Source organism: Vreelandella sulfidaeris Esulfide1 (assembly GCF_054072535.1).
Map to the genome: position 1 here is coordinate 1 of NZ_CM133364.1, position 114,594 is coordinate 114,594.

Sequence of the window (114,594 nt, forward strand, 5' to 3'; positions counted from 1 at the left end):
GTGTCACTGACGCTTTGGCAACAGTGCCTGGACAACCTGCAGGATGAGCTGAATTCACAGCAGTTCAATACCTGGATACGCCCGCTGCAGGCAGAAGAAGGAGAGTCCAACGAGTTGCGCTTATTGGCGCCGAATCGTTTTGTGCGCGATTGGGTGAGCGATAAGTATGCCAAGCGAATCAGTGAGCTGATGCGTGAACTCGCGCCAGCAAAACCGCCGAAAGTAAGTTTAACGGTGGGTAGCCGTCGCTTGGCAACACAAGCACCTCAGCATCGAGATTTAGGAAATCCTGTCTCGGCTTCTCCATCGCGACCTTCGGCACCCGCAGTGCATACCCCTCCGCGCGGTGATATCGCCGATGAGCGCGAAATCGACAAGTTGCGCGATGAAGCGCCAGGGCGACGTAATAATGAGCGTCAGGTACAGGTAGAAGGCAGTCTGAAACATGGTAGTGGGCTAAATCCAAATTTTACTTTCGATACCTTTGTTGAAGGTAAATCGAACCAACTGGCCCGTGCTGCCTCGCGACAAGTCTCAGAAAACCCTGGTGGTGCTTATAATCCATTGTTTTTATATGGTGGCGTGGGGCTTGGTAAAACCCACTTAATGCATGCCGTGGGCAACGCATTGGCAACCCGGCGTGAAAATGCCCGTGTGGTATATCTGCACTCAGAGCGTTTCGTCGCCGACATGGTCAAGGCGTTACAGCTCAATGCGATTAATGATTTCAAACGCTTTTATCGCAGTGTTGATGCATTACTGATTGATGACATTCAGTTTTTTGCTGGCAAAGAGCGTTCGCAAGAAGAATTTTTTCATACCTTCAACGCACTTTTGGAAGGTGGCCAGCAAATGATACTTACCTCTGATCGCTATCCTAAAGAGATTAGCGGTGTAGAGGAGCGTCTGAAATCACGCTTTGGTTGGGGCCTCACGGTGGCGATTGAACCGCCTGAGCTTGAAACCCGTGTCGCGATCTTGATGAAAAAAGCTGACCAAGCTAAGGTCGATTTGCCTCACGACGCTGCTTTCTTCATTGCTCAGAAAATTCGTTCCAACGTTCGCGAATTGGAAGGCGCATTGAAAAAGGTCATTGCTGATTCGCACTTTATGGGCAAAACGATTACCCAGGATTTTATTCGCGAATCGCTGAAGGATTTATTGGCACTTCAAGACAAACAGGTAGGCGTCGATAATATTCAGCGCACGGTCGCCGAGTATTACAAAATTAAAGTGTCAGACTTGCTTTCCAAACGGCGTTCACGGTCGGTTGCTCGGCCCCGACAGGTGGCGATGGCGCTTGCCAAGGAGCTAACCAATCATAGCTTGCCGGAAATTGGCGATGCCTTTGGTGGGCGCGACCACACAACGGTGCTTCACGCTTGCCGAAAAGTGAAATCACTGCAGGAAGAGAGCGCGGATATTCGAGAGGACTATAAGAATTTACTGCGCCTGTTGACCAGTTAATCAATCCATTTGAGGGACCTGTTTGTTATGCCTAGGTCTTTCAGGATAAAGAACCGGAGTATTGATGAAATTTTCGATTTCCCGAGAGGCGCTGCTACGTCCGCTGACTCTGGTCGCTGGTGTTGTCGAGCGCCGACAAACGTTACCTGTCCTTTCCAACGTATTGATTCAGGTAGAGGGCGACCAAGTGTCGCTCACAGGTACCGACTTAGAGGTAGAACTGATTGGACGCACGGTGGCCAGTCAGGTGGATCAGGCGGGTGCTGCGACAGTACCTGCTCGTAAGCTGATGGATATTTGTAAATCTTTGCCCGACCAGTCTGACATACAGCTAGCCGTCGAAGAGGGGCGGGCCGTACTACGCAGTGGACGGTCGCGTTTTACACTCTCCACTCTTCCGGTAGCTGAGTTTCCCAATATCGAAGATGCCGACGGTAGCCAGGAGATTAGTGTACCTCGCGGTACCCTTAAGCACCTGATTGAAGCGACTTCTTTTGCCATGGCGCAGCAGGATGTGCGTTATTACCTCAACGGTATGCTGCTGGAAATTCAAAGCAATTTACTGCGCACGGTCGCAACTGACGGGCACCGTTTGGCGATGTGCTCGCGACCAATCGAAGTCTCTGTTAGTCAGTCTCAAAAGCTGATTGTACCCCGTAAAGGGATTTTAGAGCTGTCGCGCTTGTTAGATGATAGCGACGAACCCGTCAGCCTGACGCTTGGTTCCAGCCATGTCCGTGCCCACACGGGCGATTTTACCTTCACTTCTAAGCTCATCGACGGCAAGTTTCCCGATTATGAACGTGTCGTGCCGCGCAATGGCGATAAAGTGCTGATTGCTGAGCGTGCTGAACTGCGCCAAGTGCTTTCGCGCACCGCCATCCTCTCTAATGAGAAGTATCGTGGTGTACGGCTTTACCTGGAAGAAAATAATCTTAAGGTTATGGCTAACAACCCGGAGCAGGAAGAAGCCGAGGAGAATATCGCCGTTGAGTATAATGGCGGTGCGATGGAAGTTGGTTTTAACGTTGGCTATCTCGTCGATGTACTGACAGTGCTTAATGAAGAGCGTGTGCAGATTACCCTGGCCGACCCTAATAGCAGTGCGTTGCTTGAAGAGCCCGGTGGTGGTGATGCGCTCTACGTCGTCATGCCGATGCGCCTGTAAGATACGTATCATTTTGAGAAACAGGCGGCTCAAAAAAGCTACGACAGCGGTGCTTCTGTTATCAGAAGCACCGCTTCCTCGTTGGGTGCAAGGCCTTTTATTTGTTATTTTTTTAAGTGGTGATATGACATGAGTCTGTCATTACTTAATTTCCACGGCCTGCGTAATCTCCTGCCAATCGAGATGACTCCCTCATCGCGAATTAATGTTATTAGCGGTGCCAATGGCAGTGGTAAAACCAGCCTGCTAGAGGGGATTCATATTCTTGGGATGGGGCGCTCGTTCCGGACCCGCCAGCTAAAGCACGCCATTCAAGCTGACGAGCCACATATGACGCTTTACGGCCGTTTAAGTGGTGAGCCAGAGGTTACCCTTGGTGTGCGCCGGTTGCGTTCTCAGAGAGAGCTAGAGCTGCGTCTTAAAGGGGATAAAAATGCCCGTTTGGCCGAGTTGGTTGAGGCGATGCCGCTGCAATTGATTAACCCCGACGCTTTTAGGCTGCTGGAAGGTTCGCCATCAGGACGCCGTGAGTTTCTCGACTGGGGAGTGTTTCACGTGAAACATGACTTTTTGAGAATCTGGAAGCGTACCCGGCGTGCGTTGAAACATCGGAATGCACTGCTCAGGCGTGGTAGAATACAACCTCAGGAAATGGCGGTATGGGAGCAGGAACTAGCCATTTGGGGCGAGCAGATGGATACATTACGCCTTGCGTGGTTTAGTGATTTTTTACCAGTCTTTGAAGAGACGCTTAAAGTGCTACTTCCACTGCCCGGGCTATCGCTTCATTACGCACGGGGATGGGATAAAGAACGGACTCTTTCGACTGTGTTACACGATAGCCGATTAACAGATCAACAAATGGGCTTTACACAACAAGGTCCTCAACGAGCAGATTTGCGTATCCGGGTTAACAAACAACCTGCTGTAGAAGTGCTTTCCAGAGGCCAGCAAAAGTTAGTGGTGAGTGCCTTAAAACTCGCCCAAGGGCGGTTTCTGGAAAGAACAGCACAGCGACAATGTATTTATCTTATCGACGATTTGCCGGCAGAGCTCGATGAAAAAAATCGGCATCAGTTTTGTGAATTGCTCGAAGATATGCAGTGCCAAGCATTTATTACCAGCGTCGAGCCTTCTGCGTTAAGAAATACCTGGCAGCCTGACACTTTGGTGAAGATGTTTCACGTGAAACATGCCGAACAAGGGCTCAGCCAGTTAGTGCTGGCCAGCTAGCGCGAAAGGTAGACGATACGGAACGAGACAGACTTCACGACGGAGTGGTCAATGAGCGAGCAGGCTTACGATTCATCAAGCATTAAGGTGCTCAAAGGGCTGGACGCAGTGCGTAAGCGTCCAGGTATGTATATTGGTGACACCGACGACGGTACCGGGCTGCACCATATGGTCTTCGAGTTGGTGGATAACTCCATTGATGAGGCCTTGGCTGGGCATTGCAGCGAGATTCGCGTTGTCATTCACCCGGATGAGTCGGTGACCGTTAGTGATAACGGGCGTGGCGTACCCACTGAACTTCACGAAGGGGAAGGGGTATCCGCTGCTGAAGTTATCATGACGGTGCTGCACGCAGGCGGTAAATTCGACGATAACTCCTATAAAGTTTCCGGTGGTTTACACGGTGTTGGTGTTTCTGTCGTAAATGCATTATCCGCGGAGCTGCGCTTAACGATTTGGCGCCAAGGCGAAGTGTTTGAGCAGATGTACCGTCACGGTGTGCCACAAGCGCCACTGGGCGTTGTGGGCAAAACGGAAAAGAGCGGTACGCGAGTGCATTTCCGTCCTTCTCCTGAAACCTTTGGTAATATCGAGTTCCATTTCGATATTTTAGCCAAACGGCTGCGCGAACTTTCCTTTTTGAATTCCGGCGTGGCGATACGCCTGCTAGATGAACGCAGTGGTAAAGAGGAGCTGTTCCACTACGAAGGCGGTTTAAGAGCCTTTGTAGATCACCTCAATACCAATAAAAGCGTGATTAACCCCGTCTTTCATTTTAATGCTGTTCGTGATGATGGCGTTGAAGTGGAGGTGGCGATGCAGTGGAGCGAAGCCTTCACTGAAAACATCTTTTGCTACACCAACAATATTCCCCAGCGTGACGGTGGCGCCCACTTGGCGGGCTTCCGCGCGGGGCTTACACGTACGCTCAATAACTATATTGAAGCTGAAAATCTGCTCAAAAAAGCCAAGGTAAATACCACGGGCGATGATGCGCGTGAGGGCTTAACGGCTATTATTTCAGTAAAAGTCCCGGATCCTAAGTTCTCGTCGCAAACAAAAGATAAGCTTGTCTCCAGCGAAGTGAAGACGGCGGTCGAGCAGGAAATGAGCCGTCTCTTTTCTGATTATCTTATTGAAAAGCCAAACGAAGCTAAAGCAATCGTTAATAAGATGCTGGATGCGGCGCGGGCGCGTGAAGCCGCACGCAAGGCGCGCGATATGACCCGCCGCAAAGGCGCACTGGATATTGCTGGCTTGCCTGGCAAGCTGGCAGATTGCCAGGAAAAAGATCCAAGCCAGTCCGAACTCTACTTGGTGGAGGGTGACTCGGCAGGTGGTAGTGCCAAGCAGGGGCGCGACCGTCGTACCCAGGCGATTTTGCCGCTCAAGGGTAAAATCTTGAACGTCGAAAAAGCACGTTTTGATAAGATGCTCTCATCAGCTGAAGTGGGCACGTTGATCACTGCACTGGGCTGCGGCATTGGGCGCGAAGAGTTCAACCCCGATAAGCTGCGTTACCACTCGGTTATTATCATGACCGATGCGGATGTCGATGGCTCCCACATTCGTACGCTGCTATTAACGTTCTTCTTCCGCCAAATGCCGGAACTGATTGAGCGTGGCCATATCTTCATCGCTCAGCCGCCGCTGTATAAAATCAAGCGCGGTAAGCAAGAGCTTTATCTCAAAGATGAGCAGGCGATGGTGGACTACTTGACCACCACAGCCCTGGACGGCGCTGGCCTGCACGTTAACGCCAATGCTCCCGGCATTTCTGGATCGCAGCTAGAAGCGCTGGTGAATCAGTACCGTAATGTCATGAAGCGTATCGACCGCTTGTCTCGGGTTTACCCCAATGAAGTACTCAAGCAGATTATTCATGCTTCGGCACTGAAAGGTGAGGAAAGCCTGAAAGATCGCGTGACCATGCAAAACTGGATTGATGAACTGCAGAAAACCATGGATGACATGGTGGCCTATGAAGGCGGTCCGCGTTATCACTTCCACCTTCAAGAAGATACAGAGCGTGGGCTCTTCCTGCCTACCGTATCGCTGGTAGCTCATGGCGTTACTACGGATTACTCATGGGGGCTGGACTTCTTTGAAAGCGCTGATTATCGAGGTATTGCGGAACTAGGCGAAACCTTGGATGGCTTCCTTGAAGAGGGCGCCTTTATCGCCCGCGGCGAACGTCAGAAGCCCGTTTCTCACTTCTCCGAAGTACTGGCCTGGCTGATGCAAGAGGGCCAGCGTGGTCTATCGGTACAGCGTTATAAAGGCCTGGGTGAAATGAACCCGGATCAGCTCTGGGACACCACAATGGATCCCGATAGCCGTCGTATGCTGCGTGTCACGATCGAAGACGCCGTGGCTGCAGATATGATGTTCAACACGCTGATGGGGGATGACGTTGAGCCACGTCGCGACTTCATCGAAACAAATGCGCTGGTGGCTAACCTCGACGTATAAGAGACGTTTGCTACTGTCGCCCTATGTTTCACGTGAAACATAGGGCTATTAAAAAAGCGCCGCTATGAGACTAGTGGCGCTTTTCTTTTATAAGATATAAGAGGGTATCTATTGTTTCGTAGTGATTAGCCAGTCCACAAAGTGAGCTAAATCATCAAAAGTATGTGCTTTTTCAAGCCCTTCGCCCTTTGCCTCAGTTTTAGTTCCTTTCCCCGTTCTAACCAGTACGGAACGACAGCCTACAGCTTCGCCCGCTTGTAAATCTCTCAGACTGTCTCCCACCATCCAGCTCCCTGTCAGGCTTGTCAGTCCCAACCGCTGCTGAATCTGATAAAGCATTCCAGGTAGTGGTTTACGGCATGAGCATTTATCGTCAGGTCCATGCGGGCAGTAGGCGATGTGAGTGATGTGTCCACCTTCCTTTTCCACCAACGCTAACAAGCGATCATGCATACTCTGGAGCGTTGCTTCATCATAATAGCCACGAGCGATGCCCGATTGATTGGTCGCTACCACCACTGTAAATCCCGCATGGCTGAGGCGACCGATGGCGGCAATTGAAGAGGGGTAGGGCACCCACTCATTTAAAGATTTTATGTAGGCATCAGAATCATGATTAATGACGCCATCACGATCCAGGATGATAAGTTTTTCGGCACTCAGCATGGAAATCCTGTTGGGACAAGTTATCGGCGATACTTTCTGTTTGCTATTTATGTCGACTATCTTACCTCGGACTAGCAAAAGTGTTTCACGTGAAACGCTTTTATTGCAGTCAATAAAAAGCCCAGCCGTGAAGGCTGGGCGCTGGACTAGGATTGGTCCTTATCAGACGACTACTGAGGTAGAAGCGAGATATCGGCTACTTCTAAAAAGAGCGCTTGAAGGCTAGCGAGTAGGGCTAATCGATTGCGCTGAATAGCCGGGTCATCTGCCATCACCATTACTTGATCAAAAAAGGTGTCAACCGGCTCACGCAGGGTAGCAAGAGTATCTAATGCTTGCTGGTATTCACCTGCAGCAAATAGCGGCGCCACCTGCGCCTGACGACCTGTTACCGAGTCGAACAGGGCCCGCTCGGCATCTTCTTGCAGTAAGCTGTGATCGACCTGTGTACTAGTATCGTGCTCCTGCTTGCTCAAAATATTAGAAACACGCTTATTAGCCGCCGCCAGCGCTGCGGCCTCGTCACGCTGCGCAAAGGCCTTGACGGCCCGTAGCCGGCGAGCGAAGTCGAGAGGGTTAGTCACTGGTCGTGCACGCACGGCAAGGTACATTTCAGCACTGATGCCTTCTTCCTGGCCCCAAGCGCGGAAGCGATCAAGCATATACGTCAGCACATCCTCAACTAGGCCATCAGCCTTGGGCAGGTCCTGGTGCTGCTCAACGGCCACCGTGAGGAGTTCGCGTAGATCAAGATTTAGCTCACCTTTGACCAGAATATTAAGCACACCAATCGAGGCGCGACGAAGCGCGAAAGGGTCTTTTGCACCGGTTGGGCGCTGGCCAATGCCGAAGATGCCTACTAGGGTATCTAGCCGGTCAGCCAACGCTAGTGCTTTCCCTGTCGCGCTTTGCGGAATGGTATCGGTAGCAAAACGGGGTAGGTACTGCTCTTCAAGCGCTTGGGAAACGTCAGAGGCTTCACCATCCTGCTCGGCGTAGTAACGTCCCATGGTGCCCTGTAGTTCGGGGAACTCGAGCACCATCTCCGTCACAAGGTCACATTTGGCAAGCGCCACGGCGCGCTGGGCATGAGAAATATCACCACTGATGCGCTCGGCAATAAATGTCGCGATGGCGGTGCTGCGGCGTGCTTTATCCGCCAGGGTGCCTAGTTGCTGCTGGAAGACAACGCTTTCTAGCTGGGGAATACGCGAAGCCAATGTGCGCTTACGGTCGGTGTCGTAGAAAAACGCTGCATCGGCTAGGCGTGGGCGAATGACTTTTTCGTTTCCGGCGATAACCTGATCGGGGTCGGCGCTGTCGATATTGGCAATGGTAATAAACAAGGGTTTCAGCTTGCCAGCGTCGTCCAGCAGGTGAAAATATTTCTGATTGGCCTTCATCGAGGAGATTAGGCACTCGGCGGGCACCTCCAGGAAGCGCTCATCGAAACTACCAGTAAGTGCTACCGGCCATTCAACCAGACCGCTCACTTCTATCAGAAGATCTTCATCAATGACGGCGGTAGCTTCCTGCACTTCAGCTTCGGCCAACACCTGCTCGCGGATGCGTTCGCGGCGTTGCACACGATCGACCAGCACGTAAGCGTTTTCCAGCGTAGCCACGTACTCATCGGCGTGGGTTAGCTGGATAGCATCAGGGGCGTGGAAGCGATGACCGTAAGTGGTACAGCTTGCCTGTAGACCCAGCGCTTCGGCGGCTACGACATCGCTACCGTAAAGTGCCACCAACCAGTGAACCGGGCGAGAGAACTCAACTCGTGAAGCTCCCCAGCGCATGTTTTTAGGCACAGGGAGAGTGCTGATGGTTTTGCGGATAATGTCGGGCAGCAGTGCCTGAATGGATTCTCCCGGCTGCTGTTCGCGAAAGCCAAGCCAGGTACCTTTATCGGTTTCCAAATGAATCAGCTCGTCGACGCTGACCCCGCAAGAGCGGGCAAAGCCTTCCGCGGCTTTAGTGGCAACGCCATCCTTAAAGGCTGCCGCCAGCGCAGGGCCACGACGCTCAACGTCACGGTCAGGCTGTTTGTCAGCCAACTCCGATACTTGAACCGCTAAACGGCGCGGGGTAGCAAAGGCGGCCACATTGGCGAAGGGAACGTCAGCGTCTTGCAGGCCTTTTTCAATGCCTGCTGCAAATGCATCGGAAAGTGCATCGAGGGCGGAGGGCGGGAGCTCTTCTGCACCAAGTTCTAGTAAAAGCGTGTTAACAGCCATTAGTCGTCTCCCTGATCAGCGAGCAGCTCTTGTAACAGTTCTCGGCGAAGACTTTCTGGCGCCATAGGGAAACCTTCGGCCTTACGTGACTCAAAGTAGGCGGTAGCAACATCTCGCGCCATGGTGCGAACGCGTAAAATAAAACGCTGACGCTCGGTGACCGAAATGGCGTGACGGGCATCCAGCAAGTTAAACGTATGCGATGCTTTTAGTACCTGCTCGTAGGCGGGCAGTGGTAGGCTCGCGGTGAGCAGCTTGCCACACTCTTTTTCCTGATGATCAAAGTTAGCAAATAGCTGATTAACATCGGCGTGTTCGAAATTGTAGGCAGACTGTTCGCGCTCGTTTTGCAGATACACATCGCCATAGGTGACCTTGCTGCCATCCGGGGCAATTGCCCAGACAAGGTCATAGACGCTGTCGACGTCTTGCAGGTACATGGCGATACGCTCAAGCCCATAGGTCAATTCGCCGGTAACGGGGTAGCACTCAATACCACCGGCTTGCTGGAAATAGGTAAACTGGGTAACTTCCATACCGTTTAACCAGATTTCCCAGCCTAGACCCCAGGCGCCCAGGGTAGGCGATTCCCAGTTATCTTCGACAAAGCGCACATCATGAACCAAGGGGTCGAGACCGAGCCGCTTGAGTGAACCCAGATAGAGCTCTTGCAGGTTGCTTGGCGATGGCTTCATAACGACCTGGAACTGATAGTAATGCTGGAGGCGGTTAGGGTTCTCGCCGTAGCGGCCATCTGTGGGGCGCCTTGAAGGCTGCACATAAGCAGCGTTCCAGCTTTCGGGGCCAATTGCCCGCAAAAATGTCGCTGGGTGGAAGGTGCCTGCGCCGACTTCCATATCGAGCGGTTGAAGGATGACACAGCCCTGTTCTGCCCAGTACTGCTGCAGAGCCAGGATCAAGCCCTGAAAGGTCGACACATCAGGTGTCGATTGGTTTGTCGAGACACTCATCGCGGAAAGCACCGTTGGCCATGAATTCATAAGGCGTCAAGTATACAATCCTAGGCAGATGGGTTATAGGCACGTATGCCAACAAGCTGCTTTAGGCAAGGAGAACAGTATGATTGTAGTAACAGGCGGTGCTGGTTTTATCGGGGCCAATCTAGTTAAAGCGCTGAACGCCCGCGGACGAAATGATGTCATGGTGGTTGATGATCTGCGCGATGGCACCAAATTCATTAACCTAGCCGACTGTACGTTGGCGGATTATCTTGATAAGGATGATTTTCTCGCCAGAGTGAAAGCAGCCCTGCGCGGGGAAAGTGTCGACCTACCTAAAATTGACGCTATTTTCCATGAAGGCGCCTGCTCGGATACCACCGAGTGGGATGGCCACTATATGATGGAAAATAACTTTGAATATTCTAAAGTTCTGCTTAATTACTGCGAGCAGCAGGGGATTCCCTTTCTATATGCCTCATCGGCGGCTACCTATGGAGGTAGCGAGATATTTAAAGAGGTGCCTGAGTATGAAAAGCCGCTCAATGTATACGGTTATTCAAAGCTTCTGTTTGATCAGCACGTGCGTTCGCGCTGGAGTGAGTTGACCACACAAGTGGTGGGTTTTCGCTACTTCAACGTATATGGTCCGCGCGAGCAGCATAAGGGCAAGATGGCCAGCGTGGCCTACCACAATCATCTGCAAATTCGTAATGGCGAAACCCTGAAACTGTTCGGCGCTTATGGGGGGTACGAAGCGGGGATGCAAAGCCGCGACTTTGTTTATGTCGGCGATGTGGTTGATGTGAATCTATGGTTTTTGGATCATCCCGATAAATCCGGCATTTTTAACCTGGGAACCGGACGAGCAGAGCCCTTCAAAGCCATTGGCGAGGCTGTCATCGATTTCTATGCTAAAGGAGAGATCGACTACATTGCATTTCCAGAAGAGCTAAAAGGACGCTATCAGAGCTATACCCGAGCTGACATTAGCGAGTTACGCGCCAGTGGCTGCGATGTTGAGTTTAAAACGGTTGCTGAAGGGGTCAAAGCCTACCTGGAGTGGTTAAATGGCTAACTCAGCTCAGCGTTTGCTGGTGATAGGCCCCTCCTGGGTAGGTGATATGGTCATGGCACAAAGCCTATTTATGACCTTAAAAGCCCGCCAGCCAGGCGCGACAATAGGCGTGGTCGCACCTGCGTGGTCACAGCCAATTTTAGAGCGCATGCCAGAGGTAGACGAAGTGCTGCCGCTGGCAGTGGGGCACGGTGAATTTGGCTTGGCCAGCCGGCGTGAGCTCGCCAGCCGATTACGAGGGCGCTTTGATCGCGCCATTGTCTTACCACGCTCCTGGAAAGCGGCGTTGGTGCCTTTTATGGCGCGCATTCCTGAGCGGGTTGGATTTGTCGGCGAGCATCGTTATGGACTCCTCAAGGAGCGCCGAAAACTCGACAAACAAGTGCTTGATCAAACGGTAAAGCGGTTTGTGTCGCTAGGGTTGCCTCTTGAAGAAGCGGCTAGCGGCGACTTTGCACTGCCCAAGCCGAGGCTACAGGTTGACCGCGATAATCTGGTCAATTTACGGCTGACACATTCGCTTTCATCTCGCACGGCAATCGGCATGATGCCGGGTGCTGAGTACGGCCCCGCTAAGCAGTGGCCGATCAGTTACTTTCACCGTTTAGCAAAACGGTTGGTAAAAGAAGGTTTTGAAGTCCGCGTGCTGGGTGGGGCTAAGGATCATCCAGCGGGAGAGGAAATTACCCATGGGCTTGCCCATGCCCATAACCTGTGTGGCAAAACTCAGCTAGCGGATGCGGTTGATTTACTGGCGGACTGCCAACAAGTGGTTACCAATGACTCGGGCTTAATGCATGTGGCCGCAGCGGTAGGCACCCGCATCCATGCCTTATATGGCTCTTCATCGCCTGCCTATACACCGCCACTGACCGATAATGCAGTGATTCACTACCTAGGACTCTCCTGCTCTCCCTGCTTTCAGCGCACTTGCCCGTTAGGACATACCAATTGCCTTAATCAGTTGAGCGTAGACCAAGTTTATCAACAGATACATGCGGCTCCTCAGCGGGAGAACGTAATCGCTAATGGATGAGTTCAACTTCATCGGCTAGGTCGGCAGGTGTCTCTACTGTTTGGTCTTTAGATGATGGCATGTCGGTCTCACGGCGTTGAGGGGAGATGCCTTCCCAGAGGCGGTGCTGCAGCGCTGTCTCTTCCTGCAAACGCTCATTGAGTACTTCAATACCGTGAGCTTCCACCAGTGTTCGTTTATCGCTAAACAGTGAAGCGCCCAGCCCGGCACGCTTCCCTTCTAAGCGAAAGCCCAGCGCATCGAGTATCGTGGGAAAAACATCCAGCATGGTGGCATCGCGACGAATACGCTGTGGCTGGATATCGTCACCTAGCATAATAAGCGTATTGTCGCGGTCTAACGCCGTTAATTGATCCCACACCGACACTCGCATCGTCAGATGATCGCTGAGTACGACTACTAAGGTGTTATCAAGAAGACCTTCTGTTTCAAGGCGATCAATCAAACTTCGGGCCAGCCATGTTGAGCACTTCACCGAGTAAAGAATATCCTGCCCATCGAATTCGCCCTGTTGTTCCACACACGATTGAGAGGGGTAGCCGTTGGGTGCATGGCCTGCCAAGTTAAGGCTTACCACGCCCCAGGGGCCATTATTTTCTTTGTCTAATCGCCGTATCTCGTCGGCAGTGATATCATAAAGTGTGTCGTCATACAGCCCCCAGCTATTGACGTATTCAGGATCCTCCAGCAAAGGCTCTAAATCTTCACGTCCTCTTACGGTATCGAAATGATGCCCACGGTAAAACAGCCCCTTACCCGCAAACTGGGTGCTGGCCCCGCCTAAATAGCTAAGCTGGTAACCCTGCGCGGCGAGTATATCGCCAAGGCAGTCGACGCCAGGAACCACCTTTGAGAGAGGTTCAAACTGGCTGTCGTGGAGTAATCCTGCCGGCATCAGTGGCACGCCGCATTGGCTGGCTATCATGCCTGCCATTGTCCAGCCGGTGTTATCCATCTGACGGACTCCCTCAAATACCGCACCTCGCTCACCCAGCGCATTGAGATCGGCATACGCATCTTCAAAAAGCTCGTTAGCGTAGGTGCGTTCAATGCTTTCTAAATACAGGAGAAGTAAATTAGGAGGATTTCTTAGTTCTTCAACGGGAGGCGGCTGATAACGGCGATCCAACCAGGCACCATCGTCGGTAACGATTGCCGCGCTGCGCTGACCAAGGCCGTAAAGCAAGGGATTGCTAGCCAATAATACAATAGCGAAAAAGCGCTCCGATAACCGCCAGCGCTGGTCATGACGTGATAGCCATGTAACAGACGCCAGCACGCTGACCATTATTCCTGTATAGAGGAGGGCCATAAGCATTTTGCCAGCACCACCGTGCTCAGCCATGCCTGCCTGTAGATGAAAAAAAACCGCGCCTAGGTCGACAATACCGAAACTATCCGCCAAATAAACGTAAATACCCCAAAGGCTTAACGGTAAAAGCGACCAAGGCCACATTTTGCGGTAACGAGCATTGACAGGCTGCCCCCAGCGCAGCTTTAGACCCACACCAATCCACACGGCCGCTACAAAAAATAGCGTCCACCAAGGCAGGCGGGTCAGTACCGTGACGGTATAGCCCAGGCAGAGGCCAATAGTGACTAGTGGCAGCCTAGGAGTTAGTTTTAATGAGGTGAACGCGAGCATCCGTCTCCTGGCGAGTAGAGTGGCGTTAAGTCGGTAAGACAGGCCGTAAAATTGTTACGCTCAATGCCTGCGAGTGCAAGCCCGAAGCGGTCATGCCTTCTGCGTCATAGTGACGAGCATGCGTTAGCGACTTCTTTTGTAAATTCGGGGATGGAACAGGCATCAAAATTATACTAAACATCGCACGCTATAAAAGTTCTGGCGATAGGGGCCTGTTCTTTCCCGGCCGTACCTAACGGTACAGTGGGTTTATCAATAACCATCCATGCGCTAGTTGGAGCAGCGGGGGCGCCAACATATGGCCTGCTCTTCCAGCTTCATCTGGTGGCGTCCCCACAGCAATAAATAGAAAATTGCTTTCTTAGATGGTTTTCGCGGTATCGGTCGTAATGCGTAGGTGCCCACGTCCTGAGTCACAAGCTCCATTAGGTCCGACTCATAAACGGGATATTAATAGTGACCACCTTGTATGGTTAGCAATAATCAAGAGCTTAACATGGGGCGCAAAAACAGCACGAACAATGAGTGCCGTCATGTCGACCACTGGCCAAAGAGCCCGAACGGTGGCCCAATGCCAGTAAATTAGCGCTGATGGTTATTACCCAGTCGGGCGTAGTTTTCATGGCTTAGGCGTGTTAATGGCATTGGCAATTAACTCCGCTACTTTTCGCGCGCCCTCCACGGAGAGGTGATCGTCATCAAAGTAAAATGCCTTGCCGTTTTGGCCGGCGAAGCAGGTTTCGATACCACATAGCAGGGACTCAGGGCGAATCACTACTACGCCTTCTGCCGGGGAGAAGTGGCGCTTGAAATACGCCGTCCTGCGCTCCCACCAGCCACGATTGACGCCTTGTATGACCTCCGGTGAGCCACCCAACCGATACACTTCCTGATCGATGAAAAACGGCAGTTCCGGTGCCTGAGCAACGTAAATCACCTGTTTTCCGGCCTGTACGAGCACGTCAAGCATGGCTTCCAGGCTTCGCAGGAGTTCTTGTCTCTCCTCGGCGGTAGTGCTGGTAGGTAGGGCGGGGTAAGAATCACTGTGATCCCCCCATAGTGCGGCATGAATGCGGTAGGTGATCACTACCTGACGGATAGTGTCATGGCGAGCGAGGTAGTCGATGGTTTGGCGCGTCCATGTTGCGCAAGGGGTATCGGCGTTCGACAGGTAGGTCGGAGCACAGCCACTGAAGGTAAAGTGTTGCACACCGGTAGCTCCGTCGAGGGTTTGCGCCACAGCATATGCCAGCTCCACAGCATGGCTGTCACCGAAAACAGCAACACTGCCGTTGAGTTGGTTATATTGGCATGCTTGTTCAGGGGGTATGGCATAGGAATTATTAGAGTGGCACTGCTTACGATATAAACTTTTTCGAGCCGTGGCTAAGTAGTCTTGCTGCATGGGTGTCAGGTTCAGCCGTGCCGGGAGGCCATCGGTAGCATCGCCGTACATGCCTGTGGTGATAAACCCAAATGATGCCACAGCCGAGGCGATAAAAATGGTCTTGCGTAAGCCCATGGATCCTCGCTTGCGAAACGGTGCTTCCACGTATTTCCAACTGAACAGGGCGAGTACCAACGACAGCAGAGAAAGCCCGGCCATTAATGGCCACTCCGGCGAGGAGACGCTTTTAATGCGGGCAAAAGCAAGCAAAGGCTGGTGCCATAGGTAAGCGCTGAAGCTGATCAGGCCGATGCCCACCAGCACTTTTTGAGATAGCAGCCGTGCGGTGAGCGTACGGGCTGAGCCGTAGAGAACGATCAGCGCAGTGCCAATAACTGGTAGCAACGTATATAACGAGGGAAACGGAACGTCTTCGTCGAAAAATAAGATGCTATACAGAATCAGCCCCAGCCCAACAAGCGAGAGCGTGGTGCTGGGCATAACAGCACGCCTTGCCAGCAACAGAGCGCACAGCGCGCCAGCACCCAGTTCCCAAGCTCGGGTTGGCAGTAGATAGAAGTTGGCAGACGGAGCATTTCGCCAGCCCCACTCGGCGGCGAGTAGGCTAAGAGCGGTAAGCGCGATGACTGAATAAAACACCGGCCGGCGGCCAAAGCGCCACAGTAAGAGCAAGATGACAGGAAAGATGATGTAGAACTGCTCTTCGACGCCCAAGCTCCAGGTATGTAGCAAGGGGTTTTCTTCAGCGGCCGGAGCGAAATAGCCGGACTGCTTCCAGAACAGCACGTTCGATGAAAACAAGCTGATGGCCATGAGCGCCTTGGAAAAATCCTGGAACTGGGAGGGTACCATCCATATCCAGGCGAAAGGCAAACAGCACAGCATGACAAAAAACAGCGCGGGGAGAATACGTCGTGCTCGCCGTTCGTAGAAGCTCACAATAGAGAACGAGCCCTTGTCCAACTCGTCGACAAGAATGGAAGTAATCAGGTAACCGCTAATAACAAAAAATACGTCAACCCCGACGTAGCCGCCAGAAAACCATGAAAAACCGGCGTGAAAAAAAATTACGGGGAGCACGGCCACGGCCCTTAGCCCGTCAATTTCCTGTCTATATTGCATGAAGTGTGAGGCTCTTTTATATGTAACTGGCAGGGGTTAGTAGGTCTGGTGGGTGCGCCTCAGATAATGCTCGAATACCCACAGCGCAATCAGCTTTTCCCGAAATGGGTGATAAAAGTCGGCGATATAGCGGTTGGCGTTTTGGATAATAGTCTGGGCCTCTTCGGGGCAGGATAGGTAGTAATCGATCTTTTCGTGTAAATCGGAAAAGTCGTCGCTGACCTCCACGTAGTGGTAGCCGGGAATCAGCGTGCCTTCCATGAGCCAAGTTTCATAAATAGGGCGCTTCATGAAACACAGGGAGTTGGAAGCCAAGATCCATTTCAGATTGGTGGCAACATCGTTGCCTTCAATACTGAAGATAAACTTGTGCTCTAACTGTTGCTCGATGGACATAAACGGTTTGCGATATGTGGCCGTTTCCGCATGGTTATCGGTTGCGCCGACATCGCAGCGATCCAAGTCACGGCACTGATCCAGAAAGCTACGCCGGTGCGGCTGGTGGGCCGCTCCCCGCCATACCAGCATGTCCTTTTTCGCATTGTAGCGGTAAGTGTCTTTTACCTTGTAAAAATGGCGCACGCTATTGAGCTTGAGCAGTATGGAGTTGCGGTTATCGCCGTAAATGGGCCGACTTTTGACGAAGGTGGGAACGTCTGGCACAAAGGTCTTGTCGCCAAAGCGGTAATGGTATGCCGCACTTTTGGGGAAGTACTTTGCTATATGATAGAAATCCAGATGGTAGGTGGATTTTCTCGAGCTGAGAATAAAGTCTCGGTTGCTGATGGCACTACTGGAAAGAGCGACGGAAGCATCAAGCTTGTTGTAATACGTTACCCGCGCTATGAGCGCTTCCTGCTCGACTGCAGGCAGGGTGTCGAATGCCGCCAGAATTGTCTCACGCCGGTTCCGGAACAGAGTTCTCGGTGGCAAGGCGCCAAGCAGGCCAGTGGTATAAAATATTAACTTGTGCAAACGATAAGCATTTTTTCCACTCATCATGAACGAGAGTCCTGGACAGTGCTGGGTGGGGCAAGAGGATAATAAAGCGCCATGTAGGCACTTGCCATGGCCTCCGGCGAGTAGTTGGTCAGGCGCTGAGAAGCGTTTTCTGCAAGTGTCTCACGTAATGTTTTATCGCGAAGCCTGACCAAATTCTGAGCCAGTGCTTCGCCGTCACCTGGTGGAAACAGTAGCCCCGTTTCACCAAGTTGGACAATATCCGGAATACCGCCAGCCTGACTAGCTACCACGGGCACCCTGGCATGCATAGCGTCTAGCAGTACTGAGCCTAAGCCTTCGTTGCGCGAAGGAAAAGCAAATACGTCTAGTGCAGGTAGATATTGGCCTATATCGGGCTGGAAGCCGGCCCAAATGACGTTGTCCAACGCCATGCTTTCCTGCTTTAGCGCTGCTTCATCTTCACCTCGGCCGAAAAAAACGAAAAGCATATCCGGTTGTGAGTCCTGCAGACGACGGGCGGCGTCAAGGAGTACGCGCTGCCCCTTGTGGCGGTCTACTAGTGCGCCTGCGTGCCCTACTATAAAGCGCCCAGGATAGCGTGCACGGAAAGCTTGTGCTATATCGGGATTGGGTGTTAGTGGAGTAAAGGCACTAGGAATCTTCACTACTGAGTGCGGGCTTAGCGGTTGTATGTTATCGGCAATAACTTGGGATAGTGCCACACAGCGGTATGCGTCTCGGTAGAAGGCTTGATTGCTGCGCTTGCGTTTGACCGGTGTATCCACTCGCCGTGTAATTAGGTATGGCGTACGAAAAAGCTGACGATGCAGCCATGCCCAATGTACCGCCTTGGCATCATGGGCGTGAACCAGGGTGGCGCGCCCGGCTTTGTAGTGACCTGCTAGCTGATGGCGAGCACTTACAAAATTTATCCCCGGGGTTTCGGACAGCTCTGCGCGGAGGAGTGAATCGGGCCGACACACCAGCGTTTGAGATGCCATGCCGACCTTATTGGCCAGTGCCTGGATCAGCAGCACCGTTTGCCGTTCGCCGCCGCGAAACCCTCGGGCCAGATTGACATGAATGATGTGCAAGATCGCATTACCGAAAGTTTGTGAGGTTAATGGCTGCTATAGTAGCATTTGTGCTCTATTCTGACAGGGCATTCAACATGCTGGCTGAGCTAAGTGCCGTAATCATTACACGTAATGCAGCTGCGACTCTTGCGCGTACTTTGGATGCGCTTGAAGCCGTAGGGGAAGTGATAGTTTATGATAACGGCTCCACCGACGAGACTCTTGATATCGCTCGGCACTACGCTAATGTCTCGCTCCACCAAGGTGAGTTCCTGGGCTTCGGCTCAACCAAACGCCACGCAGTGTTGCTTGCCCGCTACGACTGGATTTTGTCACTTGATGCCGATGAGGCGCCCACTGTTCAGTGGCTGGAGTCGCTGGCCGACTGGCTGCCAGGGGCCGATCTCGAACAAGTAGTGGAGGTGCACCGGGAAAACCAGTTGCTGGGCAAACCCGTACACCATTCTGGTTGGGGTGATGATTGGCTGATACGCGTGTTTCATCGCAGTCGACACAACTTCAACGATGCCGTGGTGCACGAATCAGTAATGGTTAATCGAACTACCCAAACTGTGCGCCTGGAAGGCTGCCTTGAGCATCTGGCAATCACCGACCTTGGTCAATTTCTGGATAAGATTAATCGTTACTCCACTCTGCGCGCGCAATCTGACAAACTCCGTGTTTATCCCGTAGCGTTTATTCTGTTGAAAGCGATGTTTGCTTTTTGGCGTGCTTATCTACTGCAGCGCGGTTTTCTTGACGGCTGGCGCGGGTTAATCATTGCCGTGGCTAATGCTAATGGTGTTTTCTGGAAATACATGAAACGCCGAGTCCGAGACTTGTGAACGAGCCGTGGATACCTCGCGTCATGCATCAAGACTATTCATTTTTAGATATTAACTATGACTACCGTCGGAGTTGGATGGTGCTCGGAGTATCGTGGTGCGTGGTTCAGTTAGAATTCAGTCGTACCCACGCTGGCTTCAACCCTAATAGTGGTGTAGTGGAGTTCGCATACTGGCTCTGGCTAGTGATGTGGTGGGGCGCTCTGCAAGGGTACCGGTCTATCCCCACGGATACGCTAACCTCTTCAACTACGAGACTCCTCCGGTGAAAATAGCCTTAGTACACATGCGCCATGCCGCCTCTGGGGGTACCGAGCGTTTTCTCAACGAGCTAGCGCGCTACTTAGCTGAGCGAGGCGAGGATGTTTCAATTATCTGCCGATCCCATGTGGCGCCCTCGCATCCGGCCATTCGGTTTGTTCGCCTGCGTCCTTTTAGCATAGGCAAAGCTCAGCGAATGTGGCGCTTTGCTTGTGCCGTAGAGCGCCACATCAAGGCGGCTGACTATGATCTAGTCTACGGACTAGGTAAGACCTGGACCCATGACATGCTACGTATCGGTGGCGGCACTGTTCATCATCATCTAGCCTCAAAACCTAGTCGACAGCGGCGGCGCAAGGACAAGATAGCTGCTCGTATTGAGGCAAAAGCTATGGCCCCCGGCGCCTATTATCATGTGGTCTCGAACTCCCATCAAAGTGATAGCGAAATCGCCGAAGCTTACGGCGTACCTGCCGGAAAACGCTCGGTGATCCACAACTTTGTAGATACCCGCCGCTTCGATCGTGAACGACTCAGCGGTGACGCGCGGGCTCTAGCCTGTGAGCTAGGGATTAACGGAGATACACCTGTATTTCTGTTTCTAGGCACCGGTTATCAGCGGAAAGGGCTAGATTCCGCGCTAGAGGCATTCGCCAGACTTGATATTAACGCCACCCTGCTAGTAGTGGGCCGCGACTCCCAGCAGGCTAAATATCAAGAGTACGCTCGGCAATTGGGTATTGAGGAAAAATGCTGTTTCCTCGGAGAGCAGTCGTCCCCGGAATGTTATTTTTCTCTGGCTGATTGCTACGTGCTGCCAGCGCGTTACGAACCATTCGGTTTTACCGTACTTGAGGCGCTGGCCTGCGGTACGCCAGTCATCACCACCGCAAGCTGCGGTGCCAGAGAGGTTGTAACTGCGGATGTAGCAACGGTTATTGACAGGACCGATAACATTCAGGCACTGACTGGCGCCATGGCCCATTGGGCCGGTTGCAAAGGCGATGCGGTACTTCAGAAGCGCTGTCGTGAGTTGGCGCTGACGCTGGATGTTGAGAGCATCATGGTTCAAAATTACCAATGTATTCTAAATGTGTACAAGTTAAAACAGGCGGCCAAATGTCGGTTGTAAGCGAGTGGCATATTATTGGCCGGGGAGACGAACGAACTTGCTACCAGCACCCAGACGACCACGCTCGCTGCGTCAAGCTCAGCCTGCTGACGAAAGCCAAGCAGACTCGCCGCGAGCTGCGCTATTTCCGTCGTTTGCAGCGCCAAGGAGTGCCTTTCACTTTAATCCCTGAATTCTTCGGGGTGGTGAAAGATACGGAAGTGATCGGTATTGAGCAGCAGTTGGTACTTGATGATCAGGGAAATCTGCCTCCCAATGTCGCGGAATACCTTTCTGCGCCGCTGACACGGCACCAGGCAGACCGCTTCTGGGCCGGACTTTGTGCACTCAAGACCTACCTGCTGACCTATACTGTGGTGCCTTGCGATCTGGTGATGAGCAACCTGCTAGTGATTGAGCGGACGAATGCCACCACCGTCATGCTGATTGACGGCTTGGGTTCCTCTGAGTTTATTCCACTGTCAGAATATATACCTTGGCTTGGGCGACGCAAGATCCGTCGTAAGTGGGCAAAATTCATGGCCAAAACAGTCATTCCGCGCTTTGCTGCTACTCAAAGCCATCAGCCTTTATATCCAGTGTAGATGCACTGAGCCGCGCATGCAGCCGCCTCTGGTGCAGTAAACTTATTTAACGACTTCTCCAACCGTTTTAAATTACCCCCTTGCCACTTACCTGCCCTCCGAAGGCGGCAGCGATCAAGGTCAATTAACCAGGGCATACCGGTTGGATCGATTAGGATATTGCGGGCGTTCAAGTCGACATGGTCAAGCCCTGCTTGATGAAAACGTCGTATCATCACGCCTACACGTTGCAGCAGCGTTTCATCGGCCAGGTTGTCGACCAGTAGTTCCGCGAGTGCTTTAGCACCGGCTATGCGCACAGTGATCAATGCAGCTTCATACGTAAGCCCGTAACAGGTTACACAGCTTGCCACTGGGCGGGGAACGGGCAGTCCCTGCTCGAACAGTGTGGTGGTTAAGCGCAGTTCACGAAATGCCCGGGTGTGCTCAGCCCCGGTCCATAAGTAGCGTTTTTCACTGAGCTTGGCCATCATACCGCCCCGGCGATAGGGTCTTAGCACCCATTGTTCGGTAGGGGCTGCCTGTAAAAATAGGCTGCTACCCCGGCCCGGTGCTTCACCCACTACTAAGCCTTGTTCACGCCAATAGTCGGCTGTGAACAAAGCAGGACCAATTTGGTGTGTACCCGGCGCGTCACATAAACTGTCTACATCATGTAAAATCAGTCCATTTTTCTGCCGGAGTGCCGCTAAGCGCATGAAGCCCTCTCTGCCTGTTCAGCCTAACCACATTGCCATTTTGCGCCTCTCCGCCCTGGGAGATGTGTGCAATCTCGTGCCCACGGTGCGGGCGTTGCAGCGCCAATGGCCCGACGCGCGCATTACCTGGATTATTGGTAAGGGGGAGCACAGTCTACTGGCGGGGCTTTCCGGGGTCGAGTTCATTGTTTACGACAAAGCGACCGGGATTGCCGGTATGCGTGCGCTCTGGCGACAGCTCGCCGATACGCGCTTCGATGTACTGCTGCATATGCAGCAGGCCATCCGGGCCAGCCTACTGTCGCTCGGGTTGAAGGCCAACGTGCGTGTGGGCTATGACAAAGCACGTGCCAAAGATGCCCAGCACTGGTTCACCCAGTACCAGCTCGCGCCGCATCCTAATGCTCATGTGCTGGAGTCCTTTATGGACTTCGCCCGGGTGCTCGGGGTCGAGGATAACCGCTTGGAATGGGGTTTGCCGGTGACGGACACGGCACGCAATGAAGCACAGGTCATCAGTGGTGAAGCACCTTACCTAGTGATCAACCCCTGCAGCAATGTACGTCTGCGTAACTTTCGCAACTGGTCGGTAGAAGGTTATGCCAGCGTGATTGAGCACGCGTGGGTGCAGTACGGCCTCAAAAGCGTGCTGACCGGAGGCGGTAGCGCCCTGGAGCGTGAAATTGGCGATCAAATTGAAGCGCTCTGCCAACCTGGCAGTGTGATTAACGCGATCGGTGGAACCTCTCTAAAAGGTGTATTGGCGCTAATTGACCAAGCCCAAGCGGTGATAGCACCTGATACCGGGCCTATTCATATGGCCAACGCCATGGGCACCCCGGCATTGGGGCTCTATGCGTCGACCAACCCCCAGCGCGCCGCGCCCTATTTGTGGCGTGAGTTTGCGGTCAACGCCTATCCCGAGGCGGTACGCACCTATCTGCATAAATCGGTCGATGAGGTAAGTTGGGGGCAGCGGGTACGCCACCCCAGCGCCATGATGCTAATTAAAGCCGACGACGTTATCGCCAAGCTAGATGCACTGCTGGCGCATACTACTTCAAACGCCAGCCCAAGGAGCATCGATGAAAATTGATTTAACCGCCTTAGAGAATGCCCGCGTGCTGGTCGTAGGGGACGTGATGTTGGACCGTTACTGGCATGGCGGTACCTCGCGTATATCACCTGAAGCACCCGTGCCGGTGGTACGTGTGGAAGATGTTGAAGACCGTCCAGGCGGCGCGGCCAACGTGGCGCTAAATATTACCTCACTGGGGGCCCAAGCTGTGCTCGGGGGCCTGATCGGTACTGATGAAAATGCACATATTTTACAAGCCAGCTTAACTGCTTCAGGAGTAAGTACTCACTTTCAGCGCAGCACCGAAATACCCACAATCACTAAGCTTCGTGTGATGAGCCGCAACCAGCAATTGCTGCGCCTGGATTTCGAGCAACATTTGGACAGTGTCGATACTTGTGAGCTCGTGGCCCAGGTCGAAAAGGTACTACCCGAGTGCGACGTGTTGATTCTTTCCGACTACGGCAAAGGCACGCTGAACCAAGTCGAGAACCTAATTGCCAGCGCACGAGCCCAGGGCAAACGGGTATTGATTGACCCGAAGGGGCAAGATTTCAGCAAATACCGTGGGGCGAGTTTAATCACTCCCAATTTGACTGAATTTGAAACGGTAGTCGGCCCCTGTGCCACCGATGCTGAACTATCCAGCCGGGGCGAAGCGCTGCGCGCTGAACTGGAACTGGAAGCGCTACTCATTACTCGCAGCGAAAAAGGTATGACGCTGATACGCGAAGGGCACGCGCCGCTGCACTTACCTACCCGTGCTCAGGAAGTCTTCGATGTCACCGGGGCGGGGGACACTGTTATTGGCCTAATGGGGTTGGCATTAGCGTCGGGTCATGCCTTTCCTGAAGCAATGATGCTAGCGAACCTGGGTGCAGGACTGGTAGTAGCCAAGCCGGGCACGGCCACGCTCTCGATCGCTGAACTCTATACGGCGCTACACGGCGATAAGCTGGCCGAGTTTGGCGTGATTGAGCCGAATATATTGATTGAGGCGGTGCGGGCTGCTCAACTGCGTGGTGAACGGGTGGTGATGACCAACGGCTGTTTCGATATTTTGCATGCGGGCCATGTCGCCTACCTGGAGCAGGCCAAACGCCTGGGTGATCGTTTGATTGTCGCGGTAAACGATGACGCCTCCATTGGCCGCCTAAAAGGGCCTAAGCGGCCAATCAATCCGTTAAACCGGCGTATGCAAGTATTGGCAGGGTTGGGCGCTGTCGACTGGGTGGTACCGTTCAGTGATGACACTCCCCAAGCGCTGATCGAAGCGGTATTACCGGATATTTTAGTCAAAGGGGGAGATTACCGGCCCGAAGATATCGCCGGCGGCGCGGCGGTTATCGCTAATGGTGGCGAAGTTAAAGTGCTGGGCTTTGAGGATGGCGTGTCAACGTCGGCGATGATTAGCTCCATCCTGGATCGCGAACGCTAATGGCTTCACCTACTTGGCCTCGGCTTGCCTATTCAGCGGCGCTTTATGCGCTCTCACCGCTGATTGGCTGGCGTATTTGGCGTGAGCAGGTGCCCACTTACTCGCGATTACAGCGGCTGGGGATACGCCTTGAGCCATTGCCTGAAGCACCACGCATTTGGCTGCACTGCGCCTCGGTGGGAGAAGTGCGCGCCGCTCGACCACTGATCGAAGGGCTATTAGCAAGTTATCCCGCGCATAGTCTGCTGATTACCACTATGACCGCTACCGGTGCCCAACAGTCCCATTCAATCATCAACGAACAAGCCGCAGCTGACCAAGCCAGGCTAAGCCATCGTTTTCTACCGCTGGATTTCCCTGGTGCTGCCAAGCGCTTTTTACGCAGCGTTCAGCCCGAACTCGCGATCCTGTTTGAAACCGAGCTGTGGCCCAACCTGATTCACGCCTGTCGCCAGCAGGGAGTGCCCGTGGCGATCGTGAATGGGCGCTTATCGCCCCGTGCCTTTAAACGTTACCAACGCTTATGGTCGTTGATGGCCAGTACGCTTGCTGATATTAGCTGGCTAGCCGCTAAATCAACGGCAGATGCCGAGCGCTTTAAAGCCCTTGGGAGCCGCGCGGAAATGACTAGCACGGTCGGCTCGCTTAAATTTGAGATAGCCAGCCAAAACAGTAATCTCAAAGAGGGTGAGCGCTTACATCAAGAATGGGGTGAGCGGCCGGTCTGGGTGGCGGGGTCCACCCGAGATGGTGAAGAAGCGCTGTTGCTCAAGGCCCATCGCCAAGTACTTGCGCGCTACCCTAATGCGCTGCTGGTGCTAGTGCCGCGCCATCCTCAGCGCTTTGATGAGGTAGCGAAGCTTTGCAACATTGAAGGCTGGACATTAAGTCGCCGTAGCCAGCAGCAGTCGGTGACGGCGCAAACTCAGGTTTACCTAGGAGATACGCTAGGTGAGTTGGCAGCGCTTTATGCAGCAGGCAGTGTGGCCTTTGTTGGTGGCAGTCTCGTGTCATTGGGGGGGCACAATGTGCTTGAACCGGCTGCGTTAGGGAGGCCGGTACTTAGCGGCTCTTCGATTGAGAACTTTGCCGATGTGGTTGAGCCGCTGCAAGCGGTAGGTTCGCTAACCTTGGTCGATAGCCCGGACGCCCTGGCAGATGCCTTGATAGGCTACTTTGCCGCCCCAGGAAAAGCCTACCAAGCGGGGCGAGCAGGGCGCGCAGCGATTGAAACCCAAAAAGGTGCCCTGGCCCGAACGCTGACTGGCTTGGCGGGACTGTTGCCCACGTAACGCAGCGCCTTTACTGCGCCGTTTTATGAAGTCGCTATGCGCTCAACGCCGTCACTTTTACCTAACAGAAGAATATCGGCGCCTCGGGCGGCAAACAGGCCATTGGTGACCACTCCGACGATAGCGTTGATACGCGCTTCCATGGCCACCGGGTCTGCGATCATAAATTCATAGCAGTCGATAATTTGGTTGCCATTGTCGGTGACCACACCCTGGCGGTAAACCGGCTCCGCTCCTAGGGCCACTAATTCGCGGGCAACATAAGAGCGTGCCATGGGAATCACTTCTACCGGCAGTGGAAAATGACCTAGCTGAGACACGTACTTTGAGCCATCAGCGATGCAAATAAAACGCTCGGCGCAGGCCGCCACGATCTTTTCGCGGGTGAGCGCTGCTCCACCGCCTTTAATCATATGTAAGTTAGCATTTACTTCGTCTGCGCCATCTATATAAAAAGGCACGGTGCCGACACTGTTGAGCTCAAAAACCTCGATGCCCAAGGCTTCAAGGCGCTTGGCGCTTGCTTCTGAACTGGCCACGGCGCCTTTAAACAAATGGCGCAGTGGCCCCAGGCGATCGATAAACAGGTTGGCCGTTGAGCCTGTACCAATACCTAAGATGGTATCCTTTTCCAGCGTTGATTTGATTTCTGCAATGGCGGCATCCGCCACGGCGGCTTTCAGTTCATCCTGGTTCATAAAGTGTCAGCCTAGTGAGTCAGTCTAGTGTGAGTCAGAAAAGAGTTAGTGGCGCTAGTATAACGACCTAGACGCCACTAGGCGTAATCTGCTACCAATAAAAGCTTTTGTCCGTTCACGTTCTTCCCTTGGGATACCCGCATGCTCGAAGCAACCGTCAAAAAGATCCTCCAAGCCCGTGTATATGAAGCCGCTTGTGAGACCCCGATTTCCCCTGCCCCCTTTTTGTCGCGTCGTTTCAACAACCAGATTTTGATCAAGCGCGAAGATCTGCAACCGGTGTTTTCATTCAAAATCCGTGGCGCTTATAACAAAATGGCGCAGCTCAGCCAGGCGCAAAAAGACAAAGGCGTGATCGCCGCTTCCGCCGGTAACCACGCTCAAGGCTTGGCAATGGCCGCTAAACTGATGGGCGTCAAAGCCGTTATCGTAATGCCCAGAATTACGCCGGATATCAAAGTGCAGGCGGTGCGTGCTCGGGGAGCAAAGGTCATCCTTAAAGGCGATGCCTTTGCTGCTGCTGCCGAGCATGCCCAAGAGTTAATTAAAGAGCACGGCTATACCTATATTCCGCCATTTGACGATATTGACGTGGTGGCGGGTCAAGGCACCATCGGCGTGGAAATCCTGCGCCAGCACGCGGGGCGGCTAGATGCCATTTTTGTGCCAGTGGGCGGCGGTGGATTGATTGCAGGGGTGGCAGCCTACGTTAAATACCTGCGTCCGGATATCAAAGTCATCGGGGTAGAAGCGGAAGACAGCGCCTGCCTCAAAGCGGCGCTGGAAGCCGGTGAGCGAGTGGTGCTTGACCAAGTGGGTGTGTTTGCCGAAGGTGTCGCGGTCGCGCAGATTGGCGAAGTGCCGTTTTCACTGATTCAAGGCCTCATCGATGAAGTGATTACCGTCAATACCGATGAAATGTGCGCAGCGGTCAAAGATATTTTCGAGGATACCCGTGCGGTGGCGGAAACCTCTGGCGCGCTCTCGCTCGCAGGGCTGAAAAAATATATTCAGCAGACCGGCGCTGAAGGCGAGACGCTGCTGTGCATTAATTCGGGGGCAAATACCAACTTTGATCGCCTGCAGCATATCGCTGAGCGCACGGAGCTGGGCGAACAGCGTGAGGCCATTTTGGCGGTAACGATCGCCGAGAAACCCGGCAGCTTTAAAAAGTTCTGCCGAACGCTGGGTAAGCGCATGGTGACTGAGTTTAGCTATCGCTATGCCGATAACAGCGAAGCGCATATCTATGTCGGTGTTCAGGTCAAGCCCGGTGGTGAAGACCGCCAAGCCGTGATTGATAAGCTGCGTGAGGGTGGCTATCAAGTGGAAGACCTTACCGATAATGAATTGGCGAAGCTGCATATTCGCCACCTAAGTGGCGGTCGCCCCAGCGAGCGTTTTGAAGAAGAGGTGTATCGCTTTGAGTTCCCCGAACGCCCGGGCGCGTTAATGAATTTTTTAACGCAACTACCCCACGACTGGAATATTTCGTTGTTCCATTATCGCAATCACGGTGCTGCGTATGGTCGGGTACTGGTGGGCATGCAAGTGCCGAATGGTGATCGCACTCATGTCGCTGAGTACTTAGACGCTATTGGCTACCGCTACTGGCGTGAAAGCGATAACCCGGCTTATCGACTGTTCATGGCGTAGTACTGGCAGGCGTGAGTAAAACCCTGTGTGTAAGTGGTTGCTTACTCTGGATGCCAGAGCAGTCAGTAACATAACGTTACTAAAATGTTTAAAATGAGACTGGAAAATGCCGTTCAAGGTGTTGTCAGGAATGGCCTTCACGCCCTATAGTCGTGAGCGGAAATAATCAAATCCTCCATCTCTTTTGCGATAGCTAAAGATGGTAGATTTAACACATTCGGCAACGGCAAAGGTGTTGGAGAAGCGGCATGCGGCGTAAGAAGCCTGATATGGTAATGGCGTTGTTGGTGGTATTTGCATTAGGGGTGCTCGCCACCGGTTATGCGCAGGCGTTGTCGGGAAGTTAATCCCAACAATTAAGCTGCTGCAACGCTGTTAACCCGGCTGACAGATATCAGATGAGAGGGCTGATCCTTTATGGGCTCGGCCCTTTTTTATGGCCAATTTTTAAGGACAGTTTTTAAGAACAGTTTTTAAGAACAGTTTTTAAGAACAACTATTGGCGGCGTACATAACCTTGATCACTGACCACTACTTGCAAGGGTACATCCCACGGTTCAACAGGCAAAGAAGCCACCTGCTGGCAGGCATGAGCGACACCGATCAGCGTAGGCGCTGGGCCGGGGCGGTGCATGAACGCCAAACTACGGTCGTAAAAACCGCCACCCATGCCCATACGGTTAGCGCTATTATCAAAGCCCACCAACGGCACAATCAGCGTATCTAGCGCCCACGCCGGTAGTCGGTTGCGTCGCTGAGCGCCAAAGCGTAAATCAGGCTCCCAAATACCAAAGCGGTTTTTTACCATTGGAGTGCCCGAGTGATAAGCGACAAACCAGAGCGCATTAGCGCTAAATGGTCGTAAGACAGGTAAATAGACCTCGACCTTACGCTTGCGCAGCCAGGGGAGGAGTGGCATCGGATCAATTTCACCGTTGACGGGCAGGTAGAGGCTTATGCGCCGTGCGCGGCGTATTTCAGGCAGGGTTTTTAATTGCTGACACAAGCGCTGGGCCGCAAGGCGCTGCTCATGCTGAGAAAGGGCTTGGCGTTGGCGACGCAAGGAGCGTCTTAACGCACGCTTGTCATCGTCCTGATAGAGGCTTTCCATGCATATGATCTCGCATATCCTATGTCCCCTCATAGCCGATGTTCTCGGATACGAGGTGTTCTCCAGAGTGCCGCTGCCGTTCTGGCCCTGAACCTACTGGTTCAGGTGGGTGGCCGCAGCCAGACCGTCAGGCTTTCCGACGCACGGACATGCACACGGGTCTGGCTAGCATTTGGCCCCCTGGGTATTACGCATAGGCTCGAGGGACTATAACGACTGGCGCACACCCCAGAGAACTCCGCCATCCTAACAGAGCGATGGCTAATGCCAAAGGGCTGGGTTAAAACGTTTGCAGAGCTTTTAGGGTATTTGCTGCGTATTCAAACAATGCCTAGGACTGGCGTGTTTTGGCCAGTGCGCGTTCAAGGCGATCATTTAAACGGTTTAGGTTCTCTTCACCTGCCCGATGTTCATCCATGGCTTCAAGAAGCTCATGGGTGATATTGAGTGCGGCCATGATGGCAACACGTTCACTGCCCAGTACGCTGCTTTGGGCATTAATCCCCTGCATAGCACGATCAAGATAGCGTGCGGCGCGGTCAAGCTTGGCTTCTTCGCCCGTGTCGCAAGCAATAATGTAGCCGCGCCCTAACAGGGTTATTTCTTTGGTTGGCCGCTTGGCGTTACTCATTAAAGACTCCAGCACGGGCCAGCAAGGGGCCCAATGCGTTAACATCACAGCATAGGAAGATAGGTATCGCCTCACTATAAGAGAGGCGCTTGTGCGCGGTCAACGCGCAAGCGCTGCGGCAGGCATCATTATCAACGCCCTATCACTCCACGCCCAGTACAGTAAATGGAAACGAGGTTTTAACTACTATGTCATTGATTGATGAGCGCCAGGATTTTTCTGACGTCGCCGACGTTTTTCTACTGCACGGCAGCATGCAATCGCCGGCTTTCTTGGATGGCCGCTTGTGTGCCCTACTGGCACTGCGCGACGTAAGTGCAGAAGCCTGGTTAGACGAAGTCTGCCAGAGCCTAGGCGTCGAGCAGCCCCGCGACCCAGCCAGCGCCGAGCGCCTGCTGGGCTGGCGGCGGCAAACCTTAGAGGCGCTAAGCGCCAGCGACCTGGATTATATGCCGCTGCTACCCGACGAGCTGTTCTCGTTGGGCGAACAGGCGCAGGGCCTGAAGGAGTGGACGCTAGGCTTTATCGAAGTGGTCGATGAGGTCGCAGACAATGAACTGCGCGAGCGTTGGTCACAGGCTTTGCGCGAGGCACTTAGTGACCTGGAGGGGCTAGGCCGAATCGATACCGATATTGACGATAGCCCAGAAAATGAAAACGACCTATTTGCACTGACTGAGCATGCGCGCATGGCCGCTATGTTGCTGTATACCGAGCAACATCCCGGCATGCCGCAAGTCGAGCAAACCGACGCGCCCGTTCATTAATCATGCTGCCAGGAGACGACATGTTGCCCGAGATGTTACCTCGCCCCCCCGCCATCAGCGTGACGGAGTACCGGCAACGCCGCGACGCCCTAATAGCCCAACTGCCGGATAATGCCGCCGTGGTGCTACCCGGCGCTGGGCTGATAACCCGCTCACGGGACAGTGAATTCGCCTTCCGGCAAAACAGCGATTTTTACTACCTGACCGGCATTCGTGAACCGGACGCCCTGCTGGTGCTGCTGCCTGGGCGTGCTGAAGGCGAAAGCGTAGTGTTTTGTCAGGATCGCGACCCTACCATGGAAGCGTGGACTGGTCGCCGACTAGGGGCAGCTGGGGTGGTGTGTGAACACGGCATCGACCAGGCATTTGAAAATAGTGAGCGCGACGAGCTGCTAGTTAACTTGCTTGCCGGTCGTGAACTGCTCTATTTACCGCTCGATAATGGCGAAGCAGTGGCAATGGCCGAAGAGGCCTTAAACGATGCACAGGCAGGGATTCGACGCGGGCGGCCAGCGTTAAAAGGCTGGCTGGATATCAGCCCGTTGATACACGCCATGCGGCTGATCAAAAGCGACGCTGAGGTCGCTTTGCTGCGCCATGCGGCGCGAGTATCCGCCCGTGCTCATCGGCGTGCCATGCAGGTATCCCGCCCTGGGCTTAGCGAATTTCAGCTTCAGGCTGAACTAGAACATGAGTTTGTTTGGCAAGGGGCTAGCGGGCCAGCCTACAGTACTATCGTTGGGAGCGGTGCCAACGCCTGCGTGCTGCACTATATTGAAAACAGCGCGCCGTTGAGTGATGACGGCTTAGTGTTGATTGATGCGGGCGCCGAGTTTGAGCTGTATGCCGGTGACATCACCCGTACGTTTCCGGTCGCTGGACGATTTAGTGATGCGCAGCGGGCACTTTATCAAATAGTGCTTAACGCCCAGCAGCGCGCTGTTAGCGCCATTCAGCCCGGTGCTACTCTTGCTGATATCCATCAGGGTGTGGTGCATGATTTAACTGCTGGACTGATAGAGCTTGGCCTGCTGGAAGGCGACTTGCAGGCGCGCATCGACGATGAAAGTTATCGACGCTTCTATTTGCATTCAACCTCACACTGGTTGGGGCTGGACGTACATGATGTTGGCATCTACCGACTGGATGAACAAACGCCTCTCCCTCTGGCGCCAGGCATGGTACTTACCGTAGAACCTGGCCTCTATATTCCGAACGATGACGATATTCCTGACGCCTATCAGGGTATTGGTATTCGTATTGAAGACAATATCGTCGTCACTAACGAAGGTCATGAAGTGCTGACTGCCGATGTGCCAAAACAAATTGCTGAAATCGAAGCATTAATGGCTAAAAAATAACCAGCTTTTAGCAGGCTGTTTTTCTATTATGTAAATTACGTTACGAATTATAGATTGCCCCTAGGGCGTGGCGGCGATGAGAGGGAGAAGCCGATGCAAGGGTCTAGTCAAAAAGCTGGAAGTACGCTGACCCACGACATTGTGATTGTGGGCGGTGGTCTAGTAGGCGCCAGCTTAGGCTGCGCTCTAGCACCGCTGATTGAGCGCTATGGCTGGCGCGTGGCGGTTATCGAGTCGGCACCGCTAACAGCGCAATCGCTGGAAAGCGCTTGGCAGCCCAGTTTTGATGCGCGGGCCAGCGCGATTGCAGAAGGTTCCGCCCAGCGTTTCCAACAATTGGGTGTTTGGGAGGCAATGCGTACAGAGGCTACTCCTATTAAGCGTATTCATATCAGTGAGCGTGGCCGCCTGGGAGCGACACGTCTGAATGCTGCCGAGCTGGGTGTCGCGGCGCTGGGGCACGTAATCCCCAATGCATGGATGGGCCGTGTCCTTCACCAACGGCTTGCCCAGCTATCGTTGGAGTGGCATTGCCCCGCGAAAGTTGAGCAGCTTACCCCCATAGCAGGTGGGCATCATTTGCAGCTTTCGGATGGTAGCCAGCTTACTGCCGGGTTAACGGTACTGGCGGATGGAGGGCGATCAGGGCTCAAAGAGCAACTGGGCATTAGCAGCCGCCGGGAGTCTTATGAGCAAACGGCGCTTATCGCACACGTCGGCGTCAGCCAACCTCATAATGGGGTCGCTTACGAGCGCTTTACCGAACAAGGGCCAATGGCGCTATTACCGCTGCCGGGTCAAGCCATGGAGTTGATTTGGACACATCCAAGCGGCCGAGAAAAAGCACGCATGGCGCTGCCTGAACGTGAATTCCTGCTGCAACTCCAGCAAGCTTTTGGCGACCGGGCAGGGCGTTTTACTCAGATAGGCGCTCGGCATGCTTATCCACTTTCGTTGGTAACGGCTGAAGAGCCGGTGCGCCCTGGGCTTGCGGTGTTAGGAAACGCCGCCCACGCCTTGCATCCGGTTGCAGGGCAAGGGTTTAATCTGGCCCTGCGCGGGGTAATGGATCTTGTCGAAGCATTGGAGCAAGGCGAACTGGCGAAGCGGCCGCTGGGTGATATGGTCACACTGCAAGCTTTTGAGAAGCAGCGCGCACGCGATCGCGCCAACGTGATTCGATTTAGCGATGGATTGGTGCGGCTCTTCGGACACTCTTTTCCACTGTTGCCCCATGCCCGCGCTGCAGGATTAATAGGCCTGAATCTTGTGGGGCCGCTGAGACGGGGGCTAGCTAGGCGCGCGATGGGCTTAGAACGCTAAGCCTTTAACTCTCAGGTCACTAAAAGGAACGCTATGCATACATCTACTGCGAAACCGCTGGTTGAGTGCTTCGAGGCGGTCATTGTGGGTGGCGGTATGGTGGGCACCGCACTCTGTGCGCTGTTAGCGCAGGCAGGCATGCAAGTGGCGTTGGTCGAGTCTCAATCGTCGCCGCTAAGCGTGGAAAAGACCACAAGCAAGCTGCCCGCCCCGCGCGTAAGTGCCTTAACGCCTGTCTCACAGCGCTTATTAGCCTATTTGGGGGCTTGGCCCGCCATGCAGCAAGCTCGGGTAACTCCCTACCGAGGTATGCAGGTATGGGATGCCGAAGGCAGCGGTGAAATCGCTTTTTCTGCTGATGAGGCGGGTGTGGCAGAGCTCGGGCATATTGTAGAGAACTCGATCACGCTGGCCGCCTTGAACAGTCAAATCATTGATCAACCAAACGTCACCACCTTTTTTGGCGTTCGTCTGCAGGCATTGCAGCGCGCGAACGGCCATGCTGCTGATGGCAATAGTGCTCGCGGCGATTGGTTGTTACTTGAAGACGGGCGCCAGTTACATGCGCCGCTAATAGTAGCAGCCGATGGTGCCCATTCCACCTTGCGCGAAATGGCGGGTATTGAGGTGGCTAGCGACGATATGCATCAGCACGCTGTGGTGACGACGGTGCGATGTGAGAAACCACATGGCAGTGCAGCACGGCAAGCATTTATTGACGGACGTCCGCTAGCATTTCTGCCGCTAACAGTCGAAGGCGACGATCATTACTGCTCAATCGTCTGGTCGACCACTGCCAAGCACGCCACTGAGCTGAGTGAATTGCCCCGTGAAGCCCTTGGGCAGGCGCTGGGGGAGGCGTTTGGTCATCGCCTGGGCGATGTAACCGTCTGTGATAAAGCCCATCGTTTTCCGTTAGTGCAGCGCCATGCCCGCCACTATGTGCAGCCGCATTTCGCGCTGGTGGGGGACGCTGCCCACAGCATTCATCCATTAGCTGGCCAGGGAGTGAATCTGGGGCTGATGGATGCGGCGGTGCTGGCTGAAGAGGTGATACACGCTTGGCAGCGCGGCGCGCCCTGGGGAGAACTAAGTACCTTGAAGCGCTACGAGCGGCGGCGGCGCTTTGATAACAGCGCCATGCTGGGGCTAATGAAGGGGTTCAAAGTACTGTTTGGCAGCCATGACCCAGCGTTGACGCTGGTGCGTAACTTGGGCATGAGTGGCATGAATCAGGTGGTGCCATTGAAGCGCGTATTGATGCGGCAGGCGACTGGAGAGCGCGGCCGCCTGCCGCTTACTTGCCGTTAAATCAGGCTGTTGCTAACGCCGCTGGCGATCCACCACATTAAGTGCTTTAAGTAGATTGAGTGCTTCGCTGAGCTGGTAGTCATTGAGTAGCCGCTCGGCCATTTCCTGGCGATCACGGGGCGCCTGCTGGGCGCTTAAGTGGCCTTCAAGGTCGGCTTCGCGAATTTCACGGCGGCTTTCGGCCACTTCTAAGCGGCCACGCACGACATCGACATCGGGCTCGATGCCTTGGGCCTGAATAGAGCGCCCGTTGGGAGTGTAATAGAGTGCTGTCGTAAGCTTCAGACCTTCGCCATTGCCTAGCGGCATAATCTGTTGCACTGATCCCTTACCAAAACTATCGGTACCCATAATCACGCCGCGCCGCTGATCCTGCAGCGCACCGGCGACAATTTCCGCCGCTGACGCACTGCCGCCGTTGATCAGTACTACCAGTGGGACATCGCCGGCGGGCGTGGTGGGCGAGGCTGAAAACGACATTTCAGTATCCGAGAGGCGCCCCTCGGTATACACGATTAAGCCTTCATCCAGGAACAGGTCGGCAATGCCGACGGCGGCTTGTAATACGCCGCCGGGATTATTACGTAAATCGAGTATCAACCCTTCTAAAGGTTGTTCGCGAGCCATCAGCTCAAGCGCTTCGCGAGCCTGTTCCGGTGTGCGCGACTGGAACTGACTAACACGCAGGTAGCCATAACCGGGCTCGAGCAGCTCATGTTTAACGCTTTCGCTGCGAATAACCTCGCGGGTCAGAATAAATTCCCGCGGCGAGTCTTCGCCTGAACGCAGCACGCTAATGCGTAGATCGGTGCCCGGCTCGCCGCGCATCAGGGTGACGGCTTCTTGCAAGGACATGTTGTCGGTTGGCGTGCCGTCAATGGCAACGATAATATCGCGAGACAATAACCCGGCCCGCGAAGCAGGAGTATCATCAATCGGCGTAATGACCATCAACTGACCATTCTCCATTCCTACTTCGATACCAATGCCGCCAAATTCGCCCTGGGTCGACTCACGTAGGCTTTGGTACTCTTCCTCATCCAAGTAGGCGGAGTGGGGGTCAAGCTCGCTCAACATGCCGCGCATGGCGTTACGTAGCAGTGTGCGATCATCGACTTCCTCTACGTAGGCACGCTTAATGCGCTCAAACACCTCTGCGAAGGTCTGAATATCTTCAAGGGGTAGTTCGTCAGAGACAGGGTCATCCACCACATCGCTACTGGCTGGTTGGGCAAGTAACGGTAGCGGGGCCGACAGTAAAACAATCGGAAGCAGGGTAGCCAAGAGGCGCTTGGCGGGGGGTGATACCCCGGTAACAGATAGCGTCATGCAGACTCCGCAAGGCGTTAGGTGACGCCGTTGCGCGCCACCTTGAGATATTAGTTGAAATAACAATAACAGCTGAGACATCTATAGTAGTGCAGCTTATCCCGTCAACGACGCGCAATCCAACGCTGGGGGTTAATTGGTTCACCGCCACGGCGCACTTCAAAATAGAGCGCTGCACGGGTCTGGCCACCACTGACACCGACACGACCGATTTCATCACCTCGGCTGACCTGCTGCCCCGGCCTGGCGCTAAACTGCTGCAGGTGGGCATGCAGCGTCATGATCTGGTCGCCATGGTCAATAATAAGTAGATTACCAAACCCTCGCATCCAGTCGGCAAATACCACGCGGCCAGTATGAACAGCGTTGACTGGGGTGCCTGCGCTGGCTTGAATCACAATACCGTTATAGTGCACGCCATCACGGTGGTGAAAACTACTACTGATGGAGCCTTGTACCGGCCAAGGTAAATCACCTTGGGTACTGACAATATGCGTAGTAGGCGTAGGTTCGGCAAGTTTTGCCATCTCCGCCTGGATATTGCGCAGCACCCGTTCGGCTTCTTCGCGGCTTTGATTGAGGTCGGCCAGCCTCTCCTCTTCGCTGCCGTAGCGGTCATCCAGGTTAGAAACAACGCCACGCCGTTCGGTCGTGCGCTCGGCAAGCAGCGCACTTTGCTTTTCTAACTCGTCGGCCAACGTATCGAGGCGGGCCTGTCGCTCGCTTAGCTCTTTCTGGGTATCGGCGAGCGCCGTATCGAGGCGGGCGATAGCATTTAAGCGGCGATTGCGCGCTTCCGTTAGCCGATTCATATACGCCTGCATACGATCAAGCTCGGACGGGTCACCCTGGTTAAGCAGCAGTTTGAGCTGCGGGGTTGGGCCTAGTCGGTAAAGTGCTGAAAGCTGTTGGCCTAACGCGGCATACTGATCATCGCGTTCACTCTCAAGCCGGTCGCGGTGCTGGCGTAGCTGGGTCGTTTCATCATTTAGCTGGCGGCGTTCAGCTTGCAACGTGTCTAAGCGCTGATGCGTCTCAGCAAGTTCGGTTTCGACCTGCTGAAGCTCGCGTTCGGCGTCATCGCGAGCTTGGCCGGTGGCACTGAGGCGCTGGGCGACAGACTCGATCTCCTGGCCAATCGCATCCAACTGCTGGCGCGCCGCTCCTTCATCCTGTTGGGCGATACCCGCTGGCGCATAAACGAGCGCCAGCAGGAGTACCCCTGCCACATGCCAGCAAATGCGCATTATTTAAAGTGAATCAATGATTTTCCAGTCATCGCCTCGGGCTGTTGCTGATCCATCATGGCCAGCAGGGTGGGCGCTAGGTCGCATAGTTTGCCTTCCTCAAGCGTGGCAGGGCGTTCACCGGCGTAAATAAGCGGCACCACAAAGGTGGTGTGGGCGGTTTGCGGTGCGCCGGTTTCGGGATGAACCATTTGTTCAGCATTGCCGTGGTCGGCGGTAATCAAGCAGGCGCCACCCGCACGTTCGATGGCTTCAACGACACGACCCACGCAGGTATCGACGGTTTCAATGGCTTTTACCGCCGCGTCAAAGTCCCCGGTATGGCCGACCATATCGCCGTTGGCGTAGTTGCACACGATCAGATCGAAGCGGTCGTCATCAATGGCCTCTACCAGTTTGTCGGTGATCTCAAAGGCACTCATTTCAGGCTTTTCATCGTAAGTACGCACATCACGTGGCGAGGGCACCAGAATCCGCTCTTCGCCTTCGTACTCAGCTTCATTACCGCCTGAAAAGAAAAACGTCACGTGGGGGTACTTCTCGGTTTCGGCAATACGTAGCTGTTTCAAGCCGCGCTTGGCGACGACTTCCCCCAGAGTGTCGTTGAGATCCGACGGTGGGAAGGCGGCAGGCGCAGGAATGTCAGCGGCGTACTGGGTCATCATTACCAGCCCTTTACCGGCAAGCTTGGGGCATGCCCGCCGCTCAAAGCCGTTGAAATCCGGCTCGACCAAGGCACGTGTTAACTCACGGGCGCGGTCAGAGCGGAAATTAAGAAAAATTGCGGCGTCGCCATCCTGCAGGGTGATCGGGTCTTCACCAAGCGGTATGCTGCTGGCTGCCACGAATTCGTCGGTTTCGCCGCGCTGGTAAGCGTCGCGTAGCGCGGTTTCTGCGCTGGTGGCGTAGTGCTCCGCCTGGCCATCGGTTAGCAGCCGATACGCTTGTTCAACCCGCTCCCAGCGGTTGTCGCGATCCATGGCGTAAAAGCGCCCGATAATCGAGGCAACAAAGCCATTATCAGCGCCCACCAGTTCAGCTAGGCGAGCATTGGCCCGCTCTATCGATGAAAGGGCGCTTTGCGGCGGCATATCGCGACCATCGAGAAAGGCATGAATAAAAATACGCTGGGCACCGCGGCGTGCGGCCAGTTCGGCCATGGCTATAAAGTGGTCTTCATGGCTGTGGACGCCGCCGGGGGAGAGCAGGCCAATCAGATGTACCGGCTTGCCGTTGGCGACGGCTTCATCAATCGGCTGGGTAAGATTTTCATTGATATCCAGGTCGCCGTCTTCAATCGCTTTGCTGATGCGGGTGAAGTCCTGATATACGATACGCCCGGCACCAATATTCATATGCCCAACTTCCGAGTTACCCATTTGGCCTTCGGGGAGACCTACGTTCAGGCCATCGGTATGAACGAAGGTGTGCGGGCGGTTTTCCCACAATTTATCCAACACCGGTTTATGGGCAGCAGCGACGGCATTATGGGCGCCATCGGGGTTGTGGCCGTAGCCATCGAGAATAATCAGCGCCACGGGGCGCGGGGTACGTGACGTATCCATAAAAAACCTCGTTAAGATTGGCAAACCGAGCGACGCGAACATTCGGGGTCGCGACGGGCGCACGCTTGGGGCATCATAACGCAGGCAACTGCCAGGCGTCATGATTCAGGAGCCTGTCCGGCTTAACCCTGATCTACTGCGAATCCCGGTATTTTGGCCAACTTTAGTCGATCGATTTCGTTAAATAGCGCGCTATTCGCCTCAATCGATCGGTAAATTTGGCTCAAAATCCGTGCTTCTCGCGACGATCGGCCAAGCCGGACAGGCTCCGAGGCCTGCGCGGGAAGCTATCTGACGTGTATACTTGTCGCGTTTTGGCAGCGGTTAGGCCGCTTTTTTCTGCATTGACCAAGAGATTGTGTTCGCGATGATCGATCAGGTATTCGAATTCGTACAGAACCACCCCCTGCTAGTCGGGGCATTTTTGCTGGTGCTAATCGCGTGGATTATTTATGAAACGCGCAGCGCCTCTACAAATGCACTGAATGCCTCGCAGGCCACTCAGCTTATTAACCGCGAAGATGCGGTGGTGCTGGACATCCGTGAAAGCAAAGACTTCAAAGCCGGGCATATCGCGGGGGCACGCAATATTCCGCAGAGCAACCTCGATAGCCGCATGAACGAACTGGATAAAGTGAAAGCCCAGCCGATCATCGTGGTATGCAAGCACGGCCAAAGTTCTGGCGCGGCACAGGCCAAGCTCACCAAAGCAGGCTTTGAACGTGCTTACAAGCTGAGAGGCGGTATGGCGCAGTGGCAAGGCGATGGCCTTCCGGTGGTTAAGAAGTAAGCGACGTTACTTTTATTTAATCAACAATCAGGAGTTTTATCATGGCGGAAGATAACAATACCCCACAGGCCGGTGCCGCAACGGATGAAAAGCCGCAGCTGAAGTTTTCGCTGCAGCGTATTTATGTAAAAGATATTTCGTTTGAAGCGCCGAATTCGCCTTCGGTATTTAAGCAGGCGTTCAAACCCAAGGTGAACCTGGATCTGAATACCACCAGCACCAAGATTGCCGATGACCAGTACGAAGTCGTGGTCAAAGTGACCGCTCAGGTGAACGACAACGAAACCGGCACAACGTCTTTCCTGGCCGAAGTTGAGCAGGCCGGCCTGTTCCGCATTGCGGGTATCGAAGGCGCACAACTGGATCAAACGCTAGGTGCCTTCTGCCCTAACCTGCTGTTCCCTTATGCCCGCGAGTGCGTAGATAACCTGGTCAACCGTGGTGGTTTCCCGCCGCTAATGCTGGCGCCGGTTAACTTCGAAGCGATGTACGCCCAGCGTAAGCAGCGTGAAGCCAAGCAAGCCGAAGAGAACACCCACTAAGCGATGTCGGAAACCATGCAAGCACCGCCAGCTGCTGATTGGTACGCCCAGCATGGCAAAATGCCACGCCTCTATGTGCCTGCTGATTTTGTGGCAGGTGGGGAGCTGGCACTGCCGGAAGGGCCGGCTCGTCATGTCACCCGTGTATTGCGCATGGGGGAAGGCGCGCCGCTGGTGCTATTTGACGGCCAAGGTCTTGAGGCAGGGGTGCGCTTGGTGGACGTTAGCCGCAAGCAGACGCTAGCGCGGGTCGAAGCGGTGTGGTCGGGTAGTGGTGAATCGCCACTGTCCGTCCATTTAGGCCAAGCCATCTCTAAAGGCGACCGAATGGATTACGCCATTCAAAAAGCCGTCGAGTTGGGTGTTGCGGCCATTACACCGCTTTACACCGAGCGTGGCGATGTGAGATTGAAAGGCGACCGTGAAGATAAAAAGCTGGCCCACTGGCAGGCGGTGGCTGCCAGCGCCTGCGAGCAAAGCGGGCGAGCGGTAGTGCCGCCAGTGCATCCGGCTATGGCACTTCAAGCATGGCTTGCAGAGCGACGGGAGCCGCTGCGCTTGATGCTGCATCTAGCGACTGGTAATGCGTTTGATCGCCAAGAGCGACCAGCGTCAGTAGCGCTGCTGATTGGTCCGGAAGGCGGTTTAAGCGAGAGTGATATCGCGGCTGCCCACACCGCTGACTTTACGCCGCTGACACTCGGTCCACGGGTGTTGCGTACGGAGACGGCACCAATAGTGGCGCTTTCCCTGCTACAGCATTACTTTGGCGATTTGTAAGTACTTACTACCCATCAAGGCCCTATCAAACTGATTTTTCCCTTCCTTCGTTTGCCCCTGAACTCTGTGTCGCTGGTGCCTGTCCATTTCGATATGCCTGCTGAAGCCCCTTAAGCACGATGGGCTTAAGCATGGGTAGCGTTTCGCCCGATAACCCACTGATCACCGTTAAACGGAGGTGTCGGCCACGTGCGTAGCCTAGCCAGCAGGGCAGCCATATCGGTACGGGCGGGCTATCCAGCACCTGGGTTCGCCAGTGGCGCGGAGTGGCTATGCGTTCCCATAGCCACATTCTGTCCAACGCTTTTGGCGTTGGTGGTGAACCGTTATCAATTTTAACGCCTGCACTGGGCTTTTCTTTTTGAGCGGGCAGTTCTGCACCCACCAACAGCAGTGCGCGGCGCATTTCCTGAACAGAGAGTAACCACGCCCCTGGCTCATCATCAGCCATGCCCAAGCCAGCGGCCCACAGGCGAACCCAGGCAGGTTCGCAAGCGTGAGCCCCTAGGCGTTGTAGTCGCTTTTGAGCGGCGGTCACATCAATCTGCCGGGCTAGCGTTAAGCACTCAACCATTCGCCCACCACTCATTCGCCCAACCCTGTAGAAGCGCTAACATGCCCAGCATGATGCAAAACCAAATAAATAAGCCGATACAGCGTCTGCGCGTCAGGCGGGCCTCTTTGCCAATCACCTGGGCGTTATTAGCTCGTGCTGCCAGCACGGCCTGCATGTCCGGTGCGGCTTCCGCCATCATCACATCGCTTAACTGTTCTTGGCTGGGTGCGGGAGCCGTAAGGCTAACGAGATAGCCAACGCTCATCGATACTGCCACCCCGACCGTGTTGTTATACAGCCAGGAGATATCGAGGAATACTGACACTGCCCACACGGCACACATACCGACAATGAGCCCCGCCATCGCGCCGCGCGCATTGGTGCGGTGGCTGAGAATAGCCAGCAGGAAGGTGCCGAGCAGAGCGCCGTAGAACCATGAGCCGATTTGGTTGACCGCTTCGATCACGGGGCCCAGGTTGCCTGCAAAAAAAGCAAACAGCGTGGCATAGAGCCCCCAGAAAATGGTGGCCATTCGTGATGCTTTCAGATAGTGAGCATCGCTGGCGTTGGGTTTGATATAGCGGCTATAAAAGTCACGAACGGTCACTGCTGAGAGTGAATTTAGCGCTGAGTCGAGGCTCGACATGGCCGCGGCAAATACCCCGGCAATCACCAAACCGGCCATGCCCGAGGGAAAGGCGTTGACGACATAGCGTGGCAGCAGCTCGTTGAGATCCTCGGGAGGCGTTAGCCCGTGCTGTTGGTAGTAGGTCGCCAAGATGATGCCAATGAATAGAAACAGCAGCATTTGCGGAATCAACAGATAGCCACCGATCAGCAACGAGCGCTGGGCATCGAGCACCGAGGGGCTGGAGAGCACTCGCTGGATTTGGCTCTGATCGGTGCCGAAGTAGGCCACATGAAGAAAAAAACCGCCGAACAGGCCTGCCCATAGCGAATAGGTCACGCTGGGGTCAAAGGATAAATCGATGGCATCAAACATCCCGCTGGCCGCGCCGAAGTCGAAGACATCGCCCCAACCGCCGGGTAGGCTGGTCACTAAAAAGAAGATGCTGAACAGTGCGCCAAGCCAGAGCACGAACATTTGCAACACGTCGGTCCAAATTACCGCACTGATACCGCCCATTACGGTATAGCTGATCGCCAGTACCGCCATGATGATAATAGTGAGGTTGACGCTCCAGCCGGTCACGACCGCAAGCACCAACGCTGGCGCGTAAAGCACCACCCCAGTGGCGAGGCCGCGGGCAATCAGAAACAGCAGGGCGGTTAATGTGCGCGTTGCCGGGCCGAAACGACGCTCTAGCAGTTCGTAAATACTGTAGATGCCCGCGCGGTGGAAAATAGGTACCAACACCAAAATCAACACGATCATGGCCAAGGGCACATTGATAAACGTTACCAGGCGTTCAAGGCCGCCCTCGAAGCCCCAGCCAGGCGCCCCGATAAAGGTGATGGCGCTGGCTTGGGTCGCCATGACCGACAGGCCAATGGCCCAGCCGGGAATTTTGCGACCGCCTAGAAAATAGTCCTCAGGGTTATGCTGATCTTTACCGAATCGTGAACCAATCCAGGCGATTAAGCTGATGTAACCAATCAACACTACCGTATCAAAAAGCGTGAACCCTTCCATGTTCGCTCCTATACGCCTAATTTGGGCTAGTGTTTTGATAGTAGCAGGTTGTGCGTTGTTTGCTTTCGCATGAGCCTTAAGCGTTTTTCGCCACTGAAACGACAACTCGCTTTGCCCTGCGTGTGCCAGACACACATAATGGTGTTCTATATTTCTTGAAGGACGACAGCCATGGTGCGTGAGTCACACTCATCCCCTCGATCCGCCAGCGATGCAGCCGCCCAGTTGGGGGAAGTGGCGTACCTGACAGTGACAGCGGTCAATAACATCGGTGCTTTTTTGCAGTGGGGACAGCCAAAAGATGTGCTGTTGCCGTTTAGTGAGCAGCATTTTCGCCCAGATGCCGGTAAGCGCGTATTGGTCATGCTGTATAGCGATGACCAAGGACGGCCGGTCGCTACGATGAAGCTGGATCGCTTTTTGACGGACGATGCCTGGGCGTTGGAAAAAGGTGATGAAGTAGCCGTCGTGGTAGCTGATCGTACCGATTTGGGTATGAAAGTGGTGGTGAATCACCGTTATTGGGGGCTTATTTACCAGGATGATGTGACTCAGCCATTGCGTCGTGGCCAATCAGTTAAAGGCTATGTGAAGCAGCGGCGTGAAGATGGTCGCCTCAATATCTCGCTGTTACCGCCAGGCGCAGCCCGGCTAGATGTAGTCGGTAACAAGGTTCTGCAAGCACTGCGGGAAAGCGGTGGCTATTTAGCGCTGGGGGATAAAAGCCCTGCCCATGAAGTTAAAGCGCGCTTAGGGGTCAGTAAAAGTGCTTATAAACAAGCGATTGGCCGGCTTTACAAGCAGCAGTTGATCACGTTAGAGCCTGATGCTATTCGCTTGGTGCCTGGCGCACTTAGCGAGTAGTTAGCGGGGGCAGTTGGAGCCGGGCGGGCAGTGCGGCATACTGCGACTCTATTGTTCATGTTTGGATAGTGCCCCCGATGAGCCAATCAAATCTGCATCTCGGCGTCGTGATGGACCCCATTAGCGACATCGCTTACAAGAAAGACACCACCATGGCCATGCTATGGGCTGCCCAGGAGCGTGGTTACATCCTGCACTATATGGAGCAGGAAGACCTTTTCTTGAATGCAGGGCAAGCCTACGCGCGTATGCGGCCTTTAACGGTGCATCGTGACCCAAACCACTGGTATGACCTAGGCGAAGCGTCGGCCCGCCCGCTGGTTGAGTTGGATGTAGTGCTGATGCGTAAAGACCCGCCCGTCGATGCTGATTTTACTAATGCCGTGCATCTGCTGGGCTTTGCCGAACGTGAAGGTGTGCTGGTGGTCAATCCCACGGCGGCGCTGCTGCAGTGTAATGAAAAGCTGTTTGCGCAACAGTTCCCACAGTGCTGCGCGCCGACGCTTGTGGCCAGCCGCGATGATGTTCTGCGTGCCTTCCATGCGGAGCACGGCGATGTCATCTTCAAGCCACTGGATGGCATGGGCGGTACCGGTATTTTTCATATTGGCCCGGACGGCCGTAATATCGGCGCAGTAATCGAGCAGCTCACCTTTCGCGGCCAACGCCAAATCATGGCGCAGCGTTACCTGCCGGAAATAAAGGATGGCGATACGCGCATTCTATTGGTCGATGGTGAACCCGTTCCCTTTGGCCTGGCGCGCATTCCCTCGGCGGGCGAAACCCGTGGCAACCTGGCCGCCGGTGGGCGGGGCGTCAGCCGTGAACTCACCGAGCGTGACCATTGGCTTATCCAACAGGTTCAGCCGATGATTCGTGACAAGGGCTTAATGTTCGTTGGTCTCGATGTGATTGGTGACTATATTACCGAAATCAATGTCACCAGCCCTACCTGTGTGCGTGAAATCGATGATCAGCGGGGTACCAATATCGCCGGTTTACTGCTGGATGCCATCGAGCGCCGCTTAGCCTAAGCGCGGTTCCACTTTTATAATGTCATTTAATTTACGCTATGCCTGCTGGGATGCCTGCAGGCAGTAGGAGACGCATGCAAAGTTTGAAACATCACTTTTTAATGGCCATGCCACATTTAGAAGACCCCAATTTTGCCGGTAGTCTGATTTATCTTTGCGATCACGATAACAACGGCTGCATGGGGGTAATTACTAACCGACCGTTAGAAATCACGCTTGAGGCGCTGTTTGATCAGCTGGAATTAGGCGGTGAAACAAGCCCGCACCGCAATGCGCCGGTTTATTACGGCGGACCGATGCATAAAGACCGTGGCTTCATTCTGCATGTCGGTGATAGTCAGCAGTGGGACTCGAGCATCCAGGTGGAAGATGGCATTGCGCTAACCACATCGCTGGATATTCTTCAGGCCTTTGCTGCTGGCGAGGGGCCAGAGCACTTTTTAGTCTGCTTAGGCTGCGCGGGCTGGGAAGTGGGGCAACTGGAAGAGGAGCTGAAGGAGAACAGTTGGCTAACGGTAGAAGCCGAGAGCAGCGTGCTCTTCAATACGCCACCCGTTGAGCGGTTAACGGCGGCGGCTGGTTTACTTGGTATAGATCTTAACCTAATGACCCGAGACGCGGGGCACGCCTGATGGCCGAAGCGGGGCAGCGTCTCATTCTAGCCTTTGACTACGGTACTCGGCGTATCGGTGTGGCGGTTGGCAATGAGTTGCTGCGTAGTGCGCGCGAGCTAACGCCACTGACGGCGCGGGATGGAATTCCTGACTGGAACGTTGTCGAGCGGCTGCTTAGCGAGTGGCAGCCAGACCTGCTAGTGGTGGGTTTGCCGCTGAATATGGATGGTAGCGAATCAGACATGAGCACCCGTGCTCGCAAGTTCGGTAATCGTTTGCATGGCCGTTTTGGAAAGCCATGTGCAATGGTCGACGAGCGTGGCACCACGCGAGAAGCGAAAATGATCGCTCGCGAGGCGGGCCATAAAGGCAACTATCGTCAAGATAGTGTCGATGGCATTGCGGCTATTCTCATCCTTGAGGGCTGGTTTGCCCACCAGGAAGGCCTGCCTGGCGGGCGTCTTTCGCTGTAGCGCGTGAGTGTCTTAGCGGCGAAGAGTTCAGCGATCCAGTGTGCCGATCTGGGAGGGTACGTACCAACGTACTGGGCGTGCGTCCTGCTCGATCAATTCGTCGACCTTTAGCAAGGTTGCGAAAATTGCCATTCGCATCGGAATGCCATTATCCGTCTGGCGGAAAATCGCCAAGCGAGGGTCGCCATTTAAATCTACATTTAAATCATTGGCACCTGGACGGCTATCCCGAGGTAGTGGATGCATCACAATGGTGCTTTGACTGCAGCGGTGATCGAGAAAATCGCGGTTAACCATAAAGTCATCGGAAAGCCCCTGAAAGCTCTCATTCATCTCATCGGTAAAGCGCTCTTTCTGAATGCGCGTGGTGTACACCACATCTAAATCTGCAAAGTCGCTGGCCAGTGAGTCGCGCTGCTCAATGCGGTGGCCGCGTGATGCTACTAAGTCAATCAGCGAGGAAGGCATCTCAAGGCCCGGCGGTGACACGAGCGTAATGCGCAGCGGGTCATAGAGTGATAAAAGCTTGATCAGTGAATGAACAGTACGGCCGTACTTCAAGTCGCCGGTCAGTAAGATATGTGCACCGCTCAGCGATTTGCCCAGCCGTTGAAACTCTTTATCAATCGTATAAAGGTCAAGTAATGCTTGGCTGGGGTGCTCCCCAGGGCCATCACCGCCATTAATCACGGGTACATTGGTGGCTGCTGCAAACTCAGCGACGGAACCCTGGTCGGGGTGGCGCATCACTATGGCATCGCAGTAGCCGCTCATTACGCGGCTGGTGTCATAGAGTGATTCACCTTTCGCCATTGAAGAGAAAGTAAACCCTGTCGTGTCACAGACACTGCCACCTAGCCGACAAAAGGCTGTATGAAAGCTGACGCGCGTGCGAGTGCTGGCTTCAAAGAACAGATTGCCGAGTACCGCTCCTTCTAATACGCGCGTCACTTGGCGCCGCTGAGCTATCGGCTCCATGCGTGCAGCTACACGCAGTAAGTGATCAACGCTTTCACGGGTTAATGAGTCGACAGTTAGCAGGTGGTGGCTCATGACGGACCTCAGCAAGGTGGTGGATGCGCCTAGTGTAACCGCCAATGAGGGTGCCGCCGAAGGGGTTTAATCTTCTTAATATGACGAATCTGTAATTTTTCTACAAAAGCCCTTGCCAACCCGTCTTTGAGCCCGTAAAGTACGCATCCGCTGCCGGGGACGCCAAGCGTTACCAGCGGTGAATGAAGGTGAAAACCTTCGGTTTGTCAGGTAGTTAGCGATTTTGGATGTGGTCAGGTTTACATCGAAAACAACGCGCTTGACAACCACCAGGAAATGCGTAGAATACGCCTTCCTCGCTGAGGCAAGCCAAGTCAACGGCCAGCCGGGTAGCTTAATTAGTTAGCTACCATAGCGAAACAGCTCTTTAACAATTTGATCAGGTAATTCATGTGGGCGCTTGCTGATGTTAGTGACAAATCACTAAATATCAAGGCAAGCGAACATATCGATACTTTTCGGAGTATCACAGTGAATTCGTTTGAACCTTGAGCCAAGTTTGATCCGCTTTTGTTACTTTCGAGTGACGAGTAAGGATCACAATGATTTTAAACTGAAGAGTTTGATCATGGCTCAGATTGAACGCTGGCGGCAGGCCTAACACATGCAAGTCGAGCGGTAACAGGTCCTTCGGGATGCTGACGAGCGGCGGACGGGTGAGTAATGCATAGGAATCTGCCCGGTAGTGGGGGATAACCTGGGGAAACCCAGGCTAATACCGCATACGTCCTACGGGAGAAAGGGGGCTCCGGCTCCCGCTATTGGATGAGCCTATGTCGGATTAGCTAGTTGGTGAGGTAATGGCTCACCAAGGCAACGATCCGTAGCTGGTCTGAGAGGATGATCAGCCACATCGGGACTGAGACACGGCCCGAACTCCTACGGGAGGCAGCAGTGGGGAATATTGGACAATGGGGGCAACCCTGATCCAGCCATGCCGCGTGTGTGAAGAAGGCCCTCGGGTTGTAAAGCACTTTCAGCGAGGAAGAACGCCTGGCGGTTAATACCCGCCAGGAAAGACATCACTCGCAGAAGAAGCACCGGCTAACTCCGTGCCAGCAGCCGCGGTAATACGGAGGGTGCAAGCGTTAATCGGAATTACTGGGCGTAAAGCGCGCGTAGGTGGCTTGATAAGCCGGTTGTGAAAGCCCCGGGCTCAACCTGGGAACGGCATCCGGAACTGTCAGGCTAGAGTGCAGGAGAGGAAGGTAGAATTCCCGGTGTAGCGGTGAAATGCGTAGAGATCGGGAGGAATACCAGTGGCGAAGGCGGCCTTCTGGACTGACACTGACACTGAGGTGCGAAAGCGTGGGTAGCAAACAGGATTAGATACCCTGGTAGTCCACGCCGTAAACGATGTCGACCAGCCGTTGGGTGCCTAGCGCACTTTGTGGCGAAGTTAACGCGATAAGTCGACCGCCTGGGGAGTACGGCCGCAAGGTTAAAACTCAAATGAATTGACGGGGGCCCGCACAAGCGGTGGAGCATGTGGTTTAATTCGATGCAACGCGAAGAACCTTACCTACCCTTGACATCCTGCGAACCCGGAAGAGATTCCGGGGTGCCTTCGGGAACGCAGAGACAGGTGCTGCATGGCTGTCGTCAGCTCGTGTTGTGAAATGTTGGGTTAAGTCCCGTAACGAGCGCAACCCTTGTCCTTATTTGCCAGCGCGTAATGGCGGGAACTCTAAGGAGACTGCCGGTGACAAACCGGAGGAAGGTGGGGACGACGTCAAGTCATCATGGCCCTTACGGGTAGGGCTACACACGTGCTACAATGGCCGGTACAAAGGGCTGCGAGCTCGCGAGAGTCAGCGAATCCCTTAAAGCCGGTCTCAGTCCGGATCGGAGTCTGCAACTCGACTCCGTGAAGTCGGAATCGCTAGTAATCGTGAATCAGAATGTCACGGTGAATACGTTCCCGGGCCTTGTACACACCGCCCGTCACACCATGGGAGTGGACTGCACCAGAAGTGGTTAGCCTAACGCAAGAGGGCGATCACCACGGTGTGGTTCATGACTGGGGTGAAGTCGTAACAAGGTAGCCGTAGGGGAACCTGCGGCTGGATCACCTCCTTAAACGATGCGTCACAGTCAGTAAGCGTCCACAATGAATTACCTGATCAGATAGCTGTTGATGAGCAGTGATAAGCCACACGCCTAGAGCGTTGCCTTATCACTGCTTCTAGCAGTCGCTCTTTAACAATGTATATCATGCTGACAAGAACACTTCTTAGGAAGTGCTTCTTAAATTGTGATACGTCTCAAGCGTATCCGGCAAAATGAAACGTTATCATTGCGAACCCCAGACTCCTTCGGGTTATAGGGTCAAGCAATGAAGCGCACACGGTGGATGCCTAGGCAGCCAGAGGCGATGAAAGACGTGGTAGCCTGCGATAAGGTTCGGTGAGGTGGCAACAACCTGTGACCCGGACATCTCTGAATGGGGAAACCCACTCATCATAAGATGAGTATCGTGCATTGAATACATAGATGTACGAGGCGAACCAGGGGAACTGAAACATCTAAGTACCCTGAGGAAAAGAAATCAACCGAGATTCCCCTAGTAGCGGCGAGCGAACGGGGACCAGCCCTTAAGCATGAGACTGATTAGGCGAACGCGTTGGGAAGCGCGGCCGTAGCGGGTGATAGCCCCGTAGTCGAAAATCTGATCATGTGAAATCGAGTAGGTCGGGGCACGAGAAACCTTGACTGAAGACGGGGGGACCATCCTCCAAGGCTAAATACTCCTGGCTGACCGATAGTGAACCAGTACCGTGAGGGAAAGGCGAAAAGAACCCCGGAGAGGGGAGTGAAATAGATCCTGAAACCGTGTGCGTACAAGCAGTAGGAGCAGACTTGTTCTGTGACTGCGTACCTTTTGTATAATGGGTCAGCGACTTATATTCAGTGGCGAGGTTAACCGTATAGGGGAGCCGTAGGGAAACCGAGTCTTAACTGGGCGACACAGTCGCTGGATATAGACCCGAAACCGAGCGATCTATCCATGAGCAGGGTGAAGATTGAGTAACATCAATTGGAGGCCCGAACCAGGATCTGTTGAAAAAGATTTGGATGACTTGTGGATCGGAGTGAAAGGCTAATCAAGCTCGGAGATAGCTGGTTCTCCTCGAAAGCTATTTAGGTAGCGCCTCATGTAGTACCGCCGGGGGTAGAGCACTGTTTCGGCTAGGGGGTCATCCCGACTTACCAACCCGAGGCAAACTCCGAATACCGGTGAGTAACGCGTGGGAGACACACGGCGGGTGCTAACGTCCGTCGTGAAAAGGGAAACAACCCAGACCGTCAGCTAAGGTCCCGAAATCCTGGTTAAGTGGGAAACGATGTGGGAAGGCTCAGACAGCTAGGAGGTTGGCTTAGAAGCAGCCATCCTTTAAAGAAAGCGTAATAGCTCACTAGTCGAGTCGGCCTGCGCGGAAGATGTAACGGGGCTAAACCAGGTACCGAAGCTACGGGTTCACACTTAGGTGTGAGCGGTAGAGGAGCGTCGTGTAAGCCAATGAAGGTGAATTGAGAAGTTCGCTGGAGGTATCACGAGTGCGAATGCTGACATGAGTAACGATAAAGGGAGTGAAAAACTCCCTCGCCGGAAGACCAAGGGTTTCTGTTCGACGCTAATCGGAGCAGAGTGAGTCGGCCCCTAAGGCGAGGCCGAAAGGCGTAGTCGATGGGAAACGGGTCAATATTCCCGTACCGGACATGGTTGCGATGGGGGGACGAAGAAGGCTAGGTGAGCCAGGCGTTGGTTGTCCTGGTGAAAGCATGTAGGCCGAGATCTTAGGCAAATCCGGGATCTTAAAGCCGAGATGCGAAACGAACTGACCACGGTCAGGAAGTCACTGATGCCACGCTTCCAGGAAAAGCCTCTAAGCTTCAGATCATGTGCGACCGTACCCCAAACCGACACAGGTGGTCAGGGTGAGAATCCCAAGGCGCTTGAGAGAACTCGGGTGAAGGAACTAGGCAAAATGGTGCCGTAACTTCGGGAGAAGGCACGCCGGCGTAGGGTGACGAGACTTGCTCTCTCAGCCCGAACCGGTCGAAGATACCAGGTGGCTGCAACTGTTTATTAAAAACACAGCACTCTGCTAACGCGCAAGCGGACGTATAGGGTGTGACGCCTGCCCGGTGCCGGAAGGTTAAATGATGGTGTTAGCCGCAAGGCGAAGCTCTTGATTGAAGCCCCGGTAAACGGCGGCCGTAACTATAACGGTCCTAAGGTAGCGAAATTCCTTGTCGGGTAAGTTCCGACCTGCACGAATGGCGTAATGATGGCCACGCTGTCTCCACCCGAGACTCAGTGAAATTGAAATCGCCGTGAAGATGCGGTGTACCCGCGGCTAGACGGAAAGACCCCGTGAACCTTTACTATAGCTTCACACTGGACGCTGATGTTGCCTGTGTAGGATAGCTGGGAGGCTTTGAACTCCGGACGCCAGTTCGGAGGGAGCCAACCTTGAAATACCAGCCTGGCATCATTGGCGTTCTCACTCAGGTCCGTTATCCGGATCGAGGACAGTGTGTGGTGGGTAGTTTGACTGGGGCGGTCTCCTCCTAAAGAGTAACGGAGGAGCACGAAGGTACCCTCAGCACGGTCGGACATCGTGCATTGAGTGCAAGAGCATAAGGGTGCTTGACTGCGAGACAGACACGTCGAGCAGGTGCGAAAGCAGGTTCTAGTGATCCGGTGGTTCTGTATGGAAGGGCCATCGCTCAACGGATAAAAGGTACTCCGGGGATAACAGGCTGATACCGCCCAAGAGTTCACATCGACGGCGGTGTTTGGCACCTCGATGTCGGCTCATCACATCCTGGGGCTGAAGTCGGTCCCAAGGGTATGGCTGTTCGCCATTTAAAGTGGTACGCGAGCTGGGTTTAGAACGTCGTGAGACAGTTCGGTCCCTATCTGCCGTGGGCGTTGGATGTTTGAGAAGGGCTGCTCCTAGTACGAGAGGACCGGAGTGGACGACCCTCTGGTGTTCCGGTTGTCACGCCAGTGGCATTGCCGGGTAGCTATGGTCGGACGGGATAACCGCTGAAAGCATCTAAGCGGGAAGCCCCCTTCAAGATGAGACATCCCTGAGGCCTAGAGCCTCCTGAAGGGCCCAGCGAGACCAGCTGGTTGATAGGCACGGTGTGGAAGCGCTGCAAGGCGTTGAGCTAACGTGTACTAATGGCCCGTGAGGCTTGACCCTATAACACCCAAGGGGTCTGGTCGTGATGATAACGACACATGAAACACCGGATACGCAGCGTGTGGCCCAAGCGACATAACGTCAGGGCGGCAAGCAATGAGACGATCACAATTTAGCAAACGCTAGTCAGCATGATGTACATAGCCAGTTACGCCTGACGACCATAGCGAGCGTGAACCACCTGATCCCTTGCCGAACTCAGCAGTGAAACCGCTTAGCGCCGATGGTAGTGTGGGGTCTCCCCATGCGAGAGTAGGTCATCGTCAGGCACTTATACCGTAAAAAGCCCCGAGCATTCAGTGTTCGGGGCTTTTTGCTGGGCGGTCGACAATACACCTCACCTTAACCCATACACTAACGTGCGGTTTTCTGGCGTTTTATGTCAGAATGCACTCCTCAAGGAGGAATGCCCATGACTCAGATGCGCTGGGAGCAGCTACTTTCCCCACGTCGTCTTCACGATCAACGCTCAACAAGTACCCGTGAAATAGGGCGTAGTCCGTTTCATAAAGACCATGACCGAATTGTTTTCTCAGGCTCGTTTAGACGTCTGGGGCGCAAGACACAAGTGCACCCGCTAACCGAAAACGATCATATCCATACGCGCCTAACTCATTCGCTGGAAGTTGGCTGTGTAGGTCGTTCTTTGGGCATGATTGTGGGGGAGTTGCTACGCGATCGCTTGCCTGAATGGATTACGCCCGCTGATCTCGGCGTCATTGTACAAACGGCGTGCCTGGGGCATGACATTGGTAATCCCCCTTTTGGTCACGCCGGCGAGTATGCCATTCGCGACTGGTTTCAGCGTGCTCAAAGCAGTGGTCTGTTAGAAGGTCTTTCAGACGCTGAGCGCGAGGACCTGCTGACCTATGAAGGCAACGCCCAGGGTTTTCGGGTGATTACCCAGATTGAATATAACCAGTTTAATGGCGGTATGAGGCTTTCTGCGGCCACACTGGGTGCGCTGCTTAAGTACCCTTGGACTGTTCGTTATAGCGGGCGGGCAGGCAAGTTCGGCGCCTACCAGTCTGAGCAGGCGTTACTCAAAGAGGTAGCTGAAGCGGTAGGTTTGTTGCCCAATGGTGAGCAGCGTTGGTGCCGTCATCCATTAGCTTGGCTAGTCGAGGCGGCCGATGATATTTGTTATGCGCTTCTGGATCTGGAAGATGGTTTGGAGATGGGTATTCTGCGCTATGAAGAGGTTGTCGAGATACTGCGCCAGATTGCCGGGGAGTTCCCGCCTGAATATGCCGATATGCAAGCGCGTAATGTGTCCCAGCGTCGCCGCATTGCGCTGTTGCGAGGCGCTGCCATGGAGCGTGCCGTCAATGATGTCGGCGCAGTTTTTGTCCAGCATGAGCAGGCGCTACTAAGCGGCGCCTTAAGTGATGACTTATTAGCGTTATGCCATCCCGATTTGGGCTGGGGTGTGCAAGCGGCTAAGCAACTGGCTCGAGAGCGTATTTTTCAAAACGAGCGTAAGGCAAAATTAGAGATTGGCGCCTATACGACGCTGGGTATTCTTTTGGAAGCTTTTATAGGCGCTGCTCATGAGCTTCACCATACGGGGCACTCATCGTTTAAACATCAACGTGTGCTGGCTCTTATTGGTGAAAACACCCCGCTGCCTTCTTGGCCGCTCTACGATAGCTACCGTCGAATGCTGGACTTTATCGGCGGGATGACGGATCACTACGCAGTGGATCTAGCGCAAGAGATGGGTGGGCGTCTACGCGGTGATTAGGCCAGAGCACTTATACTGACGGTTGGCGTAAGTGCTTTAATTCCATTAGCTTAGCGCGCTCCAGTAGAACATTAATAACCTTGTCATGGATCGCGTCATTGAGCGGACCGGACGTTAGCTCCGTTATCTGTTGAGCTAAGGTATCTCCGCTTACCACTAGGATATCTGGGGCAGCCTCGCTGTTATCTATTTTCCAGCCAGGTAATACCAGTACGCCACGCACCGGCACAGGCACGCCACAACGGCGCTCTAACCAATGGGTAAGCCAGCTAACCCCTTGGCGTGTTTTATGCATTGGTCGGCGCTCTTGCCAGTGTGGAAAACGCAATCGCTCGCGCTCTACCGCCACGGTGTTGAGCTCGTTGCCATCGGTGCCAATCGCGAGGGTTCTTGCCCGTGTCTCGACCACAAACACCCCATGGGGGGTTACTACCACGTGATCGATGGTGAAGCTGTCGGTGGGAACATCATGAAACACGTAGTAGGGGTGCGCATCGGGGCGGACTAATCGTTCCAACTCTTGGCCAACGGCAAGCTCGCAGGCTAAGCCCAATTTTAGCCGCCGAATACGCTGATAATCACGCACCAATAGCAATGAAAACGTGAGTACCAGTAGCGTGCTGAGCAGCCCATACAGGGCCCATTCCACCCAATCCTGCCGGTCAACAAACAACATTCGGCCCATACCATACACCAGCGGCGCCAAGCTGATGATAGGCCCTAATGCGCCGTTTAAAAATAGGCTGGAAAACGCTTGGTCAAGGCGGTGCCGCAGTGCTTGGCCTGGTTCGTGAAGAGGCGCGTTAAAAGGGGAGTGAACGCGAGCATCATGTAGGCTACGCAGCGCAAGGACAATACTGGCCATTGCCGCCATAGGGAATAAAAAAATCAGGGGTAGCAAGTATTCCAGCCAAGCCATTGCAGTGCCTTGCTCTATAGCGACTCACCTGATGGTAAGTCCCGATAATAAGTTATAGTGGTGTAGAAGCTTCAACCGCCAGCGAATTTAACCTGGTAGCCAAGGGCAAGCAGCTCTTGGCGCAGGGTATCGCGATGGTCGCCTTGAATCTCAATAATACCCTCTTTCACCGCTCCACCCGTTCCGCAACGCTTTTTAAGCGTTTTTGCCAACGCTTTAAGGTCGTCACTAGACAGTGGAATACCACTGACGGTGGTCACGCCTTTGCCTTTACGGCCACTCGTTTCTCGCCGAATACGTACCACACCATCAAGAGCAGCCAAGCGCTGCTGCTCGCTCATCTCGTCACACTGACAGGCTTCAAGTGCTTCCCGGCAGATAGGACAGGTTTTGCCATGTTCGGTGGAGTAAACCAGTCCACCTAACTGATCACGTAAAGAGGCCATTATCATCCTCCTATTGAATGTTGAGGCACAGGTGTTTGCCAATATTCACGCGTGAGTCGCTCTACCACTGCAGGTAATTGATACATGTTACTGATCATAATGGCATTTTCAGGCGTTGTTTCGGCATCGGGGAAACGGTTTAGATGAATCACCGTCATGCCCGCTTGAAGCGCCGCGCGGACGCCTACCAAAGCATCGTCTATGGCAATACAGTCACGCGCTGCATAGCCCATAATACTCGCTGCATGGAGATGTAAACAGGGCTCTGGTTTCCAGCAATTAGCGGTATAGCCACTGAAAAAGCGTTTTCCGAAGTATTGGCTAAGCCCCGTGGCCTCTAATGCCGTGTGGATTTTGCTTTCGGGTCCGTTAGAAACCACCGCACTGGGATAAGAGACTAGGATGTCCAACGTTTCACGAGCACCTGGTATAGTCGTCAGCTCCTGAGCAAGCCTAGTGGCTAGCTTGGCCCGCATTGAGGTTTCCATGCGGTCAAGCTGGTCAGGGTCAACATCACCATAGCGTTGTTGCAGTTCAGCAACGATGCGCCGGAAGCGCGCTCCACGAAACTCGCCAAGGTAATCAGTAGTCGCAAAAGGCAGGCCTACTGAATTAAGTCCGATGGCCATCTCTTCGGCCAGTAGCGGCTCGCTATCGACGAGGGTGCCATCACAGTCAAACAGCAAAAGTGGGAGCGGCATTGCGCGGTTCCTTGCAGCGGCTTAAGCGCTGCCAGTATTGGTTTAAGCCATCCATACTGCTATTGAACGGGATTTTACGCTATTTGTGAACACTGTTTTGTTATTTTTTGCTTGCCTACACGATACGCTTACGCCAGCTTAAACGGCTACGCTCAATTTGTTGCCTACCACAATCTATAACTTGGCGTTAGTAAGCGTCCCATTGTGAGCGTTGGGAACAGCTAAGCTGTAATGGCGATATGCATATCTAAAGAAGTCTGCACTGAAGAGAGAGTAGGGATACACTATTCTGTTATAACCACAACATGGAGAACGCCTAATGCGATTAACCCCTTGGTTGCTACCTTTTGCACTTAGCGCTGCTTTACTAACGACCACGAGCTATGTGTTTGCTGATAATCATGAATCTGAGAGTGAACAGCAAAAGCCTCTGGATGATGAGGCGCTTGAAGAAGAGTACGGTATTAAAGCGGGATCAGTGAAGCGTGACGAAGATGAAGGCGCTTCTTCTAGCGATTCCGAAGGCGCTGATGAGCAATCTCGCGTCAGCGAAGAAGAAGAAGAGGAAGAAAAGGGCGAAGAAGAAGCAACGCGTGCAGGTGAAGATGACGTAGCGCTAGAGCCTGGCGACAGTGAAGAGAGAAATCCCGAAGCTGGCACGGGTGGTACCGGTAGTCCAGAAGATGCTATTCATGATAGCGAGGAAGAGAATAGCAAAGAGAACAAGAATGGCACTGAAGATAACGAGTAACCTCAGTGCCCGGTGTACTACTTGGCAAGCCGCCGCGAATTAGCACTGCTGCGTTGATGATAAGGTTTCATAGTGTGCTTGCTGGTTACCCACCAAGGGGCTAACTGCCCATTCATTGAGTTAAATAGCGCTTTTTGCATGACGAGGCCAGCTTCCATGCTGGCCTCGAGTTTTTCCGTGACCATGCGCTGATTCTCTTGCATCATTTTAGGGCTGAAGAAAGGCTGTGTTTGCCATAAATGATTGCGCATAGTGATGGTTGATAAAGAGGTGGACCATAGCTCAAACGCCATAACCCCGACTTTCCATACATCAAACATTGCCACTGGCGTCGTGGGCATAAAAGTCAGTGTAGATGTGCGGTTCATAAAAAGGTTGCCTCTCTGTTGGAACATGAAAGCTCATGGCTTCTTCTCAGTGTTGGCGTATCAATGCTGCAATGCAATATCTATTTCGTTAGTCATAACCTGCGTTATTAAAAAAGAGTTGCAAAAAAAAAGAGTCACAAAAAAAGACGACCAAACAGGTCGTCTTTTTTGAAGCTCTGTCGTCTATGCGGTTATTTTATCTTGGGAGCCAGTTCGCCGCGCTCATAGCGTAGGAACATCTCTTCCAGGTTGATCGGTTTAATCTTGCTGGCGTTGCCGGCTGTACCGAAAGCTTCGTAGCGAGCGATACACAGGTCGCGCATCGCAGTAACGGTTTCCTTCAAGAACTTGCGCGGGTCGAATTCAGCAGGGTTCTGGGCCAAAAAACGCCGCACTGCACCGGTGGACGCCAGGCGCAGGTCAGTATCGATATTAACCTTGCGCACACCGTGCTTAATACCTTCAACGATCTCTTCGACGGGCACGCCGTAAGTTTCCGGAATCTCGCCGCCGTACTGGTTAATCACTTCCAGCCATTCTTGTGGTACGGAAGAGGAGCCGTGCATAACCAGGTGGGTATCGGGGATCCGTGCATGAATCTCTTTGATGCGTTGAATAGAAAGCGTGTCTCCGGTCGGCGGTTTGGTGAATTTATAAGCGCCGTGGCTGGTGCCAATGGCAATCGCCAACGCGTCGACGTGAGTCTTTTTCACAAAATCGGCGGCTTCTTCGGGGTCTGTCAGCAACTGTTCCATATCCAGCTTGCCTTCAGCGCCGATGCCGTCTTCTTCTCCGGCCATGCCCGTTTCGAGACTGCCCAGGCAGCCCAGCTCGCCTTCAACGGAAACGCCACAGGCGTGAGCCATTTCCACCGTGCGACGGGTAACATTGACGTTATAGTCGTAGTCAGTCGGTGTTTTGCCGTCTTCGCCCAAGGAGCCGTCCATCATCACCGACGAGAAGCCAAGCTGAATTGAACGCTGGCACACCGCAGGGCTGGTGCCGTGATCCTGATGCATGACAACAGGGATATGCGGAAACTCTTCAACGGCTGCCAAAATCAAATGGCGAAGAAAAGGGGCGCCAGCATACTTGCGCGCACCGGCAGAGGCCTGCACGATGACCGGTGAGTCGGTGGCATCGGCGGCTTCCATAATGGCGCGCATCTGCTCAAGGTTGTTGACGTTGAACGCCGGAATGCCGTAGCCATATTCGGCGGCGTGGTCGAGCATCTGGCGCATGCTGATCAGAGCCATGAAATCACCTTATCCTGAGTTTTTAAAAACATGTTATTAAAAATACGTTCTAAAACGGAGCAGCTAAAACCACTACTTCCGGCTGCGAGCGTGCAAGTTTGAGTCGTTTAATGTTAACCGTGTTTGGCAGCGGCTTCGAGAGCCGCAACGGCAGGCAACTGCTTGCCTTCGACATACTCAAGGAAGGCGCCGCCGCCAGTGGAAATGTACGACACGCGATCTGCAATCGCATATTTATCAATAGCCGCTAACGTATCGCCACCTCCGGCAATCGAGAAAGCTGCGCTATCCGCAATGGCCTGAGCGATGACCTGAGTGCCTTTACCAAACTGATCGATTTCAAATACACCGACAGGGCCATTCCATAGAATAGTGCCTGCGTCTTTCAACATACCCGCCAAGTGAGCCGCGGTGTCTGGGCCAATATCCAGAATCATTTCATTATCGGCCACTTGATCGACCGGTTTGACAACAGCCTCTGCCGACTCAGAGAACTCGGTGGCAACAACAACATCGCTCGGGAGCGGAATCGAAACCTTTTCCATCAGCGCTTTTGCTTGGCCAACCAAATCGGCTTCGTGGAGTGATTTGCCGACATTGTACCCCGCCGCGGCAATAAAGGTGTTGGCAATACCCCCGCCGACAATTAGCTGGTCGCATTTTTCAGCCAATGCGGTAAGTACATCGAGCTTAGTCGATACTTTTGAGCCACCAACGATGGCCGCCATTGGGCGTGCGGGATGCGCCAACGCCTTTTCTAACGCATCGAGCTCTTGGGCAAGCAGTGGCCCTGCGCAGGCACTCGGTGCAAAACGTGCGACGCCATGGGTAGAGGCTTGTGCGCGGTGGGCGGTGCCAAAAGCGTCCATCACAAAGAGATCGCAGAGGGCGGCGTATTGTTTCGCCAACTGTTCATCGTCTTTTTTCTCGCCGCTATTAAAGCGCACGTTTTCAAGCAAAACGATGTCGCCGTTAGCGAGATCAAGCGTTTCGCCGACCTTTTCACCGAGGTAGGTTTTGATCAGCGGTACTGGGCAGCCTAACAGTTCACCTAAGTGCTCCGCTACCGGCGCGAGGGAAAACTCCTCGGTGGGTTGACCTTCGGTGGGGCGCCCTAAATGGCTCATCAACATCACTTTAGCCCCAGCCTGCGCAGCCGCTTGAATCGTCGGCAATGCGGCTCGCAGACGAGCGTCGCTGGAGACGCGACCATGTTTGATGGGCACATTCAGGTCTTCACGGATCAGCACGCGTTGCCCTTCCAAGGGCAGATCGGTCATCTTTTTCACGTTCATGTGAGCGGTTTCCTCGTGTTTTATGCCGTTGAACTAACTATGAGCAAGTCATGTAAACAGATTATGTGTCTGTCGAAAGCCTAGCCAATCGTTGACTGATATCGAGCATACGATTAGCGAACCCCCATTCGTTATCGAACCAACACAGCAACTTGATAAGACGTTGACCGGCTACTCGGGTTTGAGTGGCGTCCAGAATGCCTGAGCGCGGGTCATGATTGAAATCGACTGACGCCATAGGCGCTTCAGTATAGCCAAGCACACCTTTTAAGCGCTGCTGGCTGGCGGCCAGCAATATCGCATTCACGTCATCGCGATGGGTATTACGGCTGACGGTGAGGGCTAGATCCATAGCAGAAACATTGATCGTTGGAACGCGCACGTGCAGGCATTCAAAGCGCCCCGCTAGATGCGGCATTAAGCGGCTAATGCCAAGTGCCAGACCGGTATCCACCGGCACAATTGAGTGCATCGCAGAACGGGTGAGACGTAAGTCAGTTTGGTGATAAGCATCGATCACCGGCTGATCGTTCATGGCCGAGTGAATCGTGGTGGTGACACCGTGCTCAAGGCCGAGTGTTTCATCCAGAACCGTCAAAAGCGGCACAAGGCAGTTAGTGGTGCACGAAGCGGCAGAAAGAATGCGCTGGGAAAGGTCCAGCTTTTCTTCGTTAATGCCCCATACGATAGTGGCGTCGACATCATTTTCCGCTGGCTGAGAAAACAGCAGCCGCTTAGCGCCTGCTGCTAGATGCTGCTCGGCAGTGGCGCGATCTTTAAAACTTCCCGAACACTCAAGCACCAGGTCTACCTCGAGCGCTTTCCAGGGTAGCTTCCGTGGGTCTTGTTCGCAGAGCACCTGAATGCGCTGACCATTGACGATAAGGGACTGACCGTCGTTATCGACGTCTCCAGGGAAGCGGCCATGAGTCGTGTCGTAACGGGTCAGGTAGGTAATGGTAGCAAGGTCAGAAAACTCATTAATGGCGACTATTTCAATCTCAGGATGATGCCGCTCAACGAGCGCCCGCAAAACGCACTGGCCAATACGGCCGTAACCGTTAATGGCAATGCGATATCTGGAAGCAGAATTAGCCATGCAGAAGGGCGACTCTTAAAAGTGGTTCAATGATTAAAATGACGTTGAAAACCAGCAATGATAACGCATTTCAGCCAGCGATTCTTATCATTGGCCCGCCCCAATTAACTGCCCATGCCGACTAGCCGCCAGGCAAGCGGCAGCAACACCGCAGTGAATATACCCGTAAGGCTCATTCCCAGGGACGCGAATGCCCCGGCGGTGGGGCTAAGCTCAAATGCCCTGACAGTACCAATCGCGTGGCCGTTAAGCCCCAGTGCAAAACCGATTAAGCGGTCATCATCGATATCCAACCAACGCGCGGCGAGGCTAACACAGGGAATCGTGATTACACCGGTGACCAACAGTGCTCCTAGTAGCAATGCTACCGTGCCGCCAAGCTGTTCAGTAATACCGATCGCAATCGGCGCAGTTACCGATTTAGCGGCAATGGAAGCGAGTATCGTATCCGAGCTACCCAGCAACCAAGCGATTGCCAGCGAATAGAAAGCCGCCAGGGTTGCAGCAACGGGCAAACAAATCGCCAAAGGCCGCCATAACTCAACGATACGTGGCAACTGCTGATAAAGCGGCATGCCCAGCGCCACCGTGGCGGGGCCCAAAAGCACCGTCAGCCACGTAGCACCCTGCTGATAGGTGGCGTAAGGCAGTCCTATCAGCGCTAACGCCCCCGCCAGCAGCAGCGCCGCGATCAAAATAGCGGGAAGCCAAGAGGGGCGCTTTAAACGCTGGAACAGACCGCTACCAAGTAAATAAGCGGCGAGCGTTAACCCCACCGCAAACAGCGGAGTAGTGGTTAATAGGGTGAGCAGCGATGCCTCAGCGGACATAGGGTTGCCCGATTAGCCGCTTGAGTAACCACAGCGTAGTAAACACACTGAGTAATGTGCCTAGCACTAGCGCAATAAGGATAGCGGTCCACTGTCCTGCTAGCTCGCCAATGATAAAAAATACACCGACAACGCCGGGCATAATCAGCATGGCGAGCAAGGCAATTAGCGGCTGGGCGGCAGCTGCAATGCTGGTAGGAACGCGGCCTCGTACGGCGAGAGTCGCACAGAGCAGCAGCATGCCAATGACGCCTGAAGAGATCGGCAAAGCGGTGAAGTGGATCACCACTTCACCGATCAGCCAGTAGCTAATCAGCCATAGAAAGCCACTGAGTACCGGCATGATTTAGCCGAGCAATTCGTTGGCTTGCTTGACCACATTCTCGACGGTAAAGCCGAAGTGCTTGAACAGATCACCCGCCGGGGCCGATTCGCCGTAAGTTGTCATGCCAATGACACGGCCTTCCAGGCCCACATACTTGTACCAGTAGTCGGCGTGAGCGGCTTCAATCGCGATACGCTTGGTCACTGCCTTAGGCAGTACGCTCTCGCGGTATTCTGCATCCTGACCGTTGAAGCGATAGGCCGAAGGCATGGAAACCACACGTACCGCCTTACCCTGCTGTTCAAGCTCGGCGGCGGCGTCCATCGCCAACGATACTTCAGAACCGGTCGCAATCAGAATCAACTCGGGCGTACCTTCGCTATCCTTAAGCACATAGGCGCCGTTCTGAATGGCTGCCAGCTGCGCTTTAGTGCGCTGCTGGTGAGGTAGGTTTTGTCGTGACAGTACCAACGCGGTGGGTCCCGAGTGGCGCTTGATAGCTGCATCCCAGGAGGCAGCAGTTTCTACCGCATCACATGGCCGCCAGGTGTTTAGGTTAGGCGTGGTGCGCAGGTTAGTGAGCTGCTCGACTGGCTGGTGAGTTGGGCCATCTTCACCCAGGCCGATGGAGTCGTGAGTGAACACATAAATGACCTGCTGACCCATCAACGACGCCATGCGGATCGAGTTGCGCATGTACTCCATAAACAGCAAGAAGGTAGCGCCGTAAGGTACCAAACCGCCGTGCAGGGCGATCCCGTTCATGATTGCACCCATGCCAAACTCACGCACACCGTAGTGCAGGTAGTTGCCACTGGCATCTTCCGGCGTGATCGCTTTAGCACCTTTCCAAAAGGTCAGGTTTGAGGGTGCCAGATCGGCGCTGCCGCCCAGCAGTTCCGGCATTTGGGGGCCGATCACATTCAGCGCTTCAAACGAGGCTTTACGTGATGCGATGGTCTCGCCGCGCTCCTGGGACTGTTCAATCAATGCTTCTGTGGGCAGTTTCGCAGGCAGCTGACGCTTCATGCGGCGAGTGAATTCACGTGCTTCCGTGGGGAAGGCCTCCGCATAGCGGGCAAAGCGATCTTCCCATGCCTGCTGCACAGATTTGCCGGCTTCACGGGCATCCCAGGCAGAGTAGATGGGCTCAGGGATATGGAAGGGCGCGTGGGGCCAGTCGAGCTGGGTGCGGGCCAGGGCCACTTCTTCATCGCCTAATGGCGCGCCGTGAGCATCCTCTTTACCCTGCTTGTTGGGGGCGCCAAAGCCAATGATAGTCTTACAGATAATCAGGCTGGGTTTATCGTCGTGGCTCTTGGCCAGCTCAATCGCCGCTTTTATCTCCTCCGGCTTGTGGCCATCCACGTTTGGTACTACGTGCCAGCCGTAAGCTTCAAAGCGCTTGGCGGTATCGTCGGTAAACCAACCTTCGACCTCACCATCAATAGAGATACCGTTGTCATCGTAAATTGCGATCAATTTACCCAGCTGATGGGTACCCGCGAACGACGCCGCTTCGTGGGAGATACCTTCCATCACGCAGCCGTCGCCCAAAAAACACCAGGTGTGATGGTCAACAATGGTATGGCCAGGGCGGTTGAACTGGGCCGCTAAGGTTTTTTCCGCAATCGCAAAGCCCACAGCGTTGGCAAAGCCCTGACCGAGGGGGCCGGTAGTGGTCTCGATACCCGGCGCGTAGCCAAATTCTGGGTGGCCAGCGGTGGGCGAGTGCAACTGACGGAAATTTTGCAGTTGTTCGAGGCTAAGCTCGTAGCCGCTTAAGTGCAGCAGTGAATAAAGCAGCATGGAACCGTGACCATTGGAAAGCACGAACCGATCACGATCGGCCCACTTAGGGTCTTCGGGGTTGTGCTTGAGGTAGTCATTCCATAGCACCTCGGCAATATCCGCCATGCCCATGGGCGCACCAGGGTGGCCGGACTTGGCCTTCTGAACGGCATCCATGGAAAGCGCACGAATGGCATTGGCTAGCTCAAAACGGGATGGCATGGGGGTGCTCCTCGCCTGAAAACGGAAATTATAAAGGCGCTATTGTCGCTGACTTCCCATGTGGCGGCAAATGTAGCGGAAAATTCTGGTAAACACGTTCTGGGAAGCATCGCCGACAGCGTGTAGACTCTGCCTCCCGAAGTGGTGGAGAACGTCATACTGCCGCTTCACTAATATGGGCAGGGGTCACCTGCCATGATTTCCTGCTGATGCTGTGGATTACAGGCAGCCGTCATACAGAGGGTCGAGTGCGCGATGAGCGAATATTCCCTGTTTACCTCCGAGTCCGTCTCCGAAGGTCACCCCGATAAAATTGCCGATCAGATTTCTGACGCGGTGTTAGATGCCATTATCGCCCGTGATAAACAGGCGCGTGTTGCCTGTGAAACGATGGTGAAAACCGGCGTGGCGATCATTGCCGGTGAAATTACCACATCAGCCTGGGTTGATTTAGAAACCCTCGTGCGCGATGTGATTATTAGCATCGGCTATAACTCGTCTGACGTCGGTTTTGACGGCGCGACCTGCGGCGTGGTCAACCTGATCGGTAAGCAGAGTGTCGACATTGCCCAGGGGGTTGATCGCACCAAGCCGGAAGACCAGGGCGCTGGCGACCAGGGCCTGATGTTTGGTTACGCGACCAACGAAACCGATTCGTTTATGCCCGCGCCGATCCACTACTCGCACCGTTTAGTCGAGCGTCAGGCCGAACTGCGTAAGAACGGTCTGTTGCCGTGGCTGCGCCCCGATGCCAAAAGCCAAGTAACCTTTCGCTATAATGCCCAAGGCCAGCCCTGTGGTGTCGATGCCATTGTACTCTCCACTCAGCACGATCCTGAGATTAATCAGGAGGATCTGCGCAAAATGATCAAGCGTGAGGTCATTGAGCAAGTGATCCCCGCTGAGTGGCTGGATGAGAATACCCAGTACCACATTAACCCAACCGGTAAGTTCGTCATTGGTGGTCCGGTAGGCGATTGCGGCCTAACCGGGCGCAAGATCATCGTTGACACCTATGGTGGCATGGCACGCCACGGTGGTGGCGCGTTCTCGGGTAAAGACCCTTCTAAGGTTGACCGTAGCGCCGCCTATGCGGGCCGCTATGTGGCGAAGAACATAGTAGCCGCGGGCTTGGCTGACAAATGTGAGATTCAGGTCTCCTACGCGATTGGGGTTGCTGATCCCACCTCGGTCTCTATTGATACCTTTGGTACCGGTAAGATTGACGATAAGCAGATCGTTGCGCTGGTACGCGAACATTTCGACCTGCGGCCCTACGCGATTACCAAAATGCTTGATTTATTGCACCCGATGTACCAACTCACCGCCGCTTACGGTCACTTTGGCCGAGCGCCGTTTGAGCACAGCTATACGTGGAGCGATGATAAAGGCGAACAGCATACGGAAACCTTTACCGCCTTCCCGTGGGAAAAAATTGATAAGGCCGATGCGTTGCGTCAGGCGGCCAATTTGTAAGCCATTCGCTACACTGTTTGTAAGCAATGGATGAAATCGCCCCTCTGGCTCCGGCCAAGGGGCTTTTTTTATGCTTTATTTCAAAACCCTGCGCTAGGCTAAGCCTAAAGGCCTATGGGATAACGCTAGGGGTAAGTAATGCTGTTGAGTGTACGAACTTGGCTGTTGGGTAGTCTGATCTGGCTTGTCACTTTTTCCGCACAGGCTGCCAATTGCCCTGCTTGGCCGAAAGAGCGCTTAACCAACGAAAGCCAAGCATTAGCCGAACAGGTCCAGCGCTGGGACATTGCCTACCATGACGAGGGCGTTGCACTGGTCGACGATGCCCTTTACGACCAAGCCGTGGAGCGCCTAGCAACGTGGCAGCGCTGTTTAGGCACCGAGCCCAACCATCGACCGCTTTCACGAGTGACACACAGTCGCGGCACCCTTGATCATCCGGCGGCACAGCGTGGGCTTAACAAGGCAGATGAAGATGAAGTCAGGCGCTTTACCAGCCGGCGCGAAGATCTATGGATTCAGCCTAAAGTGGACGGTGTGGCGATTACGCTGCGCTATGCTGATGGTGAATTGGTTGAAGCCGTTAGCCGTGGCGATGGCGAGCGGGGCCAAGATTGGACGAACCGAGTGCGTCAGCTACCTGCCGTACCCAATACGCTGCCCGAGCCTATTTCTGCGCTATTCCAGGGCGAGCTGTATTGGCAGCTAAATCAGCACGTGCAGGCACGCTCGCCTGCCTCGGGCGCCCGCGGGGCAGTGGCGGGAGCAATGGCGCAATCCTCTCCCACAGCGGCCACCCTTGAACGTATTGGCCTGTTTGTTTGGGGCTGGCCCGATGGGCCAACTACGATGGAAGATCGTTTAGCGCAACTTAGTGCGCTGGGATTTAATACCGCTGACTACACCTACCCGCTGGATGATCGTCGTGATGCCAACTATTGGCGCGATAACTGGTTCAATAACCCGCTTCCTTTTGCTACCGATGGGGTGGTGATCAAGCAAGCTGAACGTCCTGGTATTCGCCGCTGGTCATCATCGCCCCCTGAGTGGGCCATCGCCTGGAAATACACCGCTCAACAAGTGCTGGCTGAAGTGCGCGGCATTGAGTTTCGCGTTGGGCGCACTGGGCGTGTGACGCCGCTGGTGTGGCTTAATCCGGTGCTGCTGGAGGGGCGTCGCATCAGCCGCGTCTCGCTAGGCTCGCTGGCGCGTTGGGAGTCATTGGATATTCGCCCCGGCGACCAGGTGGCCGTTTCTCTGGCGGGCCTAACGATTCCTCAGCTAACGGAGGTTGTTTGGCACACTCAAGAACGTTCGCCGCTGAGCGCGCCTTCGGCGCAGCGTTACCACCTGCTGAGCTGCTTTGAATTAACCCCAGGCTGCGAGGCACAGCTGCTGGCGCGGCTTTCCTATCTTGGCGAAGAGCTAGGTATGCAGGGTGTTGGCGAAGGTACCTGGCAAGCGCTAATGGACGCGGGAGTAGTGACCCAGTTACTGGACTGGCTGAACGCTGAGTCGCGTCAACTGCAGGAAGCTTATGGTATTGGCCAGGTCACTGCCGCCGCGCTCACTGAGCAGTTTCAAATCGCTAAGGGTAAGCCTTTTGCGGCATGGCTGAGTGCGCTCGGTGCGCCGCCGGGTAGCGAAGCGGTACGCGCTGATTGGAATGAGTTAGCGAGCTACCAGCGTGAAGAGTGGCAAGCCGTTCCAGGCGTCGGCCCGGTGCGCGCTGATGCGCTGGTGGCGTTTTTTAGCCATCCCGAGATACAGCGCATGGCTCGGCAGCTTAACGAAGCGGGTGTTGCCGGTTTTTAATCGCTAACTTTTAATTACTAACCAAGCCCGGTAAGGCGCAGCATCAAGCCCAGGTAGAGGGGAATCAGCAGCGGCGCAAGCAGGGTCGTGACCAGCACCGCTAACGCACCTTTTTGCGGCTGAATCCCCAGCTCCATCGCCACTACCACGACGTTAGCGGCCATGGGCACTACGCCTATCAATAGCAGTGCCATGGCAAGCTCAGTGGAGAGTGGAGAGACCCACTGTAATACTAAAACGGCTACTAACATGACCAGCGGCCACATTAGGTAGCGCAGGCCCACGCAAGTGGCCACAAAACGCGAATCCCAGGCAGAAAGCGTCACCTGACTGAGCGTCATGCCAATAATCATCATGCCCAGCAGCGTGTAGGTGGCGGGGAACACTGCCAGCGAACTCATTACCCCTGCGGGCAGCGTTATCTCAAAGGCGCTCAGTAGTAACGCTAATAAGAACGCGTAAATAAGCGGTAGGCGTGAAATCTTGATCAAACTTTCGCGGACCGAGAAGCGCCCGCGCGCACTTAGATAGAAGCCCACGGTGAATTCGTAAATATTGATCCCCAGCATGCAGAACAGGTAAAGCGTCACGCCCTCAGCCGGTAGCAGAATCAATGCAATCGGTAAGCCAAAATAGCCGGTGTTGCCCGTCCCTGAGGAGAACGCCAGCAGGGCTGCTTCCTGCTCACCAAAGCGGTGGTGAGTGATGCGCTGTACCACCAGAGCCATCAGGCTTGTTAAAATGAACAGCGCTAATGTCAGCAGCAAGTAGTCAGGAGTAGGGCCACCGTTCATCAATGCACGAAAAATGGTGAAGGGGGCAATCAGATAAACCAATAGCGTAGCGATGGGGCGAGGGTCTAGTTTAAGCCGTTGGGCGGCAAGCCAGCCTAACGCCACATAGCTTAGTAACATCAGTAGCGGCCCAACCAGTGCCCCTGGTGCAAGATCCATCTACCCTCCCATAAAGTGTGTTGTGACTGACGAACATGAGCCGAATTAAAGGCCGAGCGTGGAATCTTTCATTAGCCCCAGCGCAATGGAACAGCGAGAATACCCCAAAATATCATTTCTATTGAGCTAAAAAGGAACTCCCATGAGCAGCCACGAGCATCCGCTAGGTATCAGCTTCGAATTTTTCCCGCCCAATACCGATGCTGGGCGCGACAAGCTAATACATGTTCGTGATGAGCTGGCCGCCCGCAAGCCGCGTTTTTTCTCAGTTACCTATGGCGCCGGTGGATCGACCCAGGCGCGTACCCGTGAAGTGGTGCGAGCGGTGAGTGAGAGTGGCATTACCACCGCGCCACACCTCTCCTGCATTGGTAGCGAGAAAGCGCAATTACGCGACCTGCTGGCTCAGTACCGCGAGGAGGGCGTGGATAGTCTAGTCGCGCTGCGAGGTGATATGCCTTCAGGTATGGGAAGCATTGGCGAGTTGCGTTATGCCAACGAACTGGTTGAATTTATTCGTGCGGAAACCGGCGACCATTTCGATATTGCTGTCGCTGCTTACCCTGAATCGCATCCACAGGCCGCCAACCTGGATAAGGATGTGGAAAATTTTGCACGCAAAATGAAGGCGGGGGCCAATATGGCCATTACCCAATACTTCTTTACCGCTGATGCCTACTTCAACTTCGTTGATAAAGCCCGAGCGCTGGGCGTCAAGCAGCCAATTATTCCCGGCATTATGCCGATTACCAACTACACCAAGCTGGCGCGATTCTCTGACGCTTGCGGCGCTGAGATCCCGCGTTGGATTCGCAAGCAGTTAGAGTCCTATGGCGACGACAGCGAAGCGATTGCCGCTTTCGGGACTGATGTGGTGAGCCGTCTTTGCCAACGGTTGTTGGAGGGAGGCGCGCCGGGGCTGCACTTCTATACGCTTAACCAGGCGGCGCCGGTGCTCAAGATCGTCGACAACCTGACGGATTAATCTCGTTGTGTGACCAGCTTTGCACGTATGAAAAACCCCGCTCAACAATCGTTGAGCGGGGTTTTTTAGGCTTGCCGATGAGTGGTTAAAGGCACTCAGCCAGCTTGCGCTGCTTTGCTTCCTCCACCGTGAGCCTTACGCTGCATCATGAATAGCACGATACCAATCGCAAGGCCTGCAATGTCGGTATAGATGCCGCCGTAGATTAAAAACAGCGCGCCTACCAGCATAACGACACGCTGCACTAGGTTAACGGGGCCAAAGAACCATTTCTGCACCATACCTGAGAGCAGCACAATGCCCAGCGTCGCAGTTAACCCAACGCGTAGGATCTGCATCGGTGAGCCTTCCATCAGCATTGCTGGGCTGTAGAAGAACATGAACGGCACGATGAAGGCGGCCAGACCAATCTTGAAGGAAGCCACCGATGTGCCCATGGGATTGTCGCCAGAGATACCGGCGGCTGCATAAGAGGCCAAGGCAACCGGCGGGGTAATCGCCGACACGACCGCAAAGTAGAACACAAAGAAGTGGGCGATCAGGGGCTCAATGCCGATATTGATCAAGCCAGGAGCAACCACCGACGCGGCCACCGCATAGGCGGCAGTGGTGGGCATGCCCATCCCCAGCAAAATGCTGATCAACATGGCGAACACCAGCGCCAGTAATTGGCTGACACCGGCGAGGCCCAGTAGCAGTGACGAGAAGCGTGCGCCAACACCTGTCAGCGAGATAACCCCGACGATCAAACCTGCGCAGGCGCACACGGCGATAATCTGAATCGACATGGTGCCTGCGATTTGCAGGGCTTTGAGAATCGCGCGAAGGCCCATTTTATTGGGTGAAATCCAGCTAACCACGGCGGCTGAGGCCGTTGCCAGGGTGCCGGCGCGGATGACTGAATAGCCCATAAACAGCGCGACAATCAGGATAATAATCGGCGCGAACAAGTAGACTTGTTTTACCAGCCTTGAAAAAAGCGGAATTTCATCTTTGCGCATGCCGCGCATGCCTTTACGGGCGGCTTCAAAGTCGACCATAAAGTAGATAGAAGCAAAGTAGAGAATCGCCGGGATAACCGCTGCAATAGCGATTTCGGTATAAGGGATACCGGTCACTTCGGCCATGATGAAAGCACCTGCGCCCATGATCGGTGGCATGATCTGCCCGCCGGTTGAAGCGGCGGCTTCTATGGCACCTGCGCTACGCGCGGGGTAACCCACCTTTTTCATCAAGGGAATGGTCAATGAGCCAGTGGAAACGACGTTGCCCGCCGATGTGCCGTTGATCATACCCATTAAGCCAGAAGCAAAAATAGCCACCTTGGCGGGGCCGCCACGGGCACGGCCTGCTGCAGCAAAGGCAAAGTTAACGAAGTAATCGCCTACTTTTGATGCCTGCAGGAAAGCCGCAAAAATAATGAACAGAATAATATAGGTCGATGACACGGCCGTCGTTGGCCCGAGGATACCTGCATCGGTATACACCTGACTGAAGAAGCGTTGCAGTGACAGACCTGGGTAGCCTAAGAAGCCTGGCAAGTAAGGGCCAGCAAATACGTAGGTGAGGAAGACCGCAGAGATTACCACTAGGGCTAGGCCGGCCACACGGCGGGTCAGTTCCAAAATCAGCAGAGAGCCTGCGATAGCCGCCCATGAAATACCTGACGGAGCGAAAGATGTGCCCGTCGACATACGAATATTGGTGTTATAAGCCACCAGCAAATAACCGGCACTGGCCAGCGCGCATACCATGAGCACTAAATCGGCAGGGTTGAAGCGATGCCGCGCCTGACGATAAAACCAAGAAAGTACGATCGCACCTGCTGTAGTCGCCATTAATGGATAGCCGTAATGCCAGTTCTCGATATTTGGGTCGATGCGCATCGCGCCGCCGCTGAGCGTCTGGTACATCACAAACACCTGCGCCAGGGTATAGGCAGCGGGAATCAGTAGCGCGTAGCTAGCCCATTTAATCCAAGCTCCCGAGGCTTGGTGACCATCATCAGCAAAACGGGCGCCGGAAAATAGCCCATAACCGAGCACCAACGCCCCGGCAATATGCACGATACGAAACGACCAGGTTTCCATCGGATATACGTTCAACGAAATCAGGTGAAAGCTAGAGTAAACAATGGCTAATGCCGCAAATAGTAGGAACTGCCAGCCAGTAAATAGTCGGCGATTTGATTCAACAACGTCGTCATCGACACCATCGGCAATAGACTCGGGTATCGCTGAGGCCGCGTGGGCATCATCCTTGAGACCATTGGGTTCTTGGTCGGTTTTGTGACTCATTAGAGTTCACCCTCACAGCAAAAAGCAGACAAAGGGGGGAGTAGCGAATCTGCCCCGCCCGGCAGAACCGGAAGCGGGGCAGTTAAGGCAATAAAAGTTGCTTAGTTAATCATGTCATCAGCAATGTCATAGCCGTTCTCTTCGTACCAGCGTGCAGCACCAGGGTGAAACGGCAGAACGGTGTTGTGCTTGATGTTTTCCGGGATCGTAGTGGCCGCACTGCGATGAACGGACTGCATCCGGTCATTGTTTTCCATGGTCGCTTTGGTTACTTCGTAAACAAAGTCTTCCGGTAGATCACAGCCTGCAATCGCAAAGTTCCACATGGAAACGGCGCGCGCGTCTTCTTCTAACGTTTCATAAGTGCTGGCCGGAATCATGAACTCAGCAACGGGGTAGTTTTCCAGCACGGTTTCCATTTCTTCTTCTGTGAACTCAATGATATTCACATCCGTCTGTACTTCGAGCTGGCTAACCGCAGGGATCGGGATGCCGGCAGCGAACGCTACAACGTCAAGTAGGCCATCCTGCAACTGACCGCCGAGGTCTGACCAGCCGCCATTGCGACGCTCAAAGTCCACGCCTAAGGTCTCTAAAATGGCTGGGAAGTAGGTATCAGACGTTGAGGCAGCTGGGCCAAAACCGATACGTGCGCCATCAGGAATGTCGGAAATGGACTCAATGCCGCTGTCAGAAAGTGCGGTAATGGAGAACGGCGTTTCGTACATGGGGAACATAGCGCATACATTATCCATCTGCATGCCAGGAGCTAACGGGCTTTCGCCTTTAATGGCATCAGAAGCGGGGCCCATGGTGGTTAAGCCAAATGCCATGTCGCCTGTGTGTACCAATGCCAAGTTTTGAGTGGGGCCGCCGGTGACTTCACCGCCGCCGGATACACCCAGTTCATCAGCAATAAAATTCGCCCAGCCTGAGCCGTAAACGAAGTAAGTGCCGCCCTGGCTTGCGGTACCAACGGTAAAGTTATCGGGCCAATCGGAACGGTCTTCTTGAGCCTGGGCACTGCTAGCCGCCGCCACTAGCAGGGCGCTGCTGGCGAGAAGAGTAAAGGTTTTAGGCATTGGTTTGCGCATGGCGAAAGTTCCTAGCTGTTATTGGGGTTATAGTCTGATGGTTCCGATCAATACCGCTAGTCGAACGGATTAATCAGACAATGCAGGAGTTATAACAGCGATAGTTGTGCCATTTAATTTTTATTTTTTTAAAAACAATCGGTTATTAATTTTATATTCGACTTTGGTGGAGCGCGCTTTTCGCCATTATGTCCGGTTGTTCGCACGACTGTGGGTTTTAGGTGTGTGGATAACCGCACACATATTGAGCTGTTTGGAAATGATCGGTTTCAGGCCCGCGCCGATTATGCAGGCCTACCTTTGATAGGGAGGGGTTAGCGAGAAGGTTTGCCTGGGTCCAGAATGCGCACAGGTTGTACATCTTGCTGCTTCTGGTCATCGCGCACCTGATTAACGCGAGTGGTCATTTCGGTGAGCGCGTCTTCTTCAATGGGCAGTTGCTCAAAAAAATCGCAACTGACACATTCACGGTAGCGAATACCGTTTTGTTCCCAGGCGCGGATTCGATCCATTTCTGCACAGCGGGGGCAGGTAACGCCCGCAATAAAACGTTTAACCGTTGACATAACAAGCTCCTAGCGCGCGGCGGCTTGGCGCCGCGCATGGGAAAAGCGTATCAAAAAAGCATCAAGCGGCACGGATGCCGCAGTGGCGTAGTAATGGCTCAACGCTAGGCTCACGGCCACGAAAGGCGATAAACAGCTCAGCCGCATCACGTGCGCCACCCTGCTCAAGGATTTCGCGGCGGAAGCGTTGCCCCGTTTCCGGATCGAAGATGCCGGTTTCTTCGAAGGCGCTCCAGGCATCTGCCGAAAGAACTTCCGCCCACTTGTAGCTGTAGTAACCAGCAGCATAGCCACCAGCAAACACATGACCAAAGCTATTCTGGAATCTGTTGAAAGATACCTTGGGCAGCACTGATACCGCCTCACGTACTTCATCGAGTAATGCTTGCACGTCGCTGGCGCTGGGGGCGCTAAGCTCATGGTGCAAACGCAGATCAAACAGCGAAAACTCTACTTGGCGCATCATACCCATGGCGGACTGAAAATTCTTAGCCGCTTGCAGGCGCTCTAGTAGCTCTGCGGGCAGCGGTTCACCGCTATCCACGTGTTTGGCGAGCAGGTCTAGCCCTTCGCGCTCCCAGCAATAGTTTTCCATAAACTGGCTGGGCAACTCGACCGCATCCCAGGCAACGCCATTAATGCCGGAGATATCGGCAATATGCTGCTTGGTCAGCATATGGTGAAGGCCGTGACCAAACTCGTGGAACAGGGTAGTCACCTCATCGTGGGTGAGCAGCGCAGGGCGGCCACCTACCGGGGCAGTGAAATTGCACGTCAGAAAAGCGACCGGCAGTTGAAGGCCGTTTTCCGTTTGGCGGCGTACCCGGCAATCAGCCATCCAGGCACCACCGCGCTTACCTTCACGGGCGTAGAGATCCAGGTAAAAACCGGCAATCGGCTGGCCATTTTCAGTGATACGGAAATAGCGGACGTCAGGGTGATAGCGGGGCGCTTCGGTATCTTCTTCGAAACGCACGCCGTAAAGGCGTTCAACTACCTGGAACAGGCCGTCGACCACTCGGGGGGCCGGAAAATAGGGGCGAAGCTGCTCTTGCGAGATCGCATGGCGCGCTTCGCGCAGCTTTTCACTGGCATAGGCAACATCCCAGGGCTCTAACGTTTCCAGGCCAAGTTCGTCCCGGGCGTAGTCACTTAGCTCGGCAAACTCCTCTTTAGCCTGGGGCAGCGCCCGGCGGGCTAAATCGTTGAGAAAGTCGAGCACCTGCTCGGGGGATTCCGCCATTTTGGTGGCCAGCGAATAATCAGCATAGGTCGCAAAACCGAGTAGCTGGGCAATTTCGCTGCGTAGCGCCAATATCTCTTCCATGATGGCGGCGTTATCGAATTTGCCTGCGTCTGGCCCTTGATCTGACGCGCGGGTAACAAAGGCGGTATATATCTCGCGGCGTAGTTCCCGGTTGTCGGCATAGCTAACCACCGGGAAAAAGCTGGGGAAATCCAAGGTAATACGGTAGCCCGCTGCGCCCTTGGCTTCAGCGGTAGCTTTTAATGTGTCGAGGGCGCTTTCCGGCACGCCTGCTAACGCCTCTGGGCTATCGATATCTTTGTGCCATGCTTGAGTAGCATCCAGCACATTATTAGAGAACTGGTTAGACAGCAGTGAAAGGCGTGACTGAATCTCGCCGTAGCGGGCTTTCTTGTCGGCGGGAAGATCCACACCGGCAAGTCGAAAATCACGTAGGGCATTTTCTACGGTTCGTCGTTGGGCAGCATCTAATTCTTCCCAAGCCGGGCCTTCTTTCAGCGCCTGCCAGCCATGAAACAGCTCTTCGTGTTGGCCTACCCAAGTGCCAAAGGCGGATAGCTTCTCAAGACATGCCTGGTACGCCTCGCGCAACTCAGGGAAGTTCATGGTGCCGTTAAGGTGTGACACCGGTGACCACGCTTTCGTCAGTCGGTCATTAACAGCTTCAAGCGGCACCGCAAAATTGTCCCAGTTTGGCGGGGTGGCGGCTGCCTGTGCGGCGAGGCGATCAATGGCTTCGCGACTTTCGCTCAGCAGCGTTTCCACGGCGGGCTCCACGTGCTCGGCGCGAATCTCAGCAAAAGGGGGCAGCTCGTGCGTTTCAAGCAGCGGATTGGAGGACATGGGCACCTCGATTGGTATCGTTTTTAAAAACCATAGTGAGCGCAAAACACGCGACAATAATGACACAGTGCGGGCGGTGGGGCCGTGTTTCAATACCCGCTTCAATGCTAGGTTGTCTACTCGGTTTGCACTCAGGGTTTGGCCTGCACGCAAGCGCCTGCTAGTCTTGCCGCCTTTTAATGCCACCAATGGCAGGAGCATGTGATGAGCGAGACGCTGGAGCGCTGGGGGTCGAAGCGGGCCTTTATCTTGGCGGTAACAGGTGCTGCGGTGGGGTTAGGCAACATCTGGCGCTTCCCTTATGTGGCTGGGGAGAACGGTGGTGCGGCCTTTTTGCTGATTTACGTGGCGTTTGTACTGCTACTGGGTATTCCGGTGATGATGGCGGAGATATTGATTGGGCGCGCCGGACGGCGCGGGCCGATGCAGGCGCTGGGGGCCTTGGCGGCCGAGGCGGGCGCTTCGCCTCACTGGCGCTGGCTGGGGCTTTTCGGGGCGTTCACCGTGTTCTGTATCTTGTCGTTCTATTCGGTGGTGTCCGGCTGGTCGATTGAATTTCTAGTGGCTTCCGTCAACGGCAACTTCAATGGCGCGAGTGCCGCTGAGATCGGCGCTGGCTTTGAAGCGTTTTTAGCCAACCCAGGGCTGCTAATCTTTAATCACTCGCTGTTTCTATTTATGACCATGACCGTTGTAGCGGCGGGCGTTGCCAAGGGGCTGGAGCGGTTGAATAACCTGCTGATGCCACTGTTATACCTGCTGTTACTGCTACTGGCGGGCTATGCCGCGACCACCGATGGCTTTGGTACGGCGCTGGCATGGCTGTTTCTGCCCTCTTTCGAGGCATTGACGCCATCCGTGGTGGTACATGCGATGGGCCATGCGTTCTTTACCTTGGCAGTGGGGGCTTGTGCACTGATGGCGTATGGCGCTTATATGCCGGAAGAGCAGAGCCTGCCCAAAGCGGCGGTAGCGGTTGCGGTGCTCGATATCAGTGTGGCGCTATTGGCTGGGATCGCTATTTTCTCGGTGGTATTTGCCCAGGGTATGGACCCTGCCGACGGCCCAGGCTTGATGTTTGTTACCTTGCCCATCGCCTTTTCTGAGCTGCCGGGGGGCTCGGTATGGCTAAGCGTGTTCTTTTTATTATTGCTGCTAGCCACTTGGACATCGGCGATTAATCTGGCGGAACCCATGGTCGCTACGCTGCAGGGGCTGGGAATGCGCCGGAGTATCTCGACGGCGATCGTGGCGCTTAGCGTATGGCTGATTGGGCTATTATCGGCCTTTTCTTTTTCATCCTTGGCGGAGTTCCGGCCGTTGCTTGGGCGCAATATATTTGAGCTTGTCAGTAGTATTCCGCCGGATGTCTTCCTGCCATTGGGCGGCTTGTTAATTGCGACGTTTGCAGCCTGGGTAATGCCCCGTGGGAGAGTGGTCAGTGCGCTGGGCGTTGGTGAAAGCGGCTACTTGGTGTGGCGTAATACCATCCGCTGGGTGTCGATTCCGCTTACCTTTATTGTTCTACTGGCCGGGTTGCTATAGTGCAGGAATCAAATTCTTTAACTGCCGATTAGAACTGTCCATCAGAACCCTAGGAGCGATTATGAGCAGTGCGTTAAGGCGCTATCAAGGTATGGAGCCCCAGCTGGGCGAGCGCGTTTATATTGATCCGGCCTGTGTGGTTATCGGCGATGTAGTACTGGGTGATGACTGCTCCGTGTGGCCAATGGCCGTTATCCGTGGCGATATGCACCGTATCCGCATCGGTGCCCGGACCAGCGTGCAGGATGGCAGTGTGCTACATATTACCCACGCCAGTGATTTTAGCCCCGAGGGTTTTCCGCTCACCATTGGCGAAGACGTGACCATCGGCCATAAAGCGATTTTGCATGGCTGCACGTTAGGAAGTCGAATCCTTGTCGGGATGGGGGCGATTGTAATGGATGGCGCGGTGGTGGAGGACGAAGTTATTATTGCCGCAGGCGCAGTGGTGACGCCGGGCAAGCATCTGGAAAGTGGCTACGTTTATGCAGGCAATCCGGCCAAAGCGCTGCGCCCGCTTAAAGATAAAGAACGCACTTTCTTTCCTTATACCGCAGGCAACTACGTTAAGTTAAAAGACCGCTTTTTGGCAGAAACACCCCGTTAACGTCCTTTTTCTAAGCAACTGCTCAGCCAAATTTTTCCCTTAATAAGTCATGTCGCGGCCGCCAGAAATCTGTTAATTTATCCAGTTTTCTGGGGTGCCGTGTCATGGCTAATTTTCGCACGCATATTACGGTGGCAGCGGCGGGCGGCATGCTGGTAGCTTACGCAGGCTGGAAAGCGCAATGGTGGCCGCCTTCCCAAGCGGTAATGATGATTGCGCTCGTGACGTTCGGGGGCATTTTGCCCGATATTGATGCCGATCGGTCTCACTCTATCCGTTTGATTTTTAACTTACTTTCAGTGCCTGCCTTAGTGCTGGGCGCATTGGTGCTCCAACCATGGTTGACGCCGGGTGCGCTATTGATTGCCTGCGGTGGGATCTACTTCTGTGTGCGCTATTTGGCCAGCTTGCTATTTTCGCGTTTGACCGTTCATCGCGGTATTTGGCACTCCCTTCTAGCAGGTGGGCTATGTAGCCTACTCACCGCCGCGTTAAGTTTTAACTTGCTCGACCAGCCCGCGTGGTCGGCGTGGTCTCACGGTGCAGCTACGTTGGTAGGGTTTGTCATCCACTTGAGTTTGGATGAGGTCTACAGTGTTGATCTTGAAGGCGCCCGGTTGAAGCGCTCGTTCGGAACGGCGCTCAAGTTAGGCGATAGCCGGCGGCCTATGTCCAATCTGTTGATGCTGATTGTGACGTTAACGTTAATTCCCTGGGTGCCGCCTTGGTCAGTGTTGGGTGAGTTGCTACATCAAGGTTCGCTACTGTGGCGATAGTCGTCGGCATTGAGCCCGTGCTTCTTAAGCTTGTCGTAAAAGGTTTTGCGCGGAATGCCTAGGTGACGACAAACGTCGGTTACCCGGCCGTGGTAACGCGCTAGCGATTGGCTAATTAGGCTCTTTTCGAACAGCTCAACTTGGCGCGGCAGCGTGGGTTCTTCGGTGTCAGCGTTGGCCCCTTCCAGCAGTGCATCCAGGCGATAGTCAAAGGCAGCGCCGAGTAGTACGTAGCGCTCGGCTAGGTTGCGTAGCTCACGTACGTTACCGGGCCAATCATGGGCTAGCAGGGCGGCAATCGCAGGACTATCGAGAGTAGGAGCTTCCAGCCCGCTGCGGTTGGCAGCGACGACGGCAAAGTGTTGAAACAGTAAAGGGATATCCTCGCGCCGCTCGCGCAGGGCGGGCAGCGGCAGGGTGACCACGTTCAGGCGGTAGTAAAGGTCCTCGCGGAAATTTCCCTCTTCGGAGGCTGCCTTGAGATCCACCTTGGTGGCCGCAATCACGCGAATATCGAGCGGAACGGTTTCATTGGCGCCAAGCCGTTCCACGCTGCGCTCTTGTAGTACCCGCAGCAGTTTGACTTGTAGCGCCATGGGCATTGATTCAATTTCATCCAAAAACACCGTGCCGCCGTTAGCGTGTTCAAACTTCCCAATGCGCCGCTCTACGGCACCGGTGAAGGCACCTTTTTCATGGCCAAACAGCTCGGACTCAATGGTGTTCTCGGGTACCGCGCCGCAGTTGATCGCCATAAATGGGCTATTGCGCCGGGCGCTACGCTCGTGGATAGCGCGGGCTACCAAATCTTTGCCGGTACCTGTCTCGCCAAACAGCAGTACGTCGGCTTCTACTTGGCTGATGCGCTGGATCATAGCTGCTAGTCGAGAAATGATCGGTGTGCGGCCAACCAAGCGGGGACCTAACGCGGCTTGTTGCACTTCCAGTTCGGCTTTAAGGCGGTGGTTTTCCAAGCTGAGCTGGCGCTTTTCAATACCACGGCGCACCACATCCAGTAGCTGATCACCGGCAAAGGGCTTCTCAAGAAAGTCCCAGGCGCCGGCCCGCATCGCTTCTACCGCGGTAGAAATATCGCCATGCCCGGTGATTAAAATGATCGGCAAGGTAGCGTCGCGGTTGTGTAACTCATGCAGTAACGACATGCCATCCATCCCCGGCATGCGAATGTCGCTAACGATCACCCCAGGGAAGTTGGGGGTTAATGCCGCCAGGGCTTGTTCCGCCGATTCAAAGCAGTAGGGCGTATAACCGGCAAGTTCGAGCGTTTGGCTGGCGGTGATCCGCAGATGCGGTTCGTCGTCGATCACCATGACCGGCAGCGTCGACGGCTCATGCATAGTGGGAGTGCTCCTGGGCTTGAGTAAATGTTGAGTGAGGTAGCGTAATGGTGAAGCAGGCTCCCCCACCGGCTTGATTGGCAGCCTGCAGCTTTCCGCCTAAGTCGTCCATGATACGTGAAGAAATGGAGAGTCCCAGGCCTAAGCCACTCCCCGGCGCTTTGGTGGTAAAGAAAGGTTCAAAAATATGCCCTAAGTGCTCTTCAGGAATACCGGGTCCGCTATCTGTAACGCTAATAATGACCTGGTGTTGGTGTGTATGGGCGCCGAGTGTTAGTTGTGGTGCTGGCACCGCTTTCATAGCCTGTAGTGCATTGCCGATTAAATTAACCAAGACCTGTTCCAGGCGGACCAAGTCGCCTTTTACCCATAACGTTTCATCGGGCCAATTCTGAATAATAGTAATATTGCCTTCGCGGATGCGGCTCTGAAACAGACGCAAGGCGTAATCGATACAGGCTTGTACTGAAATAGTCTCCTGACGCTCGCTGCTTTTACGCGAGAACTGACGCAGCTGGGCGCTGATATCTGCCATGCGCTCTGTTAGCTCAACAATTTGTTCAAGGTTAGCATCTGCTTTTTCGTGGCGTGCTAATGCCATAAAGCGGCGAGCGTTCTCCGCGTAAGCGCGAATAGCCGCTAACGGCTGATTGAGTTCATGATTGATACCCGCGGCGAGTTGTCCTAGTACGGCAAGCTTTGCTGCTTGAATAAGCTCGTCTTGGGTTTGTCGTAGATTGGCTTCGGCTCGGCGGCGCTCTTCAATTTCATCAGAAAGGCGCTGGTTGCTGGCCACCAAATCTCGGGTGCGGCGTTCTACGCTAACCTCTAATTCATCGCGGACGCGGGCCAAGGTGTTACGCTCGCGATCGGCAAATGCCTCCCGCTCTCGGCGTAGTCTTAGACGCTGCCAGCCAATACCCGCGCCGAGAGCGACCATGCCGTAGAGACCGCCCGCCATGAGGGCGGCGATCCACTGAGCGCTAATCACCGGTGTTAGCGGCTTTAAGATATGCATTTGCCAGCCAAACTCGGGGATAGGCCGAGTCAAGCTGAGGTAGTCCCCACCGCTTAGCGGACCTTGAGAAAAACTTACCAGTTGGCTACCCAGGCCGTAAGGGGCATTGATTTCAATGCCTGAGGGTGTCAATGGCTCCATAGCATAGCGGCGCGTATCGCGTAGGGTTTGGCGTTGTTCATCAGTAAGCGGATAGAGCGCATTCATGCGCAACTCTGGGTGGCTGGCCATAAATATAATATTGTCGCTATCAGTGACAAATAGTTCAGCATCCTGCTCTGCCCAGCTCTCTTCAACGTCGTCTAGTAGTACTTTAACCACTAACACGCCGTCTGGCCGTGAATCTGGTGATGTGTCGTCTAGCCACACCGGAGATGAAAAATAGTAACCCCGTTCAAGGGACTTGATTCCTAACCCAAAAAAGCGTCCCTGTCCGCCTGCAATAGCATCAGTGTAGTAGGAACGAAACGCATAGTTCTGACCAATAAACGTGTTGGGGCGATGCCAGTTGCTGGCCGCGATAGTGTCGCCATCGCGGTTAAGTAAATAGACATCCGATACGTCTGCTGTAAAGCGGAAACGGTCTAACAGCATATTCAGCGGCATCGGGTCTTGGCTGTTGGGGGAGGCTAAAAAGCGTTGCACGCCTTCCCGAGTAGCCAGCATTTGCGGCAGGTAGTCGTAGCGTAGCAAATAGCCGTTTAGGTTGGCGGCGGACAGCCGCAGCTCGTTTTCAGCCTCGTCCTGCAAGTTGGAAAGCGCTTGTTCGCGTGCCAGTTGAGCTGCCTGCCACATACAAAACAGCAAGCCGAGTGAAATGACCAGTAGCCACAAACGCCGCCAGCGTAGTGGCAAAGGGGCGGGCACTTGGTTGTTCGTGGCTGCCCTTTTCATGCCAGTGTCTTGCTAGTGCCTTGGGCGCGACGAAGTGCACGTTGGGCGCGCGTCTCAGCCCTGGCCATCTCAAGCAGCCCTTCTTCAACAAACACAAGGTGTTCATGGGCGCGAGCACGGGCGTCCTCAGCGCGACCTTCTAAGATGGCATTGAGCAGGGCGCGGTGCTGTTGCATTAACTGGCTGCGCGAGCCTTCCTTGGCAAACAAATGGGCCAAGTTATTGACAATACTTTTTTCTAACAAGTGAAAAATGCCACGAATGGTATGCAGCAGCAGGACATTATGGGCGGCCTCGGCAATGGCGAGGTGGAATGCCGCATCAAGCTTCGCTTCTTGGATAGGATCGGCACCTGCAAACCCGCCGTCGAGCTCTTCAAAGCGCTGGATCAGAATGGCCTTGTCGGCAGGGGTTGATCGCAGCGCAGCGTAATAGGCAGAGATTCCTTCCATGGCGTCGCGGAATTCGAGTAAATCTAGGTTGAACTCATCATGACGGGAAAGCATTTCCAGCAATGGGTCGGTATAGCCATTGCTGAGATCATCATTTACAAAGGTGCCGCCCCCTTGGCGACTGGTCAATAAACCCCGAGCAGCTAATTTTTGTATGGCTTCGCGTAAAGAAGGGCGCGAGACGCCAAAGCGTTCGGCTAATTCACGTTCGGGAGGTAGGCGCTGTCCTGGCTTCAGGCTACCTTCCAACATCATGGCTTCTAGACGCTCAGTGATAACATCTGCCAAACGCTGCTGGCGGAGCGGTGGGTAGCTCATCTTGGTTAGCTCCTTTAATTGGTAAGACCAATATTAAGAGCTTTGGCGCTTTAGCTCAAGGGAATGAAGGGTGGGGTGTAACGCTGCCAGTTTTACGAATAGAGCTTTTACTAAAGTATAGCGCTATTAGGCGATATAAAGCCGCATCAACGTTTGACACTCTCATAGCGGCGCAATAATGTTGATCTTATTTTTTGTCAATTGGTAAAACCAATTCTTATTTGGGCGCCAGTATAGAGCGCATCCATTGCATAGGGCTCGCCATGATCATTTCTGCATCCACTGACTACCGCAAGGCTGCCAAACGCCGCATACCGCCCTTCCTATTTCATTACGCGGATGGCGGCTCTTATACCGAACATACCTTGCGAAGCAATGTTGAGGATCTGTCCGGTATTGCGTTGCGTCAGCGCGTGCTCAAAGACATGTCGTCGCTATCGCTTGAAACCAAGCTATTCGGTGAAACCCTTGCCATGCCGATTGCCCTGGCGCCGGTAGGGTTGGCAGGTATGTATGCCAGGCGCGGTGAGGTGCAGGCGGCGCGGGCTGCTGCCAAGAAAGGCATACCCTTCACGCTTTCAACGGTATCGGTATGTCCAATTGATGAAGTGGCCTCGGCCATTGATCGGCCTATCTGGTTTCAGCTCTATGTACTGAAAGACCGGGGCTTCATGAAGCATGCTCTGGAAAAAGCCAAAGCTGCGGGTGTCAAGACGCTGGTTTTCACCGTTGATATGCCGGTACCGGGGGCGCGCTATCGCGATGCTCATTCCGGCATGAGTGGAAAGTACGGGCCGATTCGGCGCATGGCCCAGGCTGCAATGCACCCTTTTTGGGCTTGGGATGTAGGTGTTAATGGTCGCCCCCATGATCTGGGCAACGTGTCTGATTATCGCGGTAAGCCAACGGAGCTGGAAGACTATATTGCCTGGCTTGGGGACAACTTCGATCCGGCTATCTCTTGGAAGGATCTTGAGTGGATCCGGGACTTCTGGGATGGCCCGATGATCATCAAGGGGATACTTGACCCTGAAGATGCCCGTGACGCAGTTCGCTTTGGTGCGGACGGTATCGTGGTTTCCAATCATGGCGGACGTCAGCTCGATGGGGTTCTTTCTACGGCACGGGCTATGCCTGCCATTGCCGATGCGGTTAAAGGTGATATCGCTATACTGGCCGACTCTGGTATACGCAGCGGGCTTGATGTCGTAAGGATGATCGCTATGGGGGCCGATGCTGTATTGCTTGGGCGTGCGTTTATCTATGCACTTGCTACTGCCGGGGAGGCCGGGGTTGCTCATTTGCTCGAGCTATTCGAAAAGGAAATGCGGGTGGCAATGACGCTTACCGGAGCGCGTAGCATCGCCGATCTCGGAACTGACTCGTTGGTGCCCAATTCGATACCTCACCTCTAATTCGCTTTGCTAGGATCTTTAATAAAACCAATCTAAAAAAGCCCTTGCCAACCCGTCTTTGAGCCCGTAAAGTACGCATCCGCTGCCGGGGACGCCAAGCGTTACCAGCGGTGCATAAGGTGTAAAAACCTTCGGTTTGTCAGGCAGTTGGCGATTTGAGATGTGGTCAGGTTTACATCGAAAACAACGCCCTTGACAACCACCAGGAAATGCGTAGAATACGCCTTCCTCGCTGAGGCAAGCCAAGTCAACGGCCAGCCAGGTAGCTCGTAGAGCCGCCACAGCGAAACAGCTCTTTAACAATTTGATCAGGTAATTCATGTGGGCGCTTGCTGACGTTGGTGACAAATCACCAAATATCAAGGCAAGCGGTCATGTCAATGTAAATTGAAATGAATTCGTTTGAACCTTGAGCCAAGTTTGATCCGCTTTTGTTACTTTCGAGTGACGAGTAAGGATCACAATGATTTTAAACTGAAGAGTTTGATCATGGCTCAGATTGAACGCTGGCGGCAGGCCTAACACATGCAAGTCGAGCGGTAGCAGGTCCTTCGGGATGCTGACGAGCGGCGGACGGGTGAGTAATGCATAGGAATCTGCCCGGTAGTGGGGGATAACCTGGGGAAACCCAGGCTAATACCGCATACGTCCTACGGGAGAAAGGGGGCTTCGGCTCCCGCTATTGGATGAGCCTATGTCGGATTAGCTGGTTGGTGAGGTAACGGCTCACCAAGGCGACGATCCGTAGCTGGTCTGAGAGGATGATCAGCCACATCGGGACTGAGACACGGCCCGAACTCCTACGGGAGGCAGCAGTGGGGAATATTGGACAATGGGGGCAACCCTGATCCAGCCATGCCGCGTGTGTGAAGAAGGCCCTCGGGTTGTAAAGCACTTTCAGCGAGGAAGAACGCCTGGCGGTTAATACCCGCCAGGAAAGACATCACTCGCAGAAGAAGCACCGGCTAACTCCGTGCCAGCAGCCGCGGTAATACGGAGGGTGCAAGCGTTAATCGGAATTACTGGGCGTAAAGCGCGCGTAGGTGGCTTGATAAGCCGGTTGTGAAAGCCCCGGGCTCAACCTGGGAACGGCATCCGGAACTGTCAGGCTAGAGTGCAGGAGAGGAAGGTAGAATTCCCGGTGTAGCGGTGAAATGCGTAGAGATCGGGAGGAATACCAGTGGCGAAGGCGGCCTTCTGGACTGACACTGACACTGAGGTGCGAAAGCGTGGGTAGCAAACAGGATTAGATACCCTGGTAGTCCACGCCGTAAACGATGTCGACCAGCCGTTGGGTGCCTAGCGCACTTTGTGGCGAAGTTAACGCGATAAGTCGACCGCCTGGGGAGTACGGCCGCAAGGTTAAAACTCAAATGAATTGACGGGGGCCCGCACAAGCGGTGGAGCATGTGGTTTAATTCGATGCAACGCGAAGAACCTTACCTACCCTTGACATCCTGCGAACCCGGAAGAGATTCCGGGGTGCCTTCGGGAACGCAGAGACAGGTGCTGCATGGCTGTCGTCAGCTCGTGTTGTGAAATGTTGGGTTAAGTCCCGTAACGAGCGCAACCCTTGTCCTTATTTGCCAGCGCGTAATGGCGGGAACTCTAAGGAGACTGCCGGTGACAAACCGGAGGAAGGTGGGGACGACGTCAAGTCATCATGGCCCTTACGGGTAGGGCTACACACGTGCTACAATGGCCGGTACAAAGGGCTGCGAGCTCGCGAGAGTCAGCGAATCCCTTAAAGCCGGTCTCAGTCCGGATCGGAGTCTGCAACTCGACTCCGTGAAGTCGGAATCGCTAGTAATCGTGAATCAGAATGTCACGGTGAATACGTTCCCGGGCCTTGTACACACCGCCCGTCACACCATGGGAGTGGACTGCACCAGAAGTGGTTAGCCTAACGCAAGAGGGCGATCACCACGGTGTGGTTCATGACTGGGGTGAAGTCGTAACAAGGTAGCCGTAGGGGAACCTGCGGCTGGATCACCTCCTTAAACGATGCGTCACAGTCAGTAAGCGTCCACAATGAATTACCTGATCAGATAGCTGTTGATGAGCAGTGATAAGCCACACGCCTAGAGCGTTGCCTTATCACTGCTTCTAGCAGTCGCTCTTTAACAATGTATATCATGCTGACAAGAACACTTCTTAGGAAGTGCTTCTTAAATTGTGATACGTCTCAAGCGTATCCGGCAAAATGAAACGTTATCATTGCGAACCCCAGACTCCTTCGGGTTATAGGGTCAAGCAATGAAGCGCACACGGTGGATGCCTAGGCAGCCAGAGGCGATGAAAGACGTGGTAGCCTGCGATAAGGTTCGGTGAGGTGGCAACAACCTGTGACCCGGACATCTCTGAATGGGGAAACCCACTCATCATAAGATGAGTATCGTGCATTGAATACATAGATGTACGAGGCGAACCAGGGGAACTGAAACATCTAAGTACCCTGAGGAAAAGAAATCAACCGAGATTCCCCTAGTAGCGGCGAGCGAACGGGGACCAGCCCTTAAGCATGAGACTGATTAGGCGAACGCGTTGGGAAGCGCGGCCGTAGCGGGTGATAGCCCCGTAGTCGAAAATCTGATCATGTGAAATCGAGTAGGTCGGGGCACGAGAAACCTTGACTGAAGACGGGGGGACCATCCTCCAAGGCTAAATACTCCTGGCTGACCGATAGTGAACCAGTACCGTGAGGGAAAGGCGAAAAGAACCCCGGAGAGGGGAGTGAAATAGATCCTGAAACCGTGTGCGTACAAGCAGTAGGAGCAGACTTGTTCTGTGACTGCGTACCTTTTGTATAATGGGTCAGCGACTTATATTCAGTGGCGAGGTTAACCGTATAGGGGAGCCGTAGGGAAACCGAGTCTTAACTGGGCGACACAGTCGCTGGATATAGACCCGAAACCGAGCGATCTATCCATGAGCAGGGTGAAGATTGAGTAACATCAATTGGAGGCCCGAACCAGGATCTGTTGAAAAAGATTTGGATGACTTGTGGATCGGAGTGAAAGGCTAATCAAGCTCGGAGATAGCTGGTTCTCCTCGAAAGCTATTTAGGTAGCGCCTCATGTAGTACCGCCGGGGGTAGAGCACTGTTTCGGCTAGGGGGTCATCCCGACTTACCAACCCGAGGCAAACTCCGAATACCGGTGAGTAACGCGTGGGAGACACACGGCGGGTGCTAACGTCCGTCGTGAAAAGGGAAACAACCCAGACCGTCAGCTAAGGTCCCGAAATCCTGGTTAAGTGGGAAACGATGTGGGAAGGCTCAGACAGCTAGGAGGTTGGCTTAGAAGCAGCCATCCTTTAAAGAAAGCGTAATAGCTCACTAGTCGAGTCGGCCTGCGCGGAAGATGTAACGGGGCTAAACCAGGTACCGAAGCTACGGGTTCACACTTAGGTGTGAGCGGTAGAGGAGCGTCGTGTAAGCCAATGAAGGTGAATTGAGAAGTTCGCTGGAGGTATCACGAGTGCGAATGCTGACATGAGTAACGATAAAGGGAGTGAAAAACTCCCTCGCCGGAAGACCAAGGGTTTCTGTTCGACGCTAATCGGAGCAGAGTGAGTCGGCCCCTAAGGCGAGGCCGAAAGGCGTAGTCGATGGGAAACGGGTCAATATTCCCGTACCGGACATGGTTGCGATGGGGGGACGAAGAAGGCTAGGTGAGCCAGGCGTTGGTTGTCCTGGTGAAAGCATGTAGGCCGAGATCTTAGGCAAATCCGGGATCTTAAAGCCGAGATGCGAAACGAACTGACCACGGTCAGGAAGTCACTGATGCCACGCTTCCAGGAAAAGCCTCTAAGCTTCAGATCATGTGCGACCGTACCCCAAACCGACACAGGTGGTCAGGGTGAGAATCCCAAGGCGCTTGAGAGAACTCGGGTGAAGGAACTAGGCAAAATGGTGCCGTAACTTCGGGAGAAGGCACGCCGGCGTAGGGTGATGAGACTTGCTCTCTAAGCCCGAACCGGTCGAAGATACCAGGTGGCTGCAACTGTTTATTAAAAACACAGCACTCTGCTAACGCGCAAGCGGACGTATAGGGTGTGACGCCTGCCCGGTGCCGGAAGGTTAAATGATGGTGTTAGCCGTAAGGCGAAGCTCTTGATTGAAGCCCCGGTAAACGGCGGCCGTAACTATAACGGTCCTAAGGTAGCGAAATTCCTTGTCGGGTAAGTTCCGACCTGCACGAATGGCGTAATGATGGCCACGCTGTCTCCACCCGAGACTCAGTGAAATTGAAATCGCCGTGAAGATGCGGTGTACCCGCGGCTAGACGGAAAGACCCCGTGAACCTTTACTATAGCTTCACACTGGACGCTGATGTTGCCTGTGTAGGATAGCTGGGAGGCTTTGAACTTCGGACGCCAGTTCGAAGGGAGCCAACCTTGAAATACCAGCCTGGCATCATTGGCGTTCTCACTCAGGTCCGTTATCCGGATCGAGGACAGTGTGTGGTGGGTAGTTTGACTGGGGCGGTCTCCTCCTAAAGAGTAACGGAGGAGCACGAAGGTACCCTCAGCACGGTCGGACATCGTGCATTGAGTGCAAGAGCATAAGGGTGCTTGACTGCGAGACAGACACGTCGAGCAGGTGCGAAAGCAGGTTCTAGTGATCCGGTGGTTCTGTATGGAAGGGCCATCGCTCAACGGATAAAAGGTACTCCGGGGATAACAGGCTGATACCGCCCAAGAGTTCACATCGACGGCGGTGTTTGGCACCTCGATGTCGGCTCATCACATCCTGGGGCTGAAGTCGGTCCCAAGGGTATGGCTGTTCGCCATTTAAAGTGGTACGCGAGCTGGGTTTAGAACGTCGTGAGACAGTTCGGTCCCTATCTGCCGTGGGCGTTGGATGTTTGAGAAGGGCTGCTCCTAGTACGAGAGGACCGGAGTGGACGACCCTCTGGTGTTCCGGTTGTCACGCCAGTGGCATTGCCGGGTAGCTATGGTCGGACGGGATAACCGCTGAAAGCATCTAAGCGGGAAGCCCCCTTCAAGATGAGACATCCCTGAGGCCTAGAGCCTCCTGAAGGGCCCAGCGAGACCAGCTGGTTGATAGGCACGGTGTGGAAGCGCTGCAAGGCGTTGAGCTAACGTGTACTAATGGCCCGTGAGGCTTGACCCTATAACACCCAAGGGGTCTGGTCGTGATGATAACGACACATGAAACACCGGATACGCAGCGTGTGGCCCAAGCGACATAACGTCAGGGCGGCAAGCAATGAGACGATCACAATTTAGCAAACGCTAGTCAGCATGATGTACATAGCCAGTTACGCCTGACGACCATAGCGAGCGTGAACCACCTGATCCCTTGCCGAACTCAGCAGTGAAACCGCTTAGCGCCGATGGTAGTGTGGGGTCTCCCCATGCGAGAGTAGGTCATCGTCAGGCACTTATACCGTAAAAAGCCCCGAGCACTCAGTGTTCGGGGCTTTTTGCTGCCTGGAAGAAAATTAAAACGCCAGGTCATGGCGAGGAGCGCAGCGACGTGGCCATCTCGGTTGCTGGTGGTCCCGCAACAAGGTCGCCGCGCTGCACTCGCGATGACAGAGTCAACGGCGAGATATGACTAGCGGTTTCACCATTCGATAGGCTGGCCGTTCCAATCCCAAAAGCTACCGCTATCCTCCGGGGTTCGATCGGCGATGACGGCCAGCAACTGCTCGGCGACATAGGTAGGCGAGAATAGCTTTTCGTTCGGCACCCTTGCTTGAAAAGGTTTAGAGAGGGCGGTGTCGGTGGTGCCAGGGTGTAGGCATAGGACAACCGATTGCTTATTTAGCCGTTTGAGCTCTATAGCGGCGGTTTTCAGAAGCATATTATTAGCGGCTTTACTGGCACGGTAGCTGTACCAGCCGCCTAACTGATTATCGGTGATGGAACCCACGCGTGCGGAAAGACTGGCAATAATCGCAGGATGTGATCCTTTGAAAGAGTCTTGAAGTGCTGCTAACAGCAAGATGGGTGTAAAAGCGTTAACATTCATGACCTGTGTTAAGTTGTCTACACTAAGCTGGTCAAGTCGTTTTTCGGGCTGTAGATGATGGGCTTCATCATGGAGCGTGCCGATAGCATTAAAAAATAAATGGATTGGCTGGGCGGCCAATGCTTGCTTAAGCGCTTGTCGGCCGTGCTCTTGAGAGACATCAAGAGTTAGTTGTGTAATACGAGGATCATCAATGGATAGTGTTTGTCGGCTAACGGTAATAATCTGGCCGACCTGAGCAGAAGACAACAGCTGCTTAATGATGGCAGCACCGATTCCTCCCGATGCGCCAACAACCAGCGCTGTATAATGATGAGGCAGTAAATGGAACATGGAAAGCCTTTGAAATCCTGCTAGGGAGGAGGCCTTTCACTGAAGCGTCATGCAGGACGCTTGTCGAGGAAATAGATCAAGCGGAAGCGTTGATTCTACCCGGCTGGGCACTGTTACGACCATCTGGCTTATAGAGCGTTTTTTCAGCGATCTGACGAATATAATCGAGCATTGCTTGATTATGCTTCATACGTACTGACAGCATCTGGCCCGTTAATTCGTTCATACGTGCAGCCCGCTCACTTTTTTCAAGCAAACTTTCCCAGGCTGCTTGGCAGCCAGCATCTTTAGCTGCTTCTCGGGCACCGCTAGCACCTTCGGGGTAGCCAAGACGTTTTTGCACATTGCAGCGCCCAGTCTCAATACGCTCTAGCTCGGCCAACAGCGATTGCTTTTCTAGTGCGACTTGGGATAACGCATCACCATCAATGTCCCCTTGCGTCAGTAAATTTTGCTCGCTAGACAACAACGAAATGAGCGCATCAAGGCGCTGTTGTTGATCGGTAAGCAAGGATGCAAGGCTCATTTAAAGCGTCCCCTTATAAATCTTTAAGATTGGCAATTAAGCCCTCGGCGATACGGTCGGCGTGCATTTCAAGGCGCCCTTCGCGAATAGCGTCTCGAATCTCTTCCACCTTGGCGGCATCGATATCCTGAGATTCATCAATACTTGATTGACTCAGTTGAGTCGATTCGCGAGTTGTACCACCCGCTGTGGCGGGCGTTACGCTGTCAGCTTTTTGGGTTTCATCCCGCTGCTGAGTTTGATTCGAGCGTAATAGCGAATTAATGTTATCAATTTTCACGTTGTCTGCCTCATCGTCAACGTCGATGCGCTTGGCGCTTAGTGTAGCTTGTATAACAGAATATCGGCAGCATTGGACCTAACTTTAGGCTGCGAATTAAAAATCCACTACCAAAATGCCACGCTCGGCGACACGAGCAGTCATGATTTCTCGCGAGCCAAAACGAACTCTAACTTGCTCACCAAGAGCACCATTTTCAAGTGCTTCGCCTTCTCGTGAAACTCGGAAGGCAGAACCTTGCGCTATGACAGTAACGCGCTGCCCACGTTCAACTAAATGAGGCGCTTGTAAATAATGGGCTAAAAAGGCGCTACCACTGCGAATGGGGCGCTGGGCTATTTTGCCCACGATGTCTTCTTCAGCCGTCAACGCCTGAGCTGATAGATCCCCTAAATTGCCGCCGCGTTCGCTGAGCATGGCGGATGTAATCAGTGTGCCTCGATCGATATCTCTTGCGGCCACCACATAATTACCAATGACATCTATTTGGGCCTGTAAGTAACGGACTTGTCGGCCGTTTTCACCACAACGTACCCCAACGGAAACACGGCCTAATGGGGCTTGGTTGGCGTTGGCTAAAAAAGGCTCAGGTTGAATGCATTCGGGTAGATGCGGTGATGGGGGACGTAGCTCGATTACCACTTCTTCTCCGAGCGTTTGGGTTTCTTCATATAAGAATTCATGTACTTGCTGCATGAGCTGGTCGTCATCTGCATAGGCATTCGATGTAAAGCTCATGCATACGCCTGCCAGTATGACGAAGACTTTCCAGTAATGATGGATGATGAGCTGAGGAAAGCGTTGTTGTGGCATGGGGAGTCGCTTACTAAGGAGCTAGGGGAGGAGAGTAACGAGAAGAACTCATCACTCAGTGTAGAGAAAAGGTGGTAGTCGTATCACGTGAAATGCTGGTAGAAACGACAGCTGTTCCATGCTTTAGGCTGACAGTTCCAGACGTATTCTTCACCATCAACAAAATCCATTTTATTTCTTGCCTCAACGCGAGGGTCGGCATGATTGATCAACTGGAATCTGCCTTTAATTTTCATCAGCAAGCAGTGAGTTTACGCCAAGCACGCCACGATGTGTTGGCAGCGAATATTGCTAATGCCGATACGCCTAACTATAAAGCGCGTGACATTGACTTTGCTAGTGAGCTGAAAAAAGCAGTAGACGGTACTCAGAATGCATCTAGTAATACCGGCGGCGGCCTGACATTGGCGCGCACCGCGGGGTCCCACATTGCTGGAGAAGGCCCCGCATGGCGTGGAGCGGGCAACGTCGATTTACTTTACCGCATTCCCGACCAGCCTAGTTTGGATGGAAATACGGTTGATATGGACCGTGAGCGCACGCAGTTTGCCGATAACGCTGTTCGTTATCAAGTCGGACTCACGATGCTCAACAGCCGTATTCAAGGGCTGAAAAATGCCATGCAGCCCGAATAAACCAGACCAAATTAGCGAGGAGTTAATCCACGATGTCGATGTTTTCTACGTTTGATATTGCCAGCTCGGCAATGAGCGCTCAGTCCCAGCGTATGAATGTTACCGCTAGCAATATGGCCAATGCCGACAGCGTTGCCGGGCCCGATGGCGAAACCTATCGAGCGAAACAGGTCATGTTTGAGACTCAGGCCCAAGCCAATCGCTATGGCGTTGGCGGTGTGCGCGTTACCGAGGTGGTGGAAGATGACTCACCACTGCGCATGGAGTATATGCCCAACCACCCGGCAGCGGATGAAGAAGGCTATGTGGCCAAGCCCAACGTTGAGCCCGTGCATGAAATGGTCAATATGATTTCTGCCTCGCGCTCTTATCAAGCCAACGTTGAAGTATTCAATACCAGTAAGCAAATGCTGATGCAGACACTGTCGCTGGGTGAGGGCTAAACCATGAATATCGATACGAGTGTATTAAGTAACGTGAATGGTGGTGGGGCCAATGGGCTTTCTGCACGCCAATCCGATGAATTGCGCGAAAGCTTTATGACGCTGCTGATCACCCAGCTACAGAATCAAGACCCGCTTAAGCCGATGGAAAATTCGGAGATGACCTCGCAGTTAGCACAAATTAACACGGTCAGCGGTATTGAAGAGTTAAATAGCACGCTCGAAGGCATTACCAGCCAAATGGATGCCAATCAGGCACTGCAGGCGAGCGGGCTAATCGGCAAAGGTGTAATGGTGTCCGGCAGGGATGTGTTAGTAGAGCAGGATGATGACGGGAATTCCTACACAACGCCCTTCGGCATAGAGCTGGCCGAGCCAGCGGCGAATGTTAAAGCGACGATCGTGGGTGAGGGTGGCCAAGTTATTAGAACGCTTGACCTTGGAGCGCTGGATGCAGGTGTCCAATCCTTCCAGTGGGACGGCCTCAATGAGCAGAAAGCATCAGCGGCCAGCGGTCGATATTCGGTTCAATTAGAAGTGACCGACGCTGAAGGTGAAAAAATCGAATCCACAGCCTTGCAGTACGCGGTAGTCAACAGCGTGACGCCTAATGATAGCAGTGGCAACGTTCGGTTGGATTTAGGCGCTATTTACGGCCAAATCAGTCTGAATGACGTTAAACAAATTCTTTAACTATTAATTAATCACAGTATTTGATTAAACACAGCTTTCTTAGGGGAACATCATGAGTTTTTCACAAGCACTCAGTGGTCTAAGCGCTCAGCAACAAAAACTAGGTGCCGTTGGTAATAACATTGCCAACTCGCAAACAGTCGGTTTTAAAAGTTCTAACGTACAATTCGCCGATGTGTATGCTGAGTCGCGTATCGGTTTGGGTGTGCGTACAGCGGGCGTATTACAGAACTTCAGCCAAGGTAATGTTGAATCAACTAACCGCAATATGGATTTAGCCATTGCCGGTGAAGGCTTCTTCCGCTTTCAACAGCCCAATGGCGAAGTAGGTTATTCACGTAATGGTCAGCTGACCATGACGGCCGATGGTCGCCTAGTGAATGCCCAAGGCGCTCAGATTATGGGTTATGCCGCAAACGCCGAAGGTGTTGTTCAGGCAGGTGGGGATGTAGAAGCGCTGGCAGTTGAAGCTGGCGATTTGCCAGCAAGCGCTACTACTGAGCTAAACGTATCGTTGAACTTAGATTCGGGTGAGGGCGAATTGGTTGCTCCTACCGAAGCGGAAATATTGGCAGGCTTAGGTGCTGATGATTATTCCTACTCAACAAATGCTACCGTTTACGATTCTCAAGGCAACGCACGCAATTTGACATTTTATTTTACTAAAACAGACGCAGGAACAAATACGTGGGATGTAGCTCTACGAATGACAGGTGGCCCTGATGGCGCCGGTACCTATGTAGTAGAAAGCGCTGCAACACTTGCTTTTGATGCCAGCGGGCGATTGGCTGGAGGCGGACAAGTAAACTTTACTTTCGATGGTACTGACCCTGCTAGCGAGTTTAATGGTACACAGCTTGAACCATTGGTAGTTGATTTGGATTTTGCGGGCTCCTCGCAGTTCGCTAAAGACTCCACTGTTAGTGACATTACTCAAAACGGCTATACGTCAGGTTCAATGGTAGGTGTGACTATTCAAGACGACGGCACCGTGATGCGCAACTACTCAAATGAGCAGTCGCGTGCCGCTGGTCAAATAGCGCTAGTTAGCTTCCGTAATCCTGAAGGTTTAAAGCCCAATGGCGATAACCTATGGACAGCTACCGCTGATTCTGGCCAAGAGTTGGTGGGGGCGGCGGGTACTGGACTACGTGGCATGATTGAGGCGAGTGCGGTTGAAACCTCCAATGTTGATATGGCGCGCGAGCTCGTGGACATGATTGTTGCCCAGCGTGCGTACCAGGCCAATTCGCAAACCATCAGTACCCAGGACGAGCTCCTGCAGACCATTATTAATCTTTAATAATCGGTCAACTTTGTAAGGAGTAAGTACCGTGGATCGAATGCTCTATACCGCCATGAGTGGTGCCAAAAACAGTATGGACCAGCAGTCGGTGGTGAGTAACAACCTGTCGAATGTGACCACTACTGGTTTTCGCGCGCAGCTACAGGCCGCTCGTTCCGTGCCCGTGCAGGGCGAAGCGTTACTGGCGACACGTACCTCCGCGGTGACCACTATCCCGGGCAGTGACTTTTCGCAGGGGCCAGTGGAATTTACGGGGCGTACACTCGATGTCGCGATGCAGGACGATGCGTGGATGGCGGTACAGGCAGATGACGGTACTGAAACGTATACACGCCGAGGCGACCTTCAAATAGACAGTGATGGCGTGTTGTTGAGCGTAGGCCGTCCGGTGATAGGTGAGGGCGGGCCGATTGCAATACCCCAAGGTGCGCAAGTTTCCATTGGCGCCGACGGGACAATTAGTGCAATTCCCGAAGGCGTCGGGCCAGAAGCTTTAGTCGAAGTGGGGCGTATTAAGCTTGTGACGCCTGAAGCCGGAGCGTTAACGCGCGGTGAGGACGGCCTGTTTCGTGCACCCCCGAACGATGAAGGTGCTCCAGGCGCCCTGCCCGTTGATCAGAATGCCAAGCTAGTGAGCGGCGCGCTCGAAGGCAGTAATGTTAGCGCTGTTGATGCCATGGTCTCAATGATCGATGTTGCACGCCGTTACGATATGCAGATGAAAGTGCTAAGTACCGCTGACGAAAATGCCCAGCGCGCCAACGGCATTCTTTCTATCCAAGGTTAATGTTGGCCATTCAACGCTGAAGTTCGTCAGTCGGTCAAGGGAGCAAAATTATGATTAAGTCGTTGTGGACAGCTAAAACAGGCTTGGAATCGCAGCAAACCAAGCTTGACGTCATTTCAAATAACCTGGCGAACGTAAGTACCAATGGTTTTAAACGTTCACGTCCGGTATTTGAAGATCTGTTGTACCAGAACATGCGTCAGCCCGGTGCCCAGAACAATATTCAGGATCGCCTACCTTCTGGCATGCAGGTGGGAACCGGTGTGCGCGCCGTAGCAACTGAGCGTTTGCATACCCAAGGTGGGCTAGAGCAGACTGAAAATTCGCGTGATCTAGCCATTAATGGCGAAGGTTTTTTTCAAGTTCTGTTGCCCGATGGAACGTCGGGTTATACCCGTGATGGTAGTTTTCAGTTAAATGAAAATGGCCAGATGGTGACCGCTAATGGTTACCCTGTTGAGCCTGCAATATTTCTGCCTGCAAACGCTTTGTCAGTGAATATCGGCGAAGATGGCACGGTGAGCGTGCGTCAGCCAGGTGTCGCGCTGGATAATGAGGTGGGGCAAATCACTGTCAGTACCTTTATTAACCCAGCGGGCCTCCAGAGTATTGGTGGCAACCTTTACTTAGAAACAGGCGCCTCAGGTGCACCCAATGAGAACATGCCTGGTATGAACGGTGCAGGCCGGCTGTTCCAGGGTTATGTGGAAACCTCCAACGTCAACGTCGTTGAAGAGATGGTCAATATGATTCAGACACAGCGCGCCTATGAGATTAATAGCAAAGCGGTGTCAACCAGTGATGAAATGTTGGCACGCTTGAGCCAACTGTAACCATGGTTACTCACTAGGCTTAATAATAGGTTGCGTTATGCTGGAGTTGCACCACATGTCACGTCGTATTGCGCTAGCTGGGCTAGCGCTTTTTATGTTGGTTGTTGCTGGTTGTGCTCAAATTCCAAGAGCCTCGGTCGTGGGCGAACAAGAACAGATCAGTATTGTTGATCGTCCACCTCCCATCCCGAATGGCTCTATTTATCAGGCCAGACAAGGGTATCAGCCGCTCTTTGAAGATCGCCGTCCGCGTTCGGTTGGCGATATTTTGACGATTGTCCTGGATGAAGAAGTCAGCGCAAGCAAGAATTCGCAATCCAATGCGGGGCGTAGTGGTAGTGCCAGCCTTGAGCTTGCACAGCTACCTGATGCGCTTGATACGCTCGCGGAATATGGCTTCGATGTTTCTGGCGCAAATGATTTTACCGGCAGTGGTGGCTCTCAAGCCAATAACTCCTTTACCGGTACGATTACGGTATCGGTCTTAGAGGTGATGAATAACGGCAATTTACGCGTACGTGGCGAGAAGCAAATCGCTATCAATCAGGGGACGGAGTTTATCCGATTCTCTGGTGTGGTTAACCCGCGCACGGTTACCGCGCAAAATACCGTACCTTCAACCGAAGTGGCAGATGCGCGTATTGAATATGTCGGGGACGGTTATATCAACGAAGCGCAGCACATGGGTTGGCTACAGCGTTTCTTCTTAAATGTCTCGCCGTTTTAGCGCTATGAGGAGCTACCAATGACAGAGCTAATAATGACAGGCCCTTTGATGGCAGGCTCTTCAGTAAAAGGTCGTTCAGTAAAAGGGTTACAGCGGGCAATAGCGATGCAGTTAAATAATTTTTTATCTACAAATAGCTATAGAGCGAGCAGCACCTGGCTTGTTCAGCTGAGTGTCATAGTGCTGATGTGTGTATTGGCTTTTCCCGCCCATGCTGAGCGTGTTCGTGAGCTGGCAAGCTTTGCCGGTGTCCGTGATAACCAGTTGGTAGGCTACGGCTTAGTCGTGGGTCTCGACAGTACCGGTGACCAAACCACGCAGGCGCCGTTTACTAGCCAAAGTCTGACTAACATGCTTTCACAGCTTGGCGTGACCGTGCCTGCCGGCACGAATCTGCAATTGCGAAACGTCGCTGCCGTGATGGTGACGACTGATCTGCCGCCCTTTTCAAGGCCTGGACAGCGGTTGGATATTGTAGTTTCGTCGATTGCTAACGCGCGCAGTTTGCGAGGCGGCACCCTACTTATGACCCCTTTAAGAGGCGCCGACGGTGAGACCTATGCGATTGCCCAAGGCAATATGCTGGTAGGCGGTGCGGGTGCGCAGGCGGGTGGCAGCAGCGTGCAGATCAATCAGCAAGCTTCTGGGCGTATTCCCAATGGCGCCCTGGTTGAAAGGGAAGTGCCGCTCAACCTGGGCGGCAACGGTGGCACGCTTGAGTTGCAGCTAAACGACTCTGATTTCGGCACTGTGCAGCGCATGGTCACGGCTATTAATAACGAATTTGGCCAGTCGGTTGCCTATGCACGCAATGGACGCGTCATCGCTCTCGATGGGCCTATCGACGACAATGCGCGCGTCAATTTTATGGCACGTATTGAAAACGTTCAGGTGACACCTACTGAAGCAGCCGCGCGGGTAGTTCTAAACTCACGTACTGGCTCGGTAGTAATGAACAGTGCCGTCACTCTGCGTGAGGCGGCCGTCGCGCACGGTAGTCTTTCGATCATGATTGATACTCAGTTTGGTGTTAGCCAGCCTAATCCCTTTGGTGAAGGGGAGACCGTCGTGGTCCCCGATGCGGATATTGATATTGAGCAGCAAGAGGCTTATCTGCAAATCGTCGAGGGCGCCCAGCTCAACGAAGTGGTCAATGCATTGAATGCGTTAGGCGCTACACCGCAGGACTTAATGTCGATACTAGAAGCGCTGAAAGCGTCGGGTTCACTGCGTGCTGAGCTGGAGGTTATTTAATGAGCGCGAGTGATATGACCAGCCAGTTCGCCTTGGACATGAACGGCTTTCAGCGCCTTCAGCATACGGCACGGGTCGACCCAGAAGCGGGTGTAAATGGTGCGGCCCAACAGTTTGAAGCGCTCTTTATTCAGATGATGATGAAGAGTATGCGCGACGCGACGCCTAGCTCAGGGCTGATGAACAGCAGCGCGACGGATACGTATCAATCGATGCTGGATCAACAGTGGTCACAGGTGATGGCTTCGCGTGGAATGGGCCTTGCTGAAGTCCTCGTCGAGCAGTTGGAACGCCAGGGGGCCATCTCAAAAGCGCAGCCAGAAGCGGATCAAGAGCTGCAAGCATTGATCGCCGGTATCCCTCGGGGTACGCCTCGTATGCTGGATGAATCTTTCTTAGAAAATCAAGATTCTATTGCTGAAGCAATCCCACAGGGCAGCGGTCGGTTCTTAGCCGAGCTCGAGGCCATTCGCCAAGGTGTGGAGAAGGGTAATGCGGTAAATGAGTCCGCGCTGAATCAACGAGAGCAGGCAGCCTCGGGTCACGTCGGCCAGTTTATTCAAACGTTAGCAGCTCCAGCCCAGGCGGCCAGTGCGACCACGGGAGTACCTGCCGAATTAATCTTGGCTCAGGCAGCACTTGAAACCGGCTGGGGACGGCACGAAATCGCAACTCGCAATGGCAACAATAGCCACAACTTGTTTGGTATCAAAGCTGGCAGCCATTGGCAGGGCGAAACAACCGATATTGTGACGCACGAATATATCAATGGGCGACGGACGCAGGTGGTCGATACCTTCCGCGTCTACGACTCGTTTGAACACGCCTTTACCGACTATGCCAGTCTGATTAGTAACAATCCGCGCTATGCCGGTGTCGTCCAGGCGCCTAGTGCAGAGCAGGCAGCACAAGAGTTACAGCGTGGTGGTTATGCCACTGATCCACGTTATGCAGACAAGTTAGTGTCGGTAATGAAGTCAATGGGGCCGCTCGATCCGGGCGGTAATTTTCTGGCTGATTCCCGCTAGCCCACTCCTCAAGTTTTTCTGCGCAGTGCCGATATTTATAGCATATATAGGTATCAGCCTAAGGAATTGAACCATGAACATGTTTTCGATCGGCTTAAGCGGCCTCAATGCCGCGCAGAATGCCCTGAACACAAGCAGTAACAATATTAGTAATGTCTATACGCCGGGCTATAACCGTGAGTTAGCACAGCTAGGTGAAGGGCGTGTAGGCGGCGGTGTTCGTGTCAATGATATAGAGCGCCAGTTCAACACGTATGTGGCTGACCAGTTAAATAGTGCCAAAACACAGTCAAGCGCTTTAAACACTTACTATAATCAGGTATCGCAAATCGATAACCTGTTAGCCGATCGCGAGGCAGGCCTAGCGCCTCTGATGCAGGGATTCTTCTCATCGCTGGAAGATCTAGCCAGCTCGCCTTCTGATCCGGCGGCTCGCCAAGGCGTGCTAGGTCAAGCCAATACGCTAAGTTCACAGTTCCGCTCTTTCGATGGCTACTTGCAGGATATGCAAGGCAATATCAATGGGCAAATCAAAGATGAAGTGACCCAAATAAACAATACGGTTGAGCAGATTGCTGGTTTAAATAAAGAAATTTCCCTTGCTCGTGCACGAACCGGTGAAGCGCCTAATAGCCTGCTTAATCAGCGTGATCATATGGTTTCCGAGCTCAACGAACGCATGGATTTGCGCCTGAATATACAGGATGGCAAGACCTATAATATCAGTCTGCCTAATGGCCAGCCCCTCGTCACCGGCACTAACTCTTTTAAATTGGAAGCTGTTCAGGCCGATTACGATCCTCAACGAACCATCGTGGGCTACCGAGATGGTGGCGGTAATTTAGTTAAGCTAGATGAATCGACCATCAAGGGGGGGGCGTTGGGTGGATTAATGACCTTCCGTTCAGAAACCCTGGATAAGACGCAGAACCAAATTGGTCAGCTGGCGGTTTCATTGTCATCGGCTTTTAATGCACAGCACAAACTGGGCGTGGATCTAAACGGTGAGCAGGGCGAGGACTTCTTTGCAGTGCGCACACCGCAATCCTATGGCCATAAAGGCAATAGCGACCCTGACCTATTAACGTCGGTGGCTTTTGATCCAGAAACAGTCGGTAAGCTTCGTGCGACGGACTATACCGTCTCGTTTGATGAAAACCTTGATCCCGTTGTGACGCGTAATGACAACGGCCAAGTACTCAGTGGTACAGATCCCAAAGATGCCGACTTTGTTGACACCAGTGGTTGGACACCAGGCACAGGCTTGGGTGAAATTACTTTTGGTGGTGTAACCCTTTCGTTTAGCGGCAATAATGTTGCTGTAGGTGACACCTTTGAAATCCAGCCGGTGCGCCGCGCGGGCGCAGGTATGGAAGTGAAAATTGCCGATGTGGACAAAATTGCGGCGGGTGACGCGGGGTTTGATGGTGAAGGAGCTAGTCCACTTAACTCATTTAAAAGCACAGGCAATTTAGACGTTAGTGACTTGCAAACGTCTCATACCGCTTTTGCCGATAATAAAAACTATGAATTGAAAGTGGATGGCACCGGTAAGCTGACAGTAATTCCACCAACTGCTTTCACGGTTGCAGGGACTTCTTATGCGTCGGATGCTACTGATGTGGAAGTAGATGTTGGAGAAACCGTTGTTATTGATGGCTTCAGCTTTACACTAGATGCTCGTCCTGCCACGGGCGACACAGCGACCTTAAATGTCAGCCAAAGGATTATCTCTGCCACTGGCGATAACCGTAATGCGCTGGCTCTGCAAAACCTGCAAGCCAAATCGATTGTTGGCGCTAGCGCAACGGTCACCGGGGCCTATGCATCCATGGTCAGTGATGTGGGTAACCGTACTAATATCACGCAAGTTAATTTGGATGCTCGTCAAGGTTTGACCGATCAATTGCACGCGGTTCAGCAATCAGAGTCTGGGGTCAATTTGGACGAAGAAGCCGCTAACTTGATTCGTTACCAACAGTACTATCAGGCCAATGCGCGTGTGATTGACACCGCAGGAACGCTGATGGACACCATCTTGAACCTGCGCGGTTAATTCGGGAGCTTAAGCGATGCGTATTAGTACTGTTACTATGTTCGAGCAAAGCACGGCGTCTATGAACCGTCAGCAAAGCGATCTGATGAAAGTTAGCCAGCAGATTGCCAGTGGACGACGGGTAGTGAATCCATCGGATGATCCACAGGCGGCCTCCCGTGCGGTTGGCGTGGACCAGGCAAAAGCTGTTACCGAGCAATATTCAGACGCGCGTGTATCGGCGCGTAACTCTCTTTCACAGACAGAAAGCATTTTAAATAGCGTCAGTGATGCAGTAACCAGCGCCAAAACATTGTTGATTCAAGCATCGAGTGACACGCTGAGTGACGTGGACCGCGAGGCAATCGCCAGCGAGCTTAAAGGCGTCTATGAAACGATGCTGGGTCAGGCCAATGCCACCGATGGTAACGGTCGCTATCTGTTTGGCGGCTATAAAGATAACGCCCCACCGTTCGTTAAGTCAGCCGATGGCAGCGTACAGTATCAGGGTGATAGTAACGTACGCGAACAGCGTGTGGATGCCTCGCGGCTGATGCCGGTTAATGATAATGGCGAAACTATCTTTAAGAGCGTGCCCAGTGGTGCGGGTTATGTTGCAGAAGCAAAGAAAGAAAATGGTGATCTCAACGATGGTAATGTGACATTTAGCGGGCCGCAAATAAGCGATGTAAAGAATGCAACAGACTTCCGCATCACCTTTACCAGTGATGTCGCATTCGACATTGAAACGTTTGATGGCACTGACTGGAATGCTGTTAAAAGTGAATCCTACACGTGGGAGTCGGGCGATCCCGCTCAGCAAGTCAGCTACGGCGGAGTTTCGATTAGTCTTGAGGGAACGCCTGTTACAGACGATTCAATTTTGGTGGCAAAAGCTGGTAGTGAGCAGCGCGAGCCTGATCTCTTCCGAACTATGGAAGAAGCCATTCGTGTGCTGGAAAATCCTGCTGACACGTCGGCCAAGAAAGCTGACCTGCGCAATACTCTGAACACTGCCATGCGCGATCTGGACAATAGCCTAGATAACGTTCTGACCGTGCGCGCCTCTGCCGGGGCTCGCTTGAATGAGCTTGATGTTATCGATTCGGTAGGTAGTAACCGAATGCTGAACTACGATCAGACGCTGTCGGATTTAGTCGATCTTGATTACACAGAAGCTATTTCTGAGTATAGTTTGCGACAAATAGGTATGCAGGCGTCGCAAAAAGCGTTTGTGGATATTAAAGGCTTATCGTTATTTAACTATATGTAACGAGCGTCTAGTTCTTACATGGTTGACTGAAATCCCCGTACTTTTTTATAAAGCACGGGGATTTTAGGTTAAGGGCGCCATTGTTTCGATTAAACTCTGCAGAAATCCTAATCCTTGAGTAAATAGCCGCTGCAGAAAGCGGCTAATATCGGTCATTAATACCATCATCAATATGAGACCCACGATGAGGGAAGTAGGAAAGCCGATATTGAAAACGGTGAGCTGAGGGGCGGAACGGTTCAGTATGCCCAGTGCCAAGTTGATGGTTAGCAGGGAGCCCACTAGCGGCAGTGCCAGTAACATACCTGAGGCAAAAATCGTCCCCGCATATCGAGCCAGTAAAATAAACGCATCTGGGTTGAACGTCCCAATGCCAATGGGCAATGTTTGAAAGCTCATAATCAAGGTTTCAAGCACCATCAGATGCCCATTCATCGCCAAAAACATGAGCAAGGTGATCATATAGAGAATGCGCGATAGCACCATAATATTGGTGCCGCTCGATGTATCAAAAAAGCTCGCAAACGCTAAGCCCATTTGCAGACCGATAAAATCACCAGCCGCTTGCACGACGGCAAAAATGATATGCATGACAAGCCCCATCGCCAAGCCGATGAGGATCTGTTCGATCATAATCCCGACCCCAGCCCAGGACATGACAGCGATATCCGGCATGGCCGGCAGAATCGGCGCAATCACAATGGAAATAAGAGCAGCAAGGCCGACTTTGGCTTGATTGGGAACACTGGAGTGACCCCATAAAGGGGAGGCAGCCATGAAAGCAGTGATGCGCGCAAACGGCCATAAAAAAGCCACTAGCCACCCTTGTAGCTGTGCGAAAGTGACTTCAACCATTAGCTTACATCACCATATTGGGGATATTGGTGAATAATCGATGGGTAAAATCGGTAATCAATCCAATCAGCCAAGGGCCAGCAAATACCAACACTGCAAACACGGCCAGGATTTTAGGGATAAACGTCAGCGTCATTTCGTTAATTTGAGTGGCGGCTTGAAACAAGCTGATGATAAGGCCAGTGAAGAGCGCGGCTAGCAGCATAGGGCCAGCAAGCAGAAGCGTTACACGCATGCCTTGATAAGCAATGCTCATCACCATTTCAGGGGTCATCGAGGAAATCCTTTGCGCCGTATAAAACGGCGCTGCTTATTTATGTAAAAAATCTATCTCAATAACGCGCTATATCATGTAAAAGCTTTCTGCCATCGAGCCAATAATAAGCTGCCAGCCGTCTACTAAAATGAACAACATGAGCTTAAAAGGTAACGAGATAGTGATGGGCGGAACCATCATCATACCCAGTGCCATTAGCGTACTGGCGACAACGAGGTCGATGATTAAAAACGGAATAAAAATAGTAAAGCCAATTTGAAACGCCGTTTTTAACTCGCTAGTGACATAAGCGGGCAACAATACGCGCATGGGTAACTCTTCCGGCCCCTGCATCGGCCCTACATCTGCCAAGCGAACAAACAATGCCAGGTCGGGCTCACGGGTTTGGGCAAGCATGAATTCGCGAAACGGGTCTTGGGCCAGTAGCAAAAATTCTTCGAAATTGATCGTTTCGTTGCTCAGGGGCACCCAGGCATTGTCATAAACCTGAGCTAACACCGGCGACATGATAAAGAAGGTCAGAAACAGAGCAATTCCCAAGAGCACTTGGTTCGGCGGTGTTGCCTGGGTGCCCATGGCTGTGCGTAATAGGCTCAGCACGATGATGATGCGCGTGAAACTCGTCATCATCAGCAGCATCGAAGGTAAAAACGCGAGCGAACTGAGAAAGAGTAGCGTTTGTAACGAAAGTGACCACTGCTGGCCGCCGTCTTCTAATGGCTGAGAAATAATGCCAGGTATTTGTTGAGCATGCGCAGGGCTGGCTATTAAGCAAACAACAAGGGTCAATGCCAGCCATAGCCAACGTTGCTCATAGAGCCTAGAAAGGTGCATCCGGAGCCTCATGGCGTCTGATGTGGGTCGGAGGGCGCGGATGAGTCGCGGCGACGGCTAGCAGCTAGCGCTTTGGCTAGGCGTCGCGAGAAACGAGAAGAAGCTGGTACAGAGGCTGCTGGCGGGCGTTCTTCTGGGGCGGGACGCTCGTGTAACTTAGTTATTCGGCCACCACCAACGCCAACGACTAACCAAGTATCTTCCACTTCAACAATCACAATTCGCTCACGATTGCCCACAGCAGTGCTGCCTACGATGCGGAGGTGAGCGCCATGGCGAGAGTTATGATTATTCCAGCGCTTTAAAAGCGCCGTGCAAATTAGAATGATCGCAATGACTAATGCTAAGGCAGCGGCTGTTTTGCCTAAAACAGCCATGCCTATCAATGTCTCGCCACCGTTACCTAGCGCATCGAGCGAGCCGTTCTGCGTCGAAGTTGTCGCAACACTCATCGGTTCAGTTTGTGAATACGTTCAGAAGGCGTGATGATTTCAGTAATACGAATACCGTACTTATCTTCAATGACGACAACTTCCCCTTGAGCGATTAAATAGCCATTAATCAAGATATCCATCGGTTCACCGGCGAGACCTTCAAGCTCGATGACAGACCCTTGCGCTAATTCCAGTAGCTGCTTAATGGTTAGCTTAGTGCGACCTAGCTCCACGGTAAGCTTCACCGGGATATCCATGATCATTTCTAACTCACGCGCCTGTGAAGAGCCGCTGTCCGGGCTCAACGGGCGGAAGACATCATCACTTGCAGATTTTGCAGCCGGTGCTTCAGGCTTAGGGGGCGCGGATACTTCTTCGCTCTCTTCTGCGGCTTCTTGCTCGGCCATCGCAGCTGCCCAGGGGTCATCCTCTTCGCTAGCAGCATCAGCACTGGAGGTAGTCTCTTCTTGCTGGGACATGGCATCGGCCCAATCGTCGTCAGAGACGTTCTGATCAGGCTTATTGGGATCAGTCATGCTTTGGATTCCTTGGCTTGCTGTCGCGTAGACACTTTAATAAAGTCTTTGGACGATACGTTGTTCATAGCGGCATGGTCGATCATATGTAAGATACGCAGAGCATGCTGTTGCCGTTGGCTGCCATACTCGCACTCCATCACGGGGACGCCATCCACACTGGCTGTGATGGTGCTCGGAATGTCTAGCGGTAGCACATCGCCTTTTTTCAATCCCATAACATGGGCGATACGACTAGATATTTGCGCAAACTCAGCGACTAACTCGACTTCTGAATGGCGCAACTCGCTCGCCATACGGCGGGACCAACTGCCATCTTGGTCGTGGTTGCTATCATTGATCGGATTGGCCAGTAAATCACGCAACGGCTCGATCATGGCGTAAGGCATGCATATCTGGAAATTGCTAGATAGGTTGCCAACTTCAATATTGAACTTGGTATTCACCACAATTTCATTAGGTGAGTTGGTGATGTTGGCAAACTTCGATTGCACTTCAGAACGTAAAAAGCTGACATCCAACGGATAAACGACTTTCCAGGCTTCTTGATAAGCATCAATGGCGAGATTAAGCAGGCGTTGAATAATACGCTGCTCAGTATTGGTAAATTCTCGCCCATCCGATTTGGTGACAAAGCGGCCATCACCACCGAAAAGGTTATCGACCACCATAAAAACGAGGTTAGGTGGAAATACCACCAGTGCGGAGCCACGCAGCGGCTTCATCGACACGATGTTCAGGTTAGTGGGTACGGGAACATTACGTGAGAACTCACTAAAGCTTTGATAGCGTACCGACTCTACCGTGATATCCGCACTACGCCGCAATAGGTTAAATAAACCATTACGAAAATAGCGCGCAAAACGCTCATTAATGAAATCCAGCGCATGCAAACGCTCACGAATCACGCGATGTTGGGTCGAGGGGTCGTAAGGTCGAATGCGCAGTTCTTCTTGCGCTTGTGGCGATGTAGCCGATGGCTCATCGTCTCCGCTAACGCCCTTTAACAGAGCATCAATTTCTTCCTGGGACAGTAGATCGTCCTGTGACATGAACGGCTCCAGTTCCCGAGGTTATTGCACAATAAATTCGGTGAATAAAACTTCACGCAAATCAAGCGGTGGCTGATTTTCTGCAAGCGGTACGTTTAGCCTATTAACGATCTCTTGCGCAAGCTGCTGCTTGCCTTCCGAGGAGGTAAGCTCATCAGCTTGCTTGCCGGACAGCAGCATCAGCAATCGACTACGCACTTGGGGCATATGCTCTTCAAGAATAACTTTACTTTCTTCATTACCCACGCGAAGCGTCACGCCTGTATAGAGTAAGCGTGACCCATGGCGATCATCGGCAAGGTTGACGGTAAAAGGCTCAATGCGCATGAAGACTGGCGACTCACGCTCCATTGCTTGCTGCATTTCTGCATTTTCCGTACCGTTATCTTGCTGGTCAATTACCATATAAATAGCTGTCGCTGCGCCTATTGACGATAGCAACACTAGAATAATCATTATCCAAAGCAGCTTTTTAGACCCACCGCTTGTTTCTGCCATTTGAGATTCCTGTGAATTCCATGCGTATCACTAGCAAAGTATTATGCCTAAAGCGCATGCTGGTGATGAAATGAACAGGCTCGTTTGGCAAGCCTATCTTTTGGTTTAGTTAGCTCATGTGCGCAGCACTACAGATGCCATGCAAATTCAGTTGCCACTGTTTACGCGTAGAGGTCGACTCGCCCGTCCACTATAAGAGGGTTGCTTTCAGCGCTTCGGGAGAGCATTTCATCCGCGCCAATGTCGCCGCTGTCACTGCCAACCTCTGCACCTTGCTTACCGCCTGATTGGGCAAAAGCCTGAGCATTGGGATCGCGCTGATCGCCAACGGATGTCTCACCTAGCGATATACCTTGTTCTGCCAGGGCTTCCCTTAGTTGGGGAATGGCTTGTTCAAGCACTTGCCGCACCTGGGCATGGCCTGACAAAAAGTGTGCTTGTGCCCCCTGTTCGCCAAATTTTAATGAAATAGAGAGTGGCCCTAGCTCCGCCGGATTCAACTGCATTTGTACATGCTGCTCGCCACCACGCTGTGAAATTTGTACCAATTGCTGGCTTAGTTGCTGTGGCCAAGCAGGGTTCGTAACAGGCGTTGTCAGCGCGGCCTGGGTTGATGGTACGGCCGGTGCAAACCCTTGTGCTGATGGTTGTGCTGAGGCTAGTAGGGGGTTGCCAGCATGGGATGTGAAGCCGGTCAGTAAGTGCTCACTTGAAGAATTCCCTTTTGGCACGCCTCCTGACGTTAATAGAGCGCCCATTAGGGCTTCGCTGCTGATTTGTGACGCTGCACCATCAGCGCTCATTTGAGTAAAGAAAGTATGAGGCTGCGTTCTTGACGCTGCCTGAGTTTCGATAGCGGGCAGGCTGGTATTGGTTAAGCGAGCCGTATCAACAGGGAAGGGTTGTTCGCTCTGACTATTCTGGCGTTGGGTAACCAAGCTGTTTAACGCGGAGACCAGCTGCGCTGCTTCTGTTTGATTAATATTTAGATGTTCGGTGATAGCTTTCAGCACCGCCGGGTCGATCGACGATCCAGGCTGTACTTTAGGCGTGCCTTCGGTAAAAGATGCCATTAAGGTAAGGCGAGCGGCAATTTCATCTAATGGCGTTGAGGTCTGCGCACTATCAAGCGTTAGGGTATCTAAGTTAATGTCTGGATTTGATTGTTGAAGTTGAGCAAGTAGTCCAGATAAGTCACTTTCATTGACATCAAGCCCGAGTGCTTCAAGAGCTGCGCTTAAATCCTCAATATCTATTTCTAGCGCATCTGACAAGAGGCCGCCGAGTGCACTCAGCTGTGCTTGGTGTGGAGTTGACTGTAACGAGTCGGCCTCACTTAGCGTATGCGCAGACAAGCGCTGAGCGTCAGCTGCATGTGAAAGCGCCTGCTGAAAAAAACCGTTGGGTGAGTCTTGCCGGCTGAATGCGCCTTGAGACTGAGTCTGAGGCGAACTCTGGCTGGCCGAAAGCAACTGGTGAATATTCATATTCAGTTCCTTGACACCGCTAATGCGGAGTGTCGTTATGCTGACGAGCCAAGCGGCTAGTCACCAAATCATCGTTAGTTTTTTGTTCATGGCGCTCACTCCGGCGGTGCTCTTCTAACAGCCGACGCGACGCCAGTGTATCGTAGGAAGAGAGCTTGCGCTGTTCCTGTTGCCAGTTCTTTTGGCTCTGCTGAACGCTTGCCTGCTGTGCTGCTAACGCTTGGCGAGCACGGCTGAGAGCCGCGTCCAAAGAAGCCAGAAATTGTTGATAGTTGTACATAGTGGCAGGATCAATGCCATCACGCATCGCCTTTTGTAAACGCTCAGCATACTCTGCTCGGTAACTCAGTAGTGACTGTAGCTGAGCAGTGGTTTGCTGCTCTGTTTGTCGTTCTTGGGCCAGTACTTTGCCCGCTTGGTCACGGGCGTCTTTGGCTAAGCCGGTTAGCATTGCGAGCTGTGATGTACTCATGTGCGTCCTCCAACCAGCGCGTGCAGTGCTTGGCGTGAATCTTCAAGCGTTGCACACTCATTAATGCTTTGTTGTAGAAAACGCTCCAGCGACGGAAAGCGGTTGACTGCCTCGTCTAGCTGTGGATCGTGGCCAGGGCTGTAGGCGCCGACACTGATAAGATCCCGGTTGCGCTGGTAGCGCGAAAACAGCTGCTTGAAAACGCGCGCTTCTTGTAGCTGTTCAGGCGAAGTAATCGAGGTCATGGCCCTGCTGATAGAGGCTTCGATATCGATTGCGGGATAGTGCCCTGCTTCTGCTAATGTTCTCGACAGCACAATGTGACCGTCAAGAATGGCGCGAGCAGAGTCGGCAATCGGATCCTGTTGATCATCGCCTTCCGTTAGCACGGTATAGAATGCCGTAATGGAGCCGCCACCACGCTCCGCATTGCCTGCTCGCTCTACTAAGCCGGGCAGTTTGGCAAACACAGAGGGCGGATAGCCTTTGGTGGCGGGCGGTTCACCGATGGCCAGTGCAATTTCCCGTTGAGCCATGGCATATCGGGTTAGCGAATCCATAATCAGCAGTACATTGCGGCCTTCATCGCGGAAACCTTCCGCTAAGCGCGTCGCGTAAGCGGCACCTTGTAAGCGTTGTAGTGGTGACGTATCAGCGGGTGCAGCAACTACAACGGCACGCCGTCGACCCTCCGGGCCCAGAATATTATCGATAAAATCTTGTACTTCGCGCCCCCGTTCACCAATCAAACCCACCACGATGACATCGGCCTTGGTGTAACGAGCCATCATACCTAGCAGCACCGACTTACCTACCCCGGAGCCTGCAAATAACCCCATCCGCTGGCCCCGCCCAACACTTAGCAGCGCATTAATAGCGCGGATGCCGACATCAATTTGCTCCTCAATAGGCGCGCGTGAAAGCGGGTTGAGCGAAGGTGTACTGAGTGTTGCGCGTGGTATCTCCTCAAGATTCTCACGGTCATCAAGCGGATTGCCGTTGCCATCCAGTACGCGACCTAATAAATCATCACCCATAGGGAAGCGACGAGCACTGTTGCCACTGCCTTCATCCAATGGCGAAACGCGAGCGCCAGGCATCAGACCAGTGACTTCTTCAAGCGGCATCAGGAATAGCTTTTCGCCAGCAAAGCCGACTACTTCGGCTTCGGCGTGCTTATTGCTGTCGGCTAAGCGGCCATCACTGCCCGGCAATTCAATTCGGCATGCGCTGCCGACCGCAACCCGCAACCCGACCACCTCAATCACCATGCCTGTCGCACGAATGACGCGGCCGCTATTGCGGTAGCGCGGCAAATGGCTGACGCGCTGCTGCGTGCGTCGCAATGCCTTATTCCAGCGATGTCGATGGGGACAGGTGGTATCTGCCATAGCGTATCCGCCTAGGATGAAGGATCGTTAGAGGACGGTGGTGACTTGAGACCGCGTTTGCGTGATTGAGCTTGAATGGCCTGCCAGCGGCTTTCAAAAGTAGCGTCAATTTCACCCTGTGCACTGGTTACCCGGCAGCCGCCACGGGCAAGTTGATCATCGGGTTGCAGCTTCCAGTTGGCGGCCACAAGCTCATTGCCTAAGTGCTCTTCTACCAAGTCATGGTCATTGGGGTTGAGCCAAAGGCGTTGTTGACCTACCAAGGGCGGCTCGGTGTGCAGAAGCTCACGCACAATCACTAAAATTTGTTCAGGCGTTTCCTGAAGGGCATCGCTGGCAAGCTGCTTGCCGGTTGCCAGCGCCAGCTCAACAAGGTCATGGGCGATGGTTTCGTCAATGCGCTCTAGCGCATCTGAGAATTGCTTGCCCAGCGTTTTTAGCGGCGTAACGGTAAGTCGAATTTGCTCTTTTAATTCGGTCTGTGTCTGTTCAGCCGCTGCTGCTAATCCTTTTTCCATCCCCTCTTTGTAGCCTTGCTCAAGGCCTGCTTTATAGCCTGCTTCTTCGGCTTGCTGACGAATACGCTCATACAGTTCCTGGCGTTCACTTTCTTCACGCTGGCGGGCCAATTCGGCTGCCTTTTGTGCCGCTAGTACTTTACGCTGATGAGCCGTTGGCACCTCGCCGTCTGAGGTTTGGCCGCTCTTGGAAGAGGCCAGCTCATCCATTTGCCAGCGACGCCAATCACTGTGGCGGTCAAATTGAGGGGAGTGCGTATTAGACATACTCATCGTCTCCGCCTGCCAGGACGATTTCACCCGAGTCCGCTAGCCGCCGTACAACTTGCAAAATAGTTTTCTGTTCGGTTTCAACTTGCGAGACGCGGATAGGGCCCCGGGCTTCCATATCTTCACGAACTAAATCGGCTGCGCGCTGCGACATGTTGCGCAGGAACTTGTCCACAAGGGCGTCCTGGGCTCCTTTAAGCGCCACCACCAGCGAGTTGGTATCGACTTCCTGAAGCACCATTTGAATGGCACGGTTGTCGAGGTCGAGCAGATTCTCGAACAGGAACATTTCGTCGATAATCTTCTGGGCTAAATCTTCGCTGTGGGCGCGCACGGTCTCGATCGCTGTCTCTTCTTGAGAAGAGTTCATCAAGTTGAGGATTTCGGCAGCTGTTCTTACGCCGCCCATTTTGCTGCGCTTGAGATTCTGGCCATCCAGCATGCCAGTAAGTACTTCGGTCAATTCCTGTAACGCGGCGGGTTGAACGCCGCTGAAAGTGGCGATACGAAGTACCACATCATTGCGCAGCTTTTCTTCAAATAATTCGAGAATATCGGACGCTTGATGACGGTCCAGATGAACCAGAATCGTCGCAATAATTTGTGGATGCTCATCGCGGATGAGCTCGGCCACCATGGACGCTTCCATGAGGTTAAGGGCGTCGATCCCTGAATTATTGCCTGTCGTTTCAAGGATATCTTCAATCAAGCTAGACGCACGCTCGCTGCCCAGCGCTTTGGTCAACACCGAACGGATGTGGTCACTGGAGTTCAGGTTAAGCGCGACAAACTCTTCGTTCTCTTTATGGAAGGCTTCGAGCACCGCTTTCATGTCGTCATGAGAGACTTGATTGAGGCGGGCCATCTCCATACTAATTGTTTGCACTTCGGTAGCACCGAGGTATTTAAACACTTCGGCGGCACTGTCTTCCTCGAGTGCGAGCAATAGAATGGCGCTCTTACGGGCGCCGCTCATTTCAGCAATTGAACTACTCATTTGAACTACTCATTAGCATTCATCCAGCTACGAATGATCATCGCGACCATGCGGGGATCTTCCTGCGCCATTTCACGCAAGTCGTTGAGGTTATGCTCATAGAGAGAGGTTTTACGCCGACGCTTCGGCTTGGCATAAGTCTCGTCGGACTCATCAGGCGTCTCTTCACTCTCTTCATCATCGTCGCCCACGCTAGCGGCCAGCATGCCACTAGGCGTCGCTGCTGCCATCACCGGAGATTGCGTGTACCGCTTGATTAAGGGACGCAAAATCAACAGGTAGAGCAATAAAATAGCCAGCGCAACGAGGAGGTAGCGGCCTGCTTTGGCAGCCATTGAAAGAATAGTGGGGTCTTTCCACCATTCGACCTCCGCCGTTTCTTCGACACTGCGCGTGAAGGGTGAATTGACAACCTCAACTTCATCTCCGCGTAATTGCGAGAATCCCATCGCTTGACGAACCAAGCGCTCAATTTGAGCCACTTCATTGTCTGTTAAGGCAACCTCAATCCACTCGCCTTCTTCGTTCATTTCGCTGCGATAATTGACGACTACCGCAGCTGAAAGCCGCTCTACCTGTCCGAGGCGGTGCTGGACATGCTCAATGCTACGATCGACTTCGTAGTTGATAACGTCGTCTTGACGCAAATTACGCAGCGCCTCGGGGGGTGCGTCTTCTTGCTGGTCGGCTTCCGCTTCCTCATTTTCGGGCTGGTTGATGGGGGAGGGCAGCGTACCTGGCGGCGTATTGCTTAGTGCGCCTGGAATGCCTGTGGCCAAGGGGTCTTCGCCATCATATGCAAGGCTAAGTTGGCGGCTACGCACCGCTGCTTCGTTGGGCGGCTGATTGGGACCGTAGCGTTCAGAAGTCTGCTCGCGCCGAGAAAAGTCTATTTGTGCGGCCACTTGAGCGCGTACATTATCGCGGCCTAAAATGGGCGTTAAAATATGTTCAATACGCTGTTGGTAAGAGCGCTCGACTTCAGCAATATACTCAAGTTGCGAACCATCCAAATCATTGCCATTGCTTGTCTCAGCAGACAACAAGCGGCCATCCTGGTTAACCACTGTGACGTCTTCAGCGGCCAGTTCGGGAACGCTTCCAGACACCATATGAACGATGGCGCTAACCTGACCTTCACCCAGGATACGGCCGGGTAATAAGGTCAGCACAACGGATGCTTTCGCGGGTTCGCGATCACGAATAAACACCGATGGCTTTGCCATGGAGAGGTGGACTCTTACGCCCTCCACTGGCCCGAGCGACTCAATTGAGCGTGCAAGCTCGCCTTCCAGGCCACGCTGATAATTGATTTGCTCAGCAAATTGGCTAATCCCGAATGCTTGGCTTTCCATAAGCTCCAGGCCAAGATTGCCGCCACGGGGCAATCCCTGTTCCGCCAACTGCAGGCGCAGGGTGTGCACCTGATCACTGGGCACCATTAGCGCTTGGCCGCCCTCGCTGAATTGATAAGGAATGCCGCGCGTATCGAGCTCGTTAATAATGCTACCGCCATCAGCTTCGCTCAGATTGCTGTAGAGCACGCGATACTCGGGGCTGCTAGCCCACATGAAGAGGACCGCTATAATAGCGATCGAGGCGGCACCGGCGATAAGCAGCGCGATGAGCGGATTGCCACGCAGCTGCTTCAGCGTTCGCTCAAAGGCTGAGCCGCTGGTGGAACCACTGTCAGTATTTCCACTCGCTGTATTACCACTACGGGAAGCGGCTTGATTCGTACTGTTTTGACGGCCTGCCGTTGCACCGGTTTCGCTCATGCGTCCCTCCGGGAGGGCAGGCAAAACTGGCGTCGGCTAAGGCGCATCACCAAAGAGGGCATAGGCTATATCCGTCAATCGCGGTTATCCGCCGAAAAGATGAGGCGGAATTGTGATGGATGCCATTATCCGGTGGCTAGTCGCGCCTAAAGGAAAGATAAGCTTCGCTTTTTGTGCGCATTTGTCTGTATGAGGCAGGGCGCGTCGATGTTAGGCTTTTTGCATTAGTTCTTTTTTACGAATTAGAGGTCGGTATATGAGCACTCCCGCAATACAGGCTGCGTTACAACAGATGCAAGGTTTGGCCACCCAGGCGGCATCCGCGCAGCCTCTCAGTGGTGCTCAAGCGTCAGCAGCGGTGGGGAACGG

97 protein-coding genes, 6 rRNA genes and 1 other RNA gene (1 of these 104 only partly in view) are annotated in these 114,594 nt (G+C 53.6%); 51 read left to right on the forward strand and 53 right to left on the reverse strand.

Annotation, left to right across the window (positions count from 1 at the left end; all coding sequences use genetic code 11):
* From dnaA to gyrB, 4 genes are all read left to right on the forward strand, one after another.
* A complete protein-coding gene (gene dnaA, locus ACW44H_RS00005) occupies window positions 1-1,467 on the forward strand; it encodes a chromosomal replication initiator protein DnaA (RefSeq protein ID WP_113270223.1) in 1,467 nt (488 codons plus the stop codon).
* A gap of 64 nt (window positions 1,468-1,531) precedes the next feature.
* Window positions 1,532-2,635 carry a DNA polymerase III subunit beta gene (dnaN, locus tag ACW44H_RS00010; RefSeq protein WP_457506130.1) on the forward strand — a complete coding sequence of 368 codons (1,104 nt, stop codon included), beginning with the start codon at window positions 1,532-1,534 and terminating at the stop codon, window positions 2,633-2,635.
* 129 nt (window positions 2,636-2,764) lie between these two features.
* Window positions 2,765-3,868 (forward strand): DNA replication/repair protein RecF, encoded by a 1,104-nt coding sequence (recF, locus tag ACW44H_RS00015; RefSeq protein WP_457506131.1) that lies wholly within the window; start codon window positions 2,765-2,767, stop codon window positions 3,866-3,868.
* A gap of 51 nt (window positions 3,869-3,919) precedes the next feature.
* A complete protein-coding gene (gene gyrB, locus ACW44H_RS00020; protein ID WP_447045943.1) occupies window positions 3,920-6,340 on the forward strand; it encodes a DNA topoisomerase (ATP-hydrolyzing) subunit B in 2,421 nt (806 codons plus the stop codon).
* Window positions 6,341-6,448: 108 nt separating this feature from the next.
* On the opposite strand, the gene gmhB is transcribed toward gyrB, so the two are convergent.
* The 3 genes from gmhB to glyQ all read right to left on the reverse strand — a co-directional run bounded on the left by gmhB (window position 6,449) and on the right by glyQ (window position 10,214).
* Entirely contained in the window at window positions 6,449-7,006 is a 558-nt protein-coding gene (gene gmhB / locus ACW44H_RS00025; protein ID WP_457506132.1) for a D-glycero-beta-D-manno-heptose 1,7-bisphosphate 7-phosphatase, read from the reverse strand.
* Between the two features lie 170 nt (window positions 7,007-7,176).
* Entirely contained in the window at window positions 7,177-9,243 is a 2,067-nt protein-coding gene (gene glyS, locus ACW44H_RS00030; protein WP_457506133.1) for a glycine--tRNA ligase subunit beta, read from the reverse strand.
* Window positions 9,243-10,214, reverse strand: a complete 972-nt coding sequence (glyQ, locus tag ACW44H_RS00035; protein WP_457506134.1) for a glycine--tRNA ligase subunit alpha — start codon at window positions 10,212-10,214, stop codon at window positions 9,243-9,245. Before glyQ ends, glyS begins: the two co-directional genes overlap by 1 nt.
* Before the next feature lie 109 nt (window positions 10,215-10,323).
* On the opposite strand from glyQ, the gene rfaD reads away from it, so the two are divergent.
* Together rfaD and waaF are read left to right on the forward strand one after the other, a co-directional pair.
* A complete protein-coding gene (gene rfaD, locus ACW44H_RS00040; RefSeq protein WP_457506135.1) occupies window positions 10,324-11,280 on the forward strand; it encodes an ADP-glyceromanno-heptose 6-epimerase in 957 nt (318 codons plus the stop codon).
* Window positions 11,273-12,316 (forward strand): lipopolysaccharide heptosyltransferase II, encoded by a 1,044-nt coding sequence (gene waaF / locus ACW44H_RS00045; protein WP_457506136.1) that lies wholly within the window; start codon window positions 11,273-11,275, stop codon window positions 12,314-12,316. Before rfaD ends, waaF begins: the two co-directional genes overlap by 8 nt.
* Here waaF and ACW44H_RS00050 read toward each other — a convergent pair.
* The 4 genes from ACW44H_RS00050 to ACW44H_RS00065 form a co-directional block, all read right to left on the reverse strand.
* On the reverse strand, window positions 12,306-13,961 hold the full coding sequence (locus ACW44H_RS00050; RefSeq protein ID WP_457506137.1) for a sulfatase-like hydrolase/transferase: 1,656 nt from the start codon (window positions 13,959-13,961) through the stop codon (window positions 12,306-12,308). The genes waaF and ACW44H_RS00050 overlap by 11 nt on opposite strands.
* Before the next feature lie 619 nt (window positions 13,962-14,580).
* A complete protein-coding gene (locus ACW44H_RS00055; protein WP_457506138.1) occupies window positions 14,581-16,449 on the reverse strand; it encodes an acyltransferase family protein in 1,869 nt (622 codons plus the stop codon).
* Window positions 16,450-16,527: 78 nt separating this feature from the next.
* Entirely contained in the window at window positions 16,528-17,493 is a 966-nt protein-coding gene (locus ACW44H_RS00060; protein ID WP_457506139.1) for a glycosyl transferase family 90, read from the reverse strand.
* Complete coding sequence (locus tag ACW44H_RS00065; protein ID WP_457506140.1) at window positions 17,490-18,548, reverse strand: glycosyltransferase family 4 protein; 1,059 nt, start codon at window positions 18,546-18,548, stop codon at window positions 17,490-17,492. The genes ACW44H_RS00060 and ACW44H_RS00065 overlap by 4 nt, the downstream gene beginning before the upstream one ends.
* 77 nt (window positions 18,549-18,625) lie before the next feature.
* Here ACW44H_RS00065 and ACW44H_RS00070 point away from each other — a divergent pair, with 77 nt between their 5' ends.
* From ACW44H_RS00070 to ACW44H_RS00080, 3 genes are all read left to right on the forward strand, one after another.
* The gene (locus ACW44H_RS00070) at window positions 18,626-19,375 is read left to right on the forward strand and encodes a glycosyltransferase family 2 protein (RefSeq protein ID WP_457506141.1); all 750 of its coding nucleotides are present in this window, start codon (window positions 18,626-18,628) and stop codon (window positions 19,373-19,375) included.
* Window positions 19,376-19,640: 265 nt separating this feature from the next.
* On the forward strand, window positions 19,641-20,768 hold the full coding sequence (locus ACW44H_RS00075) for a glycosyltransferase family 4 protein (RefSeq protein ID WP_457506142.1): 1,128 nt from the start codon (window positions 19,641-19,643) through the stop codon (window positions 20,766-20,768).
* Window positions 20,756-21,352 carry a YrbL family protein gene (locus tag ACW44H_RS00080; RefSeq protein WP_457506143.1) on the forward strand — a complete coding sequence of 199 codons (597 nt, stop codon included), beginning with the start codon at window positions 20,756-20,758 and terminating at the stop codon, window positions 21,350-21,352. The genes ACW44H_RS00075 and ACW44H_RS00080 overlap by 13 nt, the downstream gene beginning before the upstream one ends.
* Here the strand turns inward: ACW44H_RS00080 and ACW44H_RS00085 are convergent.
* Window positions 21,331-22,050 carry a 3-deoxy-D-manno-octulosonic acid kinase gene (locus ACW44H_RS00085; RefSeq protein ID WP_457506144.1) on the reverse strand — a complete coding sequence of 240 codons (720 nt, stop codon included), beginning with the start codon at window positions 22,048-22,050 and terminating at the stop codon, window positions 21,331-21,333. The genes ACW44H_RS00080 and ACW44H_RS00085 overlap by 22 nt on opposite strands.
* On the opposite strand from ACW44H_RS00085, the gene ACW44H_RS00090 reads away from it, so the two are divergent.
* The 3 genes from ACW44H_RS00090 to waaA are packed head-to-tail and all read left to right on the forward strand — an operon-like array spanning window position 22,049 to window position 25,858.
* Window positions 22,049-23,146, forward strand: coding sequence for a glycosyltransferase family 9 protein (locus ACW44H_RS00090; RefSeq protein ID WP_113270239.1), 1,098 nt, complete (start codon window positions 22,049-22,051; stop codon window positions 23,144-23,146). The genes ACW44H_RS00085 and ACW44H_RS00090 overlap by 2 nt on opposite strands.
* Window positions 23,136-24,566, forward strand: a complete 1,431-nt coding sequence (hldE, locus tag ACW44H_RS00095; RefSeq protein WP_457506145.1) for a bifunctional D-glycero-beta-D-manno-heptose-7-phosphate kinase/D-glycero-beta-D-manno-heptose 1-phosphate adenylyltransferase HldE — start codon at window positions 23,136-23,138, stop codon at window positions 24,564-24,566. The genes ACW44H_RS00090 and hldE overlap by 11 nt, the downstream gene beginning before the upstream one ends.
* Window positions 24,566-25,858 carry a lipid IV(A) 3-deoxy-D-manno-octulosonic acid transferase gene (waaA, locus tag ACW44H_RS00100; RefSeq protein ID WP_457506146.1) on the forward strand — a complete coding sequence of 431 codons (1,293 nt, stop codon included), beginning with the start codon at window positions 24,566-24,568 and terminating at the stop codon, window positions 25,856-25,858. The genes hldE and waaA overlap by 1 nt, the downstream gene beginning before the upstream one ends.
* A gap of 23 nt (window positions 25,859-25,881) precedes the next feature.
* Here waaA and rpiA read toward each other — a convergent pair whose 3' ends face one another.
* Complete coding sequence (rpiA, locus tag ACW44H_RS00105) at window positions 25,882-26,556, reverse strand: ribose-5-phosphate isomerase RpiA (protein ID WP_113270242.1); 675 nt, start codon at window positions 26,554-26,556, stop codon at window positions 25,882-25,884.
* A gap of 141 nt (window positions 26,557-26,697) precedes the next feature.
* On the opposite strand from rpiA, the gene ilvA reads away from it, so the two are divergent.
* On the forward strand, window positions 26,698-28,212 hold the full coding sequence (gene ilvA / locus ACW44H_RS00110) for a threonine ammonia-lyase, biosynthetic (protein WP_113270243.1): 1,515 nt from the start codon (window positions 26,698-26,700) through the stop codon (window positions 28,210-28,212).
* Between the two features lie 496 nt (window positions 28,213-28,708).
* Here the strand turns inward: ilvA and ACW44H_RS00115 are convergent, their stop codons facing one another.
* The 3 genes from ACW44H_RS00115 to ACW44H_RS00125 form a co-directional block, all read right to left on the reverse strand.
* On the reverse strand, window positions 28,709-29,323 hold the full coding sequence (locus ACW44H_RS00115; RefSeq protein ID WP_457506147.1) for a 5-formyltetrahydrofolate cyclo-ligase: 615 nt from the start codon (window positions 29,321-29,323) through the stop codon (window positions 28,709-28,711).
* Between the two features lie 55 nt (window positions 29,324-29,378).
* Window positions 29,379-29,561, reverse strand: a non-coding RNA gene (gene ssrS, locus ACW44H_RS00120) — 6S RNA.
* A gap of 93 nt (window positions 29,562-29,654) precedes the next feature.
* Window positions 29,655-29,954, reverse strand: coding sequence for a cell division protein ZapA (locus tag ACW44H_RS00125; protein WP_113270245.1), 300 nt, complete (start codon window positions 29,952-29,954; stop codon window positions 29,655-29,657).
* A gap of 188 nt (window positions 29,955-30,142) precedes the next feature.
* Here ACW44H_RS00125 and ACW44H_RS00130 point away from each other — a divergent pair, with 188 nt between their 5' ends.
* The 4 genes from ACW44H_RS00130 (at window position 30,143) to ACW44H_RS00145 (ending at window position 34,716) form a co-directional block, all read left to right on the forward strand.
* Window positions 30,143-30,721 carry a UPF0149 family protein gene (locus ACW44H_RS00130; RefSeq protein ID WP_457506148.1) on the forward strand — a complete coding sequence of 193 codons (579 nt, stop codon included), beginning with the start codon at window positions 30,143-30,145 and terminating at the stop codon, window positions 30,719-30,721.
* Between the two features lie 20 nt (window positions 30,722-30,741).
* On the forward strand, window positions 30,742-32,082 hold the full coding sequence (pepP, locus tag ACW44H_RS00135; RefSeq protein WP_457506149.1) for a Xaa-Pro aminopeptidase: 1,341 nt from the start codon (window positions 30,742-30,744) through the stop codon (window positions 32,080-32,082).
* Between the two features lie 93 nt (window positions 32,083-32,175).
* Window positions 32,176-33,405: a 2-octaprenyl-6-methoxyphenyl hydroxylase gene (ubiH, locus tag ACW44H_RS00140; RefSeq protein ID WP_457506150.1), complete on the forward strand. Its 1,230-nt coding sequence runs from the start codon at window positions 32,176-32,178 to the stop codon at window positions 33,403-33,405.
* A 33-nt stretch (window positions 33,406-33,438) separates the two neighbouring features.
* Entirely contained in the window at window positions 33,439-34,716 is a 1,278-nt protein-coding gene (locus ACW44H_RS00145) for a UbiH/UbiF/VisC/COQ6 family ubiquinone biosynthesis hydroxylase (protein WP_457506151.1), read from the forward strand.
* 12 nt (window positions 34,717-34,728) lie between these two features.
* On the opposite strand, the gene ACW44H_RS00150 is transcribed toward ACW44H_RS00145, so the two are convergent.
* The 3 genes from ACW44H_RS00150 to gpmI form a co-directional block, all read right to left on the reverse strand.
* A complete protein-coding gene (locus tag ACW44H_RS00150) occupies window positions 34,729-36,045 on the reverse strand; it encodes a S41 family peptidase (RefSeq protein WP_447046280.1) in 1,317 nt (438 codons plus the stop codon).
* Between the two features lie 104 nt (window positions 36,046-36,149).
* Window positions 36,150-37,292 (reverse strand): murein hydrolase activator EnvC family protein, encoded by a 1,143-nt coding sequence (locus ACW44H_RS00155; RefSeq protein WP_457506152.1) that lies wholly within the window; start codon window positions 37,290-37,292, stop codon window positions 36,150-36,152.
* Window positions 37,292-38,857 (reverse strand): 2,3-bisphosphoglycerate-independent phosphoglycerate mutase, encoded by a 1,566-nt coding sequence (gene gpmI, locus ACW44H_RS00160; RefSeq protein WP_457506153.1) that lies wholly within the window; start codon window positions 38,855-38,857, stop codon window positions 37,292-37,294. The genes ACW44H_RS00155 and gpmI overlap by 1 nt, the downstream gene beginning before the upstream one ends.
* A 367-nt stretch (window positions 38,858-39,224) precedes the next feature.
* Between gpmI and ACW44H_RS00165 the strand changes: the two genes are divergently transcribed.
* The 3 genes from ACW44H_RS00165 to ACW44H_RS00175 are packed head-to-tail and all read left to right on the forward strand — an operon-like array spanning window position 39,225 to window position 40,969.
* Window positions 39,225-39,647: a rhodanese-like domain-containing protein gene (locus ACW44H_RS00165; protein ID WP_113270253.1), complete on the forward strand. Its 423-nt coding sequence runs from the start codon at window positions 39,225-39,227 to the stop codon at window positions 39,645-39,647.
* A 41-nt stretch (window positions 39,648-39,688) separates the two neighbouring features.
* Window positions 39,689-40,189 (forward strand): protein-export chaperone SecB, encoded by a 501-nt coding sequence (secB, locus tag ACW44H_RS00170; RefSeq protein WP_035556433.1) that lies wholly within the window; start codon window positions 39,689-39,691, stop codon window positions 40,187-40,189.
* A 3-nt stretch (window positions 40,190-40,192) separates the two neighbouring features.
* Window positions 40,193-40,969 (forward strand): 16S rRNA (uracil(1498)-N(3))-methyltransferase, encoded by a 777-nt coding sequence (locus tag ACW44H_RS00175; protein WP_457506154.1) that lies wholly within the window; start codon window positions 40,193-40,195, stop codon window positions 40,967-40,969.
* Between the two features lie 25 nt (window positions 40,970-40,994).
* Here the strand turns inward: ACW44H_RS00175 and ACW44H_RS00180 are convergent, their stop codons facing one another.
* Both ACW44H_RS00180 and ACW44H_RS00185 read right to left on the reverse strand, forming a co-directional pair.
* Window positions 40,995-41,543 (reverse strand): hypothetical protein, encoded by a 549-nt coding sequence (locus ACW44H_RS00180; RefSeq protein WP_457506155.1) that lies wholly within the window; start codon window positions 41,541-41,543, stop codon window positions 40,995-40,997.
* Window positions 41,536-43,179 carry a sodium:solute symporter gene (locus ACW44H_RS00185; RefSeq protein WP_457506156.1) on the reverse strand — a complete coding sequence of 548 codons (1,644 nt, stop codon included), beginning with the start codon at window positions 43,177-43,179 and terminating at the stop codon, window positions 41,536-41,538. The genes ACW44H_RS00180 and ACW44H_RS00185 overlap by 8 nt, the downstream gene beginning before the upstream one ends.
* A 171-nt stretch (window positions 43,180-43,350) precedes the next feature.
* Here ACW44H_RS00185 and ACW44H_RS00190 point away from each other — a divergent pair, with 171 nt between their 5' ends.
* From ACW44H_RS00190 to ruvX, 4 genes are all read left to right on the forward strand, one after another.
* Window positions 43,351-44,043: a CvfB family protein gene (locus ACW44H_RS00190; protein WP_113270257.1), complete on the forward strand. Its 693-nt coding sequence runs from the start codon at window positions 43,351-43,353 to the stop codon at window positions 44,041-44,043.
* Between the two features lie 77 nt (window positions 44,044-44,120).
* Entirely contained in the window at window positions 44,121-45,077 is a 957-nt protein-coding gene (gshB, locus tag ACW44H_RS00195) for a glutathione synthase (RefSeq protein WP_457506157.1), read from the forward strand.
* Window positions 45,078-45,151: 74 nt separating this feature from the next.
* Complete coding sequence (locus ACW44H_RS00200) at window positions 45,152-45,709, forward strand: YqgE/AlgH family protein (protein WP_022520996.1); 558 nt, start codon at window positions 45,152-45,154, stop codon at window positions 45,707-45,709.
* The gene (gene ruvX, locus ACW44H_RS00205; protein ID WP_113270259.1) at window positions 45,709-46,164 is read left to right on the forward strand and encodes a Holliday junction resolvase RuvX; all 456 of its coding nucleotides are present in this window, start codon (window positions 45,709-45,711) and stop codon (window positions 46,162-46,164) included. Before ACW44H_RS00200 ends, ruvX begins: the two co-directional genes overlap by 1 nt.
* A gap of 27 nt (window positions 46,165-46,191) precedes the next feature.
* On the opposite strand, the gene ACW44H_RS00210 is transcribed toward ruvX, so the two are convergent.
* Window positions 46,192-47,217 carry an aspartate carbamoyltransferase gene (locus ACW44H_RS00210; RefSeq protein WP_457506158.1) on the reverse strand — a complete coding sequence of 342 codons (1,026 nt, stop codon included), beginning with the start codon at window positions 47,215-47,217 and terminating at the stop codon, window positions 46,192-46,194.
* Between the two features lie 550 nt (window positions 47,218-47,767).
* On the opposite strand from ACW44H_RS00210, the gene ACW44H_RS00215 reads away from it, so the two are divergent.
* From ACW44H_RS00215 to ACW44H_RS00230, 4 genes are all read left to right on the forward strand, one after another.
* Window positions 47,768-49,296: ribosomal RNA gene (locus tag ACW44H_RS00215) — 16S ribosomal RNA — on the forward strand.
* Between the two features lie 247 nt (window positions 49,297-49,543).
* Window positions 49,544-52,433, forward strand: a 23S ribosomal RNA gene (locus ACW44H_RS00220).
* A 153-nt stretch (window positions 52,434-52,586) separates the two neighbouring features.
* Window positions 52,587-52,702: ribosomal RNA gene (gene rrf, locus ACW44H_RS00225) — 5S ribosomal RNA — on the forward strand.
* The 16S, 23S and 5S rRNA genes sit together here, the layout of an rRNA operon.
* A 143-nt stretch (window positions 52,703-52,845) precedes the next feature.
* Window positions 52,846-54,177: a deoxyguanosinetriphosphate triphosphohydrolase gene (locus ACW44H_RS00230; protein ID WP_457506159.1), complete on the forward strand. Its 1,332-nt coding sequence runs from the start codon at window positions 52,846-52,848 to the stop codon at window positions 54,175-54,177.
* Between the two features lie 10 nt (window positions 54,178-54,187).
* Here ACW44H_RS00230 and ACW44H_RS00235 read toward each other — a convergent pair whose 3' ends face one another.
* The 3 genes from ACW44H_RS00235 to ACW44H_RS00245 all read right to left on the reverse strand — a co-directional run bounded on the left by ACW44H_RS00235 (window position 54,188) and on the right by ACW44H_RS00245 (window position 56,243).
* Window positions 54,188-55,096 carry a nuclease-related domain-containing protein gene (locus tag ACW44H_RS00235; protein ID WP_457506160.1) on the reverse strand — a complete coding sequence of 303 codons (909 nt, stop codon included), beginning with the start codon at window positions 55,094-55,096 and terminating at the stop codon, window positions 54,188-54,190.
* A gap of 71 nt (window positions 55,097-55,167) precedes the next feature.
* Window positions 55,168-55,542 carry a translation initiation factor Sui1 gene (locus tag ACW44H_RS00240; protein ID WP_457506161.1) on the reverse strand — a complete coding sequence of 125 codons (375 nt, stop codon included), beginning with the start codon at window positions 55,540-55,542 and terminating at the stop codon, window positions 55,168-55,170.
* Window positions 55,543-55,544: 2 nt separating this feature from the next.
* On the reverse strand, window positions 55,545-56,243 hold the full coding sequence (locus ACW44H_RS00245; RefSeq protein ID WP_457506162.1) for an HAD family hydrolase: 699 nt from the start codon (window positions 56,241-56,243) through the stop codon (window positions 55,545-55,547).
* 319 nt (window positions 56,244-56,562) lie between these two features.
* On the opposite strand from ACW44H_RS00245, the gene ACW44H_RS00250 reads away from it, so the two are divergent.
* Window positions 56,563-56,994 carry a hypothetical protein gene (locus ACW44H_RS00250; protein ID WP_457506163.1) on the forward strand — a complete coding sequence of 144 codons (432 nt, stop codon included), beginning with the start codon at window positions 56,563-56,565 and terminating at the stop codon, window positions 56,992-56,994.
* Window positions 56,995-57,011: 17 nt separating this feature from the next.
* On the opposite strand, the gene ACW44H_RS00255 is transcribed toward ACW44H_RS00250, so the two are convergent.
* The 7 genes from ACW44H_RS00255 to tkt form a co-directional block, all read right to left on the reverse strand.
* Window positions 57,012-57,362 (reverse strand): hypothetical protein, encoded by a 351-nt coding sequence (locus ACW44H_RS00255; RefSeq protein ID WP_241524672.1) that lies wholly within the window; start codon window positions 57,360-57,362, stop codon window positions 57,012-57,014.
* Window positions 57,363-57,553: 191 nt separating this feature from the next.
* Window positions 57,554-58,618, reverse strand: a complete 1,065-nt coding sequence (fba, locus tag ACW44H_RS00260; RefSeq protein WP_457506164.1) for a class II fructose-bisphosphate aldolase — start codon at window positions 58,616-58,618, stop codon at window positions 57,554-57,556.
* Window positions 58,619-58,731: 113 nt separating this feature from the next.
* On the reverse strand, window positions 58,732-59,913 hold the full coding sequence (locus ACW44H_RS00265; RefSeq protein ID WP_457506165.1) for a phosphoglycerate kinase: 1,182 nt from the start codon (window positions 59,911-59,913) through the stop codon (window positions 58,732-58,734).
* Between the two features lie 61 nt (window positions 59,914-59,974).
* Entirely contained in the window at window positions 59,975-61,012 is a 1,038-nt protein-coding gene (locus ACW44H_RS00270) for a type I glyceraldehyde-3-phosphate dehydrogenase (RefSeq protein ID WP_113271231.1), read from the reverse strand.
* Window positions 61,013-61,116: 104 nt separating this feature from the next.
* On the reverse strand, window positions 61,117-61,842 hold the full coding sequence (locus tag ACW44H_RS00275) for an LrgB family protein (RefSeq protein ID WP_457506166.1): 726 nt from the start codon (window positions 61,840-61,842) through the stop codon (window positions 61,117-61,119).
* Window positions 61,832-62,185: a CidA/LrgA family protein gene (locus ACW44H_RS00280; protein WP_113271233.1), complete on the reverse strand. Its 354-nt coding sequence runs from the start codon at window positions 62,183-62,185 to the stop codon at window positions 61,832-61,834. Before ACW44H_RS00280 ends, ACW44H_RS00275 begins: the two co-directional genes overlap by 11 nt.
* Window positions 62,186-62,188: 3 nt before the next feature.
* Complete coding sequence (gene tkt / locus ACW44H_RS00285) at window positions 62,189-64,180, reverse strand: transketolase (protein ID WP_457506167.1); 1,992 nt, start codon at window positions 64,178-64,180, stop codon at window positions 62,189-62,191.
* Window positions 64,181-64,435: 255 nt separating this feature from the next.
* Here tkt and metK point away from each other — a divergent pair, with 255 nt between their 5' ends.
* Both metK and ligB read left to right on the forward strand, forming a co-directional pair.
* On the forward strand, window positions 64,436-65,656 hold the full coding sequence (metK, locus tag ACW44H_RS00290) for a methionine adenosyltransferase (protein WP_113271235.1): 1,221 nt from the start codon (window positions 64,436-64,438) through the stop codon (window positions 65,654-65,656).
* Window positions 65,657-65,794: 138 nt separating this feature from the next.
* Window positions 65,795-67,471, forward strand: a complete 1,677-nt coding sequence (ligB, locus tag ACW44H_RS00295) for an NAD-dependent DNA ligase LigB (protein WP_457506168.1) — start codon at window positions 65,795-65,797, stop codon at window positions 67,469-67,471.
* A 17-nt stretch (window positions 67,472-67,488) separates the two neighbouring features.
* Here the strand turns inward: ligB and ACW44H_RS00300 are convergent, their stop codons facing one another.
* Window positions 67,489-68,424: an AEC family transporter gene (locus ACW44H_RS00300; RefSeq protein ID WP_457506169.1), complete on the reverse strand. Its 936-nt coding sequence runs from the start codon at window positions 68,422-68,424 to the stop codon at window positions 67,489-67,491.
* Between the two features lie 142 nt (window positions 68,425-68,566).
* On the opposite strand from ACW44H_RS00300, the gene metF reads away from it, so the two are divergent.
* Window positions 68,567-69,409 carry a methylenetetrahydrofolate reductase [NAD(P)H] gene (gene metF, locus ACW44H_RS00305; protein ID WP_113271237.1) on the forward strand — a complete coding sequence of 281 codons (843 nt, stop codon included), beginning with the start codon at window positions 68,567-68,569 and terminating at the stop codon, window positions 69,407-69,409.
* A gap of 95 nt (window positions 69,410-69,504) precedes the next feature.
* Here metF and ACW44H_RS00310 read toward each other — a convergent pair whose 3' ends face one another.
* The 4 genes from ACW44H_RS00310 to prlC form a co-directional block, all read right to left on the reverse strand.
* Entirely contained in the window at window positions 69,505-71,706 is a 2,202-nt protein-coding gene (locus ACW44H_RS00310) for a TRAP transporter permease (protein ID WP_457506170.1), read from the reverse strand.
* 101 nt (window positions 71,707-71,807) lie between these two features.
* Window positions 71,808-72,800, reverse strand: coding sequence for a TAXI family TRAP transporter solute-binding subunit (locus tag ACW44H_RS00315; RefSeq protein ID WP_457506171.1), 993 nt, complete (start codon window positions 72,798-72,800; stop codon window positions 71,808-71,810).
* Window positions 72,801-73,114: 314 nt separating this feature from the next.
* On the reverse strand, window positions 73,115-73,366 hold the full coding sequence (locus ACW44H_RS00320) for a YheV family putative zinc ribbon protein (RefSeq protein ID WP_113271241.1): 252 nt from the start codon (window positions 73,364-73,366) through the stop codon (window positions 73,115-73,117).
* Between the two features lie 61 nt (window positions 73,367-73,427).
* Entirely contained in the window at window positions 73,428-75,476 is a 2,049-nt protein-coding gene (gene prlC, locus ACW44H_RS00325) for an oligopeptidase A (RefSeq protein ID WP_457506172.1), read from the reverse strand.
* A 204-nt stretch (window positions 75,477-75,680) separates the two neighbouring features.
* On the opposite strand from prlC, the gene ACW44H_RS00330 reads away from it, so the two are divergent.
* The 3 genes from ACW44H_RS00330 (at window position 75,681) to ACW44H_RS00340 (ending at window position 78,404) form a co-directional block, all read left to right on the forward strand.
* A complete protein-coding gene (locus ACW44H_RS00330; RefSeq protein ID WP_457506173.1) occupies window positions 75,681-77,021 on the forward strand; it encodes a sodium-dependent transporter in 1,341 nt (446 codons plus the stop codon).
* Between the two features lie 61 nt (window positions 77,022-77,082).
* Window positions 77,083-77,628, forward strand: a complete 546-nt coding sequence (locus ACW44H_RS00335) for a gamma carbonic anhydrase family protein (RefSeq protein WP_457506174.1) — start codon at window positions 77,083-77,085, stop codon at window positions 77,626-77,628.
* A gap of 104 nt (window positions 77,629-77,732) precedes the next feature.
* Window positions 77,733-78,404: a metal-dependent hydrolase gene (locus tag ACW44H_RS00340; RefSeq protein WP_457506175.1), complete on the forward strand. Its 672-nt coding sequence runs from the start codon at window positions 77,733-77,735 to the stop codon at window positions 78,402-78,404.
* On the opposite strand, the gene ACW44H_RS00345 is transcribed toward ACW44H_RS00340, so the two are convergent.
* From ACW44H_RS00345 to ACW44H_RS00355, 3 genes are read right to left on the reverse strand one after another with little or no spacing between them, the layout of a single operon-like run.
* Window positions 78,380-79,762 (reverse strand): sigma-54-dependent transcriptional regulator, encoded by a 1,383-nt coding sequence (locus ACW44H_RS00345; protein ID WP_457506176.1) that lies wholly within the window; start codon window positions 79,760-79,762, stop codon window positions 78,380-78,382. The genes ACW44H_RS00340 and ACW44H_RS00345 overlap by 25 nt on opposite strands.
* On the reverse strand, window positions 79,755-81,674 hold the full coding sequence (locus ACW44H_RS00350; RefSeq protein ID WP_457506177.1) for a sensor histidine kinase: 1,920 nt from the start codon (window positions 81,672-81,674) through the stop codon (window positions 79,755-79,757). Before ACW44H_RS00350 ends, ACW44H_RS00345 begins: the two co-directional genes overlap by 8 nt.
* Window positions 81,671-82,444 carry a GntR family transcriptional regulator gene (locus tag ACW44H_RS00355; protein WP_113271249.1) on the reverse strand — a complete coding sequence of 258 codons (774 nt, stop codon included), beginning with the start codon at window positions 82,442-82,444 and terminating at the stop codon, window positions 81,671-81,673. Before ACW44H_RS00355 ends, ACW44H_RS00350 begins: the two co-directional genes overlap by 4 nt.
* 263 nt (window positions 82,445-82,707) lie before the next feature.
* On the opposite strand from ACW44H_RS00355, the gene lldD reads away from it, so the two are divergent.
* The 4 genes from lldD (at window position 82,708) to rrf (ACW44H_RS00375) (ending at window position 89,265) form a co-directional block, all read left to right on the forward strand.
* Window positions 82,708-83,859, forward strand: a complete 1,152-nt coding sequence (gene lldD / locus ACW44H_RS00360; RefSeq protein WP_457506178.1) for an FMN-dependent L-lactate dehydrogenase LldD — start codon at window positions 82,708-82,710, stop codon at window positions 83,857-83,859.
* 471 nt (window positions 83,860-84,330) lie between these two features.
* A 16S ribosomal RNA gene (locus ACW44H_RS00365) occupies window positions 84,331-85,859 on the forward strand.
* 247 nt (window positions 85,860-86,106) lie between these two features.
* Window positions 86,107-88,996, forward strand: a 23S ribosomal RNA gene (locus ACW44H_RS00370).
* 153 nt (window positions 88,997-89,149) lie between these two features.
* Window positions 89,150-89,265 (forward strand): 5S ribosomal RNA (rrf, locus tag ACW44H_RS00375).
* A 187-nt stretch (window positions 89,266-89,452) separates the two neighbouring features.
* Here the strand turns inward: rrf (ACW44H_RS00375) and ACW44H_RS00380 are convergent.
* From ACW44H_RS00380 to flgA, 4 genes are all read right to left on the reverse strand, one after another.
* Window positions 89,453-90,193, reverse strand: coding sequence for an SDR family NAD(P)-dependent oxidoreductase (locus ACW44H_RS00380; RefSeq protein WP_457506179.1), 741 nt, complete (start codon window positions 90,191-90,193; stop codon window positions 89,453-89,455).
* Window positions 90,194-90,269: 76 nt separating this feature from the next.
* Window positions 90,270-90,719: a flagella synthesis protein FlgN gene (locus tag ACW44H_RS00385; RefSeq protein ID WP_457506180.1), complete on the reverse strand. Its 450-nt coding sequence runs from the start codon at window positions 90,717-90,719 to the stop codon at window positions 90,270-90,272.
* 13 nt (window positions 90,720-90,732) lie between these two features.
* Window positions 90,733-90,999 carry a flagellar biosynthesis anti-sigma factor FlgM gene (gene flgM / locus ACW44H_RS00390; protein WP_457506181.1) on the reverse strand — a complete coding sequence of 89 codons (267 nt, stop codon included), beginning with the start codon at window positions 90,997-90,999 and terminating at the stop codon, window positions 90,733-90,735.
* A gap of 96 nt (window positions 91,000-91,095) precedes the next feature.
* Window positions 91,096-91,737: a flagellar basal body P-ring formation chaperone FlgA gene (gene flgA / locus ACW44H_RS00395; protein ID WP_457508878.1), complete on the reverse strand. Its 642-nt coding sequence runs from the start codon at window positions 91,735-91,737 to the stop codon at window positions 91,096-91,098.
* Between the two features lie 275 nt (window positions 91,738-92,012).
* On the opposite strand from flgA, the gene flgB reads away from it, so the two are divergent.
* The 11 genes from flgB to flgL all read left to right on the forward strand — a co-directional run bounded on the left by flgB (window position 92,013) and on the right by flgL (window position 102,826).
* Window positions 92,013-92,447, forward strand: a complete 435-nt coding sequence (gene flgB / locus ACW44H_RS00400; RefSeq protein WP_457506182.1) for a flagellar basal body rod protein FlgB — start codon at window positions 92,013-92,015, stop codon at window positions 92,445-92,447.
* 32 nt (window positions 92,448-92,479) lie between these two features.
* Complete coding sequence (gene flgC / locus ACW44H_RS00405) at window positions 92,480-92,890, forward strand: flagellar basal body rod protein FlgC (RefSeq protein ID WP_113271008.1); 411 nt, start codon at window positions 92,480-92,482, stop codon at window positions 92,888-92,890.
* Window positions 92,891-92,893: 3 nt separating this feature from the next.
* A complete protein-coding gene (locus ACW44H_RS00410; protein WP_457506183.1) occupies window positions 92,894-93,583 on the forward strand; it encodes a flagellar hook assembly protein FlgD in 690 nt (229 codons plus the stop codon).
* A gap of 52 nt (window positions 93,584-93,635) precedes the next feature.
* Complete coding sequence (gene flgE / locus ACW44H_RS00415; protein WP_457506184.1) at window positions 93,636-94,886, forward strand: flagellar hook protein FlgE; 1,251 nt, start codon at window positions 93,636-93,638, stop codon at window positions 94,884-94,886.
* A gap of 31 nt (window positions 94,887-94,917) precedes the next feature.
* The gene (locus ACW44H_RS00420) at window positions 94,918-95,676 is read left to right on the forward strand and encodes a flagellar basal body rod protein FlgF (protein ID WP_457506185.1); all 759 of its coding nucleotides are present in this window, start codon (window positions 94,918-94,920) and stop codon (window positions 95,674-95,676) included.
* 50 nt (window positions 95,677-95,726) lie between these two features.
* The gene (gene flgG / locus ACW44H_RS00425; RefSeq protein ID WP_113271012.1) at window positions 95,727-96,509 is read left to right on the forward strand and encodes a flagellar basal-body rod protein FlgG; all 783 of its coding nucleotides are present in this window, start codon (window positions 95,727-95,729) and stop codon (window positions 96,507-96,509) included.
* A 37-nt stretch (window positions 96,510-96,546) separates the two neighbouring features.
* Window positions 96,547-97,236: a flagellar basal body L-ring protein FlgH gene (locus ACW44H_RS00430; RefSeq protein ID WP_113271013.1), complete on the forward strand. Its 690-nt coding sequence runs from the start codon at window positions 96,547-96,549 to the stop codon at window positions 97,234-97,236.
* 186 nt (window positions 97,237-97,422) lie between these two features.
* Window positions 97,423-98,490: a flagellar basal body P-ring protein FlgI gene (locus ACW44H_RS00435; RefSeq protein ID WP_457508880.1), complete on the forward strand. Its 1,068-nt coding sequence runs from the start codon at window positions 97,423-97,425 to the stop codon at window positions 98,488-98,490.
* Window positions 98,490-99,518, forward strand: a complete 1,029-nt coding sequence (gene flgJ / locus ACW44H_RS00440; protein WP_457506186.1) for a flagellar assembly peptidoglycan hydrolase FlgJ — start codon at window positions 98,490-98,492, stop codon at window positions 99,516-99,518. The genes ACW44H_RS00435 and flgJ overlap by 1 nt, the downstream gene beginning before the upstream one ends.
* A gap of 73 nt (window positions 99,519-99,591) precedes the next feature.
* Entirely contained in the window at window positions 99,592-101,574 is a 1,983-nt protein-coding gene (gene flgK / locus ACW44H_RS00445) for a flagellar hook-associated protein FlgK (RefSeq protein WP_457506187.1), read from the forward strand.
* A gap of 16 nt (window positions 101,575-101,590) precedes the next feature.
* Window positions 101,591-102,826 carry a flagellar hook-associated protein FlgL gene (gene flgL / locus ACW44H_RS00450; RefSeq protein ID WP_457506188.1) on the forward strand — a complete coding sequence of 412 codons (1,236 nt, stop codon included), beginning with the start codon at window positions 101,591-101,593 and terminating at the stop codon, window positions 102,824-102,826.
* Between the two features lie 63 nt (window positions 102,827-102,889).
* Here flgL and fliR read toward each other — a convergent pair whose 3' ends face one another.
* From fliR to fliF, 13 genes are all read right to left on the reverse strand, one after another.
* Window positions 102,890-103,681: a flagellar biosynthetic protein FliR gene (gene fliR, locus ACW44H_RS00455; RefSeq protein WP_113271017.1), complete on the reverse strand. Its 792-nt coding sequence runs from the start codon at window positions 103,679-103,681 to the stop codon at window positions 102,890-102,892.
* Window positions 103,682-103,685: 4 nt separating this feature from the next.
* Complete coding sequence (gene fliQ, locus ACW44H_RS00460; RefSeq protein ID WP_101145845.1) at window positions 103,686-103,955, reverse strand: flagellar biosynthesis protein FliQ; 270 nt, start codon at window positions 103,953-103,955, stop codon at window positions 103,686-103,688.
* Between the two features lie 69 nt (window positions 103,956-104,024).
* On the reverse strand, window positions 104,025-104,792 hold the full coding sequence (fliP, locus tag ACW44H_RS00465; protein ID WP_457506189.1) for a flagellar type III secretion system pore protein FliP: 768 nt from the start codon (window positions 104,790-104,792) through the stop codon (window positions 104,025-104,027).
* 8 nt (window positions 104,793-104,800) lie between these two features.
* Window positions 104,801-105,244, reverse strand: coding sequence for a flagellar biosynthetic protein FliO (gene fliO / locus ACW44H_RS00470; RefSeq protein WP_113271019.1), 444 nt, complete (start codon window positions 105,242-105,244; stop codon window positions 104,801-104,803).
* Window positions 105,241-105,762, reverse strand: a complete 522-nt coding sequence (gene fliN, locus ACW44H_RS00475) for a flagellar motor switch protein FliN (RefSeq protein ID WP_113271020.1) — start codon at window positions 105,760-105,762, stop codon at window positions 105,241-105,243. The genes fliO and fliN overlap by 4 nt, the downstream gene beginning before the upstream one ends.
* Entirely contained in the window at window positions 105,759-106,814 is a 1,056-nt protein-coding gene (gene fliM, locus ACW44H_RS00480) for a flagellar motor switch protein FliM (RefSeq protein ID WP_457506190.1), read from the reverse strand. Before fliM ends, fliN begins: the two co-directional genes overlap by 4 nt.
* A 21-nt stretch (window positions 106,815-106,835) precedes the next feature.
* Window positions 106,836-107,312: a flagellar basal body-associated protein FliL gene (gene fliL, locus ACW44H_RS00485; protein WP_113271022.1), complete on the reverse strand. Its 477-nt coding sequence runs from the start codon at window positions 107,310-107,312 to the stop codon at window positions 106,836-106,838.
* A 161-nt stretch (window positions 107,313-107,473) separates the two neighbouring features.
* Complete coding sequence (locus tag ACW44H_RS00490) at window positions 107,474-108,799, reverse strand: flagellar hook-length control protein FliK (RefSeq protein WP_457506191.1); 1,326 nt, start codon at window positions 108,797-108,799, stop codon at window positions 107,474-107,476.
* A gap of 19 nt (window positions 108,800-108,818) precedes the next feature.
* A complete protein-coding gene (gene fliJ / locus ACW44H_RS00495; protein WP_113271024.1) occupies window positions 108,819-109,271 on the reverse strand; it encodes a flagellar export protein FliJ in 453 nt (150 codons plus the stop codon).
* The gene (gene fliI, locus ACW44H_RS00500) at window positions 109,268-110,662 is read right to left on the reverse strand and encodes a flagellar protein export ATPase FliI (RefSeq protein ID WP_113271025.1); all 1,395 of its coding nucleotides are present in this window, start codon (window positions 110,660-110,662) and stop codon (window positions 109,268-109,270) included. The genes fliJ and fliI overlap by 4 nt, the downstream gene beginning before the upstream one ends.
* An 11-nt stretch (window positions 110,663-110,673) precedes the next feature.
* Window positions 110,674-111,447: a flagellar assembly protein FliH gene (locus ACW44H_RS00505; protein WP_457508882.1), complete on the reverse strand. Its 774-nt coding sequence runs from the start codon at window positions 111,445-111,447 to the stop codon at window positions 110,674-110,676.
* Complete coding sequence (gene fliG / locus ACW44H_RS00510) at window positions 111,440-112,447, reverse strand: flagellar motor switch protein FliG (protein ID WP_113271026.1); 1,008 nt, start codon at window positions 112,445-112,447, stop codon at window positions 111,440-111,442. The genes ACW44H_RS00505 and fliG overlap by 8 nt, the downstream gene beginning before the upstream one ends.
* 5 nt (window positions 112,448-112,452) lie before the next feature.
* Window positions 112,453-114,225 carry a flagellar basal-body MS-ring/collar protein FliF gene (gene fliF / locus ACW44H_RS00515; protein WP_457506192.1) on the reverse strand — a complete coding sequence of 591 codons (1,773 nt, stop codon included), beginning with the start codon at window positions 114,223-114,225 and terminating at the stop codon, window positions 112,453-112,455.
* Between the two features lie 256 nt (window positions 114,226-114,481).
* Here fliF and fliE point away from each other — a divergent pair, with 256 nt between their 5' ends.
* Window positions 114,482-114,594, forward strand: partial view of a flagellar hook-basal body complex protein FliE gene (fliE, locus tag ACW44H_RS00520; RefSeq protein WP_457506193.1) — the start only. 220 nt of this gene lie beyond the right edge of the window; the window shows 113 of its 333 coding nt (coding positions 1-113); the start codon lies at window positions 114,482-114,484; the stop codon falls past the right edge of the window.

What these genes read in the sequence shown, in the direction of transcription:
- ACW44H_RS00150 (WP_447046280.1), bottom strand. Translation starts at nt 36,045, where the DNA reads ATGACGCTATCTGTTACCGGGGTATCACCCCCCGCCAAGCGCCTCTTG.
- ACW44H_RS00245 (WP_457506162.1), bottom strand. Translation starts at nt 56,243, where the DNA reads ATGCCGCTCCCACTTTTGCTGTTTGACTGTGATGGCACCCTCGTCGAT.
- rpiA (WP_113270242.1), bottom strand. Translation starts at nt 26,556, where the DNA reads ATGAACCAGGATGAACTGAAAGCCGCCGTGGCGGATGCCGCCATTGCA.
- flgK (WP_457506187.1), top strand. Translation starts at nt 99,592, where the DNA reads ATGAACATGTTTTCGATCGGCTTAAGCGGCCTCAATGCCGCGCAGAAT.
- ACW44H_RS00190 (WP_113270257.1), top strand. Translation starts at nt 43,351, where the DNA reads ATGGTGCGTGAGTCACACTCATCCCCTCGATCCGCCAGCGATGCAGCC.
- gmhB (WP_457506132.1), bottom strand. Translation starts at nt 7,006, where the DNA reads ATGCTGAGTGCCGAAAAACTTATCATCCTGGATCGTGATGGCGTCATT.
- flgB (WP_457506182.1), top strand. Translation starts at nt 92,013, where the DNA reads ATGATTGATCAACTGGAATCTGCCTTTAATTTTCATCAGCAAGCAGTG.
- ubiH (WP_457506150.1), top strand. Translation starts at nt 32,176, where the DNA reads ATGCAAGGGTCTAGTCAAAAAGCTGGAAGTACGCTGACCCACGACATT.
- ACW44H_RS00180 (WP_457506155.1), bottom strand. Translation starts at nt 41,543, where the DNA reads ATGGTTGAGTGCTTAACGCTAGCCCGGCAGATTGATGTGACCGCCGCT.
- flgL (WP_457506188.1), top strand. Translation starts at nt 101,591, where the DNA reads ATGCGTATTAGTACTGTTACTATGTTCGAGCAAAGCACGGCGTCTATG.
- ACW44H_RS00490 (WP_457506191.1), bottom strand. Translation starts at nt 108,799, where the DNA reads ATGAATATTCACCAGTTGCTTTCGGCCAGCCAGAGTTCGCCTCAGACT.
- prlC (WP_457506172.1), bottom strand. Translation starts at nt 75,476, where the DNA reads ATGTCCTCCAATCCGCTGCTTGAAACGCACGAGCTGCCCCCTTTTGCT.
- ACW44H_RS00255 (WP_241524672.1), bottom strand. Translation starts at nt 57,362, where the DNA reads ATGAACCGCACATCTACACTGACTTTTATGCCCACGACGCCAGTGGCA.
- ACW44H_RS00300 (WP_457506169.1), bottom strand. Translation starts at nt 68,424, where the DNA reads ATGGATCTTGCACCAGGGGCACTGGTTGGGCCGCTACTGATGTTACTA.
- fba (WP_457506164.1), bottom strand. Translation starts at nt 58,618, where the DNA reads ATGGCTCTGATCAGCATGCGCCAGATGCTCGACCACGCCGCCGAATAT.
- ilvA (WP_113270243.1), top strand. Translation starts at nt 26,698, where the DNA reads ATGCTCGAAGCAACCGTCAAAAAGATCCTCCAAGCCCGTGTATATGAA.
- ACW44H_RS00090 (WP_113270239.1), top strand. Translation starts at nt 22,049, where the DNA reads ATGAAGCCCTCTCTGCCTGTTCAGCCTAACCACATTGCCATTTTGCGC.
- ACW44H_RS00080 (WP_457506143.1), top strand. Translation starts at nt 20,756, where the DNA reads ATGTCGGTTGTAAGCGAGTGGCATATTATTGGCCGGGGAGACGAACGA.
- hldE (WP_457506145.1), top strand. Translation starts at nt 23,136, where the DNA reads ATGAAAATTGATTTAACCGCCTTAGAGAATGCCCGCGTGCTGGTCGTA.
- ACW44H_RS00275 (WP_457506166.1), bottom strand. Translation starts at nt 61,842, where the DNA reads ATGTCCGCTGAGGCATCGCTGCTCACCCTATTAACCACTACTCCGCTG.
- fliR (WP_113271017.1), bottom strand. Translation starts at nt 103,681, where the DNA reads ATGGTTGAAGTCACTTTCGCACAGCTACAAGGGTGGCTAGTGGCTTTT.
- glyS (WP_457506133.1), bottom strand. Translation starts at nt 9,243, where the DNA reads ATGGCTGTTAACACGCTTTTACTAGAACTTGGTGCAGAAGAGCTCCCG.
- lldD (WP_457506178.1), top strand. Translation starts at nt 82,708, where the DNA reads ATGATCATTTCTGCATCCACTGACTACCGCAAGGCTGCCAAACGCCGC.
- secB (WP_035556433.1), top strand. Translation starts at nt 39,689, where the DNA reads ATGGCGGAAGATAACAATACCCCACAGGCCGGTGCCGCAACGGATGAA.
- ACW44H_RS00355 (WP_113271249.1), bottom strand. Translation starts at nt 82,444, where the DNA reads ATGAGCTACCCACCGCTCCGCCAGCAGCGTTTGGCAGATGTTATCACT.
- flgA (WP_457508878.1), bottom strand. Translation starts at nt 91,737, where the DNA reads ATGAGCTTTACATCGAATGCCTATGCAGATGACGACCAGCTCATGCAG.
- ACW44H_RS00385 (WP_457506180.1), bottom strand. Translation starts at nt 90,719, where the DNA reads ATGAGCCTTGCATCCTTGCTTACCGATCAACAACAGCGCCTTGATGCG.
- waaA (WP_457506146.1), top strand. Translation starts at nt 24,566, where the DNA reads ATGGCTTCACCTACTTGGCCTCGGCTTGCCTATTCAGCGGCGCTTTAT.
- fliI (WP_113271025.1), bottom strand. Translation starts at nt 110,662, where the DNA reads ATGGCAGATACCACCTGTCCCCATCGACATCGCTGGAATAAGGCATTG.
- ACW44H_RS00505 (WP_457508882.1), bottom strand. Translation starts at nt 111,447, where the DNA reads ATGTCTAATACGCACTCCCCTCAATTTGACCGCCACAGTGATTGGCGT.
- ACW44H_RS00210 (WP_457506158.1), bottom strand. Translation starts at nt 47,217, where the DNA reads ATGAGCCACCACCTGCTAACTGTCGACTCATTAACCCGTGAAAGCGTT.
- fliQ (WP_101145845.1), bottom strand. Translation starts at nt 103,955, where the DNA reads ATGACCCCTGAAATGGTGATGAGCATTGCTTATCAAGGCATGCGTGTA.
- tkt (WP_457506167.1), bottom strand. Translation starts at nt 64,180, where the DNA reads ATGCCATCCCGTTTTGAGCTAGCCAATGCCATTCGTGCGCTTTCCATG.
- ACW44H_RS00200 (WP_022520996.1), top strand. Translation starts at nt 45,152, where the DNA reads ATGCAAAGTTTGAAACATCACTTTTTAATGGCCATGCCACATTTAGAA.
- ACW44H_RS00145 (WP_457506151.1), top strand. Translation starts at nt 33,439, where the DNA reads ATGCATACATCTACTGCGAAACCGCTGGTTGAGTGCTTCGAGGCGGTC.
- ligB (WP_457506168.1), top strand. Translation starts at nt 65,795, where the DNA reads ATGCTGTTGAGTGTACGAACTTGGCTGTTGGGTAGTCTGATCTGGCTT.
- ACW44H_RS00320 (WP_113271241.1), bottom strand. Translation starts at nt 73,366, where the DNA reads ATGTCAACGGTTAAACGTTTTATTGCGGGCGTTACCTGCCCCCGCTGT.
- gshB (WP_457506157.1), top strand. Translation starts at nt 44,121, where the DNA reads ATGAGCCAATCAAATCTGCATCTCGGCGTCGTGATGGACCCCATTAGC.
- ACW44H_RS00155 (WP_457506152.1), bottom strand. Translation starts at nt 37,292, where the DNA reads ATGCGCATTTGCTGGCATGTGGCAGGGGTACTCCTGCTGGCGCTCGTT.
- ACW44H_RS00185 (WP_457506156.1), bottom strand. Translation starts at nt 43,179, where the DNA reads ATGGAAGGGTTCACGCTTTTTGATACGGTAGTGTTGATTGGTTACATC.
- ruvX (WP_113270259.1), top strand. Translation starts at nt 45,709, where the DNA reads ATGGCCGAAGCGGGGCAGCGTCTCATTCTAGCCTTTGACTACGGTACT.
- ACW44H_RS00070 (WP_457506141.1), top strand. Translation starts at nt 18,626, where the DNA reads ATGCTGGCTGAGCTAAGTGCCGTAATCATTACACGTAATGCAGCTGCG.
- fliM (WP_457506190.1), bottom strand. Translation starts at nt 106,814, where the DNA reads ATGTCACAGGACGATCTACTGTCCCAGGAAGAAATTGATGCTCTGTTA.
- fliL (WP_113271022.1), bottom strand. Translation starts at nt 107,312, where the DNA reads ATGGCAGAAACAAGCGGTGGGTCTAAAAAGCTGCTTTGGATAATGATT.
- pepP (WP_457506149.1), top strand. Translation starts at nt 30,742, where the DNA reads ATGTTGCCCGAGATGTTACCTCGCCCCCCCGCCATCAGCGTGACGGAG.
- ACW44H_RS00350 (WP_457506177.1), bottom strand. Translation starts at nt 81,674, where the DNA reads ATGAAAAGGGCAGCCACGAACAACCAAGTGCCCGCCCCTTTGCCACTA.
- flgG (WP_113271012.1), top strand. Translation starts at nt 95,727, where the DNA reads ATGATTAAGTCGTTGTGGACAGCTAAAACAGGCTTGGAATCGCAGCAA.
- metF (WP_113271237.1), top strand. Translation starts at nt 68,567, where the DNA reads ATGAGCAGCCACGAGCATCCGCTAGGTATCAGCTTCGAATTTTTCCCG.
- rfaD (WP_457506135.1), top strand. Translation starts at nt 10,324, where the DNA reads ATGATTGTAGTAACAGGCGGTGCTGGTTTTATCGGGGCCAATCTAGTT.
- ACW44H_RS00060 (WP_457506139.1), bottom strand. Translation starts at nt 17,493, where the DNA reads ATGATGAGTGGAAAAAATGCTTATCGTTTGCACAAGTTAATATTTTAT.
- ACW44H_RS00335 (WP_457506174.1), top strand. Translation starts at nt 77,083, where the DNA reads ATGAGCAGTGCGTTAAGGCGCTATCAAGGTATGGAGCCCCAGCTGGGC.
- flgE (WP_457506184.1), top strand. Translation starts at nt 93,636, where the DNA reads ATGAGTTTTTCACAAGCACTCAGTGGTCTAAGCGCTCAGCAACAAAAA.
- ACW44H_RS00380 (WP_457506179.1), bottom strand. Translation starts at nt 90,193, where the DNA reads ATGTTCCATTTACTGCCTCATCATTATACAGCGCTGGTTGTTGGCGCA.
- flgJ (WP_457506186.1), top strand. Translation starts at nt 98,490, where the DNA reads ATGAGCGCGAGTGATATGACCAGCCAGTTCGCCTTGGACATGAACGGC.
- ACW44H_RS00240 (WP_457506161.1), bottom strand. Translation starts at nt 55,542, where the DNA reads ATGGCCTCTTTACGTGATCAGTTAGGTGGACTGGTTTACTCCACCGAA.
- ACW44H_RS00310 (WP_457506170.1), bottom strand. Translation starts at nt 71,706, where the DNA reads ATGAGTCACAAAACCGACCAAGAACCCAATGGTCTCAAGGATGATGCC.
- gpmI (WP_457506153.1), bottom strand. Translation starts at nt 38,857, where the DNA reads ATGGATACGTCACGTACCCCGCGCCCCGTGGCGCTGATTATTCTCGAT.
- waaF (WP_457506136.1), top strand. Translation starts at nt 11,273, where the DNA reads ATGGCTAACTCAGCTCAGCGTTTGCTGGTGATAGGCCCCTCCTGGGTA.
- ACW44H_RS00230 (WP_457506159.1), top strand. Translation starts at nt 52,846, where the DNA reads ATGACTCAGATGCGCTGGGAGCAGCTACTTTCCCCACGTCGTCTTCAC.
- ACW44H_RS00235 (WP_457506160.1), bottom strand. Translation starts at nt 55,096, where the DNA reads ATGGCTTGGCTGGAATACTTGCTACCCCTGATTTTTTTATTCCCTATG.
- fliP (WP_457506189.1), bottom strand. Translation starts at nt 104,792, where the DNA reads ATGCACCTTTCTAGGCTCTATGAGCAACGTTGGCTATGGCTGGCATTG.
- recF (WP_457506131.1), top strand. Translation starts at nt 2,765, where the DNA reads ATGAGTCTGTCATTACTTAATTTCCACGGCCTGCGTAATCTCCTGCCA.
- ACW44H_RS00345 (WP_457506176.1), bottom strand. Translation starts at nt 79,762, where the DNA reads ATGCATGAGCCGTCGACGCTGCCGGTCATGGTGATCGACGACGAACCG.
- ACW44H_RS00130 (WP_457506148.1), top strand. Translation starts at nt 30,143, where the DNA reads ATGTCATTGATTGATGAGCGCCAGGATTTTTCTGACGTCGCCGACGTT.
- dnaN (WP_457506130.1), top strand. Translation starts at nt 1,532, where the DNA reads ATGAAATTTTCGATTTCCCGAGAGGCGCTGCTACGTCCGCTGACTCTG.
- ACW44H_RS00315 (WP_457506171.1), bottom strand. Translation starts at nt 72,800, where the DNA reads ATGCGCAAACCAATGCCTAAAACCTTTACTCTTCTCGCCAGCAGCGCC.
- fliO (WP_113271019.1), bottom strand. Translation starts at nt 105,244, where the DNA reads ATGAGTGTTGCGACAACTTCGACGCAGAACGGCTCGCTCGATGCGCTA.
- ACW44H_RS00435 (WP_457508880.1), top strand. Translation starts at nt 97,423, where the DNA reads ATGTGTGTATTGGCTTTTCCCGCCCATGCTGAGCGTGTTCGTGAGCTG.
- ACW44H_RS00270 (WP_113271231.1), bottom strand. Translation starts at nt 61,012, where the DNA reads ATGGCTAATTCTGCTTCCAGATATCGCATTGCCATTAACGGTTACGGC.
- ACW44H_RS00050 (WP_457506137.1), bottom strand. Translation starts at nt 13,961, where the DNA reads ATGCTCGCGTTCACCTCATTAAAACTAACTCCTAGGCTGCCACTAGTC.
- fliF (WP_457506192.1), bottom strand. Translation starts at nt 114,225, where the DNA reads ATGAGCGAAACCGGTGCAACGGCAGGCCGTCAAAACAGTACGAATCAA.
- fliG (WP_113271026.1), bottom strand. Translation starts at nt 112,447, where the DNA reads ATGAGTAGTTCAATTGCTGAAATGAGCGGCGCCCGTAAGAGCGCCATT.
- ACW44H_RS00125 (WP_113270245.1), bottom strand. Translation starts at nt 29,954, where the DNA reads ATGAGTAACGCCAAGCGGCCAACCAAAGAAATAACCCTGTTAGGGCGC.
- fliJ (WP_113271024.1), bottom strand. Translation starts at nt 109,271, where the DNA reads ATGAGTACATCACAGCTCGCAATGCTAACCGGCTTAGCCAAAGACGCC.
- ACW44H_RS00330 (WP_457506173.1), top strand. Translation starts at nt 75,681, where the DNA reads ATGAGCGAGACGCTGGAGCGCTGGGGGTCGAAGCGGGCCTTTATCTTG.
- ACW44H_RS00250 (WP_457506163.1), top strand. Translation starts at nt 56,563, where the DNA reads ATGCGATTAACCCCTTGGTTGCTACCTTTTGCACTTAGCGCTGCTTTA.
- fliN (WP_113271020.1), bottom strand. Translation starts at nt 105,762, where the DNA reads ATGACTGATCCCAATAAGCCTGATCAGAACGTCTCTGACGACGATTGG.
- ACW44H_RS00175 (WP_457506154.1), top strand. Translation starts at nt 40,193, where the DNA reads ATGTCGGAAACCATGCAAGCACCGCCAGCTGCTGATTGGTACGCCCAG.
- ACW44H_RS00265 (WP_457506165.1), bottom strand. Translation starts at nt 59,913, where the DNA reads ATGAACGTGAAAAAGATGACCGATCTGCCCTTGGAAGGGCAACGCGTG.
- ACW44H_RS00115 (WP_457506147.1), bottom strand. Translation starts at nt 29,323, where the DNA reads ATGGAAAGCCTCTATCAGGACGATGACAAGCGTGCGTTAAGACGCTCC.
- ACW44H_RS00430 (WP_113271013.1), top strand. Translation starts at nt 96,547, where the DNA reads ATGCTGGAGTTGCACCACATGTCACGTCGTATTGCGCTAGCTGGGCTA.
- flgC (WP_113271008.1), top strand. Translation starts at nt 92,480, where the DNA reads ATGTCGATGTTTTCTACGTTTGATATTGCCAGCTCGGCAATGAGCGCT.
- ACW44H_RS00410 (WP_457506183.1), top strand. Translation starts at nt 92,894, where the DNA reads ATGAATATCGATACGAGTGTATTAAGTAACGTGAATGGTGGTGGGGCC.
- metK (WP_113271235.1), top strand. Translation starts at nt 64,436, where the DNA reads ATGAGCGAATATTCCCTGTTTACCTCCGAGTCCGTCTCCGAAGGTCAC.
- ACW44H_RS00085 (WP_457506144.1), bottom strand. Translation starts at nt 22,050, where the DNA reads ATGCGCTTAGCGGCACTCCGGCAGAAAAATGGACTGATTTTACATGAT.
- ACW44H_RS00280 (WP_113271233.1), bottom strand. Translation starts at nt 62,185, where the DNA reads ATGCCGGTACTCAGTGGCTTTCTATGGCTGATTAGCTACTGGCTGATC.
- ACW44H_RS00165 (WP_113270253.1), top strand. Translation starts at nt 39,225, where the DNA reads ATGATCGATCAGGTATTCGAATTCGTACAGAACCACCCCCTGCTAGTC.
- gyrB (WP_447045943.1), top strand. Translation starts at nt 3,920, where the DNA reads ATGAGCGAGCAGGCTTACGATTCATCAAGCATTAAGGTGCTCAAAGGG.
- ACW44H_RS00340 (WP_457506175.1), top strand. Translation starts at nt 77,733, where the DNA reads ATGGCTAATTTTCGCACGCATATTACGGTGGCAGCGGCGGGCGGCATG.
- glyQ (WP_457506134.1), bottom strand. Translation starts at nt 10,214, where the DNA reads ATGAGTGTCTCGACAAACCAATCGACACCTGATGTGTCGACCTTTCAG.